The following is a 114,276-nucleotide window of genomic DNA, read 5'->3' on the forward strand; positions in this document are numbered from 1 at the left end:
CGTAGCGCTGGCCGGCCGGCGCCATGGCCCAGAACGTCTACCAGTGGAAGGACGCCAACGGCGTCACCCATTCCTCCGACAAGCCGCCGGCCGGCCCGTACACTGGCGCCATGGACCATGACCGACCGCCGCCGCGCTCGCGCGGGATCTACCTGCTGCCGAACCTGTTCACCACCTGCGGCCTGTTCGCCGGCTTCTACGCGATCATCGCCGCGGCCAACAGCCAGTTCACCGCCGCGGCGATCGCCGTGTTCGTGGCCGGGCTGGCCGACGGCATCGACGGCCGGGTGGCGCGCCTGACCGGCACCAGCAGCGACTTCGGCGTGCAGTACGACTCGCTGGCCGACCTGGTCAGCTTCGGCCTGGCGCCGGCGCTGGTGATGTACCACTGGTCGCTGTCGGCGCTGAAGTTCGACGGCGGCACCCTGGGCCGGGTCGGCTGGGCGGTGGCCTTCCTCTACGCGGCCTGCGCGGCCCTGCGCCTGGCCCGCTTCAACACCCAGGTCGGGGTGGTGGACAAGCGCTGGTTCGTCGGCCTGGCCAGCCCGGCCGCGGCGGGACTGATGATGTCCTTCGTCTGGGCCTTCGCCGACGGCCAGCTGGGCTGGAGCGGCGAGGAACTGCGCTACGTCGCCTTGGGCGTGACCCTGTGCGCGGCCCTGCTGATGGTCAGCCGGATCCGCTACTGGAGCTTCAAGGGCAGCGGCGAGGGCGGCGCGCGCGCCGACCGGGTGCCGTTCGCGGTGCTGCTGGGCGTGCCGGTGGTGATCGCCATGGTGGTGATCGACCCGCCGCGGGTGCTGTTCGCGGTCGGCATCCTGTATGGCCTGTCCGGGCCCGTGCTGGCGCTGTGGCTGCGCGCGCGACGGCCTGCGGAGCCGGCGGCGTGACCCTGCCGGCCGCCGGCGATTCGCCCTGGAGCCCGCGGCAGCGCTACTGGCTGCAGGCGCTGGGGCACGTGGTCTATCGCCACGGCGAGGTGGCCGCGGAGGCGCCGGTCGAGGCCGACGTGGCGCCGGAGGAGGCCCTTGCCGGGGCAGGTGCGGCCGGCGCGCGCGAGCGCCCCGTGCCCTCGGCCCGGCCGCAGCCGGCGGACTGGCGCGACGATGCGCCGCGGCGGGCACCCTCGCTGGATGACGCGGCGGTCCCGGCGCGCGCGCGCGCGGATGCCGCGCCGGTCGGGGCGGACGCCGGCACGCGGCCGGCCGCGGCGGCCCGGCGCATGCCGCGCCTGCCCGACCGCCTGCAGCTGGCCCTGCTGCGCGCCTCCGGCCTGGACCCGTCCGATCCCGCGGCGCAGGCGGCGATGGCGCAATGGCCGGTGGAGCGGCTGCGCCAGGACCCGGCGGCCAAGCGTGCGTTCTGGCCGCAGCTGCGGGCGCTGAGGAAGCGGCCGTGAGCGTGGCCGCCTACCGCGAGCTGTCGCCGCGGTCCTGGCGGCTGCGGGCGATCCGCGAGGGCGACCTGGACGCGGTGATGGCGATCGAGCGCCGCGCCTATCCTTTTCCCTGGACCCGCGGGATCTTCCGCGACTGCCTGCTTGCCGGCTATCCGGCCCTGCTGGCGCTGGAGGACGACCGCCCGGCCGGCTACGGGGTGATGAGCATCGCCGCCGACGAGGCCCACATCCTCAACCTGTGCAGCGCACCGGAGCGGCAGTCGCGCGGGCTGGGGCGGCACCTGCTGCGGGCCTTGCTGCGCATGGCCCGCGACCAGGGCGCGCAAAGGGTGTTCCTGGAGGTACGTCCGTCCAATCCGCCGGCGATCGCGCTGTACCACAGCGAGGGCTTCAACGAGATCGGCCGGCGCCCGCGCTACTACCCGGCGCACGAGGGCCGCGAGGACGCGATCGTGATGGCGATGGAACTGGTCTCCGGCGAAGTGGAGCGGATGCCACCGCTGTAGGGCGGTCCGCTCCCGCGCCTTCGCTCAGAGCCTGGCGCGCTGCCCGCGCAGGCCGTCGAGCTGGGCGCTCCAGTCGGCCAGGCGCTGGCGCTCCTGCTCGACCACCGCCGCCGGCACCTTGTCGGTGAACCTGGCCAGCTTGGCCTCGCTCTTGTCCTTCTCGGCGGCCACGCGGGCGATCTCCTTGTCCAGGCGGGTGCGCTCGGCGTCGAGGTCGACCAGGCCCTCCAGCGGCACCAGCAGCTTCAGCTCGCCGACGATGGCCGCGGCGGCGGCCGGGGCTTCGACGCCCGGCTGCAGCCATTCGACCGACTCCAGCCGCAGCAGGAAGCGCAGCTGCGCCTCGAAGCGCGCGACCCGGGCGCGGTCGGCCTCGCCGCCGGCCTGCAGGAGCAGGCGCACCTGCTTGCCGGGCGAGACGCCCAGTTCGCTGCGGACCCGGCGCAGGGCCGAGACCATGGCCTTGAACCATTCGATGTCGGCCTCGGCGGCGGCGTAGTCCTGGCCGGCGAAGTCGGCCGGCTCCGGGTACGGCCGCAGCGAGATCGAGCCGCCGGCCACGCCCACGCGCGGGGCGACCTGGCGCCACAGTTCCTCGCTCACGAACGGCACCAGCGGGTGAAGCAGGCGCAGCAGCGATTCGAGCACGTACAGCAGGGTGTGGCGGGTGCTGGCGGCGGCCTTGGCGTCCTCGCCGTTGAGCGCCGGCTTGGCCAGCTCCACGAACCAGTCGCAGAACTCGTTCCAGGCGAATTCGTACAAAGCCTGCGCCAGCAGGTCGAAGCGGTAGCCGGCGAAATGTTCCTGGGCCTGGGCGGTGACCGCGGCCAGGCGGGCCAGGATCCACTTCTCGGCGTCGGTCGCGGGAGACGGCGCACCGCTGAAGGAGGCGCCTTCGGTGTTCATCAGCACGAAGCGGCTGGCGTTCCACAGCTTGTTGCAGAAGTTCTTGTAGCCCTCGGCGCGGCCGAGGTCGAACTTGATGTCGCGGCCGTGGCCGGCCAGCGCGGCGATGGTGAAGCGCAGGGCGTCGGCGCCGTGGGCGATGATGCCGTCGGGGAATTCCTTGCGGGTGGCCTTCTCGATCCGTTCGGCCAGCTTGGGCTGCATCAGGCCGCTGGTGCGCTTGGCGACCAGGTCCTCCAGCGAGATGCCGTCGATGATGTCCAGCGGATCGAGGACATTGCCCTTGGACTTGGACATCTTCTGGCCCTGGGCGTCGCGGATCAGGCCGGTGATGTAGACGTCGCGGAACGGCACCTGGCCGGTGAAGCTGTCGGTGGCCATGATCATCCGCGCCACCCAGAAGAAGATGATGTCGAAGCCGGTGACCAGCACCGAAGAGGGCAGGTAGCGGTCGAAGCCGCGCTGCGCCATCGCCGCCTGGTCCGGCCAGCCCATCGTGCTGAACGGCCACAGCTGCGAGGAGAACCAGGTCTCCAGCACGTCGCTGTCCTGGTTCAGCGCCAGCTCGGCGCCGAGGCCGTGCTTCGCCCGCACCTCGTCCTCGCTGCGGCCGACGTAGCAGCGGCCCGCCTCGTCGAACCACGCCGGGATGCGGTGGCCCCACCACAGCTGGCGGCTGATGCACCAGTCCTGGATGTTCTCCATCCAGTGGCGGTAGGTGTTGATCCAGTTGGGCGGGACGAATTTCACCTCACCGGACTCGACGAGTTCGAGGCCGCGCTTGGCCAGCGCGTCCATCTTCACGAACCACTGGTCGGTCAGGTAGGGCTCGATCACCTGGCCGGTACGGTCGCCGCGCGGCACCTGCAGCTTGTGCGGCTTGGTCTCGACCAGCAGGCCGAGGTCCTCCAGGTCGGCGAGCACGGCCTTGCGCGCGTCGTAGCGGTCCAGGCCGCGGTATTTCTCCGGAGCGGCGTCGTTGAGCGCGGCCACTGGGGTGAACAGGTTGATCATCGGCAGGCCATGGCGCACGCCGACCTGGTAGTCGTTGAAGTCGTGCGCCGGGGTGACCTTGACCACGCCGGTGCCGAAGGCGCGGTCGACGTAGTCGTCGGCGATTACCGGGATGCGGCGGCCGGTCAGCGGCAGCACGATCTCCTTGCCCGCCAGCGCCGCATAGCGTGGGTCTTCCGGATGCACCATCGCCGCGGTGTCGCCGAGCATGGTCTCCGGGCGGGTGGTGGCCACGACCAGGTAATCACGCACTTCGCGCAGGACTTCATTGCCCTCCGCATCGACCTCGACGTGCTCGTAGCTCACGCCGTCGGCCAGCGGATAGCGGATCGACCAGAGGAAACCGTCTTCCTCCACATTCTCCACCTCCAGGTCGGAGATCGCGGTCTTCAGCACCGGATCCCAGTTGACCAGGCGCTGGCCGCGGTAGATCAGGCCCTGCTCGTGCCAGCGCACGAAGGCCTCGACCACCGCCGCCGACGGCTGCGGATCCATGGTGAAGGTGCTGCGCGACCAGTCGCCGGAGGCGCCGAGGCGGCGCATCTGCCGCTCGATGGTGTCACCGGACTGGCCCTTCCACTCCCAGACCTTGGCGATGAAACCCTCGCGGCCCAGCGAGTCGCGGGTTTCGCCATTGCCCTCCAGCGCCAGGTTGCGGCTGACCACCATCTCGGTGGCGATGCCGGCGTGGTCGGTGCCCATCTGCCAGAGCACGTCGCGGCCGAGCATGCGCTGGTGGCGGACCAGCGCGTCCATCAGCGTGTGCTGGAAGGCATGGCCCATGTGCAGGGTGCCGGTGACGTTGGGCGGCGGCAACAGGATCGAGTACGGCTCGCCCTGGCCGCTGGGCCTGAAGCAGCCGCTGGCCTCCCACTCGGCGTACAGGCGCGATTCGAAGGACTTGGGTTCGTAGCCGGAGGGGAGGGTGGTATCGGTCATGGTCTTCTTCGTCGTCCCGGCGTACGCCGGGACCCAGTGTCTTTCGGGAGCGGTCCAGTGCTGCAAGTCGCTGGGTCCCGGCGTACGCCGGGACGACGGCAGTTGAAGGACGGCGGTTACATGTCGTGCTTGTTCAGTTCGTAGCCCAGCGCCTGGTACTGCTTCCAGCGCTCGCGCAAGGGGCCGCGTGTGGCCGGGTCGGCGGGCACCACTTCCAGCACCCGCTCGCAGGCCGCGCCCCAGGCCTCGTCGCGCAGGTTGATCACCAGGGGCCGCGCCGGCGCCTCGGTGCCGGGGGCGGCGATCAGCACCGGGGTGACCTCGTCCTCCTCGTCCTGGCCGGCGATCTGGTGCGGGATGTAGGCGTCCGGATCGAACGACCACAAAAGGTCGTCCAGTTCCTCGGCCTGGGCCGCGTCGCGCGCCAGGATCAGGGCGAACTGGTTGGAGTCGCAGGCGCGGCGGGCCAGTTCGCAGACCAGCAGCAGGGGCTGCTCGGCGAAACGGGGCTTGGCGATCAGGTAGAAGTCGGCGCGGGGCACGCTCAGCCGACCCGGTCCAGCAGCCACTGGCTCAGCAGGCCGACCGGGCGGCCGGTGGCCATGCCGCGCTTGCCCTCGTCGCTGGCCGAGCCGGCGATGTCCAGGTGGGCCCAGCGCTGGCCCTCGGCGAAGCGGGCCAGGAAGCAGCCAGCGGTGATCGCGCCGCCCCAGCGGCCGCCGATGTTGTAGACGTCGGCGAAGGTCGATTCCAGCAGGGTCTGGTACTCGTCCCACAAGGGCAGGCGCCAGGCGCGGTCGAACACGTTCTCGCCGGCGGCCAGCAGCTCGCCGGCCAGGTCGTCATGCTTGCTCATCAGGCCCGAAGCGTACTTGCCCAGGGCGACCATGCAGGCGCCGGTCAGGGTGGCCACGTCCACCAGGGCCTGCGGCTCGAAGCGCTGGGCATAGGTCAGGGCGTCGCACAGGATCAGGCGGCCCTCGGCGTCGGTGTTGCCGACCTCGATGGTCTTGCCGGACATGGAGGTGATCACGTCCGACGGCCGGTAGCTGTTGCCGTCGATCGCGTTCTCCACCGCCGGGGCGATCACGACCAGGTTCAGCGGCAGCTTCATCTTCACCGCGGCCACGAAGGTGCCCAGCACGCTGCCGGCGCCGAGCATGTCGTACTTCATCTCCTCGATCCCGCCCTGGGTCTTGAGGTTGACGCCGCCGGTGTCGAAGGTGATGCCCTTGCCGACGAGCACGTAAGGCTTGGCGTCGCCGCCACCGGACCACTTCAGCACCACCAGGTGCGGGCGGTTGACCGAGCCGCGGGCCACGGCCAGCAAAGAGCCCATGCCCAGCGCCTCCATCTGCCGCTCGTCCAGGATCTCGGCCTGCGCGCCCTCGTGGGCGGCGGCGAATTCCTGCGCCTGCGCGGCCAGGTAGGCGGGGTTGCAGATGTTCGGCGGCAGGTTGCCCAGCTCGCGGGTGAAGGCCACGCCGGCGGCGATCGCCTCGCCCTGGGCCAGGGCGGTGGCGTCCTCGCCGCTGATCGCCAGCGTGCGCAGGCCCGGTTCGTCCTTCTTCTTGCCCAGGGTGGCGGTGTAGCGGTAGGCGGCGTGGTCGGCGGCGATCGCGGCCTGGCGGACGTTCCAGGCGGCGTCGCGGCCGGTCACGGCCGCTTCGCTGATCGTGAACAATGCGCTGGACACCGGCCCGGTCTTGAGCGCGCGGACCGCATCGGCCACCGCCTTGAGGTACTGCGGCACCCCGAACTTGGCGCTCTCGCCCAGGCCGATCACCAGCACCCGCGGCGAGGCCACGCCCGGCAGGTCGTGCAGCAGCAGGCTGCGGCCGGTGCGGCCGCTGAGGTCGCCGCGCTCGAGCAGGGCGCGCAGGCGGCCGCCGCTGGCGTCGTCGATCGCCTGGCCCGCGGGCGTGAGCGCCTTGTCGGCGTAGGCGCCGACCACGACGCAGTCGAAGGCGGCCGCGGCGGCGGCCTCGCGGTTCAGGGTGAATTGCAGGGCCATTGAGCAGATTCCCAGATTCTGGTGACAGGTACGTACAATCGTCGACCGCCCGGCGCCTGGGGCAATGCGGCCCCGGCCGGCGGCGTCCACGCGAAACCCGGGATTTTATAGGACTGGCCCCGCCGATGCCGAAGCTCGACCGATACCTGTTGGCCGATTTCGCCCAGAGCGTGCTGGCGACCCTGATCGTGCTGCTGGTGGTGAGCCTGGGCGGAGTGCTGGTCGACGTGCTGGGCGAGATCGCCGATGGCGGCCTGCCGGCGCGGCTGATGCTGTCCCAGCTGGGCCTGCAGCTGCTGGTCTACCTGCCTTTGGTGCTGCCGCTTGCGCTGATGCTGGGGCTGATGCTGGCCGTGGCCCGGCTGTACCGGGACTCGGAGATGGCCGTGCTCAACGCGGTCGGGGTCGGCCCGGGCCGGCTCCTGCGGCCGGTGCTGATGACCGCCCTGCCGGTGGTGGTGGTGGTCGGGATGTGCTCGCTGTGGCTGGGACCCTGGGCGCGAAGCACCGGCGCGCGGATGATCGAGCAGGCCAACCGCAGCCTGATCGTGGCCGGGCTGGAGCCGGGCCGCTTCACTGCCCTGCCCAGTGGCGGCGGGATCGTCTACATCGACGGCATGAGCGAGGACGGGCGCAACCTGCAGGGGGTGTTCCTGCAGCGCGAGGAGGAGGGCCGGGTGGACGTGGTCACTGCCCGCCAAGGCTCGCTCGAGTTCGAGGGCGACCGCGACCGCTACCTGCGCCTGCTCGACGGCCACCGGGTCGAAGGCCCGCTCGATGCCGGCCTGGACTTCCGGCTGATGCGCTACGCCAGCAACGAGGTGGCGCTGCCCGACCGGGCCGAGAGCCGCAAGGACGACGACCCGGAGCTGACCGCCACCACCGACCTGATCGGCGATGGCCGCCCGGCCGCGGTGGCCGAACTGCACGGCCGGCTGACGCCGCCCCTGCTGGCCCTGGGCTTCGCCCTGCTGACCGTGCCGCTGGCGCGCAGCTCGCCGCGGCAGCAGCGCTACGGCCGGCTGATGCTGGGTTTCCTCGCCTACCTGGTCGGGCTCAACCTGATGTTCATCGGCGTCCGCCTGCTGGCCGAAGGCGACCTGCCGGCGCCGGCCGGGCTGTGGTGGCTGACCCTGCCCCTGCTGGCCCTGGCGGTATGGCTGTACCGGCGCGACGGGCGCCTGCCGCGGCCGCGGAAGGTGGCGGCATGATTCTGCGCCCGCGCCTGCACGACCTCTACATCGGCCGGGTGGTGCTGGCCACGGTACTGCTGACCTGGGCGGTGCTGGTCGGCCTGGACGTGATGCTGGCCCTGTCCGGCCAGCTCGGCGACCTGGGCAAGGGCAGCTACGACTTCCCGACCGCGCTGGCCTTCGTCGCCTATTCGGTGCCGCGCCGGGCCTACTCGATCTTCCCGTACGCGGCGGTGATCGGCTCGCTGATGGGCCTGGGCCAGCTGGCGGCGACCTCTGAGCTGACCGCCCTGCGCGCGCTGGGGCTTTCCCGCAGGCGGCTGTCGCTGTCGGTGGCCGCGGCCCTGACCCTGCTGACCGCGCTGATGGTGCTCACCGGCGAGACCCTGGCGCCGTGGGGCCAGCGCCAGGCCGACCAGCTCAAGCTGGCGGCCAAGAGCAACAACATCGCCATGGCCCGCTATTCGGGGCTGTGGGCGCGCGAGGGCGACACCTTCCTGAACGCGATCGACGGCCAGGAGCGGGTGGTCGACGGCCAGCGCGTGCTGGAGCTGCGCGACGTGCGCCTGTATCAGGTCGGCGAGGACGGGCGCCTGCAATCGCTGACCCGCGCCGCCCTGGCGGTCCACGACCAGGAAGGCTGGCGCCTGCAGCAGGCGCGCCGGGTGGAGCTGGGCGCCGATTCCGCGCGCGAGCAGAAGGTGGAGTCGCAGCGCTGGGACTCGCAGCTGGACGCCAACGCCCTGGCCGCCGGCGTCACCCGCCCGCGCAACCTGTCGGCCGCCGACCTGCAGGCCAGCATCGAGTACCGCCGCCGCAACGGCCTGGACGCGCGCGACTACGAGGACACCTACTGGAGCCGCTGGTTCTATCCGCTGAACGTGCTGGCCCTGTGCCTGGCGGCGGTGCCGTTCGCCTTCGGCAGCCTGCGCAGCGGCGGCATGGGCAAACGCCTGTTCCTGGGCATCGTCTTCGCGCTGGGCTTCATGCTGCTGCAGATGCAGTTCGGGCGCCTGGCCGGCGCGTTCCGCTTCGACTACCGGATCGCCTACGCCTTGCCGCCGGTGCTGATGCTGCTGACCTCGTGGCTGCTGTTCAGGCGCAAGTCCGGCTGACCGGAGAGCCGCCCATCAGACCATGGCCGCCCGCACCAGCCGGGTGCCGCTGGCGCGGTCATGCCAGGCCAGGCGGTCGCGGTCGAACCAGGCCCACCAGAAACCCAAGCCGCCGGCGAGCAGGGACAGCGTGCCGACCGCGTACCGCAGCCACAGCTGGCGCATGGTGGGCAGGCCGCCGTCGTCCGCCTGCAGCCGCAGCCGCCAGGGGCGCATGCCCAGGGTCTGGCCGCCGCGGTGCCAGCTCACCGTGGCGTACAGTCCGGTGACGATCCAGCAGGCCAGCCACAGCAGCCAGCCCATCGGGCTGTACGGGGCGATGTTGTGCCGGGTGTCGCCACCGTGGGTGGCCACGTCGAGCAGGACGAAGGGCAGGGCGGTCAGCATCCACAGCGCCAGCGCCGGCCACAGGTCGTAGAACAGCGCCAGCAGGCGCCACAGGACCAGGGCGCGCGGCCGCGGGGATGCGCCGGGCGCGGTATCGGCAGTCGGAGCGGGCTTGGCGGTGTCTTCCATCGGCGCACAGGATAGCGGCGCGGCCGCGGTCGTAGCGGACGCTATCCTGTCCCCGATGCACGACACCGCCCGCAGCACCGCCGACCGTCGCCGCCTCGCCCGGGGCCTGCCGGCGTTGCGCGATGCCGATGAGCGCGCCATCGCCCGCTTCATCGATGCGGTCTGGGCCGAGCACGGCCTGGCCCGGCAGAGCCTGGAGGCCTACCGGCGCGACCTGGAGCAGCTGGCGCGCTGGCTCGACGGCGCCCGCGGCGGGCTGGAAGGCGCCGACCGGCAGACGCTGCATGACTACCTGGCCTGGCGCTTCGGCCAGGGCTACAAGCCGCGCAGCAACGCCCGCCTGCGCGCCAGCCTGCGCGGGTTCTACGCCCACCTGGTGCGCCTGGGCGTGCGTGCCGATGATCCGGCCGCCCTGCTGGAACCGCCGCGGCTGCCGCGGCCCCTGCCTAAGGCGCTGACCGAATCCCAGGTCGAGGCGCTTCTGGCGGCCCCCGCCGTCGACACGCCCGAGGGCCTGCGCGACCGCGCGATGCTGGAGCTGATGTACGCCGCCGGCCTGCGGGTGAGCGAGCTGGTCAACCTGCCGGCCAACGCGGTCAACCTGCGCCAGGGCGTGGTCCGGGTGCTGGGCAAGGGCGGCAAGGAACGCCTGGTGCCGCTGGGCGAGGAGTCCCAGGACTGGCTGGAGCGCTACCTGGCCAAGGCCCGGCCGCAGCTGGCAGGCGGCCGCCCGGTGCCGGCGGACGCGCATGGCCAAGTGCCGCTGTTCCTGACCCCGGCGCGGCAGGCGCCGACCCGGCAGGCGTACTGGCAGGCGCTCAAGCGCCATGCCGCGGTGGCCGGGATCGACCCGCGGACGGTGACCCCGCACGGCCTGCGCCACAGCTTCGCCACCCACCTGCTCAACCGCGGCGCCGACCTGCGCGCCTTGCAGCTGCTGCTGGGCCACGCCAGCCTGTCGACCACCCAGATCTACACCCTGGTCGCGCGCGAGCACCTGCAGCGCCTGCACGCCCGCCACCACCCGAGGGGGTGAGGCGGCACGATGTGCCAGAATCGCAGCCTGTTTCCGTCGCCGCAGGTCCCCCGCATGTCCCGATTCCTCGCCGCCGCTTTGCTGGGTGCGGTCAGCCTCAGCGCCTGTGCCCAGCCGGCCCCGCCGGCGGCTCCCGCCGCCGCTGCGCCGAAGGCGCCCGCCGCCAATGCTCCGGCCGCGGCCGGCAGTCCCGAGGAAGCGGTGCGCGCGGCCCTGGCCCAGATCGCCGCCGGCACCCAGGCCGATTACGTCGGCGCGGCCCCCTTCGCCGGCTTCCGCGAGGTGCTGTTCGACGGCCAGGTGCTGTACGTCTCCGACGACGGCCGCTACCTGATGCAGGCGCAGCCGTTCGACCTGCAGGCCCGGCAGCCGGCCGCCAGCCCGGGGCTGATGGCCTTCCGCCGCGGCGAGATCGCCAAGGTGCCGGAGAACGAGCGGATCGTGTTCTCGCCGCCCAACCCGAAGTACACCGTCAGCGTCTTCACCGACATCGAGTGCGGCTACTGCCGGCGCATGCACCAGGAGATCGCCGAGTACAACCGCCAGGGCATCGCCGTGGAGTACCTGGCGTTCCCGCGGATGGGGCTGGCCAGCGACGATTTCCGCGACATGGTCTCGGTGTGGTGTTCGGCCGACCGCAAGCAGGCGCTGACCCAGGCCAAGTCGGGCACCCGGGTGCAGAAGAAGGAATGCACCAGCCCGGTGGCCATGCACTACACCCTGGGCCAGCGCATCGGCGTGTCCGGGACCCCGGCGGTGTTCGCCCCGGACGGCACCCAGCTGGGCGGCTACATGCCGCCGGCGCAGATGCGCGCGGCGCTGGACCGCCTCTCCGGCGAGACGGCCACGGCAGGCGGGTCGCGCTGAGGGGAACCGGACGGTACCGCCGGATCTGCGGTCCCGGGTAAGGCGGCGGCGTCCGGCCGCCGCCACCGGGCGCGTCGGCCGACCCCGGGCGTCGTCGTGGCCGGGTCCGGGGCCCGGTCCGGTACAATGGCCGGCCTTCCTTCCTTGCGACTTCCCCCGGACATGATCGTCCTCGAGGGCGCGCCCGCCCTTTCGCCGTTCCGCCGGCAGCGGCTCGAAACCCGCCTGCAGTCCCTGGTCCCCGGCCTGCGCATCGAAGGCGCCTGGCACGTCTACTTCGTCCAGCCGGGCGACACGGCGCCGGATCCGGCCGCCCTCCACCGCATCCTCCAGGCCGGAGCCGCCGAGGCGCCGCGCGCCGACGGCGCCCTGTCGCGCTACGTGGTGCCGCGCCTGGGCACCCGCTCGCCCTGGTCGAGCAAGGCCACCGAGCTGCTGCGCGGCGCCGGGCTGGCGGTGGCCCGGGTCGAACGCGGCCTGCGCCTGGACCTGGCCGGCTGGCCGGCCGACGTCGCCACCCAGGCCGCGCTCGGCAAGCTGCTGCACGACCCGATGACCCAGTCCCTGCTGGCCGACCGCGAACAGGCGCAGGCGCTGTTCGCCGCGCCGCCGCGCAAGCCGCTGGAGCGGATCGCCCTGGCCGAGCTGGAAAGCGCCAACCGGCGCCTGGGCCTGGCCCTGGCCCAGGACGAGATCGACTACCTGCGCGAACGCTACGCCGAGCTGGGCCGCGATCCGTCGGACGTGGAGCTGATGATGTTCGCCCAGGCGAACTCGGAGCACTGCCGGCACAAGATCTTCAACGCCAGCTGGACCATCGACGGCCAGGACCAGGACCGCTCGCTGTTCCGGATGATCCGCAACACCCACCAGAAGACCCCGCAGCACACGTTGAGCGCGTACAGCGACAACGCCGCGGTGATCGAAGGGCACGTCGCCGCGCGCTACCGCCCCGATCCGGCGACCGGCGAATACCGGACCGAGGCCGCGGTGCCGTCCGCGTTCCAGATCAAGGTCGAGACCCACAACCATCCGACCGCGATCTCGCCGTTCCCGGGCGCCTCCACCGGTGCCGGCGGCGAGATCCGCGACGAGGGCGCCACCGGCCGCGGCGGCAAGCCCAAGGCCGGCCTGACCGGCTTCTCGGTCTCGCACCTGCGCATCCCCACGCTGCCGCAGCCGTGGGAGGCGCCACGCGCGCTCAACCCGCGCATGGCTCCCGCACTTGAAATCATGCTCGACGGCCCGCTGGGCGGCGCCGCGTTCAACAACGAGTTCGGCCGGCCGAACCTGCTGGGCTATTTCCGCAGCTTCGAGCTGCCGGAAAACGACATCGCGCGCGCCTACGACAAGCCGATCATGCTCGCCGGCGGCCTGGGCGCGATCGACCGGATCCAGGTCGACAAGATCAGGATGCAGCCGGGCGACGCGGTGATCGTGCTCGGCGGCCCGGCGATGCTGATCGGCCTGGGCGGCGGCGCGGCCAGTTCGGTGGCCTCCGGCGAGAGCGCCGAGGACCTGGACTTCGCCAGCGTGCAGCGCGACAACCCGGAGATGGAGCGCCGGGTGCAGGAGGTCATCGACCGCTGCGTGGCGCTGGGCGAGCGCAACCCGATCCACTTCTTCCACGACGTCGGCGCCGGCGGCCTGTCCAACGCCATCCCCGAGCTGCTGCACGACTCGGGCGTGGGCGGGGTGATCGACCTGGGCAAGGTACCCAGCGACGATCCCTCGCTGTCGCCGCTGGAGCTGTGGTGCAACGAATCGCAGGAGCGCTACGTGCTCGGCGTGCCGGCCGACCGCCTGGACGAGTTCGCCGCGATCTGCGCGCGCGAGCGCTGCCCGTTCGCGGCCGTGGGCGTGGCCACCGCCGAGGAGCGGCTGGTGGTCGCCTACGGCGCCACCCCGGGCAACATCCCGGCCGACGCGCCGATCGATCTTCCGATGGACGTGCTGTTCGGCAAGCCGCCGAAGATGCACCGCGACGCCGCCCATCCGCCGGCCGCGCCGTGGCCGGCGCTGGCCACCGGCGCGCTCGATCTGCACCAGGCCGCCCTGCGCGTGCTCGCACATCCGACCGTGGCGGCCAAGAGCTTCCTGGTCACCATCGGCGACCGCAGCGTCGGCGGCCTGACCGCGCGCGAGCAGATGGTCGGCCCCTGGCAGCTGCCGCTGGCCGACTGCGCGATCACCCTGGCCGACTACGACGGCGTCGCCGGCGAGGCGATGTCGATCGGCGAGCGCACCCCGCTGGCCCTGCTGGACTCGGCCGCGGCCGCGCGCATGGCCGTGGGCGAGGCGATCACCAACCTGTGCGCGGCGCCGGTGCAGGCGCTGGAGCAGGTCAAGCTGTCGGCCAACTGGATGGCCGCCTGCGGCCATCCCGGCGAGGACGCCCTGCTGTACGACGCGGTGCGCGCGGTGGGCATGGAGCTGTGCCCGCAGCTGGACGTCAGCATCCCGGTGGGCAAGGACTCGCTGTCGATGCAGGCGCAGTGGCAGGACGGCGGCCAGGCGCACAAGTCGGTGTCGCCGGTGTCGCTGATCGTCTCCGCGTTCGCGCCGGTGGCCGACGCGCGCGCCCAGCTGACCCCGCTGCTGGCGCCGGGCGACGACAGCGAGCTGTGGCTGATCGGCCTGGGCGGCGGCAAGCAGCGCCTGGGCGGCTCGATCCTGGCCCAGGTCCATGCCGGCCACGAAGGCCTGCCGGCGTTCGGCGGCGAGGTCCCGGACCTGGACGCGCCCGAGCGCCTGCGCAATTTCTTCGCGCTGATGTGCGACGCGCGCGAGGCCGGCCTGCTGCAGGCCTACCACGACCGCAGCGACGGCGGCGCCTTCGCCGCCCTGTGCGAGATGGCCTTCGCCTCGCGCCGCGGTCTGGACATCACCCTGGACGCCTGGGGCGAGGATCCGTTCCGGACCCTGTTCAACGAGGAACTGGGCGCGATCGTGCAGGTCGCCGACGAGGACCGCGCCGCGTTCGCCGACCTGGTCGAGCGCCACGCCCTGACCGAGTGCGCCCAGCGCATCGCCCGCCCGTCGGCGATGCCGCGGGTGCGGGTGCGCAAGGACGGCGAGCTGCTGGCCGAGTGGCGCTGGGAGGAGCTGTTCGACGCGTGGTGGTCGGTGACCCACGCGATGCAGAGGCTGCGCGACAACCCGGACAGCGCCGACGAGGAGCGTGCGCTCGCGCGTGACTTCGCCGCGCCGGGGCTGAAGCCGAAGTTGGCATTCGATCCGGCCGAGGACATCGCCGCACCGTTCATTGCCACCGGCGTGCGGCCGAAGGTGGCGATCCTGCGCGAGCAGGGCGTCAATGGCCAGATCGAGATGGCGCGCGCGTTCGATCGCGCCGGCTTCGCGCCGGTGGACGTGCACATGAGCGACCTGGTCGCCGGGCGGGTGTCGCTGGACGGCTTCAAGGGCCTGGCCGCCTGCGGCGGCTTCAGCTACGGCGACGTGCTCGGCGCCGGCCGCGGCTGGGCGACCTCGATCCTGGAGCGGGCCGCTGTGCGCGAGGCCTTCGCCGCGTTCTTCGCCCGCGACGACAGCTTCTCGCTGGGCGTGTGCAACGGCTGCCAGATGCTCAGCCAGCTGCGCGACATCATCCCCGGCGCGCAGCACTGGCCGAAGTTCCTGCGCAACCGCAGCGAGCAGTTCGAGGCGCGCACCAGCCTGCTGGAGGTGGTGGAGTCGCCGTCGATCCTGCTGCGCGGAATGGCCGGTTCGCGGATCCCGGTGGCGGTGGCCCACGGCGAGGGCCGGGCCGAGTTCGACAGTGCGGTCGACCAAGCCGCGGCGCGGGTGGCCCTGCGCTACGTCGACGGCGACGGCAACCCGGCCACGACCTATCCGCTCAACCCGAACGGTTCGCCCGAGGGCATCACCGGCCTGTCCAGCGAGGACGGGCGGGCGACGATCCTGATGCCGCATCCGGAGCGGGTGGTGCGCACGCTCAACCTGAGCTGGCATCCGGCCGAGTGGGGCGAGGATTCGCCGTGGATGCGGATGTTCCGCAACGCGCGGGTGTGGGTGGGCTGAGCGGTCCGCGCACGAACGGTACGGCATCGGCGGCGCCCTGGCGGGCGCCGCTTCCGTTTCCGGCGGACGCAGTCCGGAGCGGCAGCCATGGCCGGCGGATTTCCGCCGGGCAGGTTCCACGAGCGGAAGCGGCGAGGTCGGCAGGCCTCGCGCCTGTGGATGCTGCGGCGCGTCACAAAGTGACGTAAAGTGGCGACCCTCCGGGGAAAATGTGATCGATATCATGTTCTTGCGGCCATGCCTCAGGACATGGCCCGATTCTTGTTTAAAGGGAGGGTGCCGGGCGCCCGCCCAATCAAGTGAAGCCGCTTTGAAACTCCTATCCGTATTCGGCACCCGTCCCGAGGCGATCAAGATGGGGCCGCTGGTCCATGCGCTGGCGCATACCCCCGGCATCGAATCCCAGGTCTGCATCACCGGCCAGCACCGGGCGATGCTCGACCAGGTCATGGACCTGTTCGGGATCCGCCCGGACCACGACCTCGACCTGATGGTCAGCAACCAGACCCTCAACGGCCTGTGCGCGCGGCTGGTGTCGACGCTGGACGAGCTCTACGCGCGGGTGCAGCCGGACCGGGTGCTGGTGCACGGCGACACCACCACGGCCATGGCCGCGGCGCTGGCCGCGTTCCACCGCAGGATCCCGGTCGGCCACGTCGAGGCCGGGCTGCGCACCGGCGACCTGCAAAGGCCCTGGCCGGAGGAGATGAACCGGCGCTTCGTCGACGTCGTTTCCGACCTGCTGTTCGCGCCCACCGCCAGCGCCGCGGCCAACCTGGCCGCCGAGAACCTGGGCGGCCGGGTGCTGGTCACCGGCAACACCGTGATCGATGCGCTGGCCCAGACCGTGCGCCGGCTCGATGCCGACCTCGGCCTGCGCGCGCTGCTGGACGCGCAGTTCCCCTACCTGGCCGAGGGCCGCAAGCTGGTGCTGGTCACCGGCCACCGCCGCGAGAGTTTCGGCCAGGGCTTCGAGAACATCTGCCGGGCGCTGGCCGCACTGGCCCAGCGCGATGACGTGGACATCGTCTACCCGGTGCACCTGAACCCGAACGTGCAGGGCCCGGTGTACGCCCACCTCGGCGGCCTGGCCAACCTCCACCTGGTGCCGCCGCAGGACTACCTCGGCTTCGTCCGCCTGATGCAGCGCGCCCACGTGGTCCTGACCGATTCGGGCGGGGTCCAGGAGGAGGCACCGGCGCTGGGCCGGCGGGTGCTGGTGATGCGCGAGGTCACCGAGCGCCCGGAGGCGGTGGAGGCCGGCGCGGTGCGCCTGGTCGGCACCGGCGTGGACAGCATCCTGGCCGAGGTCGCCGCCGCCTGCGACGCGCCCTTGCGCCCGGCCGCGTTCGATCCGCACGCCAGCCCCTACGGCGACGGCCGCGCCTGCGAGCGCATCGCCGCCGCCCTGCTCGGCCAGCCGGTGGCGGCGTTCGCGCCCGCCGCCCCGTCGCCGTCCCTTTCCCCCGTCGCCACCGCCTGCTGACCGCATGACTCCGATCGCCCGCCTTTCCGCCCGCCGCTGGCGGAGCCTTCCGTTCGTCCTGGCGCTGGCCTGGCCCTGGGCCGCCGGCGCCGCCGACAGCGTGGCCGGGCAGTTCGCCGAATGGAACGGCGCCACCATCGTGACCCGCGAGGTCAGGCTGCGCGAGCTGGGCTTCGCCCAGCCGCTGGTGCTGGCCGGCCGCGACGACCGCCGCGAGCTGTACCTGCCGGTGCCGGCCGGGGTGCCGACCGCCGGCGCCGAACTGGCGCTGGAGGCGCGATACCTGCGCGGCCATCCGGGCCGCAGCGCCCTGCAGCTGGCGGTGGACGGCGACCCGGTGTTCGCGCGCACGGTCATCGATGCCCAGGGCGACGCCGGGCGGACGGTCGGGATCGACGGCCTGCCGCGCGACAGCGGTTTCGTCCGCTTCGGCATCGGCTGGTGGTCGGTGGTCTCCGAGGAGCGCTGCGCCGACCAAGGCGCGCCGGGCAACACCCTGCGGGTGTCGCCGGACAGCCGCTTCCGCTATCGCTTCGATGCCGCCGCGGTCGACACCGTGGCCAAGGCCTGGGGCGCGCTGCCGGGCCGGGTGCGGTTGCTGGTCCAGGGCCGCCGCCTGGCGGCACCGGCCTACGACGCGGCCTGGCGGATCGGCGCAGTAATCGAGAATGCCGGGCGCCGGGTCGAGGTGGTGGCCCTGCCGGCGGTCGGCGACCGCGTCGCCCTGGCGGGTGCGGCGGTGCCCGAGAGCCTGCGCACGATCCCGGCCTTCGCCGCCCTGGCCGGCGGCGGCGAGCATCGCCTCGCCAGCGCGGCCGAGGTCGGCGCCTTGCTGGCATTGGGCCAGACCGGTCCGCTGGCGGTAGACGTGGTGATCGCCGACGACGCCCTGCGCGCGGCCGCAACCGCGGCGCTGGACGCGCTCGCCATCGAGGTCAACGCCACCGGTCCGGATGCGGCCACGGCCTATGCCCGCTGGCGCGGGCAGGCGATGTCCGCGTTCGCCGCCGGCAGCCGCGCCGATCTGGCGGTGGCCCGCGCCGGCGGCCTGCCGGTGCTGGTGGCCGAGGCGGCCGCCGCGGCCCGCGTGGCCGGGCTGCTCGACGCGCAGTGGCGCGCCTATGCCCAGGGCCAGGCGCTGACCGTGGCCGCGGCCGAGCCGGTCCAGTCGGGCCAGGACCGGGTGCGGCTGGACCGCTTCGGCGCGATGTCCGGCAGCCTGGAAGTCGCCACCCGCGCCGACCGCAGCATTTCCTTCGACCTCGGCGCCGTGGCCGCCGACGGGCGCCTGCCCGAGGAGGTGGTGCTCGACCTGGCCGGCGCACCGGACGCCGCGGACGAGGGCGTGGTGGCTTCGGTGTTCTTCAACGACTACCTGCTCGGTGCCCGGGTGCTGGAGCGCAAGGGCCAGGCCCAGCGCATCCGCGTGCCGGTGCCGGCCTATGCCCTGGCGGCGCGCAACCAGGTGCGGGTCAGCTTCCTGCGCCAGCCGGAGCGGCGCTACTGCCACGATCCGGTCACCGCCTATCCGGTCTCGATCCTGCCCGGCAGCCACATCCGCCTCGGACATGGCCGGGCCAGCGGCTTCGCCGCCGCCGCCGCGCAGCTGGCCGGCCCCTACCGGCTGCAGCTGCCGCAGGCATGGCTGGACGACGCGCCGGCCTCGTTGTCCAAGGTGATCCGGGTCGCCAACGCGGTCGGCGCCTCGCCCCTGCGGGCCGAACTGGCGGTGGACGGCGCGGCCGCCGGCTGCGCGTTCCTGTCCTTCGCCGCCGCGGCCGATCCGGGCAAGGACGGGCGCCTGGTGCTGGCCGCCGACGGCCGCACCGTGCTCGACCTGGGCGGGCTGCGGGACGCGGCCGTGGTCGAGGTGGTGGAGCAGGGCGGCCAGGCCGGGGTGAGTTACCGCGAGTTCGGCGCGCCGCGCCTGGAGTCGCCGTTCCGCCTGGTCCGCGGCAGCGTGGCCCTGCTCGACGGCCGCGGCCTGGTCCAGGACTACGACGCACAGGATCCCAGCGGCGCGCGCCTGGCCGAGGAGGGCAACCCGGAGCCGGCCTGGCAGCGGCACATGGTCTGGCTGCTGGTCCTGGTGGGCGCGGTCGCGTTCCTGCTGCTGGCCGCGCGCGTGGCCCAGGTCCGCCGCCGCCGCGCCGCGCCCAAGGGGCACTGAGTTCGGTGGACGCGCTGCAGTGGAACATCCACCTGGCCAACTACTACGCCGCCATCGAGAAGGTGGCGGTGGTGGTGGCGGTGCTGATCCTGATCTCCAGCCTCGACGACTTGTTCATCGACGCCTGGTACTGGATCCGCGAGAGCTGGCGCACGCTGACCCTCAAGCGCCGCCGCGACTACCGCCCGCTCACGGCCGAGGACCTGCAGCGCCGCCCCGAGCAGCCGCTGGCGATCATGGTGCCGGCGTGGCTGGAGTACGACGTCATCGCGCAGATGATCGAGAACATGGTCGACGTGATGGACTACCGCCACTACGTCGTGTTCGTCGGCACCTATCCCAACGACGTGCGCACCATCGCCGAGGTCGAGCGCATGCGCCGGCGCTACCGCCGCCTGCAGAGGGTGGAGGTGCCGCACCACGGCCCGACCAGCAAGGCCGACTGCCTGAACTGGGTGATCCAGGCGATCTTCGCCTACGAGCAGCGCCACGACGTCGAATTCGCCGGCGTGGTCCTGCACGACAGCGAGGACGTGCTGCACCCCCTGGAGCTGAAGTTCTTCAACTACCTGCTGCCGCGCAAGGACATGATCCAGCTGCCGGTGACCTCGCTCGACCGCGAGTGGTTCGAGCTGGTGGCCGGCACCTACATGGACGAGTTCGCCGAGTGGCACGCCAAGGACCTGGTGGTGCGCGAGAGCGTGTCGGGGATGGTGCCCTCGGCCGGCGTCGGCACCTGCTTCTCGCGCAAGGCGCTGCTGGCATTGTGCGAGCAGACCCGGAACCAGCCGTTCAACACCGACAGCCTGACCGAGGACTACGACATCGGCGCGCGCCTGGCGGCGATGGGCATGCAGTCGATCTTCGCCCGCTTCCCGGTCCAGTTTCGGGTGCGGCGTGCGTCCTGGTTCGGCTGGGGCCCGGTGCGCGAGCGCACCCTGCGCATGGCCCTGTGCGTGCGCGAGTACTTCCCCGACAACTTCCGCGCCGCTTACCGGCAGAAGGCGCGCTGGACCCTGGGCATCGGCCTGCAGAGCTGGGAGACCCTGGGCTGGCGCGGACCGCTGTCGACCAAGTACCTGCTGTTCCGCGACCGCAAGGGCATCGTCACCTCGTTCGTGAGCATCATCGCCTACGTCCTGTTCCTGCAGTTCCTGCTGTTCTGGCTGTTGGAGGCGCTGGGGGTGTGGACCCTGCGCTTCCCGACCGTGTTCCAGGCCGGGACCTGGCCGATGGCGGTGGCGCTGTTCACCACCGGCGCGCTGGCGATGCGGGTGGTGCAGCGCTTCTACTTCGTCAACCGGCTGTACGGCTGGGAGCACGCGGTCATGTCGGTGCCGCGGATGGTGGTCGGCAACATGGTCAACTGCATGGCCGCCGCACGCGCCTGGAAGATCTTTCTGCAGTACCTGCTGTTCGGCAAGCGCATGGCCTGGGACAAGACCATGCACGACTTCCCCTCGCAGGACCAGCTGGTCCACACCCGGCGCCGGCTGGGCGAACTGCTGGCCCTGTGGCAGGCGGTGGAGCCGGACAAGATCGAGCGCGCGCTGGAGGAACAGCAGGCCGGTAAGCCGCAGCCGCTGGGCCGGATCCTGCTCTCGCACGGCTGGCTGGACGACGAGACCCTGGCCGAGGCGATCGCCTACCAGTACGACCTGCCGCGCGCCGAGCTCGGCCAGGGCTGGCTGCAGGACCCCGGCCGTCCGGCGCTGGACGAAGATCTGTGCGTGGCCTGGCGCGTCCTGCCGCTGCCTTCGCCCGAAGAAGAACTGCACCTGGCCGTGGGCAGCCCGCTGACCGACGAGGCGCTCGCCGAACTGTCCGCCGCCGCCGGCCGTACACGCGTGCGCCAGCACGTGGCCCGCGAGAGCGAGATCAGCGCCGGTCTGCGCCAGCTGCGCGGCGGCCAGCCCTTGCCCGGCGATACCCCTCTGCTCGGCGACCTGCTGGTGGAGCTGGGCCTGGTGCGGCAGGCCGGCTTCCAGCACGCCATGTCGGCCTACCGCCCGCAACGCGACGGCCGCATCGGCGAATACCTGGTGCGCCAGGGCGTGGCCAGCCACGAGGCGATCGCCCAGGCGGTGGAGGAGCAGCGTCGCCGTGCGCAGGCCGCACCCGCCACGGTGCTGCAGGCATGAACATCCAGCCCACGCTGTTGGCCTATGCCTTGCTGGCGATCCTGGCCGCCCCGGTGCAGGCCCGCGCCCAGGATGCCGATGGAGAGCTGCCGCTGAGCGGCGCGGCTTACCGCATCGCCGAGCAGGCCTATGCCGCCTATGCGCGCGGCGACTACGCGCAGGCGGCCGAACAGGCGCGCGAGGCGGTGCGCCTGCGTCCGGACGTGGCCCGGCTGCACGCCTTGCTGGCCAGCGCCGAGCAGGCCGCGCGCGGTGCCGCACCTGCGTCCGTGCCCGGGCGGGCCGCGGCCACGGAGCGCCCGCCTGCGGCGTCGCCGCGCCCGCAGCCCATCGACTGGAACACGCGCCTGCACCGGCTGCAGGCGGCTGGCGACTGGTCGCAGGCCTGGCGCACGGTCGAGCGCGCGCTGGCCGAGCGCCCGGGCGATGCGGGCCTGCGTGCGCGCCGCATCGACATCGGCCAGCAACTGGCGACCGCGGCCTTGCGCCGGGCCTGGGCGGCCGAGACCCGCGGCGACGCCGCGGCAGCGGAGGTCGCGGTGGACGAGGCGCTGGGCTATGCGCCCGGGTTGCCGGCCGCGCATCTGCTGCGGCTGCGGCAGGTGCTGCTGCGCGAAGGTGCGTCGCAGGACGCGCTCGATGCCGCACAGACCGCGACCGCACAGGCCGGCACCAGCGCCGACGGCTGGCTGGCACTGGCTGGCCTGCTGCACGCGCAGGGTGACGCCGCGGCTGCGCAGAAGACCCTGCGCGACGGCCTGGAATGGGTGCCGGAGGAGGCCCGGCCGCGCCTGCGCCTGGCCCTGGCCGAAGCGCTGCTGGCCGAAGGCCGGACCGGAGATGCCCGCCAGTTGCTGCAGCCTTCGCCGGCGAACGATGCCGCTGCGGACGAGCATCTGCGGCTGGCGGATGCGATCGAGGCCGGCCGCTTCGATCCGGCTTTGCTGCGTGCACTGCCGGCCGAGGTACCGCAGGTCGCCTGCGGCGAAGACGCGTTCGGCATCCATTGCGGCGTGCAGCCTTCTGCGCCGCTCTCCCATCTTTTGGCCGCGCAGGCGCAGCGCCTCGCGTCCGACCGGCCGCAGGCGGCGCTGGCCCTGTTCGACGCCGCCGCGCTGGCGGCGCAGGACGGCGACGGCGGCTACCGCGCGCAGGCCGCCGCCCTGCGCGCCGACCAGGCCTACCGTGCCCTGGCCGCCGACCAGCCGGCGCAGGCGCTGGCGATCATCGATGCGCTCGATGCCCAAGGCGCGCTTCCGGACACCATGCTGGCGGACGCGGCCTATACCGCCCTGCGGCTGGAGGTGCGCGACCGGGCCGCGGCCTGGTTCCGCCGCAGCCTGGACGCAGCCGATGCCGGCCGGGTGGAACTGGCGCCGCAGCCGCGCTTCCAGGTCCGCCGCGCGCTGGCCGAACTGGACAGGGACCGCGGCTTCATCGCTTCCTTCAGCTACCGCGGCGACAGCACCCTGGCCGGCCTCGGCGGCGCGCGCCTGCCGGGCGACAACCTGCAGCTGGGCTGGGAGGGCTATCTGCGGCCGCAGGCGCTGCAAAGCCAGGGTCGCTATGTCGAATTCCACGCCCGCCTAACCGGCAACGCCTGGAGCCAGGACGGCGCGGCGACCGGCGGCGACAGCCTGCAGGCCGCCTTCGGCGCGCGCGCGCGGCCGCTGCGCAGCCAGAACCTGGTGCTGGCGGTGGAGCGGCTGCAGCATGTGGGCGATGCGGCGATCGACGACTGGCTGCTGCGCGCGGCCTGGTCGCACAGCCATGGCACCGACCTGCGGGCGGACGTGCCGGCGTGGTGGAGCAGCCAGCTCTACGCCGAGGCCGGGCGCTACCTCGACCACGGCTGGACCTACGCCATCGGCGAATGGCAGGGCGGGCGAAGCTGGCATCGCGGCGGCGGCACTGTGGTCACTCCGCACCTGGCGGTGGTGGCTGAGCACAACCAGGCCTTCTCCCGGGCCGATGCCTTCGGCGCCGGCCCGGGCTTGAACCTGCGCCAGTGGTTCCGCCAGGATCATTACCTCGCCCCGCGCTCCTGGCTGGAACTGTCGCTGCAATACCGGTTGCGGCTGGGCGGCGAGGCGCGCGCGGAGGGCTGGTTCATCCGCGGTACGGTCAACTATTGATCCCTCCCGGCTCCGTAGCGTCGATGCCTGTTTCCCTCCCTACCGCGGCCCTGCTGCGCGGCTGCCTGCTGGCGGCCTGCGCCCTGGGCGCCGATCCTGCAGTAGCCGCGGGCGGTGCCGCCCGCATCGACGGCGTGTTCTGGCAGCCCGACGCTCAGACCCTGCGCCCGCATGGAGACTGGCATCGGCTGGGCGCGCATACCCTGGTCGTGCAGTGGACCCAGGCCGGCGAGCACGGCTTCGTCGCCGGCTGCGGCACCCCGCCGTCCGAGGCCGCCCTGCCGGACTGGGAGCGGATCGCACGCGAGCCGTGGGCGCGGCAGGTGATCCTCGGCCTGGCCGGCGACTACGACGAAACCCGCGCGCGCGGCGGTCTGGCCGTGCTGGGCGAGCGCGCCCGCTGCCTGGTCGAGCACGCGCCGCCGGTCAAGGTGGCGGCCTGGTATTTCCCGGTCGAAATCGACCCGGGCTGGACCGACGCGCCGGCCATGGCCGCGCAGCTGCAGGCATTGCCGCGTCCTTTGTGGGTGAGCGTGTACGACAACCACAACGTCGGCGGTCGCGCGCTGGCGGCCTGGTTGCGGGAGTGGTTGCCCGCGGACGTGGGCGTGCTGTTCCAGGACGGGGTCGGCCTGCACACCCGCGAACCGCAGGTCGCCGCCGGATACCTCGAAGAACTGCGCGCGGCGCTGGGACACAGGCGCGTGCGCCTGATCGTGGAAGCGTTCCGGCCCGATCCGGCGGGCGGCTTCCGCCCTGCCACGGCGCCGGAACTGGCGGCGCAGCTGCGCGCCTATCCGGGCGAGCGCGTGTTCCTGTTCGAGGGGCCGCACTACCTGGACCCGGCGGCGGTCGAAGCCCTGCGCCGCGAACTGCGCGGCCGGCGCTGACCGGCACCGCCCGCCGCGGGCGCCCACGGCCGCCCTGTTAAAGTCTGCGCATTCCCCGAGGAGTCCGCGCATCCCCGTGAGCGACCTGCCCATCGTGCTGCTGCCGCTCGCCGCCGACGAGGACGCGCTGGATGCCTGCCTGGCGGCGCTGGACGCCGCCACCCCCGCCGGCACCCCGGTGTGGCTGGCCGACGATGCCCAGGCCGGGCCGCGCGGGATCGCCATCGTCGAGCGCTGGCTGCAACGCACCCGGCTGCGCGCCGAGTACACCCGGCGCACTCAGCCGATTGGCCAGGCCGCGCATCTGCAGGAGATGCTGCAGGCCTGCGGCCCGGCCGACGTGGTGGTCCTGGCCGCCGACGCCCAGCCCCTGCCGGGCTGGCTGGCGCAGCTGGCCGCCTGCCTGGCGCGCGACGCCTCGATCGCCACCGCCACGCCCTGGTGCAACGCCGGCGAGGCCGCCGCCTGGCCGCGGCTGGGAGAAATCTCGCCGCCGCCGGCCGACCCGATGCTGACCGCGCAGGCCTGCGCGGCGATGGCGCCGCAGCATCCGGAACTGCCGGCCGCGATCGGCCACGCGGTGGCCCTGCGCGGCAGCGCCCGCCTGCGCGCCGGCGGCCTGGACACGGCCAGCTTCGGCTCCTGGTATGCGGCCCTGATCGACCTGTCCCTGCGCCTGGCCGGGCTGGGCTGGCGCAACGCCCTGTGCGAGACCGCGTTCGTGGCCCGCGGCGGCGAGGGCGGGGCCGCCGACGGCGACCTCGACGTGCTGGCCGCGCGCTGGCCGGCCTGGCATTCGCGCCTGGCCGATTTCCTGATGCGCGACCCTTTGCACGAACAGCGCCGGCAGCTGCAGGACCTGCACGCGCGCCTGCGCGACAACCCGCAGGACGACCTGTTCGCCGCGCCGGCCACGGAGCCGGCGGCATGAGCGCCGGGGGCGGACACGTGGAAGGCGGCGAGGGCATCGCCGCGGTGGTGGTCAGCTACCGCAGCGCCTCGACCCTGGACGAATGCCTGGTCCGGCTGCGCGCCGCCCGCGGCGTGGAGCAGATCCGGGTCGTGGACAACGGCTCGGATGACGGCAGCCTGGAAATCCTGCAGCGGCACGCGCTGGCCGATCCACGCCTGCGCTTCATCGCCAATCCCGACAATCCCGGCTTCGCGGTGGCCTGCAACCAGGGCGCGGCCGACAGCGACGCGCCCTGGCTGGCCTTCGTCAACCCGGACCTGCAGGTGAGGCCGGACTCGCTGCACCGGCTGCGCGGGCATGCGCTGGCACTGGGCGGCCAGGCCCTGGTCGGCGCCGACCTGCATGGCGCCGACGGCTTGCGCGACGGCGCGGCGCGGCGCCGCGATCCGGACTTCGCGGCGATGCTGCGGCACCCGGCCGCCGGCGCGCGCCTGGACGTGGCCATGGATCCGGGCCGGCCTTTGCAACCCTTGGACGCGGTGTCCGGCGCGCTGATGCTGATGCCGCGCGAACTGTTCGTGCGCATCGGCGGCTTCGACCAGGGCTATCGCCTGCACGCCGAGGACCTGGACCTGTGCCGGCGTGCGCGCCAGGCCGGAGCGGTGGTGGCGGTGGCCAACGACGTACCGGTGCTGCACGTCCGCGGCGTGTCCAGCCGTTCGCGGCCGCTGTTCGTGGAATGGCACAAGCACCGCGGACTGTGGCGCTACTTCCGCAAGTTCGAGGCCGCGCGCCGCGGCCCGGCCACGCGCGCGGCGGTGTTCGCGGCGATCTGGGCGCATTTCGCCGCCCGCCTGCCGCGCGTGCTGGCGCCGCACTGAACCCGCCAGTCCCTCCGGAGGCGACCATGCCGATCATTCCCTCGCTGCTCGACACCGACCTGTACAAGTTCACGATGATGCAGGCGGTGCTGCACCAGCATCCCGGCGCCCAGGTCGAGTACCTGTTCCGCTGCCGCTCGGCGGACGTGGACCTGGTGCCGTTCCTGGGCGAGATCTCCGAGCAGATCGACGCCCTGTGCGCCCTGCGGATGCGGCCGGAGGAACTGGACTACCTGCGCGGTCTGCGCTTCCTCAAGCCGGACTTCGTCGACTTCCTCGGCCTGTTCCACTTCGACCGCAAGTACGTGCGGCTGCGCGCCCACCCGGCCGAGGCGGGCGGGATCGAACTACGCCTGCGCGGCCCCTGGCTGCACACCATCCTGTTCGAGGTGCCCTTGCTGGCGATCGTCAGCGAGGTCTGGATGCGCGGCACCTACGGCCCGCCCGACCGCGAGGAGGGCCTGCGCCGGTTGCGGGCCAAGGCCGCGCGGCTGCGCGAGGCGGTGGGCTTCGAGGACTGCGTGCTGACCGACTTCGGCACCCGCCGCCGCTGGTCGCACGCCTGGCACGGCGAGGTCCTGCCGCACCTGCGCGCCGAGCTGGGCGAGCATTTCGTCGGCACCTCGAACGTGCACTTCGCCCGCCTGCTGGGCCTGGTGCCGCAGGGGACCATGGCCCACGAGTGGCTGCAGGCGCACCAGGCGCTGGGCCCGCGCCTGCGCGACTCCCAGGTGGCCGCGTTCGACAACTGGGCGCGCGAGTACCGCGGCGACCTCGGCATCGCCCTGACCGACACCATCGGCCTGGAGGCGTTCCTGCGCGACTTCGACCTGTTCTTCTGCAAACTGTTCGACGGCATGCGCCACGACTCCGGCGACCCGTTCGAGTGGGGCGAGCGGATGGTGGCGCACCTGCAGGCCAACCGGGTCGATCCGCGCTCCAAGACCTTCGTCTTCAGCGATGGCCTGGACATCGACAAGGTGATGGCGCTGTACGCGCGTTTCCGCGGCCGCGCCCGGATGTCGTTCGGGGTCGGGACCAACCTGACCAACGACCTGGGGCCCAAGCCCTTGCAGATCGTGCTGAAGATGGTCCGCTGCAACGGCCAGCCGGTGGCCAAGCTCAGCGACACCCCCGGCAAGACCATGGTCGACGACCCCGGCTACCTGGCCTACCTGCGCCAGGTCTTCGGCGTGCCGGCGCCCTGAGCGCGGGGAAGGCGGCCGGTAAGGCTATGCTGGCGCCGGCCGCTTCCGGCGCACAGGCGAGTTCCCGCATGGCACGCATCCTCGGCATTTCCGGCAGCCTGCGCACCGGCTCGTTCAACACCGCCCTTTTGCGCGCCGCGCAGGCGCTGCAGGTGCAGGGCGTGGAACTGGAACTGGCCACCCTGCACGGCATCCCGCTGTACGACGGCGACCTCGAGCAGGGCGAAGGCGAGCCGCCCGCGGTGGCCGCGCTCAAGGCGCGCGTGCTCGCCTGCGACGGCCTGCTGCTGGCCACGCCCGAGTACAACAACGGCATCCCCGGGGTGTTCAAGAACGCGATCGACTGGCTCTCGCGCCCGCCGGCCGAGGCGCCCGCGGTGTTCGGCGGGCGGCCGGTGGCCCTGGTCGGCGCCTCGCCTGGCGGCTTCGGCACGATACTGGCGCAGGACGCCTGGCTGCCGGTGCTGCGCACGCTGGGCATCCGCTTCTGGTCGCAGGGCCGGCTGATGGTGTCGCGCGCCGGGCAAGCCTTCGATGCCCAGGGCGCGCTGGTCGACGAGCGCACGACGGCGCAGCTGGCGGCGTTCCTGGCCGGCTACCGCGATTTCATCGACGGCTGAGCGGGCCTGCGCGGTCCAGCGCTGTCAGTGGCAGCCCGCCCCGAGAACGCCATGGGAGGGATCGCAGGTCCGGTCCTGCCCCGCCGATCGCCATGAACGATTTTTTCACTGCCGCCGTCGTCAGCCGCGACAACGATTGGTTCCCGTCGACACGGTCTCGATCCAGTACTGCTGCGGATGGTTTTCCGGCAAATGCCGGGCTCCGGGTAATTGCCTGATTGAAAGGGCGTTACCGATCGTCCTGGATCGCATGAATACGCGGCTGGCAAAACGTCCCCTCCCATTCGCCAGCGAATTGCCTCCCGGTGTCATCGGACCTCTTGTTTTCAATGGCGCAACGTTGCAGGGGCAACTGTAAAAAATGTGTTGCGCTGCACGGTGACACCCCGGATTTGTGCGTGCTATTCCTATTTCGAAGCGATCTGATAGCGCTATCAGATAGGACGCCATGGATACCGGCCCGGTTGCCGGACGACGCAGGGGGCGGATCCATGGGCATGGCCTACTGCTGCGGATGATCGGGTCGAGGTTTCGCCGGAAGGAATGAAAGCCGGCGGTCCGGAAGGGCTTTCCGCATTCCGGACGACTTGCAGGTTGCGGCCTGCGAATGCCCCGAGAGGGGCGGATGGATCCATCAATCGAAGTACAAAGGGGAGGGTCACGAACATGAGTTTTTGCAGTTGTCGATGTCCAGCGCTGTCGAAAGACGCGACCGCGGCCGGTGCCGCGGCGTGCGCCGTAGATGACGCGCCCACCCACGTCCAACTCCAGTGCTGAGGACTATCGAATGAATCACAAGCTCAAGCGTTTCCGCTCGAAGGCGATGTTCACCATCGTCGGCGGCATGGTCATCATCAACCCGGCGTTCGCCCAGGACGCGCAAACCTCGACCGAGGCGACCAACCTCGACACCGTGGTGGTCAGCGGTCTGCGGCAGAGCCTCAACCAGGCGATGAACATCAAGCGCGATTCGGCCGGCGTGGTCGACGCGATCAGCGCCGAGGACATCGGCAAGTTCCCGGACACCAACCTGGCCGAATCGCTGCAGCGCATCACCGGCATCTCGATCGAGCGCCGCGACGGCGAAGGCGCGCAGATCACCGCGCGCGGCTTCGGCCCGCAGTTCAACCTGGTCACCCTCAACGGCCGCCAGGTCCCCGGCGCCGACGCGTTCGGCGCGGCGGGCCAGGTGCCGATCGGCGGCGTCGACGCCGGTACCCGCGCGTTCAACTTCGCCCAGCTGGCCTCCGAGGCGATCAGCGGCATCGAGGTCTACAAGACCGGCCAGGCCCACGTGCCCAGCGGCGGCATCGGCGCCACGATCAACATCCTCACCGATCGTCCGCTGAACCACCGCGGTGGCGAAGTGGTTGCCAGCGCCGGCGTCAAGGCCGTTTCCGATGACTCCCAGCTCTTCGGCAGCGACATCACCCCGGAAGTGTCGGGCGTGTTCAGCTACGCGAGCCCGGACAAGGTCTGGGGTATCGGCCTGAGCGCCAGCTACCAGAAGCGCCACGGCGGTTCGGTGCAGGCCACCGAAAACAACTGGAACATCGCCCGCTGGAACGGCGGTGCCGGCGTCCTGCGTCCGGGCGGCACCATCGTCAATGCGCCGGAGATCGGCCAGCTGTATGCCTTGCCCAACGATCTGCGCTACGCCTTCGCAGACTTCCAGCGCGAGCGCACCAACGGCCAGGCGGTGCTGCAGTTCGCGCCGACCGACGCCATCACCCTGACCCTGGACTACACCTACGCCAACAACGAGATCCAGGAAGACCGCGGCGAGCAGACCCAGTGGCTGCAGCAGGGCAGCTTCACCCACATGGAGTTCGACGGCAATGAAGTGGCCACCCCGGTCTACCTGCGCGAGATCGTGGAGACCAAGGACTTCGGCTACGAGCAGCAGCGCAACATGCAGCGCTACACCCTGGACTCGATCGGGTTCAACGCCGACTGGCAGGTGAGCGACCGTTTCCGCCTGGCGTTCGACGCGCACAACACCACCTCGGAGAGCCGTCCCAACGACCCGGCCACCGGTGGCAGCGCCACCTACTTCAGCGTGGCCGGCACCAACAACTGCACCAGCGGCCCGTACTGCGGTGGCGCCTGGTCGCAGGAGATGTACTTCAACAGCGGCCTGCCGATCGCCGCCCGCAGCTGGTATCCGTCGATGGCCGCCGCCGCCGCCGGCACCAACGGCGTGCTCAACCCGGACTTCCCGGTCGAGCAGATCGGCAGCCAGGTGTTGCGCGTCAACGCCGTGCGTCAGGAAACCGAGGTCAAGCAGGCCCGCCTCGACGGCATCCTGGACTTCGATGAAGGCCGCTTCCAGTTCGGCGTGGACTCCTCGAAGGTCTCGATGATCCGCCGTCAGGCCTCGGAGCAGTACAACACCCTCGGCGACTGGAGCGCGGCCAACACCGGCAACGAGCCGGGCCTCTACCCGTTGCTGCAGGCGACCAACTACGCCGGCCTGTTCGATGACTTCAGCGGCGCCGGTGCTCCGACCGGCGGCTGGCGCGGCAGCGCCACCGCGGGCGGCCTGTGGGCGGCCGACGCCTACGGCGCCAACTTCAGCGTCAACCCGATCCTGGCCGCGGACAACCGCATCGAGGAGAAGACCAATTCGGCGTACATGCAGCTGGATCTGGACGGCACTCTGGGCGGCTTGAGCACCCATACCCGGTTCGGCATCCGCTACGAGAAGACCGACCTGGTCTCGACCTCGGCGGTCGCCGTGCCGCAGTCGCTGGTGTGGACCTCCAACAACGACTCGCGGATCGACCGCACCAGCGACACCCTGCCGTTCTCCGAGAAGCACAGCTACAGCTACATCCTGCCGAACCTGGACTTCAGCATCGACCTGACCGCCGACCTGAAGGCCCGTGCCTCGGTGAGCCAGAGCATCGCGCGCGCGCCGTACGGCAACCTGTACGCCGGCCCGGGCCCGAACACCTTCACCGGTTCGGTGCTGGTGAACGAGACCTACCGTGCGACCGGCACCGCCAACACGCCGACCCTGGACCCGATCGAGTCCGACAACCTCGACCTGGCCCTGGAGTGGTACTTCGCCGATGCCAGCTACGTCTCGCTGACCTACTGGAACAAGCGGGTCGACAACTTCATCGGCAACACGGTGGTCCGCGAGAGCCTGTACGGCCTGACCGATCCGACCTCCGGTCCGGATGCGCAGGCGGCACTGGCGTTCCTGCAGAGCTCGGCATGCGCGGCGCAGGTGACCGCGGCGGGCAACGACCCGAGCTCGGCCTGCACGGCCGACAACACCGCCCTGTTCACCGCGCTTGCGATGTACCGCAATGCCGGCGCCACCGGCGGCCTGGCGGCCTACAACGGCAGCGGCGCCCAGGCGCTGGCGATGGAGAACGCCTACGACCTGGTCGGCGAGGCGGACGATCCGCTGTACATGTTCAACGTCGCCCGGCCGATCAATCAGGAGTCGTCCAAGCTGCACGGCTGGGAAGTCGGCGGCCAGTACTTCTTCGGCGACACCGGCTTCGGCGTGTATGCCAACTACACCATCGTCGATGGTGACGTAGGCATCGACAACGCCGGCGATCCGGGCGTCGACCAGTTCGCGCTGCTCGGCCTGAGCGACACCGCCAACCTGATGCTGATGTACGAGAAGTTCGGCTGGTCGGCACGTCTGGCCTGGAACTGGCGCGACGAGTACCTGATCCTGTCCAACCAGGGCGGCAGCCGCAACCCGTACTACGTCGAGGACTACGACCAGATCGACCTGAGCGTGAGCTACGCGTTCAACGACAAGTGGTCGGTCGGCGTCGAGGCGATCAACTTGACCGGCGAGGACGTGCGCTGGCACGCCCGCGACGTCAAGCAGATCGTGCGACTGCTCGACCAGAGCCCGCGCTACACCTTGGGCGTGCGTTACAAGTTCTAAGGTTTCACCGCAACACGGAAGGGGCCGCTGCCATGGCAGCGGCCCCTTTCTTTCCGCTCCGCAAAGGTGCATAACATTCCACGGACTGCAGCTCGAAGACGTTAGACCAATGGCCCGATACGAAACGCTGGACAATGTTGCCCACAAGGATCTGCGGGTCGTCACCCGCTTCGGTGCCGAGTTCGGCGATGCGATGGGCATGGTGCCCGCCTTCCCGACCGAGTACGCCGAGTTGCAGCGCGAATACCCGATCTTCTTCCGCAAGGATCCCACCAGCGGCCAGTTCCAGTCGGTCGCTTTGCTCGGATTCGACAAGGAGGAGAACCTGTTTCTGCAGGGAGACCGCTGGAGCGCCGGCTACCTTCCCGGCGTGATCGCGCGCGGCCCGTTCCTGATCGGCTTCCAGGAGCAGCAGGTGGACGGCCAGCTGCGCCGCGAGCCGGTCATCCACGTCGACATGGAACACGCCCGCGTGGGCCAGGGCGAGGGCGAGCACGTATTCCTGCCGCAGGGAGGAAACAGTCCGTACCTGCAGCACATCATCACCATCCTGCGCGGCATCAACGACGGCGTGGAAGCCGGCCGGGTGATGTTCGCCGCGCTCGACAGGCTGGAGCTGATCCAGCCGATCAGCCTGGACGTGCGCTTCGACGCGACCCACAGTGTCAACCTGACCGGGCTGTACGGGATCGACCGCGACCGCCTGGCCGCGCTTGATGCCGAGGCCCTGCATGGGCTGCATCGCGACGGTTGGCTCGAAGGCGTCTACCTGATCCTGGCGTCGCTGAACAACATGCGCCGGCTGATCGCCGAGAAGCAGCGCCGGCTGCGCGAGCAGCCCGAGACCGCCGGCGCGGGCGAGCGCAGCAACTGAACCGTGGCCCCGCAACCGGCCAGCATCCGTGTCCTTGAGGGCTGCCGGGGCGATGCGCTGCCGCTGGCCGAGTTGCTGGACGCCGCGGTGCCGACCGTACTCAAGGGCCTGGCCGGCGACTGGGGCCTGGTGCGGGCCGGAAGGAACGGCACGCAGGCGGCCATGGATTATCTCAAGTCGCATTCCAGCGGCCGCCCGGTGCAGTATTCCTACGGCAGTCCGGAGGTGGGCGGACGGCCGTTCTACAACGACGACCTGAGTGCGCTGAACTGCGAGGTCCGCCGCGGCGGGCTCGACCAGGTCCTGGACGAGATCGCCGCGCATCTGGACGAGCCACGGCCGCCCACCTACTACGTTGCGTCCCAGCAGGTCGACGCCTGCCTGCCGGCGATGCGCGCGGACAACGACCTGGACTTCGCCGCGCACGGCATCCAGGCGCCGCCGAGCGTCTGGATCGGCAACCGGGTGACCGCCTCGTGCCATTACGATGCGCCCAACAACATCGCCGTGTGCGGCGTCGGACGCCGCCGCTTCACCCTGTTCCCGCCGGACCAGATCGGCAACCTCTATCCCGGCCCGCTGGACCCGACGCCCGGCGGCCAGGCGGTCAGCGTGGTCGATTTCGCCCGCCCGGACTTCGAGCGCTTCCCGCGCTTCGCCGATGCCCTGCCGAATGCGCAGGTCGCGGTGCTGGAGCCGGGCGACGCGATCTTCATCCCGAGCATGTGGTGGCACCACGTCGAGGGCCTGGAAGCGTTCAACGTCCTGGTTAATTACTGGTGGATGAGCATGCCGGCCTGGGTGCCCACGCCGATGCACGCCCTCTACCTGGCGATGTGGTCGTTGCGCGACCGGCCCGAGCGCGAGAAGCAGGCCTGGCGCGAGGTGTTCGAGTACTACGTGTTCGGCCCGGCCGGCCGCGCCGGCGAGCACCTGCCGGAAGCGGCGCGGGGAATGCTGGCGCCGGTGGACGAAACCCAGGCCCGCCAGTTGCGGGCGATGCTGCTGGCCCGGCTCAACCGCTGAGGCCGTCACGCGACAACGGCATGGCGGCCTCCGGATGCGCCGCCATGGCCACCGGTCCGCCGACGCGGGCCACGCATCCGGCAACCGCGGCCGCCGGCCGCACGCTTTCGGTACGCAATCGGGGAGGGGACGTGGTGGAAACGGAGAAGGGCAGGATCCGCAAGGTCGTGATCGCCGGGGGTGGTACCGCGGGCTGGGTGACGGCGTGCGCGCTGACCCACCAGTTTCGCGACCTGCTCGACATCACCCTGGTCGAGTCGGAGCAGGTCGGCACCGTCGGCGTGGGCGAGTCCACGATCCCGACCATCCGCACATTCCACAAGCTGCTGCAGATCGACGAGCGCGAGTTCCTCAGCTCGGTCGCCGGCAGCTTCAAGCTGGCGATCTCGTTCGAGAACTGGATCCGCCCGGGTTCGCGCTACATCCATCCGTTCGGCACCACCGGCGTGAACACCTGGTCGTGCGACTTCCACCAGTTCTGGCTGGAGAGCCGCCGCCGCGGCATGCAGAGCGAACTGGGCGACTACTGCCTGGAGACCGTCGCCGCGCGCCAGGACCGCTTCGCCCTGTTCAATACCGGCCAGAACCCCCAGCAGTGGTCGATGCGCTGGACCCAAGGGGCCACGGCGATGGAGCGCAAGGATGTGAGCTATGCCTACCACTTCGACGCCGGGCTGTACGCCGCGTTCATGCGCGTCAAGTGCGAGGGCCGCGGGCTCAAGCGCATCGAGGGCAAGATCGCCCAGGTACGCCAGGATCCGGACAGCGGCTACGTGCGGTCGCTGGTGCTGGAGGACGGGCAGGTCATCGAGGGCGACCTGTTCATCGACTGCACCGGCGCGCGCGCGCTGCTGAGCGAGCAGGCGCTGCACACCGGCTACGAGGACTGGAACCACTGGCTGCCCAGCAACCGCGCGGTGGCGCTGCAGACCGAAGCCGATGGACCGGCCGTGCCGTACACGCGCGCGATCGCGCACGAGGCCGGCTGGCACTGGAAGATCTCGCTCCAGCACCGTATCGGGTGCGGCATCGTGTTTTCCGATGCGCACATGTCCGACGACGAGGCGACCGCCAAACTGCTGGCCGAGAACCCGTCCAAGCCGTTGCGCGACCCGTGGATCATCCCGTTCCGCACCGGGCGCCGGCGCAAGGCCTGGAACAAGAACGTGATCGCGCTCGGCCTGGCGAGCGGCTTCATCGAGCCGCTGGAGTCCACCAGCATCCACCTGACCCTGAGCGCGGTCACCCGCCTGGTGCAGTTCTTCCCGTCCGAGGGCATCAGCCAGGCGGCGGTGGACCGGTTCAACCAGGTCAGCCGCGAGGAGCTGGAGCACGTGCGCGACTTCGTCGTGATGCATTACCACCTCAACCAGCGCGATGAGCCCCTGTGGAAGCAGTGCCGCGAAATGGAACTGCCGCCGGGCCTGGCCGAGCGCATCCAGGTGTTCCGCGAGACTGGCTACGCGTGGCAAGGAGAAGACGAGCTGTTCCGCATCGACTCCTGGACCCATTGCATGCTAGGCCAGGGCGTGATGCCCCGCAGCCACCATCCGCTGACCCGCGCGCTGTCGGACAGCGATCTCAAGCGCCTGCTCGAGCGCGTGCGCGAACCAATCGATGCCGCCGTGGCGGCCATGCCCAGCCAGGAGCAGTTCATCGACAGCTACTGCAAGGCGCCACCCTCGGCCTGGGAGCAGATGTACGCACGCGCCCGCCAGCATGAGCGGGTGACCGGCAAGGTCGCGGGCGTCGGCGGAGGCCTGACCCAGTGACGCGCGGATGCTGATCCAGGCCCACCCCGGACTGCGCCTCCAGGTCCAGCGGATCGGCGCGGAAGGGGCACCGCTGCTGGTCATCGACCAGCTGGTGGCCGATCCGCAGCGGCTGGTACACAAGGCCACGCGCCTGGACTTCAGTCGCCAGGGCGCGTTCTTCCCGGGCATCCGTGCCCGGGCGCCGGCCTCGTACGAAGTCTTCCTGGAGCGGCTGGTGCAGCCGCTCCTGGTGGACGTTTTCGGCCTGCGGCCGGGACGCCTGCGCTTTCCGACCTGCCACTACTCGCTGATCACCCAGGCGCCGGAGCAGCTGGTGTTCCTGCAAAGGATCCCGCATATCGACTCGGCTTCGCACCAGGGGCTGGCCTCGGTCCACTACCTGTTTCACGGCAACTGGGGCGGTACCGCGTTCTACCGCCACCGTGCCACCGGTTTCGAATACGTGGACGAAGGCCGGCACGAGGCCTATTACCGGCAACTGCAGCAGGAAAGCGAGGGCACGGATGCGCCGGGGCCGGGTTACATCGGCGAGGACACGCCGATGTTCGAGCGCATCGACCAGGTCGAGGGAGTATTCAACCGGCTGGTGATGTACCGGCGCAACTCGCTGCACTCGGCGACGATCGACAACTTCGCCGTGCCGCCGGCCGACCCGCTGACCGGCCGGCTGTCGATCAATACCTTCATCGACGTGATCCCGTGATCCGGTGGCCCGGTCCATGGCCGGCGGGCGCTGCGCCGCGGCCGCGTGCCGGCCACGCCCGGCGGCGCAGGTGCTGGAGAGGCAACGGCCGCGCGAGGCGGCCGTTGCAGGGAGGCCTTACTTCAGCGCCTTGAACCGCAGCCGCTTCGGGCCGGCGTCGTCGCCCAGGCGGCGCTTCTTGTCTTCCTCGTACTCGCGGTAGTTGCCCTGGAAGAACTCCACGTGCGAATCGCCCTCGAAGGCGATGATGTGGGTGGCGATGCGGTCCAGGAACCAGCGGTCGTGCGAGATCACGAAGGTGTTGCCCGGGAACTCGAGCAGGGCATCCTCCAGCGCGCGCAGGGTTTCGATGTCCAAGTCGTTGGACGGTTCGTCCAGCAGCAGCACATTGCCGCCCTGGAGCAGGGTCTTGGCCATGTGCAGGCGGCCGCGCTCGCCGCCGGACAGCGAGCCGACCAGCTTCTGCTGGTCCTGGCCCTTGAAGTTGAAGCGGCCGATGTAGGCGCGCGACTGGATCTCGATGCCGTTGATGTTGAGGATGTCCAGGCCGCCGGCGATCTCCTGGAAGACGTTATGGTTGCCTTCCAGCTTGTCTCGGCTCTGGTCCACGTAGGACAGGTTGACCGTCGGGCCGATCACGATCTCGCCGGAGTCGGGCTTCTCCTGGCCGGTGATCATCTTGAACAGGGTCGACTTGCCGGCGCCGTTGGGACCGATGATGCCCACGATCGCGCCCGGCGGCACGATCATCGACAGGTTGTCGATCAGCAGGCGCTCGCCGAACCTCTTGCTGACGTTCTTGAACTCGATCACCGAGTTGCCCAGGCGCTCGCCGGGCGGGATGAAGATCTCGTTGGTCTCGTTGCGCTTCTGGTAGTCGACCGACTGCAGCTCGTCCAGGCGGGCCAGGCGCGCCTTGCCCTTGGAGCGGCCGCCCTTGGCGTTCTGCCGCGCCCATTCCAGTTCCTTCTGGATGGCCTTCTGGCGGGCCTTCTCCTGGTTCTCTTCCTGCTTGAGGCGCTCGTCCTTCTGGGTCAGCCACTCGGTGTAGTTGCCCTTCCACGGGATGCCGCGGCCGCGGTCCAGCTCGAGGATCCACTCGGCGGCGTTGTCGAGGAAGTAACGGTCGTGGGTGACGGCCACCACGGTGCCGGTGTAGCGGGCCAGGAACTGCTCCAGCCATTCCACCGACTCGGCGTCGAGGTGGTTGGTCGGTTCGTCGAGCAGAAGCATGTCCGGCTTCTGCAGCAGAAGCCGGCACAGGGCCACGCGGCGCTTCTCGCCGCCGGACAGGTTGGCGATCTTCGCGTCCCACGGCGGCAGGCGCAGCGCATCGGCGGCCACGTCGAGCTGGTTCTCCAGGGTGTGGGCGTCGCCGGCGGCCAGGATCGCCTCCAGGCGCTCCTGTTCCTTGGCCAGGGCGTCGAAGTCGGCGCCTTCCTCGGCGTAGGCGTCGTAGATCTTGTCCAGCGCGGCCTGGGCCTGCAGCACCTCGCCGACGCCTTCCTCGACCGCCTCGCGCACGGTCTGCTCGGGGTTCAGGCGCGGCTCCTGCTCCAGGTAGCCGACCTTGATCCCGGGCTGCGGGCGGGCCTCGCCCTCGAAGTCCTTGTCCACCCCGGCCATGATCTTCAGCACGGTGGACTTGCCGGCGCCGTTCAGGCCCAGCAGGCCGATCTTGGCGCCCGGGAAGAAGCTCAGGGAGATGTCCTTGATGATCTGCCGCTTGGGCGGGACCACCTTGGACACCCGGTTCATGGTGTAGATGTACTGCGAGGACATGCGGGCTCCTGGCGCGCGTCCGGCCCGGTCCGCGGGGGCGGACAGGCGGGGACGGAAGGGGAAGCGGCGATTATAGGGGATCGCCCCGGCCAAGGCCGGCGCGCGCGCGTCCGGCGTCCCCGTGGCGGCGGCCGCTGCCAGCGCGGACAGGTCAAGAAACGGAGTGTCCGCGCCCGGCCCGCCGCCCAGACTGGCCGCACCCCCGAACGCGGAGATCACGGATGGACAAGCAGCTGTCGGGCAAGGTCGCCCTCATCACCGGCGCCACCTCGGGCATCGGCCGCGCCGCCGCACGCCTGTTCGCGGCGCACGGCGCCTGCGTAGTCCTGAACGGACGCCGCCAGGCCGAGCTGGACGCGGTGGTCGCCGAGGCCGCCGCGCTCGGTCCCGGCGCGGCGGGGCTGGCGGGCGACGTCGGCGACGAGGACCTCGCCGCGGCGCTGGTGGAACTGGCCGAGGTGCGCTTCGGCGGCCTGGACATCGCCTTCAACAACGCCGGCACCACCGGCGCCACCGCGCCGCTGGCGCAGATCGAGCCGGCCACCTGGGAGCAGGTGCTGCGCACCAACCTCACCGGCGCCTTCCTCGGCGCGCGCCGGCAGATTCCGGCGATGCTGCGCCGGGGCGGCGGCTCGATCGTGTTCACCTCCACCTTCGTCGGGCACACGGTCGGGTTCCCGGGCATGGCGGCCTATGCCGCCAGCAAGGCCGGCCTGCTGGCGCTGGCCCAGGTCGTCACCGCCGAATACGGGCCGCGCGGGATCCGCGCCAATGCCCTGCTGCCGGGCGGCACCGACACCCCGATGGGCCGGGAAACGGCCGCCACACCCGAGGCGCTGGCCTTCGTCGAGGGCCTGCACGCCCTGCGCCGGCTGGCGCGGCCGGAGGAGATCGCGCAGGCCGCGCTGTTCTTGGCCTCGGACGCGGCCAGCTTCGTCACCGGCACCGCCCTGCGGGTCGATGGCGGGGTCTCGGTGGTGCGCACCTGAGCTGGCGCCGAGGCTGGCGTCGCGGAGAGAATCGATGGACATGAGGGCAACTGCTTCCATCCCCCGGACCGGGGCGACCGCCGACGAACGGGTGGCCCGCGCCTGCCGGCTGATCGAGTCGGCCGAGGCCGCGCCCTCGCTGGACGCGCTGGCGCGGGCGCTGGGCTGCAGCCCCGGCTATCTGCACCGCTGCTTCAAGGCGGTCACCGGGCTGACGCCCAAGCAGTATGCCGACGCCCACCGCGCAGGACGGGTCCGCGGCCGCCTGGGCGAGGGTGGGCGGGTGACCGACGCGATCTACGCGGCCGGCTTCGGCTCCAGCAGCCGCTTCTACGAGCAGGCCACCCGGCTGCTGGGCATGGCCCCGGGCCACTACCGGGCCGGCGGCCGCGGCGAGCGGCTGCTGTTCGCGGTCGCGCAGACCTCGCTGGGGGCGCTGCTGGTCGCCTCCAGCGCGCGCGGGGTGGTGGCCATCACCCTGGGCGACGATGCCGCCGCCCTGGTCCGCGATCTCCAGGACCGCTTCCCGCAGGCCGAGCTGGTCGGCGGCGATACCGGCTACGAGGCGCTGGTGGCACGGGTGGTCGGCTTCGTCGAGGCCCCGCGCCTGGGTCTGGAACTGCCCCTGGACATCCGCGGCACCGCCTTCCAGCAGCGGGTCTGGCAGGCGCTGCGGCAGGTCCCGGCCGGGGTCACCGTGTCCTACGCCGAGCTGGCGCGCCGGCTCGGCCGGCCCGGCGCCAGTCGCGCAGTGGCCGGGGCGTGCGCCGCCAACGCGCTGGCGGTGGCCGTGCCCTGCCACCGCGTGGTGCGCAGTGACGGCGCCCTGTCCGGCTATGCCTGGGGCGTGGAGCGCAAGCGCGCCCTGCTGGACCGCGAGGCCGCGTCCGCGTAGGCGGTGCCCGCGGATCGCGCGGGAGGGCGCCGGGCGGCGGTTGCAGCCGCATCCGGATTCGTCGGCCCCGGCGGCGGCCGCTTACAATACCCGGCTTCCTCCTTCCCCTCGCCCCGCCAGGAGCTGCCGATGTACTCCCGCGACGTCCGCCTCGAAACCTACGATCCCGAACTGGCCAAGGCCATCGCCGACGAGTGCCGCCGCCAGGAGGACCACGTCGAGCTGATCGCCAGCGAGAACTACGCCAGCCCGGCGGTGATGGAGGCCCAGGGCAGCCAGCTGACCAACAAGTACGCCGAAGGCTATCCGCACAAGCGCTACTACGGCGGCTGCGAATACGTGGACGTGGCCGAGCAGCTGGCGATCGACCGCCTGAAGCAGCTGTTTGGCGCCAGCTACGCCAACGTCCAGCCGCATTCCGGCTCGCAGGCCAACCAGGCGGTGTACTTCGCCCTCTTGCAGCCCGGCGACACCATCCTGGGCATGTCGCTGGCCCATGGCGGCCACCTGACCCACGGCGCCAAGGTCAATGCCTCGGGCAAGATCTTCAACGCCGTCCAGTACGGGGTGAACGACCAGGGCCTGCTCGACTACGACGAGATCGAGCGCCTGGCCGTCGAGCACAAGCCGAAGATGATCGTGGCCGGCTTCTCGGCCTACTCGCAGGTGATGGACTGGGCGCGCTTCCGCGCCATCGCCGACAAGGTCGGTGCCTGGCTGTTCGTGGACATGGCCCACGTCGCCGGCCTGGTCGCCGCCGGCGTGTACCCGAACCCGCTGCCGCACGCGCACGTGGTCACCTCCACCACCCACAAGACCCTGCGCGGCCCGCGCGGCGGCATCATCCTGGCCCTGGACGCGGGCGAGGAGATCGAGAAGAAGCTGCAGTCGATCGTGTTCCCGGGCATCCAGGGCGGCCCGCTGATGCACGTGATCGCCGCCAAGGCGGTGGCGTTCAAGGAAGCGCTGGAGCCGGGCTTCAAGGCCTACCAGCAGCAGGTGGTGAAGAACGCCCAGGCGATGGCCAACACCCTGATCGCGCGCGGCTACAAGATCGTTTCCGGCGGCACCCAGAACCACCTGATGCTGGTGGACATGATCGGCAAGGACGTGTCCGGCAAGGACGCGGAAGCCGCGCTGGGCAAGGCCCACATCACCGTCAACAAGAACTCGGTGCCCAACGACCCGCGCTCGCCGTTCGTGACCTCGGGCCTGCGCCTGGGCACCCCCGCGGTGACCACCCGCGGCTACACCGAGCAGGACTGCGTGGACCTGGCCAACTGGATCGCCGACGTGCTCGACGCCCCGAACGACGCCGGCGTGCTCGCCGCGGTGCGCGAGAAGGTGACCGCGCAGTGCAAGAAGTATCCGGTCTACGGATGAGCCCGGGCGCCGCGCCGCGGACCGCCGACGCGCGCCTGAACGGGCGCGCCGGCCGGGCTGCGCGCGCGGGCGGGCCGTGGCAGGCTTGGCCGGCGGCCAACGCCGCCCGTTGAGCCTGCGAGCGCCGCCATGCACTGTCCCTACTGCCAGCACACCGACACCCGCGTGATCGACTCGCGCGTGTCCGAGGACGGCGCCACCATCCGCCGCCGGCGCGAGTGCGAGGCCTGCGGCGAGCGCTTCAGCACCCTGGAGACGGTGGAGCTGAAGCTGCCGGCGATCGTCAAGGGGGATGGCCGCCGCGAGGCCTTCGACGCGCGCAAGCTGCGCACCGGCTTCGATCGCGCCCTGCAGAAGCGCCCGGTCTCCGAGGAGCAGATCGAGGCGGCGGTGCGCGCGGTGGTCCACAGCGTGCGCATGAGTGGCGAGCGCGAGCTGCCTTCGCGCCGGATCGGCGAGTTCGTGATGGACGAACTGCGCAAGCTCGACCACGTCGGCTACGTGCGCTTCGCCTCGGTCTACCGCAGCTTCCAGGACGTGGCCGATTTCCGCGAGGAAATCGAGAAGCTGGAACGCGACCTGCCGGCCGACAACGGCCAGCTGCCCCTGCTGCAGGGCGGCGAGGTGGTGCCGATCGACCGCCACGGCGGCAAGGGCGAGCGGCACAAGAAGCGCTGACCGCCGGCATGTGCATCGCCTGGCTGCGCGACCATCCCGGCCACATCGAGGCGCTGGCCGCGGCCCACGTCGAGGCCTTCGGCGCACTGGAACCGGGCTGGACCGTAGCCGATGCCGCCGCCGAGCTGCGCACGCATCTGCGCGCGGAAGCCGCCATCCCGTGCACCCTGCTGGCCCTGGACGCGGCCGGCGACTGGCTCGGTTCGGTCAGCCTCCTGGACGAGGACCATCCGCACATCCGCCAGTACCGGCCCTGGCTGGCCAGCCTGTACGTGCGGCCTTCGGCGCGCGGTCGCGGCGTGGGCGAGGCCCTGGTGGCGCGCGCCCGGGCCGAGGCCGCCGCGCTCGGCGTCGGCTGTCTGTACCTGTACTGCTCCGGCACGGTCGCGGACTGGTACCGGCACCTGGGGTGGCGCGAGCATGAGCGGATCGCGCTCGGGCCCTTGCACCTGCAGGTGATGGCGATCGACTGCGCCACGGTGGCCTGAGGCCGGTGCGCTGGCCCGCCGTGGCCGCGTTTGTCAGACTGGCGCGATGACCGGTTTCGACGCCAACGACCACGCCCTGATGGCCCGCGCCCTGCGCCTGGCCGCGCTGGGCCTGTACACCGCCCGGCCCAATCCCATGGTCGGCTGCGTGCTCGTCCGCGATGGCGAGGTGATCGGCGAGGGCTGGCATCCTCGCACCGGCGAGCCGCACGCGGAAGTCTTCGCCCTGCGCCAGGCCGGAGAACGCGCGCGCGGGGCCACCGCCTACGTGACCCTGGAGCCCTGCGCCCACCATGGCCGCACGCCGCCCTGCGCGGAGGCGCTGGTGGCCGCCGGCGTGGCCCGGGTGGTGGCGGCCATGCGCGACCCGTTCCCGCGGGTGGACGGCGCCGGCTTCGCCCTGTTGCAGGCGGCCGGGATCGAGGTGGCCTCGGGTCTGCTCGAGGCGCAGGCGCGCGAGCTCAACCGCGGCTTCCTCGCGCGGGTCGAGCGCGGGCGGCCGTGGCTACGGATCAAGCTGGCCGCGAGCCTGGACGGGCGCACGGCGATGGCCAGCGGCGAATCGAAGTGGATCACCGGGCAGGCCGCGCGCGCCGACGTGCAGCGCTGGCGCGCGCGCAGCGGCGCGATCCTGACCGGCGCCGACACCGTGCTGGCCGACGACCCGGCGCTGACCGTACGCCTGGGTGGCGACACCGCATTTTTGCCGCCATTGCGGGTCGTGATCGACGGCCGCCTGCGCAGCCTGGCGCGGGAAAATGTCCGCGACGCCGCGGCGCCGACCCTGTACCTGCATGGGCCGGATGTGGTGCCGCCGGCGGGCATCGGCGTCGCGTCGGCACCGGAGTTCGCCACGGTGCCGCTGCGCGACGGCCGCATCGACCTGGCGGCGGCGCTGCAACTGCTCGGCGCGCGCGGGATCAACGAAGTCCAGGTCGAGGCCGGCCCGGCCCTGTGCGGCGCCTTGCTGCGCGCCGGCCTGGTCGACGAGCTGTTGCTGTACCAGGCGCCGTTGCTGCTGGGCGACGGCGCCCGGCCGCTGTTCGCGGGGCTAGGCATCGAGGCCATGGCTGGGGCCGTCCGCCTGCGCCTGGTCGAGGAGCGCGCCGTCGGCGACGATCGCCGCCTCCTGCTGCGCCCGGAATGACGAAGGGCCCCGCAGGGCCCTCCGTGCCAGGCACGCACGCGGTGCGATGCTTCAGAAGCTGGCGCGCACGCCCAGGCTGTAGCGGGTGGTGTCCTCGATGACTTCCACTTCGCCGACCAGGCCCCAGGTGCGGTTGAAGCTGACCTGGCCGCCGAGGTAGCCGGCGAACGAACCCTCGAAGTCGCTGCCGTCGATGTAACCGCCCTTGACCCACAGCTCGGTGCGGGCGGACGGCTTGCCGCGCAGGCCGACCGTGGCGCGGCCGCCGTTGACGTGGTCCTTGTAGGTGCCGTCCAGGTCCGCGTCGCCGGTCCCGGAAATCTTGGCCTCGGCGTTCAGGCGCAGCCAGGCCAGGTCGGCGGTGAAGTCCAGGCGATCGGTGAACGCCTGGTGGTAGCCGATGCCGAACTCCGGCTGGGCCACTTCGTACTTCACCCGCGCATCGTCGTAGCGGTAGGTCTTGGAGGCGACCGAGTAGCCGCCGAACAGGTGCACGTTGTCGGCGATGGCGAACGAGCCGCGCAGGTAGCCACCGTCGCCGTCCGGATCGCCCAGCCAGTCGTCGTTGATCTCGACCTTGTTCCAGCCGGCCTCGACGTAGGTGTAGCTGAGGCCGTCGGCGGCGGCCGCGGTGAAAGGCATGGCGGCCAGCAGGGCGGCTGCAATGAGGGTACGCATGTGTTGAATCTCCCGAAAGAAGTCCATGTCGCCCTCCCGTTGCGGGTGGGCAAGAGCGGTCGACCGTGACCGCCGGCGTATTTTAACAATTAATTTACGGGCCCGGGCACAAGGGAGCGCGGTGCTAGAATGCCGCGCCGGTCAACCGGCACCCCAAAACCAGAAACGAACGTCTTCAGGGCGGGGTGGAATTCCCCACCGGCGGTAGGCGCCAGCATCCCTCACCGGATCCGGCGCGAGCCCGCGAGCGCTGCCGCAGGAGCTCCCCGCACATGCCCGGGTGGGCTGTCTGCGGCGGGTCAGCAGATCCGGTCCGATGCCGGAGCCGACGGTTGCGATGCGGCCTGCGCCGCATCCCACAGTCCGGATGAAAGAAGACGCGGCCGCATCCGTTCCAGCGGAGGCGTGCCTGCATGCCCTTGGGCGTTTTTCGCATTCACTCCGCGGAAAACGAGATGCAGCCCGACACCATCGCAATCCCCGCCGCCAGCCGTTTGCCGGCCGCTTCCCCGCACCCACCGGCCTGCCGCGCGCGTCGCCGGGAGGTGCGCTGATGTTCACCGGCATCATCGAGGGCGTCGGCCGCCTGGCCGCGCGCGAGCCGCGCGGTGGCGACGTGCGCTTCAGCTTCGCCACCGGCTCGCTGCCGTTCGAGCATGTCCAGCTCGGTGAGAGCATCGCGGTCAACGGCGTGTGCCTGACCGTGGTCGCGTTCGACGCCGGCTCGTTCCAGGCCGACGCCTCCACCGAGACCCTCGGCCTGACCACGCTCGGCGCCCTGGCCGAAGGCGCGGCGCTGAACCTGGAACGGGCGATGCGCCCGAGCGACCGCCTCGGCGGACACCTGGTCAGCGGCCACGTCGACGGCGTCGGCCGGGTGCTGTCGGTGCACGAGGACGCGCGCGCCCAGCGCTGGCGCTTCGCCGCGCCGGCGCCCCTGCTGAAGTACATCGCGAAGAAGGGCTCGATCTGCGTGGACGGCGTCAGCCTCACGGTCAACGCCGTGGACGGGGAGGGTTTCGAGGTCGCGCTGATTCCGCACACCGTCGCCCACACCCGGTTCTCGGAGACCCGGGTGGGCGATGCGGTCAACCTGGAGATCGACCTGGTCGCCCGCTACGTCGAGCGCCTGCTCGGCGCGCGCGGCGGGCAGGCTGCCGATGAAGGAGCCGGCGCATGAGCTTCGCACCCGTCCCAGAACTGCTGGAGGAGATCCGTGCCGGCCGCATGGTGGTGATCGTCGACGACGAGGATCGCGAGAACGAAGGCGACCTGATCATGGCCGCCGAACTGGTGCGCCCGGCCGACATCAACTTCATGGTCACCCATGCCCGCGGCCTGGTCTGCCTGTCGCTGACCCGCGAGCGCTGCGCCCAGCTCGGGCTGGCGCCGATGGTGCAGACCAACACCGCCCAGTTCCACACCAACTTCACCGTCAGCATCGAGGCGGCCGAGGGCGTGACCACCGGCATCTCCGCCTACGACCGCGCCCATACCGTGCGCACCGCCGTGCGCCCGGACGCGCGCCCGGCGGACCTGAGCCAGCCCGGCCACATCTTCCCGCTGACCGCCCAGCCCGGTGGGGTGCTCACCCGCGCCGGCCACACCGAGGCCGCCAGCGACCTGCCGATGCTCGCCGGACTGGAGCCGGCCGGGGTGCTGGTGGAGGTGATGAACGCCGACGGCAGCATGGCCCGCCGCCCGGAACTGGAGGTGTTCGCCCGCGAGCACGGCCTGAAGATGGGCTCGATCGCGGACCTGATCGCCTGGCGGCTGGCCACCGAGCACACCGTCGAGCGGATCGACGAGCGCGAGATCGACACCGAGTTCGGCCCGTTCCGGCTGCTCACCTACCGCGACCGGATCGCCCACGAGCTGCACTTCGCCCTGGTCCGCGGCACGCCCGGCCACGACACCCCGACCCTGGTCCGGGTCCAGGTCGAGAACCCGCTCAGCGACCTGCTGCACTGGCGCCGCGACGACTTCGGCGTGGCCGCCACCGACGCCCTGCGCGCGATTGCCGCCGAAGGCCAGGGGGTGATGGTGGTGCTGTCGGAGCCACGCAACGCCGAGGCCCTGCTCGCCCGCCTGCGCAAGCAACCGGAGGTGAAGGCCAACAGCAAGGACGTCGGCCACTGGCGTCGGAATGGCGCGGGTGCCCAGATCCTGGCCGACCTCGGCCTGGGCCGGCTGCGCGTGCTCGGCACTCCGCGCCGCCAGGTCGGCCTGTCCGGCTACGGCCTGGAGGTCGTGGAGTACGCATCCCCGTAGGGGCGGGAGGGGGAGGGCATCCCATTCCCCGTACCCGCGTCCGGTAAACTGTCCGACCCTCGAGGACCCCCGATCCCATGACCCTGTACGAAGGCGACCTCCGGCTCCCGGCCGGCGCCCGCTTCGCGATCCTGGCGAGCCGCTGGAACGCCCGCATCACCGACGCCCTGGTGGCCGGCGCCCGCCGCTGCCTGGCCGACAACGGCGTGCCCGAGGACGCGGTCGACGTGGTCCGCCTGCCCGGCGCCTGGGAGCTGCCGATGGCCGCGCAGAAGCTGGCCGCGGCCGGCAACCACCAGGCCCTGGTCGTGCTCGGCTGCGTGGTCCGCGGCGACACCCGCCACTACGAGCACGTCGCCGACCTGTGCGCCGAAGGCCTGATGCGCGTGGCCCTGGACACCGGGGTGCCGGTGCTCAACGGCGTGCTGGCGGTGGAGCGGTTCGAGGACGCAGAGGCCCGCGCCGGCGGCAGCCACGGCAACAAGGGCGAAGAGGCCGCGCTGGCGGCGCTGGAAATGGTCAACCTGCTGGAGCGCCTGCCATGAACCGTCCGTCCCGCCCCCGCACCGGCGTCGATCCGGTCCTGCGCGCCCGCGCCCGCCGCCGCGCCCTGCAGGCCGTCTACGCCTGGCAGATCTCCGGCGGCAACCTGCAGCAGCTGCTGGCCCAGTTCGCCCACGAGCAGGCGCACGAAGTGGCCGACCTGGTCTACTTCGAGGACCTGGTCCGCGGCGTGCTCGCCGAGCGCGCCGGCCTGGATGCCGCCCTGGCCCCCTACCTGGACCGCACCGTCGAGGAAGTGGACGCGATCGAGCGCGCGGTCCTGCGCCTGGCCGCCTACGAACTGCTGCACCGTCCCGACGTGCCCTACCGGGTGGTGCTCAACGAGGCGATCGAGATCGCCAAGCGCTTCGGCTCCGAGCACGGCCACACCTACGTCAACGGCGTGCTCGACCAGGCCAGCGCCGAATGGCGCGTGGCCGAGGTCCAGGTGGGTCGCGGCGGCGGCCGCGGCTGAGCCTCGCGACTGCCGCACGCCGGCCGACCCGGCATGATGCGCGCATGGCCGAATTCGACCTGATCGAGAGCATCCGCGCCCGCGCCGCCGGGCGCGACGACATCGTCCTGGGGATCGGCGACGACGCCGCCCTGCTGCGCGTGCCGGCCGGCCACGAGCTGGCGGTCACCGCCGACACCCTAAACGCCGGCGTGCATTTCCCCGCCGCCACTGCCGCGGCCGACATCGGCTGGAAGGCTTTGGCCGCCAATCTTTCCGACCTGGCGTCGATGGGCGCCCGCCCGGCCTGGTGCACGCTGTCGCTGTCCCTGCCGCAGGCCGACGCCGGCTGGGTGGATGGCTTCCTCGACGGCTTCCTCGGCCTGGCCACCGCGCAGGGCATCGCCCTGGCCGGCGGCGACACCACCCGCGGCCCGCTGTCGATCGCGGTGACCGCGATGGGCCACGTGGAAGCCGGCGCCGCCCTGCGCCGCGACCGCGCCCGGATCGGCGATGACGTCTGGGTCACCGGCACCCTCGGCGATGCCGCCGCCGCGCTGGTCCTGGGCGGCCATCTGCCTTCGCCTTCGGGCGTCGTGCCGACGGTGGACGCCGCCGACGCGGCCTTCCTCGCCGCGCGGCTGGACCGGCCGGCGCCACGGGTCGCGGCCGGGCGCGCCTTGCTGGGCCTGGCCCATGCCTGCGTCGACGTGTCCGATGGATTGCTCGCCGACCTCGGCCACGTCTGCGCACGCAGCGGCGTGGGCGCGGAAATCGCGGTCGCGGCATTGCCGGCGTCCGGGGCCCTGCGCCGGGTGTTCGGCGACGACGCACCCGCGCTGCAGGCTGCCGGCGGCGACGACTACGAGCTGTGCTTCACCGCGCCGCCCGGGCTGCGCGAGCCGGTGCGTCTGGCGCTGGAGCAGGCCGGCGTCGACGGCACCCGCATCGGCCGGATCGTCGCCGGCCAGGGCGTGCGCGCGCTGGCCGGCGACGGCAGCGACTGGCGCCCGCCGCGCACTGGTTACGTCCACTTCCTGTAGGAGCCGGCAAGGCCGGCTCCTACAGGTGCTGCGCCACCGCCTCGGCCATGCGCTCGACCGCCTCGGCCAGCAGGGGCCGGGGCATGGCGAAGTTCAGCCGCACATGGCCGTCGCCGCCGTCGCCGCACTCGCCACCGTCGGTCAGGGCCACCTGCGCGTGGCGGCGGAAGAACAGGTGCGGGGCTTGCTCCAGTCCGAGCGCGCGGCAGTCCAGCCAGGCCAGGTAGGTGCCCTGAGGCGGCAGGTAGCCGACCTGCGGCAGGCGTTCGCGCAGCAGGCGGCCGAGCAGCTCGCGGTTGCCGTGCAGGTAGTCCATGACTTCCCGTCGCCAGCCGTCGCCTTCGCTCCAGGCCGCGATGTGGGCGATCACCCCCGGGGTGGAGGTCGCGCCGCCGGCGAAGTGGCCGATCGCGCGCCAGTGCTGCAGGTCGCTCGCGCGGGTGAATATCAATTGCGCGCACTTCAGCCCGGCCAGGTTCCAGGCCTTGGAGGCCGACACGGCGGTGATCGCCTGCTGCGCCGTCTCGGACGAGAGCGCGGCGTAGGGCAGGTGGCGCTGGCCGTCGAACACCAGCGGCGCGTGGATCTCGTCGGCGAACACCCGCGCATCGTGGCGCTGGACGATCGCGGCGATCCGCAGGAGTTCCTCGCGTCCGTAGACCTTGCCGATCGGATTGTGCGGATTGCACAGCAGCAGCATCCGCGCGCCGCCGGCGAAGGCCGCGTCCAGCGCGTCCTCGTCCAGCCGCCAGCCGTTGTCGTCGCGTCGCATCGGCACCTGCACCACCGGGTTGCCGAGCAGCTGCAGCAGGGGAATGAACGGCATGTAGCACGGCACCGGCAAGGCCACCGGCGCGCCGGCCGGCAGGTAGTGGCGCGAAACGATCTCCAGCGCGGTGAGCACGTCGGGCACGGCGCGGATCGCCGATGCCGGGATCTCCCAGCCGTGGTGCCCGCGTTGCCAGCGGGCGCAGGCCTCGGCGAGCGCGTGCGCGCGCTCGGCCGACAGGTAGCCGAGCGGGCCGTGCTCGACCGCGTGGTGCAGGGCCTGGCGGATGGCCGGGGCGATGCCGAAATCCATCTCGGCCACGAAGGCGCCGATGCAGTCCGGGAACGCGCGCCACTTCAGCCCGCCGCCGGCGCGCAGCCGTTCCAGGGTGATGTTGTCGAAATCCGCACTGTCCAAGCGATATTCCCTCCTACGCGGGCGGCAGCACCTTGCCGGGATTGAGGATGCCGTCCGGGTCCAGCGCCGCCTTGACCGCGCGCATCGCCGCCAGGGTCGCCGGGTCGAAGGCCTGGACCATGTACTCGCGCTTGGCCACCCCGATCCCGTGCTCGCCGGACAGGGTGCCGCCGAGCGCGATCACCAGCGCGAACAGCCGTGGCAAAGCCGCCTGCGCGCGCGCGGCCTCGGCCGGGTCGTCGGGGTGGTACATGATGTTGACGTGCAGGTTGCCGTTGCCGGCATGGCCGAAGACCACGATCGGCAACGCGGCCTCTGCGGCCAATGCCTCGACCCCGGCGACCAGGTCGGGGATGCGCGAGACCGGCACCACCACGTCCTCGTTGATCTTGCCCGGGGCGATCGTGCGCAACGCCGGCGACAATGCCTTGCGCGCGGCCCACAGGCGGTCGCGCGCGGCGCCGTCGGCGGCCACGTCCAGTTCGAGCAGGCCGTCGCCTTCGGCGGCCTCGGCCAGCGCCTGCAGGGCGTAGGGCAGGGTGTCGTGGTCGCCATCGGCCTCGACCAGCAGCATCGCCCCGGCTTCGGGCACCTCGGTGCCTTGGTGCCGGAGCAGGGCGATGGCCGCGCGGTCCATGAATTCCAGCATCGCCGGCACCTGCGGCTGGCGCATCAGCCGCGAGACCGCGGCCGCGGCACTGGCCGCGTCGCGGTAGAACGCGCGCAGCCCGGCCTGCGCGGCCGGGCGCGGCGCCAGGCGCAGGGTGGCCTCGACCACCAGGGCCAGGGTGCCCTCGCTGCCGACGACCAGATGGGTGAGGTCGTAGCCGGTGGCGTCCTTGGTCCAGGGACCGCCGCAGCGGATCGTCTCGCCGGTGCCGGTCACCGCGACCAGGCCGAGGACGTTGTCGCGGGTGGCGCCGTACTTCACCGCGCGCGGTCCGCCGGCATTGCAGGCCAGGTTGCCGCCGATGGTGCAGCGTTCGGCGCTGGAGGGGTCGGGCGGCCAGAACAGGCCGTGCGGCTGCAGCGCCTGCTGCAGGTCGCCGTTGAGCACGCCCGGTTCGACCACGGCGCAGCGGTCGCCGGGACGGATCTCGAGGATCCGGTCCATGCGGGCGAAGGAGACGACCACGCCGCCGGCGAAAGGCACGGCGGCCGCGGCGGTGCCGGTGCCGGCGCCGCGGGCGACGATCGGGACGCGGTGGCTGCGGCAGGCGCGGACGATGGCGGCGACCTGGTCGCGGTCGCGGGGGGTGGCGACCGCGGCGGGCATGGCCCACTGGCGCGAGTCGTCCTCGCCATGGGCACGGCGGGCGGCCTCGTCGGTGCGCCATCCCTCCGCGCCGAGCAGGGCGGACAGTTCGGCGTCGAGGGCGTCAGGCAGGGCGTTGGTCATGCCGCGATTGTAGGTGGCGCGGCTCAGACGTCGTCCAGCCGGAACGCATCCTTCAACCAGCGGATCTGGGGCGCGTCCGGGTCGCCGCTGGCCTCGGCCACGTCGAAGCGGCAGGGCAGCCCGGCCAGCCGCGGATGCGAGAGGAGATAGAGCTGCGCGGCGCGGACCAGCTTGCGGCGCTTGCCGTGGTCGACCGAGGCGAAGCCGCCGCCAAAGGCGGCCGAGGCGCGGTAGCGCACCTCGACGAACACCAAAGCGTCGCCGTCGCGCATCACCAGGTCCAGCTCGCCGCCGCGGTAGCCGACGTTGGCGGCCAGGGTGCGCAGGCCGGCGCATTCCAGATGCGCGCGCGCCGCCGCTTCGACCTTGGCCCCGCGGGCGCGGCGGTCGAGGTCGGCGCCGCCCGTCCGTGGGCCGCGCGCGGGCATGGCTCAGCGCGCCAGCGGCACCGGCACGCCGCCGCTGAAGGTGGCCCAGGCCGGCTGGCGGACCACGTTGCCGAAGCCGTCCAGGCGTAGGTCGCCGGTGGCGCCGCGCAGCTCGCCGTCGGCGCGGGTGGCCAGGCGTTCGAGGTAGGCGCTGATCCGCCAGGCGTCGTAGCCGAACGCGAACAGGCGGGCGGCCGGGCCGCGCGCGGTCGGCAGGGCTGCGGCGGCCAGGCTGGCCTGGGGCAGGCCGGCGGCGCCGCGCGAGCTCCAGGCCTCGGTCGGGAACACGATGCCGTCGAGGACCACGTCCTCCTCAGCCTTGCCGGTGCCGGAGGTCAGCTGCGAGGTGCCCACCCGGGTGCGCGCGGCGAAGCCGGCCAGGGCCATCTGCGGCGCCAGGGCGCGGGCCTGCGGGCCGCGCACGGCCAGGAACACCGAGTCGGCCCCGGCCGCGGCCGCCTGCGCGAGCTGGGCGGCGAGGTTGGCCGGCTGCTCGGACACGGTGACCGTGGCGGCGACCTTGCCGCCGCGCTCGGCCAGCCGGCTGGCGAAGGCTTCGGCCGCGCGCCTGCCGTTCTCGTCCTGGCCGGCCAGCACCAGCACCTGGCGGTGCTCGCGCGCGAGCAGGTAGTCGGCGGCGGCCAGGCCGTCGTCCTCGGGAGCCAGCGAGAACATCGCGTGGCCCGGCGGCGGCGCGACGCTGGCGCGGTTCAGGGCCAGGCCGGGCACGTTCAGCGCCGACTCGCGGTAGACCGCGGTCACCTCGTCGCGGCCGAGCGGGCCGACGACGAAGTCGCTGCCCTCCGACACCGCGCGGGCGTAGGCGGCAACGGCGCCGGCCGGGGTGCCGGCGGTGTCGTAGAAGACGACCTCGGGACGCTGGCGGTTCTCGCCGTAGTAGCCGGCGAGCAGGCCGTCGCGCACCGGCGCGGCGGCGGTGGCCAGCTGCCCGGACAGCGGCAGCAGCACCGCCAGCCGGCGCGGCGGGCGGTAGCCGTCGGAGGCGCCGGGCGGGCGCTGGTCGAAGTTCCAGGCCTGGCCCTGGTCGAACGGGCGCGGCAAGGGCAGGCCGCGGCGGACCAGGGCGCGGGCGGCGAAGTTGTACAAGGGGTCCCCGGCCGGCAGGGCGGCGGCACGGGCGGCGAGGGTGGCGTTGTCGAGCGAGGACAGCAGCCGCTCGATCGCGCGCCGGTTCTGGTCGCGGGCATCGCCCTGCAGGCCGGCTTCGGCGCGGGCGCGGGCCGAGGCCGCACCGAGGGCGTCGCCGGCGGCTTCGTACGCGGCTGCCGCGGCCACGTGCCAGCGGGCCTGCAAGGGCACGGCCAGGTAGGCCGGGTCGCCGACCAGCGCGGCCTGCACCTGGCCGGGCTGCTGCGCGGCCGGGGCCAGCTCGGCATTGAGCAGGGACAGGCGGGCGCGGCTGGCGCCGGTGAGCCGGCGCGGATCGAGCTGGGCCAGCAGGCTGCGCGCGCGGGTATCGTCGCCGGCCTCGTGCCAGGCGAAAGCGGCGTCGGCCAGCAGGGCATTGCGCGGCGTGCCCTTGGCGGCGAGGGCCAGGGTCTCCAGGCGCTGGGCGGCTTCCTGCGCCTGGCCCTGTTCGAGCTGGGCCAGGGCGGCGGCGTGGTCCGGCGCGGCGACCGGCGCGGTGGCCACGGTGGCGCAGCCGGCGGCCAGCAGGAGGGCCAGGCCGGGCACCAGCCAGCGCAGGCGGTTCGGGATCGGGGCCAGTCGCGCGTTCGTGTGCATGTCCATCCGTCGGAGCCGGGCCTGCCGGGGGAAAGGGCTTAGGATTCTACCTTTACCCGGATCACGGACCCGCATGCCCGCCGCCGCCCTGCACGTCGTCGCCACGCCCATCGGCAACCTCGGCGACCTGTCCCCGCGCGCCCAGCAGGTGCTGCGCGACGTGGCCGCGATCTGCGCCGAGGACACCCGCCGCAGCGGCCAGCTGCTGGCCCACTTCGGGATCGGCACGCCGTTGCTGGCCCTGCACGAGCACAACGAGCAGCAGCTGGCGCAGCGCCTGGTGGCGCGGCTGCTGGCCGGCGAGTCGCTGGCCCTGGTCAGCGACGCCGGCACGCCGCTGGTCAGCGACCCGGGCTACCGGCTGGTGAAGGCGGCGCGCGAGGCGGGGGTGAGGGTCAGCCCGGTGCCGGGACCGTCGGCGCTGATCGCGGCGCTGAGCGTGGCCGGGCTGCCGAGCGACCGCTTCGCCTTCGAGGGTTTCCTGCCGGCCAAGGCCTCGGCCCGGCGCGAACGCCTGGCGACGCTGGCCGGCGAGCCGCGCACCCTGGTGTTCTACGAGTCCTCGCACCGGATCGAGGAGTCGCTGGCCGACCTGGCCGCGGCCTTCGGCGGCGAGCGCCCGGCGGCGCTGGCGCGGGAACTGACCAAGCTGTTCGAGACGGTCCTGGACGGCGGCCTGGCCGAGCTGCACGCACGGGTCGTGGCCGAGCCCGACCAGCGCAAGGGCGAGTTCGTGCTGGTGGTGCAGGGCGTGGGCGAGGACGCCGACGCCCGGCTGGCCGAGGGCCGCCGCGTGCACGCGATCCTGGCCCGGCAGCTGCCGCCGTCGGCCGCGGCCAAGCTGGCGGCCGAGATCACCGGCGCCCCGCGCAAGGCGCTGTACGGCGGCGGCGACCCCGTGTAGGCGGAGGGATCGCTGGCAGCCGGTTTCCCGCAAACGCATCCGCCATGGCGGTCGCCGGCAAGACCGGCTCCTAGAAGGAAAAGCGTGCCGATCCGTCTACACAGCCCCCCTTGGTAAGGGGGGCGCCGCGACAGCGGCGGGGGATCGGAGGCGAGCAACACGGGGCCCGGAGTCCGCGGAGCGGACTCTGGGGTATTCGAAGGCGAAGCCGTAGAATACGTCCCCGGCGGAGTCGGCCAGACAGTCGCGTCACCCCTCGCTTGTCGGGAGGTGCCGAGGAAAGTCCGGGCTCCACAGGGCACGGTGCCAGGTAACGCCTGGGCGGCGCGAGCCGACGGAAAGTGCAACAGAAAGATACCGCCGATGGCCCTCGCCACCCCGCTGCGGCCCCAAGCCGGGCGACATGACGATGCGAAGCATCGGCCAAGTCTTCCCAGGGAAGGCCGCAGTGGGGTGGCGAGGGATCAGGCAAGGGTGAAATGGTGCGGTAAGAGCGCACCGCGAGTCCGGCAACGGACCGGCACGGCAAACCCCACCGGGAGCAAGACCAAATAGGGACCTCATGACGCGGCCCGCGTCGGGTCCGGGTAGGTTGCTCGAGCGTAACGGCGACGTTGCGCCTAGAGGAATGACTGTCCACGACAGAACCCGGCTTATCGGCCGGCTCCGCCCCTTTCCTGCCCGTTCCGGCGTCGCTCCCTTGTAGGAGCCGGTCTTGCCGGCGACCGCCATGGCCGAGGCATTTGCGTGAAACCAGGCGCCATTGATGCCTCCGACTCCACGGTCGCCGGCAAGACCGGCTCCTACAAGCGCAGGCGGATGCATTCCCGCGCCGCAGGCCGGCCCCCGGTTTCGCGCACCCTCACGCCTCCTTCACAAACCCCGCCACCCCTGAAATCTCAAAATTTGAGACGAAACAGCGACTTGTGGAAAACCCTTGAACTTGTCTGTGAAGATCTCCGCAAACCATTGACGCGACAGGTGATTTTTACCCCTGGAGCCTGTTGACAACCCTGTTGGCGACCCCTAAGGTGGGCTTTCGAGGGAAAACCGGGATTTTTGTGGTTTTCCGTGGTTGAATTGGCCTCCAGCAGCCGGGTCGGACAGCGCGAACGTGTTCCAGGGCGAGACCGCCATCACAGTGGACGACAAGGGGCGGGTGGCCATTCCCACGGCCTACCGCGACCTCGTCGCGCGCGAGTGCGGCAACCGCCTGGTGATCGCCTACAACCCGTTCGAGGCCGGCTCGCTGTACCTGTACCCGCAGCAGGAGTGGGAGCGGGTACGCGATGCGGTCAACCGGCTGCCCAGCACCCGCGCCGCCCACCGCCAGCTGCAGCTGAAGCTGGTCGGCGCCGCCGCGCCGGTGGAGCTGGACGGCAACGGCCGGATCTCGATCCCGGCCAGCCACCGCAGCGCGGTCGGCATCGAGAAGAAGGCCGTGCTGCTGGGCATGGGCGACAAGTTCGAACTGTGGAGCGAGCAGGCGCATCACGCCCAGATCCGGCAGACGCTGTCGGACGAGGACCTGAGCGAGCACATGCTCGACCTGAAGTTGTGATGGCGGGGGACCGGATGCGCGCGACGCAGGCCGGCCACCCCGCGGATCCGTCGGCGCCGCCGGCGCACCTGCCGGTGCTGTTCGCGCAGGTGATCGACGGATTGCGAGTGGTGCCGGACGGACGCTACCTGGACGGCACCTTCGGGCGCGGCGGGCATGCGCGCGGTGTGCTGGAACGACTCGGCCCGGGAGGCCGGCTTCTGCTGATGGACAAGGACCCGGAAGCGATCGCGGAGGCCGAACGCAGCTTCGGCGGCGACGCGCGGGTGTCGATCCGGCGCGGCAGCTTCGCCGCGCTCGCAAGCTGGGAACAGGCCCGCGACCTGGACGGGCTGCTGTTCGACCTGGGCGTGTCCTCGCCGCAGCTGGACGTGGCCGAGCGCGGCTTCTCGTTCGGCAAGGACGGCCCGCTGGACATGCGCATGGACCCGGATTCGGGCGAGAGCGCGGCGCAGTGGCTGGCGCGCGCGGACGAGGCCGAGATCGCCGGGGTGCTGTGGACCTACGGCGAGGAGAAGCAGAGCCGGCGCATCGCCCGCGCGATCGTCGCCCAGCGCGCGAAGCAGCCGATCGAGCGCACCGCGCAGCTGGCCGATCTGATCGGCTCGGTGGTGCCGCGCGGCAAGGACAAGAGCAATCCGGCTACCCGCAGCTTCCAGGCCATCCGCATCCACATCAACCGCGAGCTGGCCGACCTCGAGGCCGGGCTGGACGCGGCGCTGGCGGCGCTCAAGCCCGGCGGCCGGCTGGCGGTGATCAGCTTCCACTCGCTGGAGGACCGCATCGTCAAGCAGTTCATCGCTCGCCACGCCAAGGCGCCGCCGGCCAACCGCCGGCTGCCGGCGGTGCAGGCGTTCGTGCCGACCCTGGCCGCGATCGGCGGCGCGATCCGCGCCGAGGACGACGAGCTGGCCGCCAACCCGCGCGCCCGCAGCGCGGTGCTGCGGGTGGCCGAGAAGCTGGACGCGCAGGGGAGGGCGGCCGCATGAGCCGGTTCCTGCTCGCCTTCCTGCTGCTGTGCACGGTGGCCACCGCCATCGCCGTGGTCTACGAGCGCTACCGCCATCGCCAGCTGTTCGTCGAGCTGACCCGGCTGGAGCGCGAGCGCGACGAACTGAACATCGAGTTCGGCCGGCTGCAGCTGGAGCAGGCGACCTGGGCCCAGGCCAACCGCATCGACCAGCTGGCCCAGGAGCGGCTGGGGATGAAGTTCCCCGAGGCCACGGACATCGTGGTGGTGCGGCCATGAGCGAGCACCGCGCGCCCCGCAACCGCAACCGCAGCGCGTTCAGCCTGCGCGGCCGCATGCTGCTGGTCGCCGTGGCCCTGGGCCTGTGCTCGGTCGCCCTGGTCGGCCGCGCGGCCTACGTGCAGCTGGTCAACGCCGATTTCTACCAGCGCCAGGGCGAGGCCCGCTTCGTCCGCGAGATCCCGATCCCGACTTCGCGCGGCATGATCACCGACCGCAACGGCGAGCCGGTGGCGGTGTCCACTCCGGTCGAGTCGGTGTGGGGCAATCCGCAGGAACTGCTGCGCCATCCCGACCGCCTGCCGGAGCTGGCGCGCGCGCTGGGCGTGCCGCAGGACGAACTGGGCAGCCGGCTGTCGCAGCGTGCGGACAAGGAGTTCGTCTACCTCAAGCGCCGGATCAACCCCGACCAGGCCAGGGCCATCCTCGCCCTCGAGGTGCCTGGGGTGTTCTCGCAGCGTGAGTTCCGCCGCTTCTACCCGCAGGGCGAGGCGATGGCCCACGTGCTGGGCTTCACCAACATCGACGACCGCGGCCAGGAAGGGCTGGAGCTGGCGTTCGACGAATGGCTGCGCGGCAAGCCCGGCAGCAAGCGGGTGATCCGCGACCGCCACGGCCGGATCGTCGAGAACATCGACCTGGTCCGCGCCGCCGAGCCGGGCAAGGACCTGACCCTGAGCATCGACCGCCGGATCCAGTTCCTGGCCTACCGCGAGCTGCGCAACGCGCTGGACGCGCACAAGGCCAGCAGCGGCTCGGTGGTGGTGCTGGACGTGGCCACCGGCGAAGTGCTGGCGATGGTCAACCTGCCCGGCTACAACCCCAACGCGGTCGGCGGCGCGGCCCAGGACGTGCACCGCAACCGCGCGGTCACCGACCTGATCGAGCCCGGCTCGACCATGAAGCCCATTACCGTGGCCGCCGCGCTCAACGCCGGCCGGATCACCGCGGCCAACCGCTTCGACACCAACCCCGGCTACATGGCGCTGGGCAAGTACACCATCCGCGATCACCACAACTACGGCGTGCTGGACGTCACCGGGATCATCACCAAGAGCTCGAACCTGGGCGCGGTGAAACTGGCCGAGCCGCTGGCGCCGCAGTACTTCTACGAGTTCGTGCGCGGCTTCGGCTACGGCCAGGCGCCCAACAGCGGCTTCCCCGGCGAGGCCGCCGGGATCCTGCGCGAGCCGGCGCGCTGGGACGGCCTGACCAAGGCCACCATGTCCTACGGCTACGGCCTGTCGGTGACGCCCTTGCAGATCGCCCAGGCCTACGCCGCGCTGGGCAACCACGGCCGCCTGATCACCCCGACCTTCGTCAAGGGCCAGATCAACGAGGCCCGCCAAGTGGTCAAGCCAGAGATCGCCGACCAGGTCCTGCGGATGATGCAGACCGTGACCGAGCCCGGCGGCACCGCCACCCAGGCCGCGATCCTCGGCTACCACGTCGCCGGCAAGACCGGCACCGCGCGCCAGGCCTCGGCCGGCGGCTACGCGCGACGCTACACCACCACCTTCGCCGGGCTGGTGCCGGCGTCCAATCCGCGTTTCGCCACCGTGGTCGTGGTCAACGATCCGCAGGCCGGCTCCTATTTCGCCGGCCTGGTCTCCGGGCCGGTGTTCCGCAGCGTGATGGAGGACGCCCTGCGGGTGATGGACGTGCCGCCGGACGACATCGAGACCTGGCTGGCGGCGCAGGCCAAGGGCGAGGCCAAGCGCCAGGCGGCGATCCCGCCGTTGCCGGCGGCGCTGGACGAACTCTACGAGGACGACCTGACCATCCCGCCGGCGATGTCCGAGGTGGCGACCGGCGCGGCCGGCGGCGCGGCGATGAGGCAGGCCCCATGAAGCGCAGCCTGCCCCTGTCGCGCCTGCTGCCCGACGTCGCGCTGCCGCGCGACATCGACGTGTCCGGGCTGGTGATGGACAGCCGCGAAGTGCAGCCGGGCGACGCCTTCGTCGCCATCGCCGGCTTCGGCGCCCATGGCCTGGCCTTCGTGGACAACGCGCGCGGCGCCGGCGCGGCCGCGATCCTGTTCGAGCCGCCGGCGCCGCCCGAGCACCCGGCGCCCGCCGACGCGATCGCCGTGCCCGGCCTGCGCGCGCGCCTGGGCGCGATGGGCGACCTGTTCCACGGCCATCCCTCGCATGCGATGACGATGGTCGGGGTCACCGGCACCAACGGCAAGACCTCCACCGTGCAGCTGCTGGCCCAGGCCTGGCACCTGCGCGGGCTGCGCAGCGGCAGCATCGGCACCCTCGGCGCCGGCCGCTACGGCCAGGTCCAGCCGACCGGCTTCACCACCCCGCTGGTGCTGCGCATGCACGCCCTGCTGGGCGGGCTGCGCGACGAGGGCGTGCAGGCGCTGGCGATGGAGGTCAGCTCGCACGCGCTCGACCAGGGCCGGGTCGACGGCGTGCACTACGACGTGGCGGTGTTCACCAACCTCACCCGCGACCACCTCGACTACCACGGCGACATGGAGCGCTACGGCGCGGCCAAGGCGCGGCTGTTCGCGCGGCCGGGGCTGAAGGCGGCGGTGCTCAACCTGGACGACGCCTACGGCCGCCGCCTGCATGCCGGGCTCGCGCCGGAGCTGCAGGCGGTGGGCGTGAGCTCGCGCGGCGCGGCCGATGCCGTCCTGCGCGCCGAGGACCTGCGCCTGGACGGCCGCGGGATCGGCTTCGAGCTGGTCGCTGGGGAAGAATCGCACCCGGTGCGTTCGCCCCTGCTCGGCCGCTTCAACGTCGACAACCTGCTGGCCGTGGCCGGCGCCCTGTACGCGCTGGGCGACGCCCCGGCGACGATTGCCGCGACCCTGTCGCAGCTGCAGCCGGTGGCCGGGCGGATGAACCGCCTCGGCGGCGACGGCGTGCTGCCGCTGGTGGTGGTCGACTACGCCCATACCCCCGACGCGCTGGAACAGGCCCTGTCCAGCCTGCGCGCCCACGCCGGCAACCGGTTGGTGTGCGTGTTCGGCTGCGGCGGCGAGCGCGACCGCGGCAAGCGGCCGATGATGGCGGCGATCGCCGAGGCCGGCGCCGACGCGGTGATCGTCACCGACGACAACCCGCGCGGCGAGGACGGCGACGCGATCGTCGCCGACGTGGTCGCCGGCTTCGCCGCGCCGCAGGCGGTGACGGTGGAGCGCGACCGCGCCGCCGCGATCGCCCGCGCCATCGGCCAGGCCGGCCCGGACGACATCGTGCTGGTCGCCGGCAAGGGCCACGAGCCGTACCAGGACGTGGCCGGCGTACGCCACCCGTTCGACGACGCCGAGGTGGCGCGCGCGGCGCTGGCCGCGCGCCAGACCCCGACCGCGGAGGTGCGCGGCACGCCGTGCATGGATGCACAAGTGGTGCGGCCGCAGGATGCGGGGGAGCATCCATGAACCGCCTGCCGCTCTCCCTGATCGCGCACTGGGGCGGAGGCGAACTCCACGGCGAGGACGTGCCGGTGGACGCGATCACCCAGGACACCCGCCAGCTCGCCGCCGGCAGCCTGTACGTGGCCCTGCGCGGCGAGCGCTTCGACGGCCACGACTTCGCCGCCGACGCGCTGGCGCGCGGCGCGAGCGCCCTGCTGGTCGAGCGCCGGCTGGAGCTGGACGCGCCACAGGTGCTGGTCGCCGACAGCGAGCGCGCGCTGGCCAGGATCGCCGCCGGCATCCAGCGCGACCGCGCCGCCAAGGTCGTGGCCATCACCGGCAGCAACGGCAAGACCAGCGTCAAGACCCTGGCCCTGGCGGTGCTGCGAAGGGCCGGCCGCGCCTACGCCAACCCGGGCAACCGCAACAACGAGATCGGCCTGCCGCTGGCGGTGATCGACGCCCCCGAGGACGCGCAGTTCGCGATCTACGAGATGGGCGCCGGCAAGCCGGGCGACATCGCCTACCTCACCGCCATCGCCGCGCCCGACGTGGCCCTGGTCAACAACGTCGCCGCCGCCCACCTGGAACGGATGGGCAGCCTGCTGGGCGTGGCCGAGACCAAGGGCGCGATCTACGCCGCGCTGGGCGAGGGCGGCACCGCGGTGGTCAACGCCGACGACGCCTTCGGTGCGTGGTTCGAGCAGCAGGTGATCCGCGCCGGCGACAGCGGCCGCAAGGTGCTGCGCTTCGGCCTGGACGCCAGCGCCGAGGTCACTGCGCGCGAGATCGTGGCCACCGCCCAGGGCAGCAGCTTCGTCCTGGTCTCGCCGCAGGGCGAGGCCCGGGTGGAACTGGCGCTGCCCGGCCGCCACAACGTGCGCAACGCCCTGGCCGCGGCCTGCATTGGCCTGGCCTGCGGGCTTTCGCCGCAGGACATCGCCGCCGGACTGGGCGACGCCCGCCCGGTGGCCGGCCGCCAGGTCGCGCACGCGCTGCCCGGCGGCGCGGTGCTGATCGACGACAGCTACAACGCCAATCCCGGTTCGGTCGCCGCCGCGATCGAGGCCCTGGCCGCCAGTGGCGACGAGGCCTGGCTGGTGCTGGGCGACATGCGCGAGCTGGGGCCGGAGGCCGAGGCCCTGCACGCCGACGCCGGCCGCCGCGCGCGCGAGTCGCGGATCGGACGGCTGTACGCGCTCGGTCCGCTCAGCGCCGCCGCCGCGCGCGCCTTCGGCGACGGCGGCCGCCATTTCCACAGCCACGAGGCGCTGGCCGCCGCGCTGGCCGCGGACCTGCGGGGACGGGCGCCGGTGGACGTGGCCGGCGGCGCCGGGCACCCCCTGCGGGTGCTGGTGAAGGGTTCGCGCGGCAGCGCGATGGACAGGATCGTGACCGCGCTGCTGGCGCAGGGGGACACCTCGGATGTTGCTTGAACTGGCGCGCTGGCTGCAGGGACTGGAGAACTTCTTCGGCCTGTTCGGCTACCTGACCTTTCGCGGCATCCTCGCCGCGCTGACCTCGCTGTTCCTGTCGCTGTGGCTGGGCCCGGCGGTGATCCGCAAGCTCGGCCAGCTCAAGGGCGGCCAGCCGATCCGCAAGGACGGCCCGCAGTCGCACTTCTCCAAGGCCGGCACCCCGACCATGGGCGGGGCGCTGATCCTGCTCACGGTGCTGCTGTCGGTGCTGCTGTGGGGCGACCTGCGCAACAAGTACGTGTGGACCGTGCTGCTGGTGATGCTGGCCTACGGCGCGATCGGCTGGTACGACGACTGGATCAAGATCGTCAAGCGCGATCCCAACGGCCTGAAGTCGCGCTGGAAGTACCTTTTGCAGTCGATCTTCGGCCTGGCCGCCGGCCTGTACCTGTACCTGTACGCGGACGTGCCGGCGGCGACCACCTTCTACGTGCCGTTCTTCAAGTCGATCGCCCTGCCGCTGGCCGGCATCTCGTTCGTGGCCATCGCCTACTTCTGGATCGTCGGCTTCTCCAACGCGGTCAACCTGACCGATGGCCTGGACGGCCTGGCGATCATGCCGACCGTGCTGGTGGCCTGCGCCCTGGCGGTGTTCGCCTACGCCTCCGGCCACGCCGAGTTCTCGCGCTACCTGCAGATCCCGCAGGTACCGGGCGCCGGCGAGCTGGCGATCATCTGCGCGGCGATCGCCGGCGCCGGCCTGGGCTTCCTCTGGTTCAACACCTATCCGGCGATGGTGTTCATGGGCGACATCGGCGCCCTGGCCCTGGGCGCGGTGCTGGGTACGATCGCGGTGATCGTGCGCCAGGAACTGGTGCTGGTGGTCATGGGCGGCATCTTCGTCATCGAGACGCTCTCGGTGATGATCCAGGTGGCCTCGTTCAAGCTCACCGGCAAGCGCGTGTTCCGGATGGCGCCGATCCACCACCACTTCGAGCTGAAGGGTTGGCCGGAGCCGCGGGTGATCGTCCGCTTCTGGATCATCTCGGTGATCCTCGTGCTGGTCGGCCTGGCGACCTTGAAGGTGCGCTGATGAACGACCTTTCCCGCCAGGCGACCCGGCTGGAGGCCATCGGCGGCCGCTACGACCCGTGGCTGCTCGGCGCCGCGCTGGCGCTGGCCTGCCTGGGCGTGGTGATGGTCGCCTCGTCCTCGATCGCCATCGGCGAGAACCTGGGGGTGGGGCCGTTCCACTACCTGGTCCGGCACGTGCTGTTCGTCGGCGTCGGCCTGGGCCTGGCGATGGTGACCATGCGCACCGAGCTCAAGGCGGTGGAGAAGCACAACCAGTGGCTGCTGCTGGGCTGCTTCGTGCTGCTCCTGCTGCCGTGGCTGCCGGGGATCGGGGTCACCGTCAACGGCGCCCGGCGCTGGATCAACCTGGGCGTGTCCCGCTTCCAGGTGGTCGAGGCGGTGAAGGTGCTCTACATCGTCTGGCTGGCCAGCTACCTGGTGCGCTTCCGCGACGAGGTCAACGCCACCTGGCCGGCGATGCTCAAGCCGCTGGGCGTGGCCGGCCTGCTGATCGTGATGCTGCTGGCCCAGCCGGACTTCGGCTCGGCCACCCTGCTGCTGGGCATCACCGCCGGCATGCTGGTGCTGGGCGGTGTGAACCTGCCGCGGATGTCGGCACCGGTGGTGATCGCCCTGCCGGCGATGGTCGCGCTGGTGGTGTTCGAGCCCTACCGCATGCGCCGGGTGACCTCGTTCATGGACCCGTGGCAGGACCAGCTCGGCGCCGGCTACCAGCTGTCCAACGCGCTGATGGCGATCGGCCGCGGCGAGTGGTTCGGCGTGGGCCTGGGCGCGTCGGTGCAGAAGCTCAACTACCTGCCCGAGGCGCACACCGACTTCATCTTCTCGGTGATCGCCGAGGAGCTGGGCTTCGCCGGGGTGTGCGTGGTGATCGGCCTGTATGCGCTGCTGGTCGGCCGCGCCCTGTACCTGGGCATGAAGTGCGTGGAGATGCGCCGCCACTTCGCCGGCTACATCGCCTTCGGCACCGGGCTATGGGTGGGGATGCAGAGCTTCGTGTCGATCGGCGTGAACCTCGGCGTGCTGCCGACCAAGGGCCTGACCCTGCCGCTGGTGTCCTCCGGCGGCTCCAGCGTGATGATGACCTGCGTGGCCGTGGGCCTGCTGCTGCGCGTCTCCTACGAGCTCGACCGGGCCGAGCGCCAGGTCGCGCGGCTGCGCCAGGACGCCCCGGCCGCCGCCGAGGAAGCGCCGGTCGCGAGCCCGCGGGTGGCTCCGGTGTCGGCCGGCGCCTACCGTGCGGCGCCGGTGCAGCCGGCGGCACCGGCGCGCCCGGCCGCCGCACACGCCGCGTCGCCGAACCCCAGCCGCGGCACCTCGCGGGTCGAACCGACCTTCGGGAGCTTTGCCTGATGGCCGCGCAGACCTCCACCGCGCAGGCGCCAAGCCCGGTCATGATCATGGCCGGCGGCACCGGCGGCCACATCTTCCCGGGTCTGGCCGTGGCCGACGAACTGCGCGCGCGTGGCGTGCCGGTGGTCTGGCTGGGTGCGGCCGGGGCGATGGAGACCCGGCTGGTGCCGCAGCACGGCATCGAGATCGACACCCTGCCCATCGCCGGCGTGCGCGGCAAGGGCAAGCTCGCCCTGCTGGCCGCGCCCTGGCGCCTGGCCCAGGCGGTCAATGCGGCGCGCGCGGTGCTGCGCCGGCGCCGGCCGCGCGCGGTGATCGGCTTCGGCGGCTTCGCTTCCGGGCCCGGCGGCCTGGCCGCGCGCCTGGCCGGGCTGCCTTTGCTGGTGCACGAGCAGAACCGCGCCCCGGGCCTGACCAACCGCGTGCTCTCGCGCCTGGCGCGGCGCACGCTCAGCGGTTTCCCCGGCAGCTTCGCCCGCGAGGAGGTCACCGGCAATCCGGTGCGCACCCAGATCGCCGCGCTGCCCGCACCGGACGAGCGCCTGGCCGGCCGCGAAGGCGCCCTGCGGGTGCTGGTGCTGGGCGGCAGCCAGGGCGCGCGCGCGCTCAACGAGGCGATGCCGCGCGCGCTGGCCGCGCTCGCCGTCGGGGCAACCATCGAGGTGCGCCACCAGTGCGGCGAGAAGCTGCGCGCCGAAGCCGAGCAGGCCTACGCCAGCGCCGGCGTCGCCGCCGGCGTCGAGGCCTTCATCGCCGACATGGCCGCCGCCTACGCCTGGGCCGACCTGGTGGTCTGCCGCTCCGGCGCCTCGACCCTGGCCGAGCTGTGCGCGGTCGGCGTGGGCAGCGTGCTGGTGCCGTTCGCCGCCGCGGTCGACGATCACCAGACCCGCAACGCCGAATACCTGGTCGAGCACGGCGCCGCGCTCCTGCTGAAGCAGGACGCGCAGCTGGCTGCGAACCTCGAAGCCGCCCTGCGCACGCTGGCCGCCGATCCCGCCCGTCGCCTGGCGATGGCCCGGGCCGCGCGCGGCCTGGCGCGCACCGACGCGGCCGCGCGCATCGCCGACGCCGTCCTCGAAGCATCCATTTCCCGAACCGGAGCCCCCGCATGATCCGCCGCCTGAACGACACCGACGACCTGGTACGCGCCTTCCCGCGCGTGCACTTCGTCGGCATTGGCGGCACCGGAATGAGCGGCATCGCCGAGGTGATGCTGACGCTGGGCTACGAGGTCTCCGGCTCGGACAACGCCGACAACGCCGCCACCCGCCGCCTGGCGCGGCTGGGCGCACGGGTGATCCGCGGCCACTCGGCCGCCAACGTGCTTGGCACCGACTGCGTGGTGGTCTCCAGCGCGATCCGCGACGACAACCCGGAGCTGATGGAGGCGCGCAGCCAGCGCATCCCGATCGTGCCGCGCGCGGCGATGCTGGCCGAGCTGATGCGCTTCCGCCGCGGCATTGCCGTCGCCGGCACCCACGGCAAGACCACCACCACCAGCCTGACCGCGGCGGTGCTCAGCGAGGGCGGGCTGGACCCGACCTTCGTGATCGGCGGCCAGCTGCTGGCGGCCGGCGCCAACGCCAAGCTCGGCGGCGGCCAGTGGCTGGTGGCCGAGGCCGACGAGAGCGACGGCAGCTTCCTGCGCCTGAACCCGCTGGTGGCGGTGATCACGAACATCGACGCCGACCACCTGGAGAACTACGGCGGCGACTTCGCCCGCCTGCAGTCGGCCTTCGCCGAGTTCCTGCAAAGGCTGCCGTTCTACGGCCTGGCGGTGCTGTGCATCGACGACCCGGAAGTGGCGAAGCTGGCCGCGCACACCCCGCGCCACGTGATGACCTACGGCACCGCCGAGAACGCCGACGTGCGCGCCGACGATATCGTCCAGGACGGCCCGCGCATGCGCTTCACCCTGCGCCTGCCGGAGGGCGCGACGGTGCCGGTGACCCTGGCCCTGCCGGGCCGGCACAACGTGCTCAATGCCCTGGCCGCCGCCGCGGTGGCCTGGCAGCTCGGCGTGTCGCCGGCGAACATCGCCGCGGCGCTGGAGAAGTTCGCCGGCATCGGCCGGCGCTTCAACGACCTGGGCGAAGTCGCCACCGCTTCGGGTGCGAAGGTGCGCGTGGTCGACGACTACGGCCACCATCCCAAGGAGCTGGCCGCGGTGTTCGCCGCCGCCCGCGGCGGCTGGCCGGACAAGCGCCTGGTGGTGGCGTTCCAGCCGCACCGCTACAGCCGCACCCGCGACCAGTTCGACGCCTTCGCCGCGGTGCTGTCGGAGGCCGACGCTTTGGTACTCAGCGAGGTCTACCCGGCCGGCGAGGCGCCGATCCCCGGCGCCGATGCCCGCGCCCTGGCCCGCGCGATCCGCGCCCGCGGTCGCAGTGAGCCGGTGGTGGTGGGGAAGGTGGCCGACCTGGTCCACGTGCTGCCCGACGTGCTGCAGGCCGGCGACCTTTTGCTGATGATGGGCGCCGGCGACATCGGCTACGTCGCCCAGCAGGTGGCCGCGGACGGCTTCGCACCGGCGGGAGACGCCGCATGAGTGCGACCGTGGCCGCGCCGCGCTTCACCGATCCGGCCGTGTTCGGCCGGGTCGCCGTGCTCTTGGGCGGCACTAGTTCCGAACGCGAAGTCTCGCTCGACTCGGGCCGCAACGTGCTCGAGGCGTTGCGCGCGCGCGGGGTCGACGCCCATCCGGTGGACGGCATCCCGGCGCTGGCGCAGGCGCTGGTGGAGAAGAAGTTCGACCGCGTCTTCAACGTCCTCCACGGCCAGCGCGGCGGTGGCGAGGACGGCGTGGTCCAGGGCCTGATGGAGGCCCTGGGCGTGCCCTACACCGGCTCGGGCGTGCTCGGCTCGGCGCTGGCGATGGACAAGATCCGGACCAAGCAGGTCTGGCTGTCGCTGAACCTGCCGACCCCGCGCTACGTGCGCCTGCCGCGCGGCGTGGACGCGGCGGCGGTGCGCGAGGCCGCGCGCGCGCTCGGCCTGCCGGTGATCGTCAAGCCGTCCTCGGAAGGGTCCAGCGTCGGCGTGTCGCGGGTGCTGGACGAGGCCGGCCTGGACGATGCGGTCGCGCTGGCCACGCGCTATCCGGGCGAGCTGCTGATGGAGCAGATGGTGGTCGGCGACGAGCTGACCGTCGGCATCCTCGGCGACCTGGCGCTGCCGTCGATCCGGATCGTGCCCAAGGGCGAGTGGTACGACTACGAAGCGAAGTACATCGCCGAGGACACCCAGTACCTGTGCCCCGGCCTGGACGGCGAGGACGAGTTGCGGGTGCGCGAACTGGCCCTGGCCGCGTTCCGCGCTGCCGGCTGCGAGGGCTGGGGCCGGGTGGACGTGATGCGTTCGCGCGCCACCGGCGCGCCCTACCTGCTGGAAGTGAACACCGCCCCGGGCATGACCAGCCACTCGCTGGTGCCCAAGGCCGCGCGCCAGATCGGGATCGACTTCGAGGAACTATGCTGGCGGATCCTGGAAGGCACCGTCGCCGGAGGTGCCGTCGGGTGAACGCTTTGCTGCGCATCCTGGCCTGGCTGCTCGCGGTGGCGCTGGTCGCTTCGCCGGTGGTGGCCGTGCTCAACGGCTGGGTCGGCGCCGAGCGCTGGTCCCTATCGCGGCTGCGCGTGACCGGCCAGTTCGAGCGGGTCCAGGCCGAGCCCCTGCGCGCGGCGTTGGCGCCGTACGCGCGCGCCGGCTACTTCGCGGTGAGGCTGGACGACGCCCAGCGCGCGGTCGAGCGCCTGCCGTGGGTGGAGACCGCGGTGGTGCGCAAGCAGTGGCCGGACGTGCTGGAAGTGCAGGTGGTCGAGCACCGCCCGTTCGCGCGCTGGGGCGCCGACCGGCTGCTGTCCGAGCGCGGCCGGCTGTTCCCGCTGCCGGCCGACCTGGCCGAGGCGCGCCTGCCGCAGCTCGGCGGCCCGGACGCGCGCACCGCCGAGGTGGTCGAGCTGTACAACGAGACCCGGGCCCTGTTCGCTCCGCTCGGCTACGGGGTGGCCACCCTGGGCATGGACGCGCGCGGCAGCTGGTCGCTGGTGCTGGACAACGGCACCGAGGTGGTGATCGGCCGCGACGACGCCCGCGCCCGCCTGGCCCGCTTCGTGCGCGTGCTGCCGCAGCTGCTGGCGCAGCAGGCGCGGCCTTTGCAGCGTGCCGACCTGCGCTACACCAACGGCTTCACCCTGGCCTGGGGCCAGCCCCGCCAGTCCTCCTCTTCCCCCAGTCCGCAGGTGCCGGCCGGCGCCGCGCGGCCGCATGCAGCACAGGCGAGCAGTACATGAACCGCAAAGGCGACAAGTCCCTCATCGTCGGCCTCGACATCGGCACCTCCAAGGTGGTGGCGCTGGTGGGCGAGTACTCGCCGGGCAACCCGATCGAGGTCATCGGCATCGGTTCGCACGAGTCGCGCGGGCTCAAGCGCGGGGTGGTGGTGGACATCGAGTCCACCGTGCAGTCGATCCAGCGCGCGGTCGAGGAGGCCGAGCTGATGGCCGGCTGCGAGATCCGCTCGGTCTACGCCTCCATCTCCGGCAACCACGTGCAGTGCAAGAACTCGCCGGGCATCGTCCCGATCCGCGACGGCGAGGTCACCTGGCAGGACCTGGACCGGGTGCTGGACGCGGCCAAGGCGGTCGCGATCCCGGCCGACCAGCGCATCCTCCACGCGATCCCGCGCGAGTACGTGCTGGACGATTCGCAGGAAGGCATCCGCAACCCGGTCGGCATGACCGGCGTGCGCCTGGAGGTGCACGCGCACCTGGTCACCTGCGCCCAGTCGGCCGCCCAGAACATCACCAAGTGCGTGCAGCGCTGCGGCCTGCAGGTGGACGACCTGATCCTGTCCTCGCTGGCCTCTTCAGTGGCGGTGCTGACCGCCGACGAGCGCGAGCTGGGCGTGGTCCTGGTCGACATGGGCGCCGGCACCACCGACATCGCGGTGTTCATCCAGGGCGCGATCTGCCACACCGCCTCCTTGCCGATCGCCGGCGACCACGTCACCAACGACATCGCCCACATGCTGCGCACGCCGACCCCGGAAGCGGAGCAGATCAAGGTGCGCTACGCCTGCGCCCTGGCCCAGCTGGCCACCGCCGAGGAAAGCATCCAGGTGCCTTCGGTCGGCGACCGCCCGCCGCGGCGGATGCCGCGCGCCTCGCTGGCGCAGGCGGTGCAGGGCCGCTACGAGGAGATCTTCGAGATGGTCCAGGCCGAGCTGCGCCGTTCCGGCTTCGAGGAACTGGTGCGCGCGGGCATGGTCCTGACCGGCGGCGCATCGAAGATGGAAGGGGTGATCGAGCTGGCCGAGGAGATGCTGCAGATGCCGGTACGGATCGGCATCCCGCAGCACGTCACCGGTCTGGGCGAGGTGGTCGGCAACCCGGTCCATGCCAGTGGCGTGGGCTTGCTGCTGATGGGCAGCCAGATCGAGCACCCGCGGCGGCCGTCGCTGCCCAGCGGCCGCGCCGGGAGCTTCCTCAAGAAGATGATCGAGTACTACCGCGGCAGGTTCTGAACCTGCGCGCGGCGGCGGAACGAGGACGGAAGGTTGGCGGTGAACGGGCAGGGGCCCGCGGAACGGAAGGCGACAAGGCAGTACCCACAAACGCCGGAGCACAGAAAGCCGGCACTTATAATCAGAGGACAACGGACATGGCACATTTCGAACTGATCGAGAAGATGGCTCCGAACGCGGTGATCAAGGTCATCGGCGTGGGCGGCGGCGGCGGCAATGCCGTGGCGCACATGGTCAACAGCAGCGTGGACGGGGTGGAGTTCATCACCGCCAACACCGACTCGCAGGCGATCAAGAACTGCGGCGCGAAGATGCAGCTGCAGCTGGGCGGCAACGTCACCAAGGGCCTGGGCGCGGGCGCCAACCCGGAAGTCGGCCGCCAGGCCGCGCTGGAGGACCGCGAGCAGATCATCGCCGCGCTGGACGGCGCCGACATGGTGTTCATCACCGCCGGCATGGGCGGCGGCACCGGCACCGGCGCCGCGCCGGTGGTGGCGCAGCTGGCCAAGGAGATGGGCATCCTGACCGTGGCCGTGGTCACCAAGCCGTTCCCGTTCGAGGGCCGCCGGCGCATGCAGGTCGCGCTCAAGGGCATCGAGGAACTGTCGGCGCACTGCGACTCGCTGATCACCATCCCCAACGAGAAGCTGATCACCGTCCTCGGCCGCAACGCGACCATGATCCAGGCCTTCCGCGCCGCCAACGACGTGCTCCAGGGCGCGGTCCAGGGCATCGCCGACCTGATCGTGCGCCCGGGCCTGATCAACGTCGACTTCGCCGACGTGCGCACCGTCATGTCCGAGATGGGCCTGGCGATGATGGGCACCGGCACCGCCCGCGGCGACGACCGCGCCCAGGCCGCGGCCGAGTCAGCGATCCAGAATCCGCTGCTGGACGACGTCAACCTGGCCGGCGCCAACGGCATCCTGGTCAACATCACCGCCGGCCCCGACTTCACCATGGCCGAGTTCGACGAGATCGGCCGCACCGTCGAGGGCTTCGCCTCGGAGGACGCGACCGTGGTGGTCGGCACCGTGCTCGACCCGGACATGCAGGACGAGGTGCGGGTGACCGTGGTTGCCACCGGCCTGAACCGCGCCGTCGCCCGCCAGCCGGTGCGCGACCGCGAGTTCGGCGGCCGCGCCGACTTCTCCGGTCGCCAGGAGAGCGTGCGCGCGCCGGTGCGCCTGGTCCGCGACGGCACCACCGGCCTGCCGATCGACGACGCCTTCGCCGCCGATCCGGTGGCCGGCGCGGTCGGCAGCCTGGGTCTGCGCCGCAGCGGTGCCAGCGCCGCCGCCGGCAGCGCCACGGTTTCGGCCGGCGCGCCGCAGGCCGCCGAGCTGCCGAACGACTACCTGGACATTCCGGCCTTCCTGCGCCGCCAGGCGGACTGAGGCGACGGCAACACGGTCCGCGACGGAGCAGTCCTTCGCGGCCGGCACCACCCGGGGACGCGCCCGCCATGGCGCGTCGCGGTCCCGGTGTCCTTCGTCCACTTGCTGCCGGGCCGCGAGGCCCGGCAGGTTTTAGGGCGTCGCGACAGCCCGAAAGCCGTGTGCCCCAAGCGTTTCGGTGGTTCCACTCGGCCATGATTCAGCCAGTTGCGTGTTATTCTCATCGCCTTCACGCGACAGCCCCCGCATTCCGTCGCAGGTGATCCCATGACCCGGCAGCGCACCCTCAAGAACACCATCCGCGCCACCGGCGTGGGCCTGCACAGCGGTAACAAGGTCTACATGACCCTGCGCCCGGCCCCGGCCGATCACGGCATCGTGTTCCGCCGCACCGACCTGGAGCCGGTGGTCGAGGTCCCCGCGTCCGCCGGCCTGGTCACCGAGACCACCCTGTGCACCGGCCTGACCTGCGGCGAGGCCAAGATCCAGACCGTCGAGCACCTGATGTCGGCCGCCGCCGGCCTGGGCATCGACAACATGATCGTGGAGCTGTCCTCGGCCGAGTTGCCGATCATGGACGGTTCCTCCGGTCCGTTCGTTTTCCTCCTGCAGTCGGCCGGGATCGCCGAGCAGGCCACGCCCAAGCGTTTCATCCGCATCCTCAAGGACGTGGAAGTGCGCGATGGCGACAAGGTCGCCCGCTTCTCGCCGCACGACGGGTACCGGCTGGACTTCACCATCCAGTTCGATCATCCGATGATCCCGGCGCGGCAATCGCGGCACACCCTGGAGTTCTCCACCGCCGCGTACATCAAGGAGATCTCCCGCGCCCGCACCTTCGGCTTCATGCGCGACCTGGAATACATGCGCGAGCTGAACCTGGGCCTGGGCGGCTCGATGGACAACGCCATCGTCCTGGACGAGTTCCGCGTGCTCAACGACGACGGCCTGCGCTACGCCGACGAGTTCGTGCGTCACAAGATCCTCGACGCGATCGGCGACCTGTACCTGGTCGGCGGCCCGATCCTGGGCGCCTACGAGGGCTACAAGTCCGGCCACGCGCTCAACAACAAGCTTGCCCGCGCTCTGCTGGCCGACGCCAGCGCCTGGGAGAGCGTCAGTTTCGAAGGCCCGGCCGCGGTCGCCCCGCTGGCCTACGGCACGCCCGCGCTGGCCTGAGCCGATCCCCGATCGTCATCCCCGCGAAGGCGGGGATCCAGCGACTTCAAGCCATTGAAAGCAAAGGCACTGGATCCCCGCCTTCGCGGGGATGACGCGTGAATGCTGGGCATGAAGGTCGACTGCCGGGAATGACGAGCTGAACAAGCCTGTCCCGGGACAGTTTCCCGAACCGTGAACCGCAGCGGCGCAAGGCTGCGCTTATAACGAATATTTAACTATTCGCTAACGACGTGACGGCGATGTGAGGCTAGGATGCCCCGCAGGTTGGCCGGGGATGACGCAACGCTACGTTGCATCCGGCCCGGTTCCAGACCCCGGGGGTGGACCCCCGGAGCCTGCCAGGGAATCCCCGGGAAGGGGTTCCCGCAAGGATGCCAATGCGTCGCCCACGGCTTTGCGGGCGGTCGCTGAAACCGGGGGAACCGCTGTCTTCGCCTCGCGCGGCTGCAGCGGCACGGTGGTCGTTTTGATGATGACTGCAGTGGGGTTCAGCCCGACGGAGCGGGCCGCATCGAGGAGACCGGCTTCTGCCAGGCGCAGCCGCGCATGCCAGATCGGTGAATCGGTGACAAAAACGAGCTGACCGCCGGTCACGTTGGCCAACCGGCAATGGGGCGCCAGCCCCGGCGGCAGCAGGGGACGCAATTGCTGGTCCAGCGCATCGAGCCAGAGGGCTCGGCGCAACGGGGCACCAGTATCGCCCGCCATCGCGGCCTCGGCCGCGGGAAGCGGACCGGTCGCCCGGCGTGCGTTGGGCTTCGAATCAGGCATACCTAAAGCATGAGCTACAAATTCATCGTAAGGAACCCGCGTGACGCCCGCGCGAAAGGCTGGCAGGGCAGGCTGCAGAACTTCGGGGCGCAGCGCCCCGGCCTGATGCTCGGGGCCGTGCTGGCCACCGGTGTCGCCCTCGGTTTCGGCGCCAGCGCCGGGGTCGGCCTGGCCGGCGCCTCGCAGGTGGAATCGAGGATGGCGCGGCAGCAGCAGGAGCTGGAGCAGGTCCGCCGCCAGTCGCAGCAGGAGATCAACGCCCTGGCCGCGCGCCTGGGCGAACTGCAGGCCCAGGCCAACCGCCTCAACGCGCTCGGCGAGCGCCTGACCGAGGCCGGCCAGCTGGAGGACGGCGAGTTCGACTTCCAGAACTCGCCCGGCCAGGGCGGTGCCGAGGCGCCGCGCGACATGCCCCTGCCGGAGCTGACCTCGGGCCTGGACGACATCGAGCGCCAGCTCGCCGCCTCCGGCCGGCAGCTGTCGGTGATGGAGTCCCTGCTGTTCGACCAGCAGTTGGAGAACAACGCGGTGCCCTCGCGCTCGCCGGTGCGGCGCAGCTACATCACCTCCGGCTTCGGCCGGCGCGCCGATCCGTTCGGCCGCGGCGGCCAGTTCCACAAGGGCATCGACTTCGACGCCAACGTCGGCGACCCGGTCATGTCGGTGGCCGACGGCGTGGTCAGCTTCGCCGGCACCCGCAGCGGCTACGGCAGCACGGTCGAGGTCGACCACGGCAACGGCTACGTCACCCGCTACGCGCACAACTCGCGGCTGACGGTGAAGGCCGGCGACCTGGTCCGCGCCGGCCAGCAGGTGGCCAAGGCCGGTTCGACCGGCCGCTCCACCGGCGCCCACGTCCATTTCGAGGTGTGGGAGAACGGCAACGTGGTCAACCCGCGCAAGTTCCTCGGCGACGGCCGCGCCCCGGTGGCCCGTACCGGCCGCGGCTGAGCCGCGCCACCGCCGCATCGCCCGAAGGCCCGTCCCCGCGAGGGGGCGGGCCTTTTCGTTGCCCCTTTAGGAGCCGGTCTTGCCGGCGACCGTGGAGGCGGACGCACCAATGGCGCCCGGTTTCACGCACACGCTTCCACCATGGCGGTCGCCGGCAAGACCGGCTCCTACAAGGGGAACCCCGGCGGGATCCAGCGGTCGCATGCGTTCGCCGGCCGCCTTGAGATCGCCGTCCGGCGTCCCCAAGCTACAATGGCAAGTTGCCGCGGACGGGGGCGCAGTGCGCCTGTGCCGTCCGCGGGTCGCCCATGGCCGACCATGAGCGGCCCCAGGCGTTCATTCCCAACCGGCATTCTCGATGATCAACAAACTGCTCACCCGTGTCTTCGGCAGCCGCAACGACCGGCTCCTGCGCCAGCTGGACCGCATCGTCGCCAAGGTCAACGCCCTCGAACCGGAGATGCAGCAGCTCTCCGACGAGGCCCTGAAGGCCAAGACCCCGGAGTTCCAGCAGCGGATCGCCGGCGGGGAAGCGCTCGACAAGGTCCTGCCCGAGGCCTTTGCCGTCTGCCGCGAGGCCAGCCGCCGGGTGCTGGGCATGCGCCACTACGACGTGCAGCTGATCGGCGGCATGGTCCTGCACCTGGGCAAGATCGCCGAGATGCGCACCGGCGAGGGCAAGACCCTGGTCGGTACCCTGCCGGTGTACCTCAACGCCCTGGAAGGCAAGGGCGTGCACGTGGTCACCGTCAACGACTACCTGGCCCGCCGCGACGCGGCCTGGATGGGCAAGCTCTACAACTGGCTGGGCCTGAGCGTGGGCGTGGTCTACCCGGGCATGCCGCACTCGGACAAGAAGGAAGCCTACGCCGCAGACATCACCTACGGCACCAACAACGAGTTCGGCTTCGACTACCTGCGCGACAACATGGCGCTGAGCAAGGCCGACCGCTTCCAGCGTGGCCTGCACTACGCCATCGTCGACGAGGTCGACTCGATCCTGATCGACGAGGCCCGCACCCCGCTGATCATCTCCGGCCCGGCCGACGAGTCGCCGGAGCTGTACATCCGGGTCAACCGGATCGTGCCGCAGCTCAAGCGCCAGGAAGTGGAGGACGGCATCGGCGACTTCTGGGTCGACGAGAAGGGCAAGCAGGTGCACCTGTCCGAGGCCGGCATGGAGCACGCCGAGTCGCTGCTGCGCCGTGCCGGGATCCTGGCCGAGGAAGACAGCCTGTACGGCGCCAACAACCTCTCGGTCGTGCACCACCTCAACGCCGCCCTGCGCGCGCACGCGCTGTTCCAGCGCGACGTGGACTACATCGTCCGCGACGGCGAGGTGGTGATCGTCGACGAGTTCACCGGCCGCACCCTGGCCGGCCGCCGCTGGTCCGACGGCCTGCACCAGGCGGTGGAGGCCAAGGAGGGCGTGCAGGTCCAGCGCGAGAACCAGACGCTGGCCAGCATCACCTTCCAGAACCTGTTCCGCATGTACAAGAAGCTGTCCGGCATGACCGGCACGGCGGATACCGAGGCCTACGAGTTCCAGAGCATCTACGGCCTGGAAGTGGTGGTGATCCCGACCCACAAGCCGGTCCAGCGCAAGGACCATCCCGACCAGGTGTTCCTCAACCGCGAGGGCAAGTTCCGCGCGGTGCTGGCCGACATCCAGGACTGCCACGAGCGCGGCCAGCCGGTGCTGGTGGGCACCACCTCGATCGAGACCTCGGAGATGCTCTCCGACTTCCTGCGCAAGGCCGGCGTGGCCCACGAGGTGCTCAATGCCAAGCAGCACGAGCGCGAGGCCCAGATCGTGGCCAACGCCGGCCGCCCGGGCGCGGTGACCATCGCCACCAACATGGCCGGCCGCGGCACCGACATCGTGCTCGGCGGCTCGCAGGAAGCCGAGCTGCAGGAGCTGGGCGAGGACGCCAGCGAGGCCGACAAGGCCAAGGTCAAGGCCGAGTGGCAATGGCGCCACGACAAGGTCAAGGCCGCCGGCGGCCTGCACATCATCGGCACCGAGCGGCACGAGAGCCGCCGCATCGACAACCAGCTGCGCGGCCGCTCCGGCCGCCAGGGCGACCCGGGCTCGTCCCGCTTCTACCTGTCGCTGGAAGACAACCTGATGCGGATCTTCGCCTCCGACTGGGTCCAGAAGGCCATGCGCCTGATGGGCATGAAGGAGGACGACGTGATCGAGGACAAGCTGGTCAGCCGCCAGATCGAGAAGGCCCAGCGCAAGGTCGAGGCCCACAACTTCGACATCCGCAAGAACCTGCTGGACTTCGACGACGTCAACAACGACCAGCGCAAGGTGATCTACGCCCAGCGCGACGAGCTGCTGGAGGCCGATTCGGTCAAGGACAACGTCGACGGCATCCGCGGCGACGTGATCAACGAGCTGGTCGTCCGCTTCGTGCCGCCGGAGTCGGTGGACGAGCAGTGGGACCTGCCGGGCCTGGAGGCCGCGCTGGAAGGCGAGCTGGGCCTGTCGCTGGACCTGCAGGGCCTGGCCAAGGGCACCGAGGAGCTGGACGCCGAGGGCATCGAGCGCCACGTGCAGGAGGCGGTCGACGCCCTGTTCGCGCACAAGGAAGCCCAGCTCGGCGCCGAGACCGCGCGCGCGCTGGAGAAGCACATCATGCTCAACGTGCTCGACCAGAGCTGGAAGGAGCACCTGGCGCGCATGGACTACCTGCGCCAGGGCATCTACCTGCGCGGCTACGCCCAGAAGCAGCCCAAGCAGGAATACAAGAAGGAAGCCTTCGAGCTGTTCTCGGAGATGCTGGACAACGTCAAGCGCCAGGTGGTGACCCTGCTGGCGCGGGTGCGCATCCGGACCGAGGAGGAGATCGCCGCGCTGGAGGCCCAGGAGCGCGCCCAGGCCGAGGCGCGCCTGCGCCAGGCCCAGTTCCAGCACGCCGAGAGCGGCGGCTACGGCGCCGACGAGGAAGCGGCCCAGGTCCAGGCCCGCGCCGCGGCCGGCACGGTCCTGCGCGAGGCGCCCAAGGTCGGCCGCAACGACCCGTGCCCCTGCGGCAGCGGCAAGAAGTACAAGCACTGCCACGGCCAGCTGGAGTAACTCCAGGAAGGGCACCTTCTCCCGCAGGGAGAAGGGAAAACCGGCGCGCTGCCGGGTAAGCTCCTCCCATGGATACCCCCGTGCGCTCCATCCACGTCGTCGCCGGCGTCCTCATCGACGCCCGCGGCCGGGTGCTGCTCGCGCGCCGCGGCCAGGACAGCGACCTGGCCGGCCTGTGGGAATTCCCCGGCGGCAAGCGCGAGCCCGGCGAGAGCTCGGAACAGGCCCTCGTCCGGGAACTGCAGGAAGAGCTCGGCATCGACGCCGAGATCGGCGACGCCCTGATCGAGGTGCCGCAGGAATATCCGGGCAAGCGCCTGCGCCTGGAAGTGCGGGCCGTCCCGCGCTGGAAGGGCACGCCCCGCGGCCGCGAAGGCCAGGCCCTGACCTGGGTCGCGCCGGAACGCCTGGCGCGCTACTCGATGCCCTCGGCCGACGTGCCGGTGGTCGGGGCGCTGCGCCAGCCCGACCGCTACCTGGTCACGCCCGAGCCCGGCATCGACCATGGCGCCTGGCTGGAGGGCCTCGAGGCGGCCCTGGCGTCCGGCATCCGCCGGGTGCAGCTGCGCGCGCGCGGGCTGGCGATCGCCGCCATGGCGGAGCCGCCAGGGGTCGCCGCAGGGTCCGGGTCCCCGGGCGATGAGGGTCATCGAACCGGAGACGCCATCGGCGTGGCGGAGGCGGTCGCCGTGCGGGCGCCGCGTCGTACCGCGACGGCCTGGCGCAGCCTGGCCGAAGCCGCGCACGACCGCTGCCGCGCCGCCGGCGCCGAGCTGCTGCTCAACCGCGACATCGCCCTGGCCGCCGAGTTGGGCTGCGGCGTGCATCTGGGCAGCGAACAGCTGGCCATGTTGCAGGCGCGGCCGCTGCCGGCGGACGTCCCGGTCGGCGCCTCCTGCCATACCCTGGCCGAACTTGAAGCCGCGCAAAGCCTGGGCTGCGACTTCGCCGTGCTTGGTCCCTTGCGCGACACCGCGACCCATCCGGGCGCGCCTTCGCTGGGCTGGGACGGTTTCGTGCGCCTGCGCGAGCAGGTCGGCCTGCCGATCTACGCCATCGGCGGCCTGGCCCCGGACGACATCGCCGAAGCCCGGCGCCAGGGCGCCCAGGGCATCGCCGCCATCCGCAGCCTCTGGCCCGCCCCCTTGTAGGAGCCGGTCTTGCCGGCGACCGTGGAGGCGGACGCATCGTTGGCACCCGGTTTCACGCAGATATCCCCGCCATGGCGGTCGCCGGCAAGACCGGCTCCTACAAGGGGAATCCCGCCAGCTCGCGGTAACGCGCATCCAGGGTCGCCACCATCGCATCCAGGTGCTCCGGATGGCCGTCGTTGACGATCACGTCGTCGGCGATCGCCGCTCGCGCCTCGCGCGTGGCCTGGGCGGCGATCATGCGCGAGGCCAGCGCCTCGTCCACCCCGTCGCGCCGCATCAGCCGCGCATGCTGCACGTGCACCGGCGCATCCACCACCAGGATCCGGTCCACCCAGGGATAGGCCGCCCGCCCGCCGGCCTCGACCAGCAACGGCACCGCCGCGATCGCATAGGGTCCGGCCGCCGTCCGGCACTGCGCTTCCAGCCGCGCCCGGATCGCCGGGTGGGTGATGGCTTCCAGCGCCCGCCGTTCGCCGGCGTCGGCGAAGATCCGCTCGCGCAACCGGCGCCGGTCCAGGGTGCCGTCGGCCAGCAGGATGTCCGCGCCGAAGCGCTCCGCGATCGCGGCCAGCGCCGGCTGCCCCGGCTCGACCACTTCGCGCGCCGCCACGTCGGCATCGGCCACGTGCACCCCCAGCGCCTCGAAGCGCCGGGTGACCTCGCTCTTGCCGGAGGCCACGCCGCCGGTCAGGCCGATGATGAAATCGCTCATGCGTTCGGGCGGATGTCCGGTCTCCCGGCTCCCACGGAGGGAGCTACGCCGCGGCCAGATCGAGGCGGCCGACCCGGTCCAGGTCGACGTGCTGTCGCGCGACCCATAGGTCGTGGGCATCCTGCATCGCCAGCCAGCTTTCGGGCGAACGGCCGATCGACTTGGACAGGCGAAGCGCCATTTCCGGACTGAGGCGGCTGGTGCCCTTGAGAATCCGACTGAGGGTGGAAGCAGCCACGTCCAGCTTTCCCGCCAGTTCGCGGCCGCTGATGCCGTTGGGCTCCAGATAGACCGCGGAGATGAACTCGCCCGGATGGGGAGGGTTGTGCATGGCCATCAGTGATAATCCTCGTAGTCTAGGACGTACGTACCATGTTGCGCATCACGCAACAACTGGCTGCGCTTTTGTAGGAGCCGGTCTTGCCGGCGACCGCCATGGCGGATACGTCTGCGTGAAACCGGTTGCCATTGAAGCCTCCGCCTCCACGGTCGCCGGCAAGACCGGCTCCTACAGTCCGGCCAGGCGCAGGTACGCCCCCAGCATCTGCTCGCCCCAGAAGAAGACGATCCAGCCGGCGATGGCCAGGTACGGGCCGAACGGGATCGGCGTGGCGCGGTCGCGGCCCTGCGAGGCCAGCCAGATCGAGCCGACGATCGCCCCCACCAGCGAGGACAGCAGGATGATCGGCAGGATGCCCTTCAGCCCGACCCAGGCGCCCAGCGCCGCCAGCAGCTTGAAGTCGCCGTGGCCCATGCCCTCCTTGCCGGTCAGCTGCTTGAACAGCCACCACACGCTCCACAGCGACACGTAGCCGGCGATGGCGCCCAGCAGGGCCGGCTTGGCCGGCATGTACAGGTTGTCCAGGCTGGCGACCAGGCCCAGCCACATCAGCGGCAGGGTCAGCTGGTCCGGCAGCAGCCGGGTGCGCAGGTCGATGCCCGACAGCGCCACCAGGAACCAGGTCAGGACCATCGCCCCGAAGCCCTGCCAGCCGAAGCCGAAGCGCCACACGCAGGCCACCGTCAGCAGGCCGGTCAGCAGTTCCACCAGCGGGTACTGCACCGAGATCTTCTGCCCGCTGTAGCGCGAGCGCCCGCGCAGCATCAGCCAGCTCAGGACCGGGATGTTCTCCCACCACTTGAGCCGGTCGCCGGTGACCGGGTCGTGCGAAGGCTCGACCACGATCCCGGGCGGCGGCGGGTCGTACAGCTCCGGCTGCTCCAGGATCTCGCGTGCGTCCCGCTTCCACTCCCATTCCAGGCGCCGCGGCAGGCGCAGGATGACCACGTTGAGGAAGCTGCCCACCGCCAGGCCGACGCCGGCGGCGAGCGGGTAGCCCAGGAGGGGTTGGGTGTCGAGGAAGGCCATGCGTATGTGTTCCTATTCCAGGACGTTGATGGCCAACCCGTGGCTTGCCTTCGCCAATCGCCCGTCGTTCGTCCACAGGGCCTGGCAGCCGTGATGCTGTGCGCAGGAAAGGTGCAGCGCGTCCGGCGTCTTCAGGCCGAAACGCGCGCGCAATTCGGCCGCCTGCAGGTACACGTCTTCGGGCATGTCCAGAAGCAGCAGCCTGGCCAGTGCGGCTTCGTAGCTGCGCTGCAGGACGAGGTTGCCGCTGCGCATCGGCCCGACCAGGCATTCGAGCTTCACCAGCGGCGAAACCGCGAAGCGGTGGCCGGCCTGGGCGTCCATCCTTTCCAGGATGCGCTGCGCACGGTCCGGGCTGCCCTCATGGGCATGGATCAGTACGCATGCATCGAGGAAGATCAATCCCAAGCGTCGCGCTCCACCGCGATGTCGGCATCGATCTGGGCCATGCTGCGCCTCGCGTGCGCGGGGACGGGATTGGCGCGCAGCCAGGCAACGACCTCTCCCGCCTCGCCCGGCTGGCGCACCTTGCCCGTACCGCGCTGGCGCACCGGCACCAGCCGGGCCACCGGTTCGCCGCGATTGGCGATCACCACCTCCTCGCCGGCCTGGACGGCCTTGACGAGTTCGGACAGTCGGGTCTTCGCTTCGAGCATGTTGACCTGGGTCATGGCTGCATCCTAGTCAACTTGGTCAACTTGGTCAACTGGCTGCCTGGCAATGCCGCTTGGCCGCACCCGCGCCGCGGCCAAGGACGGATCGCGCGCTGCCTTTGGATCAGATCGTCGCGGCCAGCTTGAAGATGGGCAGGTACATGCCGATCACCATCGAGCCGACCACGCCGCCGATGAAGATCATGATCATCGGCTCGAGCAGGCTGCTCAGCGCGTCGACCGCGTTGTTCACTTCCTGCTCGTAGTACTCGGCGACCTTGAACAGCATGGTGTCCAGCGCGCCGGCCTCCTCGCCGATGGCCGCCATCTGGATGACCATGTGCGGGAACAGGTTGGTCTGCTTCATCGCCAGGTTGACCGGATAGCCGACCGAGACGTCGTCGCGGATGCGGTACACCGCCTTCTCGTAGACGCTGTTGCCGGTTGCGCCGGCCACCGATTCCAGCGCCTCCACCAGCGGCACGCCGGCCTTGAAGGTCACCGCCGTGGTGCGGGCGAAGCGGGCGATGGCGCTGTTGTGCATGATCTGGCCGATCACCGGGATCTTCAGGATCAGCCTGTCCAGGCCGTGCTGCATGGCCGGCGAGCGCTTGTAGAAGAACAGCAATGCGCTGATGCCGCCGACGATCACGATCAGGAAGGCCCACCAGTACGCGACCATGAAGCGTGACGCGCCGACGATCAGCTGTGTGAAGGCCGGCAGGTCCGCACCGAAGCTGGCGAAGGTGGCCTCGAACTGCGGCACGACGAAGATCAGCAGGATCGCGCTGACGATGATCGCCACGGCGATGACCGTGGCCGGGTAGAACAGCGCCTTCTTGATCTTGCCCTTCAGGGCCTCGATGTTCTCCTTGTAGTTGGCGATGGTGTCGAGCACCGTCTCCAGCACGCCCGCGCTTTCGCCGGCGCGCACAAGGTTGCGGTACAGCTCGTCGAACTGGACCGGATGCTTGCTGATCGACTCGTACAGCGAGGAGCCGCCCTCGATGTCGGTGCGGATCTGGTCGACCATCGCCTTCATCCGCGGGTTCTTCTGGCCGCCGCCGATGATCTCCAGCGAGGCCACGATCGGCACGCCGGACTTCATCATGGTGGCCATCTGCCGGCTGAAGAAGGCGATGTCCTTGGGAGTGATGACCTTGCCGGCGCTGCCGAACAGCGGCTTGGGCTTGGGCTTGACCACACCCGGGGTGATGCCCTGGCGGCGCAGCTCGGCCTTGAGCATGTTGGCGTTCTTGGCCAACTGCTCGCCCTTCATCTTCATGCCGCGCTTGTCGGTGCCCTCCCAGACGAAGGGGGCCAACTGGCTGGTCGCCCGATCCACGGGGGCGGGCGCGGTCTTCCTCACGGCACTGCGGGTCGCGGACATGCTCTTGGTCTCCCCACCGGCATTCCCCGCGCCGGCACGTCCGCCGCATGGTAGCCGTTAATTTGACGCCTGACACGCCACCCCCATCACGCTTCTATATATGTGTGCCACCCCCGGCCCTCCGCCTCCCTTTGTAGGAGCCGGTCTTGCCGGCGACCGCCATCCCCGCCTCCCAGTGTCCCATCCGACAGATGTAGGACTTCAAGCCGCGGCACTTATTCCTGAATACGAGCCAAGAGCTATCAGCCGAGAACGTAAGGCCTAGAAAGTGACTAAAAACGTCAACAACTGACCTAAAACGTCACATCCACCCCTGTGCCCTCGATCACACCCCAACTGTGTCCGCCCGCCGGTCCCCATCCGCCGATGACTGGTAGGATGCGCAGGCCGCCAGGTGCCAGAGAGTTGGCACATAATCTGCGTACCTACCGGCACGTGGCCCCGGCTGCGCATAACCCGCGTTCCGGCAAGGGACACGGGATCCAGATAGGCAAAGTGTCCCTTCCACCCAACCGCTCTAGGGGAAATGTATGAAGAAGAACATGCAGGGCTTCACCCTGATCGAACTGATGATCGTGATCGCGATCATCGCCATCCTGGTGGCCATCGCGCTGCCGGCCTACCAGGACTACACCATCCGTACCAAGGCCGGTGAGGGTCTGAGCGTGGCTGCTGGCGCCAAGCTGGCTGTGGCCGAGACCGCGCAGTCCCTGGGTAGCCTGTCCTCGGTGACCCAGACCAATGCCGGTTACAGCTTCAGCGCTTCGAAGTACGTGGCTTCCGTCTCCATCGCCAACGGCGGCACCATCAACGTGGCCACCCAGAGCACCGGCGCCACCAGCGACATCACCTTCACCATCACCCCGTCGGCGGCTGACGGCCGCATCGACTGGACCTGCGTCGGTGGCGGCACCACCAAGCCGTCGCAGCTGCCGGCCAGCTGCCGCGGTTCCTGAGTCAAGCTTTTCCGTTTGAAAGAAGCCCCGGCAATGCCGGGGTTTTTTTTGTCGGCATCTCCTATGATGGGCCGGGGAAACAAGGGCAGCCATATGAAGAAATACCTGACCAGCGCGCCAGGTGCCTACCTGGTGATCGTGGTGTTGGTGCTGCTGGCGTACGGGCTGGTGATTGAGAACGGATATGTCTGGGACGACCGCTATTTCCTGGTCGACTACACTTGGATAGACACCATCCCGGATGCGATCAAGGCTTCGCTGCAGCCGCTGTTCGGGCAGCGCGCCTATGTGCGCCCCTTGGCGTTGTTCACCCTTTACCTGGAGGCGATCGCGAGCGGTCGCAACCCGGCGGTCTCGCACGCGGTCAATCTGCTGCTGCACCTGCTCAGCAGCCTGCTGGTCTATGTGATCGCCCGTCGCGCCTGGGCTGATTCCATGCAGGGCAGGGGCGGCTGGGTGTCGCTGCTGGCCGGGGCGCTGTTCGCCGTCCATCCGGCCCTGACCGAGAACGTGGCCTGGATTTCCTCTCGCTTCGACCTGCTTGCGACCCTGTTCGCGCTTGCGGCGATCTGGCTGGCGGGCTCGCGTGTGGCCGACTGGCCGCGTGCATTCGGCGTGGCCGGGCTGTTCTTCCTAGCGGCGCTCTGTAAGGAAAGCGTGGCGGTTCTGCCAGCCGTACTCGGCGGGCTTGCCATGTTCCAGGCCGCCAGTCTCGCAGGGCGGCCGCGCCTGCACCTGGCCGACGCCTTCACCGCGCGCCAGCTGAAACTGTACCTGCTGCTGTTTGCGGCAGGCGTCGCATATCTGCTGGTCCGCCACCAGGTCCTGTCCGGCGCCCAACTCCTCCAGTACGCGCCCGCGAGCCTGGAGCAGCACCTAGTGTGGATGGGCGTGTCCCTGTACGAATATGCAAAGCTTACCCTGATCCCCTTCGTGGGCAATTCGCCGCACCACAGCTTCCTTTGGCACGAGGGGATGGGCTTCGGTGATTACTGGCAAAAGGCCAGCCTCGGCTTTGCCCTGCTGGTGCTGGCCCTGGGCCTGGCGGCGGGCCGCAGGCGCGCCGGCTGGTGGCTGCTGCTGTGGCTGACCTGCTTCCTGCCGGTGCTGCATCTGATTCAGCTGACCATCGGCGGCAATATCGTCCACCAGCGTTTCATGTACTTGCCCACGGCTGTCCTGATCGGCTTCTCGCCCTATGCGCTCGTCTCGCTGCGCCTGAGTGAGGTGGGTGCGCGTGCCGCCGTGGCCATCTCCTGGTTGCTGGTGGCGCTGTCGGTTTTGGTGTGCAACACGATCGTGCCAGCGTGGAAGAATGACATGACCTTGTGGAAGTGGACGGTAGCCATGGATCCCGGCTCGGTGGAAGCCCGGGAGAACCTGATCTGGTCTTATCTGGAGGCCGGCATGTTCGACGAGGCCAATGAACAGATGACGTTCATCCGCGAGCACGGTATGCGCACGACCGCCACGGTCGCGGTCAACATGGGCGTGGCCCATTACCGCCGGGGCGAGTTCGAGCAGGCGGACTTCTACTATGAGATCGCGCGGGACGCGAGCGACACGATGCCCAAGGACCAGCAGGCGCGCCTGCTGTCGAACATGTCGATCAATTATGCGGTGCAGGGAAAGGCGGGGCTCGCGGGCAAGACCATTATCGACTCGCTGGTGCTGGACCCGCGCAATACCATGGCCCTGTCCCACCTGATCGGCTACTGCCCCGGCGTCGAGTTGCGCCTGGATGAGTACAAGCCCGAAGAGGTTGCCCGGGCCAGGGAAGGTTCGAACGTGACACGACAGGTGGTATCGGAGCGCCAGCCCGGCTTGCTCAAATCTCTCTCCCTCTGCCCGCCCGCGGGCGGCAGCAACCGTTGGAGATGAGTCCCGCCTCGGCTGCAGGTGCAACGGTTGACGTGGATGGTCGGGAGCAAGCTGGCGCACTTTTGTGCGACCACATGTGGGGTGATGAGTGACAAATGCCGGCAAAGATGAGCTTTCGCAGGAGGAGCGTCTTGCCGCGCGCCTTGCGATCGTGGTGATCGCCGTCTCCATCGTGGCCCTCCTGGTGACCCGGCTCGGTCGCCAGGAGGGCCTCTCCCTGTACCAGTACGCGTACTTCTACCAGCAGTTCTTCTACGAGGATTACGTCCACGCACTCGCCGTGCTTGTTGCCACCGCCGCCGCGCTTGCCCTGGCCCCGCTGCGCGCCGGACTGGACCGGCTGGCAGGGTATGTTGACGCCCATCCCTGGCGCACCTCGGCCATGGCGTTCGTCGTCCTGCTTGCCGCTGCGAAGTATGTCTACCAGGGCCATCCCTACTCGATGGACGAATTCGCGCCGGTCCTGCAGGCGCACGCATTCGCGAGCGGAGATCTGGCGGCCAGGTACCCCCCGGGCATATTCAACCTGATCATTCCCCCGATGTTCCACGGCTGGTTCTTCCAGGTGGATTCCTCGGCGGGAGCAGCCGTCTCGGCCTACTGGCCCGGGCTTGCCCTGTTGCTGGCACCGCTCACCTGGCTGCACCTGGAATCCTGCCTCAACCCCGCGCTCTCGGCGCTGGCACTTTGGCTCATCGGTGACCTGGCGGTGCGGCTGTCCGGCAATCCGCGCAGCAGGGGCTGGGCCATGCTGGTGGCCCTGGCCTCGCCACAGTTCACGGTCAACGCGATCTCGTTCTACGCGATGCCGGCCTTGCTGGCCTTTAACCTTCTTTTCGTCTGGCTGCTGGTGCGCCCGCGCCCTGGCTGGCGTTGGGCACTGGCTGCAGGGGTGGTCGGCAGTTTCGCCCTAGTCCTGCACAACCCTGTGCCACATGCGCTCATCGCTATGCCCGCGATGCTGTGGCTGGTCGCATCGAGGTCACGGCGGACCGACCTTCTCGCCCTGCTGGCTGGATACCTGCCGCTCGGCCTGCTCCTCGGCCTTGGTTGGCCGATGCTGGTGGCGTCAGCCGGCCTGGGGAGCGGGGTGAACGATGGCGCCGTTGACCCGGGGTTCATCCAGCAATGGACCCATAAGCTCAGTCAGGTGCTCAGCCTGCCGGATGCGAACGTCCTGCTGGTGCGCTGGTATTCGCTGTGGAAGACATGGATATGGGCGTGCCCCGGCGCCATCGTCCTGGCCCTGCTCGGGAGCAGAAGTTTGCAGGGGGCCGTACTGCTGTGGGGGGCATTCCTGCTGACGATGGGGTTCTACTTCCTGGTTCCCTACGATCAGGGATTCGGATGGGGATACCGGTACATCCACTCTGCATGGATGGTTGTACCGCTTGCTGCCGGCGTCTGGTTGGCCACGCAAGAAGGGGCAAGGCGTGCCTTGGGAATCTCGCTTGTTGTTGCTGGCCTGCTGGCGACCCCGGTCTTCATGTGGAGTACGCAACAGAGGATTTCCTCAGCGATCGCCCAGAAGATCGATCCCCCGGCATCGGGCAGTTGGGTCGTATTCGTAGCCATGAAGCCGGGCCATCCGACCGCCGAGCTGGTTCAGAACTACCCGGACAGGCCTGGAGTGACATATCTCTTCAGCCGCGGAGAGCAGGTCGATGCAAGCCTGATGCAGGCTATCGCCCCTGGTTCCGCGCGTGTGGCCGCCGACGGACGTGGATCGCTTTGGCAACTGCCGCCTGGTGGCGCGCAGCAGTAAGGGAAGTTCGGGATGCACGGGAAGAAGAAAGCTGTGACCGACCCTGGAGAATCGATGGAACTCACCATACTCATGCCCTGCCTAAATGAAGCGGAGACGGTGGCTACATGCGTACGCAAGGCGGTGGGTTTCCTCCGGGCGCACGGGGTCAGCGGTGAGGTGATCGTGGCCGACAACGGCTCCACGGACGGCTCGCAGCAGTTCGCCATCGAGGCCGGTGCCCGGGTGGTTCCCGTGGCCGCGCGCGGCTATGGCGCGGCCTTGCAGGGGGGGATTGCGGCGGCACGGAGTAGGTTCGTGGTCATGGGCGACGCGGATGACAGTTACGACTTCTCCGCGTTGGAGGACATGCTGGACAAGCTCAGGGCCGGGAATGACCTGGTCATGGGCAACCGCTTCGCCGGGGGAATCGAGAAGGGCGCAATGCCCTTCCTGCACCGCTGGCTTGGCAATCCGGTGCTGAGTTTCATTGGCCGCCTGTTCTACCGGAACAGGATCAGCGATTTCCATTGCGGACTGCGTGGCTTCCGCCTGGAGGCGATGCGGGACCTGCGCCTGAACTCCGATGGCATGGAGTTCGCCAGTGAGATGGTGGTCAAGTCCGCGCTCAACGGGCTGTCCATCGCCGAGGTGCCGGTGCGGCTTTACCCCGATGGGCGTAGCCGGCCGCCGCACCTGCGGACCTGGCGTGACGGCTGGCGACATCTGCGCTTCCTGCTGCTGCATAGCCCGCGCTGGTTGTTTGTAGTGCCCGGCCTCGCCCTGCTGGGCGTCGGCGGCTTGCTGATGGCCACCGTTGGCCTGCAGCCTGTCTTTATTCTGGGCAAGGGCCTGGACATCCATACCCTAGCCTACGCGGGATCGATGGTGGTCCTTGGCGTGCAGATGCTGATGTTCGGCACCCTGGTCACCGCGCTCGGGGTGAGGGCGGGGTGGCTTCCCCCCGAACAGGCAGGCCTGGGTTGGCTGCGCGGGATCCGGCTCGAACATGGCCTGGTAGTGGCGACTGGGCTCTTCTTGGTCGGACTGGCTGCGGCCGGCTATGCCGTGCATCTCTGGGCCGAGGTTGGTTATTCCGCGCTTGATCCACGGGTGACGATGCGCTGGGTTGTTCCATCGGTGACATGCATGGCGATCGGCGGCGAGCTGGCGCTCGGTGCCTTCTTCCTCGAGGTTTTGCGGGTGCCGTGGGTCGGTGATAGGGGGGCGATCCATGGCTAGGCCCCTGCGCATCGGTGTCATCGGCCTGGGTTGGGTGGCAACCCATCGGCACGTCCCGGCCATCCGCCGCTGTGGGCGCTTCGAGTTGGCCGGTGTGGCGGACCGGAACCCCGACTCGGCCCGGCGCTGGGGCGAACGGCTTGGCGTGCGCCACTGTACGGCTTCGGCGGCCGAACAGATCGACTGGCTGGATGAAGTCGACGCACTCGACGTGGCCACATCGCCGATGTCGCATCACGGGCTCATCCTGGGCGCTCTCCAGCGTGGCAAGCATGTGATCACGGAGAAGCCCTTCGCGATGTCGCGACAGGAGGGGCGCGAGCTCGAGGCAGCTGCCAGTGAATCAGGACTCACGCTCAATATCGTCCACAACTTCCAGTTCGCACCGGCAACCCGGAAGCTACTGCGTGACCTCGATTCCGGTCGCATCGGCCCGGTGCGGTCGATCGTGGCCACCCAGTGGGGCAATCCCTCGCGACGCCTTCCGGTCTGGTACCAGCAGTTGCCCGGCGGACTGTTCTATGACGAAAGTCCGCACCTGCTCTATCTGATGCGCAGGCTAGCGGGGGGCGAACTGCGGCTGCAGGCGGTGGATGCCTGCCCCAGCACTACTGGCAACGCCACGCCTTCGAGCGTCGACGTGGCCTATCGGGTGGCGCTGCCGCATGGCGAGATTCCGGTCACGATGAGCTGCCGGTTCGAGTCGCCCCTCAGCGAGTGGCATGTGGCCGTGCTCGGCGACAAGGGCGCCGGCCTACTGGATGTCTTCCGCAACATCTACATCTACCTGCCAAACGACGGGGCCCACGGAGTCGTGCAGGTGGTGAGGACGTCGGCGTCCGCCACTTTGTCGCACTGGCTGCAGCACCTGACCAATGGGCCGGCCCATTTCGCTGGCCGGCTGCTTTACGGAAACGAGCAGGTCTTCAGCGATTTCGGTGACGCAATCTGTTCCATTGTGCCCTCCCCGCATACGTCCGCCACAGATGCACGTGGGGTTCTGGAGATGCAGTGGGACATCCTGGAAGCCAGGAGAGAGAAGTGATAGCTCCTTCCGAGCTGTACCGTCGGCTGGCCGCCACGGCGCCTTGCCAGCCTACAACCAATTACTGGCGTGCCATCGAGCTGGATGCCGTTCAACGCCATGGCCAGCCAGCGAGCAGGGTACTTGACCTAGGGTGCGGGGACGGCAAGCTGACCCTCATCTTGATGGACGCGCTCGGCAACGCGCACAACCGCGATTGGGTGGGCCTGGACCCGGATCCGGAGGAGACCCGGTTCGCCACCGAAACGGGGATCTATTCCAAGATCCACACCTGCGGTGGTGATGTGGTGCCCGAGCCGGACGCTTCGTTCGACCTGGGGTTCTCCAATTCAGTGCTGGAGCATATCCCGGACATCGAATCGATATTCAGGGAAATGTCGCGCCTTCTGGTCATTGGAGGGCGGTTCGTGTTCACGGTCCCTTCGAGCATCTTCTATGCTTGCCTGAAGGGGGCAGTACTGGGGCGCAAGAGCAGCGCCTACCTGTCCTCCATCAATGCCCCCTGCGCCTACCTGCGCTACTCCGCGGTAGACGAATGGGAGCGCATGCTGGCCAAGGTGCGAATCTCGCTGGTGGGCAGCTCCGAGTACCTCAGCCAGAAGCAGGTCAGGTGGTGGGGGTTCGTTTCCAATGCCAGCGCAGGTCTTCTCTACCGGCTGCGCGGCAGTACGGTGCGACCTATTGAAATACAGCGGAGCCTGCGCATGCGCAGCGAGAAAGTTAGGCCGGTCGACAGGATCGCGGCGCTCCTGGCCCGGCTGACCCCGCTTGGCGCCGGTTTCGCGTCGGTGGACACAGGTTCTGCAGGTTGCTCGCTCATCGAGGCCAGGAAGGACTGAAAGGTGTTGTTACCTGCCTTCCTGAGGTTCTGCCTGGTTGGACTGTTGTCCGTCGGGCTGAACTTGGCGCTGCTCGCCTTTCTCGTGGGCCGGATCGGGCTGCCGTACCTGATGGCGTGCCTCATCGCTTTTTTCTCGCTCAACGCCCTTGGCTACCTGCTGAACAAGGCGTTCTCGTTCCGTCTTGGTGCGGTTCCGAAGCTTAGCGAGGCGGGACGGTATTTCTTGGTCATGGCCCTTAGCCTGGTGGCCAACCTAGTGCTCATGTACTTGCTCGTGGACCGCGTGGGGTTGCATTACCTTCTCGCCAGTGCCGCCATCAGCGCGATGCTGGCGATCCTGAACTTCATGGCCCACGCGCTCTTCTCCTTCCGATTGCCTGGGAAGCGGAAGAACGGGCTGCTGCAGGTCAGCGCATTTTTCCCCGTGCACGGCGGCGGGATCGAGGTGGTGGCCGACCACCTCGCACGGCAGCAGGCCAACGCGGGGGTGACCGTAACCTGGCACGCTGGCGCGCGCGAGGGGGAAACGGTGCCACGTTCGACCGCGAGGCTCACCGTGGTGCCGGCGCGGTACTGGGATCCGCTGGAGCGCCGCACCGGGCTGCCGCTGCCGCTGTGGAGCCCGTTCTCGGTGGTGCGGTTGCTGGCCGATATCCGCTGCGCGGACGTGGTGCATATCCATGACTACCTGTACATGCCCAGCATCGCAGCAATGGTCGCCGCCAAGGTTCTTGGCCGGCCCGTCGTGCTGACCCAGCATATCGGCGAGATGCCGGTGCGATCAGGGCTGGTCCAGGGCCTGGTCTGGCTGCTCAACTCCACCGTGGGGAAACTGATGCTGCGGGCCGCGGACCAGGTGGTGTTCATCGCCGGTCCGGTGATGGAGTTCTTCGCGTCGAAGATGCATGGTGCGAAGAACGACGCGGTCCTCATCCCCAATGGTGTGGACCATGAGGTCTACCGCCCAGGTGCTCCTGCTTTGCATGGCGATGGCGATCCGGTACGCCTGTTGTTCGTCGGCAGATTCGTCGAGAAGAAGGGCATCCAGTACCTGCGCGAGTGCATGGACCTGCCTGGTGTGGAGTGGACCTTCGTGGGGAATGGACCACTTTCTCCGGCGGATTGGTCCGGCCTGGAGGCGGCCCCACGTGTTATTTCCGGTGCGAAGGGGGCGCAGGTCGTGCCCTATTACCAGCAGGCTGACCTGCTGGTCCTGCCCAGCGTGGGTGAGGGCTTCCCGCTGGTCGTGCAGGAAGCTCTGGCCTGTGGCGTGCCTGTGCTGGTCGGAAGCACCGTCGCCGCCACGTGCATGAACCGCGATCCGGCGTGTGTTTTCGAGGTGGATCTTTCCCACGCGCCGGCTGATAAGGTCAGGCTCGCGGTGCAGGCACTGGCTGGTGACAAGGAGAGATTGCGCCGTGCCCGCGAGCCTGCGCAACGGCTGGCCAGGCAATGGTCCTGGGAGCAGACCGCCCGGAGCTATCGCGAGCTCTATGAGCGACTGGCCGATGCGCGCCTCGGACGGCAGGTGGCCGGGAACAACGAGCCTCAGTAGGCAGGATCCTGGTGCCAGCGCCATGCGCCGAGCACGATCTCGTCCAGGTCGTGCAGGGGGGCATGCCAGCCCAGTTCGGTCTGCGCAAGCAGGCTGGAGGCCACCAGTTGTGCCGGATCGCCGGCCCGGGGTTCGCGCAGGATGACGCTTGCACGTTTGCCGGTGACGCGCTCGGCCGTGCGAATCACATCCATCACGCTGAATCCCGCGCCGCTGCCCAGGTTGAATGCGTGGGCGCCGGTGTGGTTGCCGAGGTAATCCAGCGCCAGTGCGTGGGCGCTCGCGAGGTCACGGACATGGACGTAGTCGCGTACGCAGGTCCCGTCAGGGGTGGCGTACTGGTTGCCGAAGACCTGGAGTGGAGAACCCGCCAGCAGGCTGCGGAGTACATTCGGAATAAGGTGCGTTTCAGGCTGGTGGCTCTCGCCGATCCCGTCCAGGTATGCCGCCCCCGCTGCGTTGAAATAGCGGAGGCTGACCGAGGAAAGGCCGTAGGCGGTGGCCGCGTCGGCCAGTATCCGCTCCACCATCAGCTTGCTTGCCCCGTAGGGACTGAGTGGGTTCTTGGGATGGTCTTCGCTGATTACGTCTGACAATGGTTGCCCGTAGATCGCTGCGGTGGATGAAAACACCAGCTTGCCCACGCCGTGGTCGCGCATGCTGCGCAGCAGGTTCAGTGTGCCCTGGACATTGTTGAGGTAGTAGCCGTAGGGGTCGGCGGTTGAGCCGGACACTATCGAGAGCGCGCAGAGGTGGACAACCGCCTCGAATGCACCGCCGCGGAGCACCGAATCGAGGCTTGGCGGGACCATGACATCGGCCTGGACGAACCGGCCCCAGCGCACGGCCTGGCGATGGCCGGTGCTCAGGTTGTCCAGTACCGTGACCTCGTGGTTTCTGAGGTGAAGTTCCCGGGCGACGTGTGCTCCCACATAGCCTGCGCCGCCACATACGAGGATCTTCATCCTGGATTCCTGAGGTTGTCCGTAATTGCGTCAGTCTGCCAGCGAAAGGTCGGCTGCAGGACGGGCCCGAAAGGTCGTGCCAGCGGCATAAAGGGGGGACGCCGGTGGATCATCGCCTCGTCGGCGGCCTTGTTCAGGGCTTGAGGACCCTGAGTGGCCCGCCATCGTTCGGATCGACCAGCATCCACCCCTCGTCATCGCGCGAATAGATCGGCAGCCCCTTCGCCGAATCCCCAGCCTGCGGCCTTCCCTGCTGGCCGTCCAGGGCCACTATCTTGTGCCGGATGAGCCCGGCCACTTCCGTGTAGGGACGGTACTGGTCGGGTAGCTGCTCCTGGTCGCGTCCGGTTTCCATAAACCGGTCCAGCAGTGCGGAACGGTCGGCGGGATCCACAGGCGGGGCCACGCCGACCAGGTAAGGACCGGTCCAAGGCAGCTTGCGCCATTCAGGGCGTGCTGCCTTGGCCAAGTCTTCAGGGCTGATGTCGCTGGCCGATACCAGGGTGAAGCGCACGTCGGCCCCGACCAGGAACACCGGCCGCGACAGCCACAGGGTGTGCAGGCCGTAGGCAAGGAAGCCGGCCTGGACCACGGCGATGACCTTCAGGTCGAAGCCCAGGCCCCATTTGCCGGGCTTGTAGATCACCAGGGTCAGCAGGGGGCCGGCGGTCATGTCGATGACCAGCATCACCGCCATCAGCCGGTCCAGGCCGGAGATCTTCCACAGGCCGTGGGGGTACCAGGTCAGCAGGGCGGCGAGGGCGATGCCGGAGATCAGGGTCAGGCTCAGCAGCAGGTGCAGTCCGAAGGCTTTCCAGCGGGTCATGGCGTTCGGTGGATGGCTGTTGGGTGAGGGGCCAGGCACGGCGGGGCGTCCGTGCGAATACTCCACAATGCGGGCGGAGGCAGGCAAGCAGGTGGAGGGGCTGCTGGCGAGACCGGCTTGCAACGAGCCAGGCTGGGAAGCCTCTGATGTCCAAGCATGCACGTGATCCGAGAATCGTTAAGTAACGATCTTGGGTGAGGGCGGACTGGCCTCCAGCGCAGCAGGGCTTGCCCTGGTTTCGGCCGCGATATATTGTAATTAAATCGTAAATTAATGGAGCCATGCATGGCTCGGCCGCGCTCTGTGACGGTATCCGACCTGCTGGCGCTGCTGCCATCGGGAGAGCCCGTGCCCGCTTCCCGGCTGGTGCAGCAACTGGGGGTTACCCGGCCGGTGCTGGCGCGGCTGGTCGCCGAAGCCGGTGATCGGGTCCTGCGCCTGGGCAAGGCGCGGGCGACGACCTATGTCGCCCGCGCCGATACCGGGGCGGGAAGCGCATGGCCGCTGTTGCGGCTGAGGCCCGACGCCACGCTGGAAGAACTCGGGACGCTGCATGCCCTGCGCGGTGAACGTTTCCAGTTCGTTCCCGAGGGCCCGCGACCCAACCTGTCGCGTCCGGTGGAGGGCGTGGCGGGGCATTTCCCGGGGCTGCCATGGTTCCTAGACGATCTGCGCCCGCAAGGTTTCCTGGGACGTACGCTTGCCCACAGGCAGGGCGCCCGTCTGGGCGTTCCGGAGGATCTCAACCGATGGGGCCTGCGCGACACCCTGCTCGCCATCACCCGTACCGGCGGCACCGGTATCGGCGATCTGCTGTTGGGTCGCGCTGCGGTGGATGCGGCACTGGCGGAGCTGGCCTCGCCTGCAGATGCGGTGGAGCGCGGGCAGTGGCCCGTGCGTTACGCACAATGGGCGCAGGCCGCGCTGGCGGGTGAGGACGTCGGTTCGTCGCCCGGTGGCGAGCAGCCCAAGTTCACGGCGACGGTCGTCGGGCCGGAGGGGCGGCGCGCGGTGCTGGTCAAGTTCGCCGTGCCCGATCCCGGCCAGGCGGCGCAGCGCTGGGCCGATCTGCTGGTGTGCGAGCATCTGGCACTGGCGAGCCTGCGCCAGGCGGGGCTGCCGGCCTCCCGGTCGGAACTGGTCGATGCCGGCGGCCATACCTGCTTGGAAGTGGCCAGGTTCGATCGCACCGCCGATGTGCTGGGCAGGCGCGGCTTCGTTTCGCTGCTGGCGCTGGATGCTGCGTTCCATGGCGCGGGCGGGCACGACTGGAGCCTGGCCGCGGAATGGCTGGTGGCCGATGGCTGGATCGCCGCCGATACGGCCGTGCAGATGGCCAGGCTGCACTGGTTCGGCCGCTTCATCGGCAACAGCGACATGCATGCCGGCAATCTTGGCTTCCATCTGGTCGATGCCGGGCGACTTGCCCTGGCGCCGGCTTACGACATGCTGCCGATGTACCTGGCGCCTTCGCGCACCGGTGCGGTGCGCGCCGCCACCCCGGTGCAGCCGGCCGCCCCCGAGCGGACGGGGCAGTTCGACCACATCGGCCGGGCGGCCGAGGCTGCCATCGCGTTCTGGGAATCGGTCGCTGCCGATACCCGGATCGCATCCAGGGAACTGCGCCGGCTCGCCCTCCGTAACCGCGACGTGGTGGCCGGCTTCGCCCGCGCATTCGCGGGGTAGCAGATCTTTCGGGGGGATAGCGCATTCCCTTGTAGGAGCCGGTCTTGCCGGCGACCGCCATGGCGGAGGCGTCTGCGTGAAACCGGCTGCCATGGGTGCGTCCGCCTCCACGGTCGCCGGCAAGACCGGCTCCTGCAAAGCGGGGCTCAAGATAGCGCCGTGGCGGTTCGATATGGTTCCTGATGGCCGCGCAGTGGTGTGGGCGGTTGCCGGGTCGCCTGGGCCCCGCACTTGAGGTAGGCTGGTCCGGCACGTGTCGAACCCGGCGGATGCCGATAGGGGGTGGACATGAGCGGTAGCACCCGGTCGGGTGATGACAGGATGTTCGAGTTCCGGGAGGAACCCGGTGAGGGCACGGGCGCCGTGGCGGCCGCGCCGCTGACCGTGCTGAGCGTGGACGACGACCAGGCCTTCCAGCAGTCGCTGCGCCTGGCCCTGTCGGACTTCCGTTTCAACGACAGCCCCTTGCGCCTGCTCACGGCCTCTTCGGCCGCCGAGGCCGAGGCGCTGCTGGCCGACCATCCCGACGTCTCGGCGATCCTGCTGGACGTGGTCATGGAGACCGACGACGCCGGCCTGCGCCTGGTGCGCGCGGTGCGCGAGCAGCTGGGCAATTCCGAGGTGCGGATCGTGCTGGTGACCGGGCAGCCGGGCATGGCGCCGATGCAGCAGACCCTCGAGCAGCTGGACATCAGCGACTACTGGCTCAAGACCGACCTGTACCGCGAGCGCCTGCGCGGGATCGTCACCGGCACCCTGCGCACCTGGCGCGAGATCCGGGCCCTGGGCCGGGCCAAGCGCGGGCTGCAGCAGATCGTCCAGGCCGGGCGCCAGCTGGCGGGCCTGCGCGACCTGGGCGAGTTCTCCCGGCACGTGCTGCTGGAGCTGGCCGAGCTGCTGGAGGTGCCGCCCGACGGGCTGCTGTGCGTGCGCGTGGACCAGCGCGACGCGCCGCCGGCCAGCGCCCGCCTGGTGGGCGCGGCCGGGCGCTTCGCGCCGCTGGCGATGCGCCCGTTGCAGGACATCGACGACCCGATGATCCGCGACCTGCTGCTGGAGGCGCTGACCCGCAGGACCGCGATCGGCACCCCGTCCAGCCAGGTGCTGTTCTTCGATGGCGGCGGGCTGGCGCCGCAGGCGGCGGTGTACCTGGCCACCGAGCGCTCCCTGGACGAGGAGGAGCACGAGCTGCTGCGGGTGTTCGCCACCCATGCCAACGCCGGCCTGGTGAGCGTGGACCTGGCCGCGCGCCTGGACCAGGTGGCCTACCAGGACGGACTGCTCGGCATCCCCAACGGCAACGCGCTGCAACGCGAGCTGGAACTGGTGCTGGCGGAGCCCCACCCGCGCGAGCGGAGCCTGCTGGTGGTGGACCTGGACCAGTACACCCACGTCAGCCTGGCGTTGGGGCCGGAGCAGGGCGACCTGCTGCTGAAGGACATGGCCCGGCGCCTGCACCAGGTGTACCCGCCGCCGTGCCTGGTCGCGCGCCTGCACGAGGGGACCTTCGGCGTGCTCGGGCCCAGCGCGGCGCTGGCGGTCGATCCGGTGGCCGCGCTCGAGCAGGGCGACGGCGAGCACGTCCTGCCGTTCCTGGGTGTGGATGCGGTGCGGGTGGACCTGGACGAGTACCGCGGCGCGGCGCGCGGCGCGGTCGCCGCCGGCCTCACCCTGCTGCGCAAGCTGCGTGCCGGTGGCGCCCACGGCCTGGTCGAGTACCGGGCCGAGGCGGAAGCCGAGAACCGCGCCCGCTTCCTGGAGTCGCGCGCCCTGTACCAGGCCGTGCGCGAGGACCGGATCACGATCGAGCTGCAGCCCCAGGTTTCCCTCGAGGACGGGGCGATCGTCGGCGCCGAGGTGCTGGCGCGCTGGAACGAGGACGGGGTGCCGGTGCCGCCGGCGCGCTTCATTCCGATCGCCGAGGCCAGCGGCCTGATCGTGCCGCTGGGGCAGAGGGTCATCGAGCAGGCCTGCGGCGCGTTGCGGGCGATGGCGCAGGCCGGCTTCCCGGATGTGCCGGTGTCGGTGAACGTCTCGCCGCTGCAGCTGCGCCGGCGCGAGTTCGCCGAGGAGCTGGTGGAACTGCTCGGCCGTCACGGCATCGCCCCGCACCGGCTGGAGATCGAGATCACCGAAGGGGCGGTGATGAGCGATTACCAGGCCGGGCGCGAGATGCTGGCGCGGTTGCGGCGGCTCGGCTTCCCGATTGCGGTGGATGACTTCGGTACCGGCTATTCCTCGCTGCGCTACGTGCACTCGCTGCCGGTGACCCGGCTGAAGCTGGACCGGCACTTCACCGCCGAGATCGGCGCCGGTGGAGCGGAAAGCAGCGTGGCCGACATGATCATCGCCCTGGGCCGCCGCCTGGACCTGGGCGTGGTCGCCGAGGGCGTGGAAACCCGGTCCCAGGCCGAGTGGCTGCGCACGCATGGTTGCAGTTGCGGCCAAGGCTACCTGTTCGCCCGGCCCGAGCCGCTGGAGGCCTTCATCGCGCGCCTGCGCGCAGCCCCGCTGGCCGGGTGATCATGCGCCGCTGGGGCCGACGGATCCGGCGCCGCTGGATCGAATCGCGGATCGCGGTGCGTGCGCATCCCCTGCGGGTGGCGCAGATGGCGCTGCCTTGGCTGCTGGGCCTGTTCGTCCTGCTGCCGCTGCTCTGGTACGAAATGGACCGGGCGGTGCAGGGCCCGGTGCGCCAGGCCGGGCGCGACACGATCGGCTATGCGGGCCAATCGATGCTGCGCTGGATGGAGCGGCTGCGCGATGACACCCGTTTCCTGGCCGACCTGACCCCGCGGCTGCTGCAGTCCGGTTCACGGCAGGGCTCGCCGCTGGTGGACACCTACACCAGTTTCCTGCTGGCCGGCGGCGACTACCACAAGGTGCGATGGATCGACCGCGATGGTCGCGAGCGGCTGCGCATCGACCAGGCTGCGGGCACGATCGCGCAGGTGCCCGAGGAAGAACTGCAGGACAAGGCCGGGCGCCCGTTCTTCGAGAACGGCGTGGGCCTTACTCCGGGGCAGGTGCACCTGTCGCCGCTGGACCTCAACGTCGAGAACGGGCGGATCGAGCAGCCGCTGCGTCCGACCTTGCGCGCATCCTCGCCCTTCGTCCGCGAGGACGGCGGCATCGGCGTGGTGGTGGTCAACTTCCACGGCCAGGTCCTGCTGCGGAAGCTGCAGGCCCAGGCCCGGCACTCCGGGTTCGAGCTGTACCTGGTACATCCGGACGGCTACTGGCTGATCGGCCCGGAGCCGGACGATGCCTGGGGCTGGCAGCTGGGCCGCCCCGAACGCACCGTCGGGCGGATGGATCCGGGGCTGTGGCAGGCGATGCTGCGGCAGCCGTCCGGCCACCGCGGGGCATGGGTGTTCTCGACCCTGCGGGCGGAATGGGCCGGCAGCGAGGGCGACCTGCTGGCCAACGCCGATCCCTCGCTGGGCCAGCTGCGGCTGTTGGTGCGCCGGGATGCGCTGGTCGGCGCGCGTTGGAAGTGGGTGCTGGCCGGCCTGTCAGTGGCCGCCGCAGTCCTGATCGTGCTGATGCTGCTGGGCCAGGCGCGCGGCCTGGAACGCGAGGCGGCCTACGTGCGCCGCCTGCGCCGGGCCAACCAGGCCCTGCTGCAGGCCAACGAGCGCCTGCAGGTGGCCCAGGACGAGCTGACCCGGGCGCAGAGGCTGTCCTCGCTGGGGCTGATGGTCGCCGGCGTGGCCCACGAACTGAACACGCCGCTGGCCAGCGCCCGGCTGGCGCTGAGCACCGTGCGCACCGGGGTGTCCTCGCTCGAGCGCCAGGTGCAGGCGGGGCTGCGCAAGTCCGAGCTGGATGCGTTCCTGGCATCGGCCCACGACGCCTGCGCCCTGGCCGACGCCGAGCTGCGCCGCACCTCGGCCCTGGTCCAGCGCTTCAAGCAGGTGGCGGTGGACCGCGCCTCGCTGGAGCGCCGCCGCTTCGAGCTGGGCGAGATCGTGCTCGACGCCGATCCGCGCCTGCGCCGCGGCGAGCCCATCGACGGCATCGTCCTGGAGCTGGACCTGGAGCCGGACGTGGCGATGGACACCTACCCCGGCCCGCTGGAACAGGTGGTGGCCAACCTGCTGACCAATGCGGTGGTGCACGGCTATCCCGACGGCGGCCCCGGTCGGGTCCGGATCACGGCCCGCGCCGACGGCCCGGGCCATGCCCGGGTCGAGGTCGCCGATGCCGGCGGGGGCATCGCCGCGGAGGACCTGGCACGGGTGTTCGAGCCGTTCTTCACCACCCGCCGCAACCGCGGCGGTACCGGCCTTGGCCTGCACATCGTCCACCAGATCGTGACCGAGGTCCTGGGCGGCACGATCGAGGTGCGCAGCCGCCAGGCCGGCGACGAAGGCCGCGACCCGCCGGGCACGGTATTCACCGTTCGCATCCCCCGCACCGGCCCCGACGGTCCCGCCTCCCTTCCGTAAGACCCGCTGACCTCGCCGCGTTCGCTTTGCGTTATCTTTTCTGCAGTAGCCCCGGGGGAACACCCATCATGAACGCTGTCGCATCCGCCAACCTGGTCGGGATCACCGGCATCGCCCGGCGCCTGGTGATGGACGGTGCCCTGGACGAGGCGGCCGCGCGCACCGCGATGACCCAGGCCACCGAGGCCAAGGTACCGCTGGCGCAGTGGATCGCCGAGAAGAAGCTGGTCGCGCCCTCGCAGCTGGCGGCGGCCAACGCGGTCGAGTTCGGCATGCCGCTGCTGGACGTGTCGGTGTTCGACGCCAGCCACAACGCGATGAAGCTGGTCAGCGAGGAACTGCTGCAGAAGCACCAGGTGCTGCCGCTGTTCAAGCGCGGCGGCAAGCTGTTCGTCGGCACCAGCCACCCGACCCAGACCGCGGCCCTGGCCGAGCTGCAGTTCCACACCAACCTGGTGGTCGAGGCGATCCTGGTCGACGAGGACCAGGTGCGGCGGACCCTGGAGCAGTGGCACAACGTCGGCGACCAGTTGGGTACCGCGCTGGGCGAGGGCGACGACGAGGGCCTGGACTCGCTCGAGGTCGGCGCCGACGAGGAAGGCGGCAGCGAATCGGGCGTGGACGCCAAGGGCGACGACACTCCGGTGGTGAAGTTCGTCAACAAGGTGCTGGTGGACGCGATCCGCCGCGGCGCCTCGGACATCCACTTCGAGCCCTACGAGACCGACTACCGGGTGCGCCTGCGCATCGACGGCCTGCTCAAGACCGTGGCCCGCGCGCCGCAGAAGCTCAACCAGCGCATCGCCGCCCGCCTGAAGGTGATGGCGCAGCTGGACATCGCCGAGAAGCGGGTGCCGCAGGACGGCCGCATCAAGCTCAACCTGTCCAAGACCAAGCAGATCGACTTCCGCGTCAGCACCCTGCCGACCCTGTTCGGCGAAAAGGTGGTGCTGCGCATCCTGGACGGCAGCGCGGCCAAGCTGGGCATCGACAAGCTGGGCTACGAGGCCGACCAGCAGAAGCTGTTCATGGAGGCCATCCACAAGCCCTACGGCATGGTCCTGGTCACCGGCCCGACCGGCTCGGGCAAGACGGTGTCGCTGTACACCGCGCTGGGCATCCTCAATGACGACACCCGCAACATCTCCACCGCCGAGGACCCGGTCGAAATCCGCCTGCCCGGCGTCAACCAGGTGCAGCAGAACAACAAGCGCGGCATGACCTTCGCCGCGGCCCTGCGCTCGTTCCTGCGCCAGGACCCGGACATCATCATGGTCGGCGAAATCCGCGACCTGGAGACCGCCGAGATCGCGATCAAGGCGGCCCAGACCGGCCACATGGTGCTGTCGACCCTGCACACCAACGACGCGCCGCAGACCATCGCGCGCCTGATGAACATGGGCATCGCCCCGTACAACATCACATCCTCGGTGACCCTGGTGATCGCCCAGCGCCTGGCGCGGCGCCTGTGCAGCCGCTGCAAGCGCCCGGTGGAGCTACCCGAGAACGCGCTGCTGGCCGAGGGCTTCACCGAGGCCGAGCTCAAGGCCGGCTTCACCCTGTACGAGGCGGTGGGCTGCGACGAGTGCACCGAGGGCTACAAGGGCCGCACCGGCATCTACCAGGTGATGCCGATGAGCGAGGATATCCAGGCCATCGTGCTGGAGGGCGGCAACGCCCTGCAGATCGCCGAGGCCGCGCAGAAGTCGGGCATCCGCGACCTGCGCCAGTCGGCGCTGATGAAGGTCCGCCAGGGCGTCACCAGCCTGGCCGAGATCAACCGCGTCACCAAGGACTGAGCGGGGCGGGCGCGGACCGGTGGCGATGCTTCCCCTTGTAGGAGCCGGTCTTGCCGGCGACCGTGGAGGCGGACGAATCGCTGGCAACCGGTTTCACGCAGACGCCTCCCCCATGGCGGTCGCCGGCAAGACCGGCTCCTACAGGAAGACGCAGTTCCAGAAGGGGTAGTCCCCAATCCGGGTCACCAGGCCCGACCTGAGGGGATTGGCGACGATGTACCGGGCCACGGCCGGCAGGTCGTCCTCCTTGCGAAGGGCGCGGTCGTGGAAGGCCGGTTCCCACAGCGGCCCGGCCCGGGCCAGCATGCGGTTGGCGGCCACTCCGCTGGCCGACTTCATCCTGGAGACCAGGCGCTCGAGCGGGACGGTCTCCCCGGTCTGCAGCAGCCAGTGGCAATGATCCGGCATCAGTACCCAGGCCAGCAGGGTGGCGTCGGCCCGGACGGCCGGTTGATGGAACGCGCGCACGACTTCGCAAGCCACATGGAAGTTGGAGAACCAGGGGCGGCGCTGCAGGGTCGCGGCGGTGACGTGGTAGACCTGCCCCGGCAGGGAGAACCGTCCGCGCCGCAGGGCGGCATGGCCGCGGTCGGGTATCGAGGCGCGCATGTCCATGCGCAAAGGGTGCGGTTGCGCGGAGGGCGGCGGTAGCGGCCCTCTGCCTCCCATCCCGTAGGAATCCGCCATGCCCCTTTGTAGGAGCCGGTCTTGCCGGCGACCGCCATGGCGGAAGGGTTTGCGTGAGCCCGGATGCCAATGGTCAGTCCGCCTCCACGGTCGCCGGCAAGACCGGCTCCTACAAGGGAAGCGCCCCCACCACTGGCCCATCACGCCCGCAGCGGTCATGCTTTGCGGGTTTATCCGACGACGGCCAGCCGATGTTCAGCATTCCGATACGGGTCTACTGGGAAGATACCGACGCTGGCGGGGTGGTCTACCACGCCCGCTACGTGGCTTTCCTGGAACGGGCGCGCAGCGATGCCTTGCGCGACCTGGGCCGGGGCCAGCAGGCGCTGCAGCAGGCCGGGCTGGTGTTCGCGGTGCATTCGATGCGGCTGGAGTTCCTGCGCCCAGCGCGGCTGGACGACCTGCTCGAGGTGACCGCGGAGGTGGCCAGGGTCGGCCGGGCCAGCGTGGTCTTCGCCCAGCGCATCCTGCGCGGGGAGGAACTGCTGCTGACCTCCGAGGTCAAGGTCGCGGCGTTGCGCGCGGCCGACTTCAGGCCGTGCCCGGTCGAGGAATCGCTGTACCAGGAACTGAAATCGCTGCAGGCCGGTCCCATGGCATGACCCGCCACGACCCGCCCGCGGCCCCCCACCGCACCATCGAATCGCGCGACAGAGGAAGCAAAGGATGATCGGATCGACCCTGGCCCTGGTGGCCACCGTGGTGGAGGCGCTGCCGCAGGAGGCGGCGACCGCCGCAGCCGGCGCCGCGGCCGCCGCGTCCCATGGCGGCATCAACTACCTGGACCTGATGCTGCGGGCCAGCCTGCCGGTCAAGCTGATCGTGCTGCTGCTGCTGCTCGGCTCGCTGATCAGCTGGGTGATCATCTTCCGCAAGCTGCGCACCTTCAAGGCGGCCGACCAGGAGGCCGACGAGTTCGAGAACCGGTTCTGGTCCGGGGCCGAGCTGGGCAAGCTGTACGCGGCGGCCACCGACCGCAACCGGGTGGTCGGCGGGCTGGAGGCGATCTTCGAGGCCGGCTTCCGCGAGTTCACCCGCCTGCGCGACAAGCGCCGCCACGACGGCCGCGCCCAGCTCGAGGGCGCCCAGCGCGCCATGCGCGTGGCCTACACCCGCGAGGTCGGCGGCCTGGAGCGCAACCTGGAGCTGCTGGCCAACATCGGCTCGACCGCGCCGTACGTGGGCCTGGTCGGCACCGTGTTCGGGATCATGGTGACCATGCACGACATGGTCAGCCAGGGCCAGCAGGTCGGCATCGCCTCGGTGGCGCCGGGCATCTCCGAGGCGCTGTTCGCCACCGCCATCGGCCTGTTCGTGGCGATCCCGGCGGTGTGGGCCTATAACCGCTACACCAGCCGGGTGGACCGGCTGTCGCAGCGCTACGAGAGCTTCGCCGACGAGTTCAGCTCGATCCTGCAGCGCCAGGCTGGCGCCGAAGAATGAGCCGCGCACGCCCGACCGGGAGCCCGCCATGAGCACACTCGCCCGCCACAAGCGCCGCAAGCTCAAGTCCGAGATCAACGTCGTGCCCTACATCGACGTGATGCTGGTGCTGCTGATCATCTTCATGGTGACCGCGCCGCTGCTGAGCCTGAGCGTGGACGTGGACCTGCCCAAGGCCAACGCCCGCTCGGTGGACAGCAAGCAGGACCCGGTGATCGTGACCGTGGACGCCGAGGGCCGCTACTTCCTCACCCTGGAAGGTGGCAAGGCCGAGCCGATCGACGCCACCGAGCTGCAGCCGCGGCTGGCGGCGTTCGTCGCCCAGAACAAGGACCTGCCGGTGTTCGTCGCCGCCCCCGGCGGGGTGGAGTACCAGAAGGTCATGGACACCATGGTCCTGGTCCAGGCCGCCGGCGTGCCGCGGGTGAGTCTGATGAGCCAGCCGGGCGGCCAGGTCGGGAAGGCGCCGCGTTGAGGACGGCCATGGATCTTCCCGGCGGGAATCCGCATGCACGCTGAAGCCCTCCACCATCGTCCGGAGGACCGCGAGGGCGGGCTGGGCGGCCCGTTCGCGCTGGCCGTGGGCCTGCACGTGCTGGTCGCCTTGCTGTTCTGGCTGGCCTGGTGGTGGTCGCCGCAGAGGCACGTCGAGCCGGCAGCCGGCTCGCCTGCGATCGAGGCCTCGCTGGTGATGTCGCAGGCCGATGTGGCCGCCGCGCAGAAGCGGGCCGAGGACGCACCCAAGCCCGAGCCCCTGCCCGAGCCGGTGGTGGACACCGCGCCGGAGGAAACCGTGCCGCCGCCGCAGCCCCTGCCCGAGCCGCGCCCGCAGGACGCGGCCACCACCCCGCAGCAGAAGGCCCAGGACTTCATCCCCGAGCCGGACACGGTCGATCAGGACGAGGCCCGCCGCGACGCCATCGCCCGGGAGAAGGCCGAGAAGGAACAGGAAGAGCGCCGCCGCCAGGAGCAGATCGACCTGACCGAGCAGCAGAGGCAGAAGGAGGCGGAGAACCAGCGCCGGCTCGCGGCCCAGGCCGAACAGGCCGAGCGCGAGAAGAAGCTGGCCGAGATCCGCCGCCAGCGCGAGCAGGCCGCGCGCCAGGCCGAACTGGCCGAGCAGCGCCTGCGCCAGCTGCAGCAGGCCCAGCAGCGCCCGGCCGCCACCCCCGCGCCGCCCAGCCAGGGCTCGCCGGGGCAGGGCGGGACCAGCGAGGACCTGACCGCCAAGTACGCCGCCGCGATCCAGCAGGCGGTGCTCAACCAGTGGATCCGGCCGGATACCGTGCCCCTGGGCCAGCGCTGCCGGGTGGTGATCCGCCAGCTGCCGGGCGGCGAGGTGATCGACGCCAGGGTGCAGCCGGGCTGCCCGTTCGACGACGCCGGCCAGCGCTCGCTGGAGGCGGCGGTCCTGCGCGCCCAGCCCTTGCCCTACCGTGGCTTCGAAAGCGCGTTCAACCGGACCCTGATCCTCAATTTCGAGGCCCGGGACCGCTGAGCCCCGGCCGGGCGCCGTTCACGCAATCTTCGTTCATGATTGCGAAAATGTTCACGCCGCTGCTGGTATCCCTGTACCACCCCAAGGATCCATGACCTTGCCCATGAAAGCACCGTTGCGCTGGTTCTTCCTGTTCGTCTGCCTGCTGGTCCCGGCCCTGGCTTCGGCCCAGCAGCAGGGTCTGGAGATCGACATCATCGGCGGCAACGCCTCGGCCCTGCCGATCACCGTGGTGCCGATGCCCTACCAGGGCGGCGCCGCGGCCCCGCAGACCGACGTGGCCAAGGTGGTCCGCGACGACCTGGCCCGCTCGGGCCAGTTCCGGACCCTGCCGGAGGCCCAGATCGTCGAGCGCCCGACCCGCGGCGGCGAGATCAACTACCCGACCTGGCGCCAGCTCAAGCAGGACTACATCGTGGTTGGCCGGGTGCTGGACGCCGGTGACGGCGGCTACCGGGTGGAATACGAGCTGTTCGACGTGGCCCGCGGCGAGCGCCTGCTCGGCCTGGCCATGACCGCCCGCGCCAGCGCCATGCGCGACGTGGCCCACCAGATCGCCGACGCCATCTACGAGAAGATCACCGGCGTGCGCGGCGCGTTCTGGACCCGGATCGCCTACGTCACCGCCAGCGGCACCGGCAACAACATGCGCTACGCGCTGGTGGTGGCCGACTCCGACGGCTGGAACCCGCAGACCGTGGTCCGTTCGGCCGAGCCGTTGCTGTCGCCGGCCTGGAGCCCGGACGGCCGCAAGGTCGCCTACGTCAGCTTCGAGCGCGGCAATTCCTCGATCTACATCCAGGACATCGCCACCGGCGCGCGCGAGCTGGTCTCCAGCTTCCGCGGCATCAACGGCGCCCCGTCCTTCTCCCCGGACGGCCGCCGCCTGGCCCTGGCCCTGTCGCGCAGCGGCAACCCCGAAATCTACGTCATGGACCTGGGCAGCAAGCAGCTGACCCAGCTGACCAACCACTTCGGCATCGACACCGAGCCGACTTGGAGCGCGGACGGCTCGACGATCTACTTCACCTCCGACCGCGGCGGCCGCCCGCAGATCTACCAGGTGCCGTCCAGCGGCGGCAGCGCCAGCCGGGTGACCTTCCAGGGCAACTACAACGCCACCGCCTCGGTCTCGTTCGACGGCAAGAAGATCGCCGTGGCCCAGGGCTCGGGCAACACCTACCGGATCGCGGTGATGGACTCCAGCCTGGGCTCGCCCCGCTGGAACACCGTGTCCACCGGCTCGCTGGACGAGTCGCCCAGCTTCGCCCCCAATGCCGGCATGCTCCTGTACGCCTCGCGCGAGGGTGGCAGGGGGGTGCTGTACGCGGTCTCGGCCGATGCCCGGGTCCGCCAGCGGCTGGTCCTGGCCGACGGCGACGTCCGCGAGCCGGCCTGGTCGCCGTACCGCAGCGCCCGTTAAGAAAGGGTTGTAAGATTCGCGCCGTAAAGCTCCAGATCCCGTTTCAAACCCCGCTCCAAGCCACCATCGTCACCACCGTGCATCACAAGGATTGATCATGAACACCACCCGCGTCCTGCTCGTTTCGCTGCTTTCCGTGGCCGTGCTGGCCGGCTGCTCCAAGAAGGTCAAGGAGCAGCCCGCCACCGACACCACCCCGACCACCACCCCGACCACCCCGGTCGCCGATGACGGCCGTTACGGTCCGGAAGACCTGGACACCGACGCCTGCCTGCGTCAGCGCGTGGTGTACTTCGACTTCGACCAGGACTCGCTGAAGCCGGAGTTCCAGGCCATCGTCGCCTGCCACGCCAAGTACCTGCGCGACCGTCCGTCCTCGCGCATCACCCTGCAGGGCAATGCCGACGAGCGCGGCAGCCGCGAGTACAACCTGGGCCTGGGCGAGCGTCGCGGCAACGCCGTGAACTCGGCCGTGCAGGCGGCCGGCGGTTCGGCCAGCCAGCTGGAAGTGGTCAGCTACGGCGAAGAGCGCCCGGTCTGCACCGAGTCCGGCGAGAGCTGCTGGGCGCAGAACCGTCGCGTCGAAATCGTCTACACCGCGCGTTGATCGATGCCGGTTAGCCGATCCCTCGGCATGATGCTGGTCGTGGCGGCCCTCGTGGCCGCCACGCCCGCGCATGCGCAGAAGATGAGCCTGGCCGACCGGGTCGCCCGGCTCGAAGCCCAGGCCAACAACACCCAGGCCAACCAGGACCTGCTGAACCAGCTCAACCAGCTGCGCAGCGAGGTGGTCCAGCTGCGTTCTGCCGTCGAGCAGCTGCAGCACGAGAACCAGCAGTTGCAGCAGCGCAACCGCGACCAGTACCTGGACCTGGACAGCCGCCTCAACCGCCTCGAGGGCGGGGCCCTGCCGGCGCCGCCGGCCGCCGCCACCCCGGCGCCCGCCGCCGCGACCGCGCCCAGGGCGAGCGCCCCGACCCCGGCCGCATCCGACGCGCCCCGCGTGTACGGCGATGCCGGCTCGCTGGCCCAGTCCGGCGACGAGCGTGCCGCCTACGGCGCCGCGCTGGATGCGCTCAAGGCCAGCCGCTACGACGAGTCCGCGCAGATGTTCCAGGCCTTGCTGGACACCTGGCCGGCCGGCATCTACGCCCCCAACGCGCTGTACTGGCTGGGCGAGAGCTATTACGTGACCGGCAACTACCCGCTCGCCGGCCAGCAGTTCGAATCCCTGATCGCGCGCTACCCGACCCACGACAAGGTCCCCGGTGCGCTGCTCAAGCTGGGCCTGGCCCAGTTCGGCGACGGCCAGGTGCGCCAGGCGCAGTCGACCCTGGAACAGGTCGTCGAGCGCTACCCCGGCACTGACGCCGCCCGCATCGCCTCCGATCGCCTGCAGTCGATCCAGCTCAGCCAGCTGCGCTGAGCCGCCGCTCCACCGGATCCGCCATGGACACCCCCGCGCCGCAGAACCGCCTGCGGCTGACCGAGATCTTCCTGTCGCTGCAGGGCGAGGCCAACACCGCCGGCTGGCCGACCGTGTTCGTGCGCCTGACCGGCTGCCCCCTGCGCTGCCAGTACTGCGACACCGCCTACGCCTTCCACGGGGGCGAGTGGTGGGAGATCGGCGCGATCCTGGCCGAGGTCGCCCGCCACGGCGTGCGCCACGTCTGCGTGACCGGTGGCGAGCCGCTGGCGCAGAAGCGCTGCCTGGAATTGCTGCGGCAGCTGTGCGACGCCGGCTACGACGTGTCCCTGGAGACCTCCGGCGCGCTGGACATCGCCGGGGTCGACCCGCGGGTGTCGCGGGTGGTGGACCTGAAGACCCCCGGCTCGGCCGAGATGGCGCGCAACCGGCTGGAGAACCTGCCATTGCTGACCGCGCGCGACCAGGTCAAGTTCGTGCTCTGCGGCCGCGGCGACTACGAATGGGCGCGCGCGATGGTCGCCGGGCACCGCCTGGCCGAACGGTGCGACGTGCTGTTCTCGCCCAGCAAGAGCGAGCTGGCCCCGCGCGACCTCGCCGACTGGATCGTCGCCGACCGCCTGCCGGTGCGCTTCCAGCTGCAGCTGCACAAGATCCTCTGGAACGACGAGCCCGGCCGCTGAGCTGCCGCCGGCATACGACCTACAATGACCTGCCTACCTTCCACGCACGCCCCATGAAGAACGCCGTCGCCCTCGTCTCCGGAGGCATGGACTCGGCCGTGGTCCTGGCCATCGCCCGCGAGCAGGGCTATGCCGTGCATGCGCTGAGCGTGCGCTACGGCCAGCGCCACACCTCCGAACTGGACGCCGCCGACCGCGTCGCCCGCGCCCTTGGCGCGGCGGCGCACAAGACCGTGGACGTGGACCTGCGCAGCATCGGCGGCTCGGCCCTGACCGACGACATCGAGGTGCCCGACGCCGGCGGCGAGGGCATCCCGGTGACCTACGTGCCGGCCCGCAACACCATCATGCTGTCGGTGGCGCTGGGCTGGGCCGAGGTGCTGGGCGCGGCCGACATCTTCTGCGGGGTCAACGCGGTGGACTATTCCGGCTACCCGGACTGCCGCCCCGAGTTCATCGAGGCCTTCGAGCGCCTGGCCAACCTGGCGACCAAGGCGGGCGTGGAGGGCGCCGGCATCCGCGTGCACGCGCCCCTGCTGCGCATGGGCAAGGACGAGATCGTGCGCGAGGGCCTGCGCCTGGGCGTGGATTTCGGCCAGACGGTGTCCTGCTACCGCGCCGATGCCGATGGCCGCGCCTGCGGGCATTGCGATGCGTGCCGGCTGCGGGCGGCGGGCTTCGCAGCGGCGGGTGTGGCCGACCCGACCCGGTACGCGTAGGCGCCGGCCGCAACCGCGGCCCGATCAGGGTCAGGGAATTCCGGCGATCGCCGGAGCTGGTGGGCCGTGATGGATTCGAACCATCGACCAGCGGATTAAAAGTCCGATGCTCTACCGACTGAGCTAACGGCCCACGGGGTGCCGGCGCGCGGCCGGGCGGGCATTTTAACCGACTATCCCCTGTCCGGCGCGACGGCCGTCAGTCCTCGCGTGCGGGGCAGCGTTCGATCCCGTCGCCGGACGCCGGGCTTGCGGAGCGACCGCCCGAGCCGTTGCGCGCCTTTTCGGCCAGCGCCTCGTAGCGTTGGCGCAGTTCTTCCAGCTTCTGGTCGTCCATCTCCTCCATGTCCAGGAGGATGTTGTCGGCGTCGCTGACAACGCGGATCAGCTCGTCCAGCTTCAGGTGCAGGGCGGCGGTGTCCGCGTTCTGGGTGTGCTGGATCAGGAACACCATGAGGAAGGTGATGATGGTGGTGCTGGTGTTGATCACCAACTGCCAGGTGTCGTTGAAGCCGAACAGCGGCCCGCTCAGCGCCCAGGCCAGGATCAGGCCCAGGGCCAGGCAGAACACCCAGGGCGTGCCTGCGGCCTTTGAAGCTTTCTTGGCGATGGTGTTGAACAGGTCGCGGATGCCCATGTGGTGTCCCCTCGGTGCGTGCCTTCAATCTAGGTGCCATCGCGGTGCAGGGTCGGTGAACGCGCCAGCAGGCAGGTGGCACGGCGTCACCGCCTGCCGGGCGACCGCGCCAGTGCTTCACGCGTCGGTGGCGTGCGCCGGTGCCCAATGCAAGCCCGGTATTTCCGACGCCTCGCGAGACGGAGCGAACCATGCCTGCCGAATATTCCTTCTGGAAGCGCAACGGCCTGTCCCTGGTGCTGGCGGCGCTGTTCCTGGCGTTCTGGATCGGCCAGATCCTGACCGGGCAGGCGGCGTTCAACGAGGAGCGGGCCATGGACGGGCTGCCGCCGCTGGCCCTGCTCGCCTACGTCACCTCGGGCCACGCCATCTCGGCGACGTTCGAGAACTGGGAGAGCGAGTTCCTGCAGATGGGCATGTACGTGTTGCTGACGGTCTGGCTGCGGCAGCAGGGATCGGCCGAGTCGCGGCCGCTGGATCCGGCCAGGGACGAGGAGGAGATCGAGCCCGGTCCCACGCCGTGGCCGGCCCGGGCGGGCGGACTGGCGCGCCGGCTGTACGCCAATTCGCTGTCGCTGGCGTTCCTGGCGCTGTTCGCCATCGCCTTCGTGCTGCACGGCCTGGGCAGCTGGAAGCTGGAGAACGAGGAGCGTGCGATGCAGGGCCAGCCGCCGGTGACCCTGCTCGAACACGTGGGCGGCGCCCAGTTCTGGTTCGAGTCGATGCAGAACTGGCAGAGCGAGTTCCTGGCGGTGCTGTCGATCGTGGTCCTGTCGATCTGGCTGCGCCAGGATCGCTCCCCGGAATCCAAGCCGGTGGCCGCCCCGCACATGCAGACCGGGGCATGAGAATCGTCTGAGAACCCGTGCCGCGCGTCTCAATCGGAACATTATTCCTGCAGCCGCCCTTCCATATTCGGCGCGGCCTTAACGAATGCTCGGCCAATGTCGAGGATCGGTGAAGCAGAGAGAGCGGGCGCGATGGAAGCACGGGAAGCAATGCTCGAGGGCAGCCGGATCCTGCTCGTGGAGGACGAATACCTCCTGGCCTCGCTGCTGAAGGAGATCCTGGAAGACCTCGGGGCCGAAGTGATCGGTCCGTTCGCGCGGGTTGGCCCGGCGCTGGATTCGCTGCATGACGACGCGATGCCGCAGATCGCCTGCTCGACGTGAACCTGGGCGGCGAGGATTCCTTCCCGATCGCCGACGAACTGGCCCGCCACGATATTCCCTCGGTGCTGCTGACCGGGTACGACGCCGGCACGCTGCCGGAGCGGTACCGGCATCTGCCCTGCCTGTACAAGCCGATCGACCTGGCCGCCATCCACCGCGGGTTCGTGCCGCTGGCGGCGGACGCGGCCGGCGGCGGGCGCACGTCGCCCGGCGACGTGCGCTTCCACTTCAGCCACTGACGCGGCGCGGATGCGCCGCGCCATCCAACGGGGCGCCGGCAAGCGGATCAGGCCGCCTTGCGCTCGCGCGCTGCGCGCTGGTTGCCGCCCTGTTCGGCCAGCCGGGTCAGCTTCTCGTCGGTGGCCTTTTCCTCTTCCAGCGTTTCCAGCAGCAGCGGCAGCGCGTCCTTGTAGCCGAGCTGCTTGGCCAGCGCGGCCAGGGTGCCGTAGGCGGCGATCTCGTAGTGCTCGACCTTCTGCGCGCCGCCGATCAGCGCCGCGTCGCGCAGGGGGCCCTGCTCGATGGAGTCGATGATCTCCTTGCCTTCCTCGACCAGGCCTTCCATCGCGGCGCACTTGATCCGCTTCAGGCGGATGTCGAGGATCTCGACGATCCGGTCGATGCGCTCGATCTGGCCCTGGGTCTCCTCCAGATGCATGCGGAAGCCATCGGCCAGGGCCGGCTCGTCGGCGGCGCGGGCCAGGCGCGGCAACGCCTTGGTCAGCTGCTTCTCGGCGCTGTAGATGTCCGACAGCTCGTGGACGAACAGTTCTTCAATGGTCTTGACGCTCATGGCGATGCTCCTCGTGGTGGGTCGGGTAAGGCGGGGGGGGGTTACTGCGTTGAAGCGGAAGAGCCGGAGTCGGGGCGCGCCGGTACCGCATCCTCCTTGTGCTGGGCCGGCTGTCCCTCGCGGGCACCGGGCTGCGATTCGGGATCGTTGCGCCGCTCGCTCTCGCGCTTTCCGGGCTGCTCGCCGCGCCGGTGCTGCGGCTCGACGGGGCTCACGGCCGCATCTCCGTCTGCGGCAGGCCGGTGCTGGCGACGCCATGGACGACCGGATCGCCTGCGATGTCCGTGCCCGGCGGCGCGGTTGCAGGCGCCTGTGGCGGATCCGCCACGTATTGCTGCAGCAGTTCGGGAAGGAAACGGGCGAGGCGGTTCGGATCGAGTTCGTGTTCCATGCGGCGATCTCGTGGGAAGGTTGTGGGGCTCGGCAGTCGCCGGCCAGGTCGGCAACCGCGCGAACCGGGAGGATGCGGGACAGGTCGTTAGCTCCGTTGCGCATTGCGGGTGAAGGCCTGTTTTACGACTGCGACCGGTGCGCCTTCATCGATGCGCACCTGGTGTCATCGGGCGGTGAGGCGCGCGGTTCGTGAAGAGGCCCGTTCCGGGCTGCGTTCCCTGCGTGGACCGGTTCCGCGTGCCGGAATGGCGTTGCACGCCTGCCTGAACGCGTTCGGGCAGGCGCCGGCCCGCGCGGTTGAAGCGCCTGTGGGGTGGGCGCATATTCAATCCGTCCCTCTTGCCCCTCTTCCGTCGCGTTGCCACGTCTCACCCGCTGCGACCGCGGCGGGGCAGGCTCCGGCTTTCGGCGACAGTCCGCGCCCATGAGCACCGCTGCCTTCCATCCCGCCGTCGCGCGCTGGTTCGACCGCGCCTTCCCGGGCCCGACCGAGGCCCAGGCCGCGGCGTGGCCGGCGATCATGGCCGGGCGCAACACCCTGGTGGCCGCGCCGACCGGTTCGGGCAAGACCCTGACCGCGTTCCTGGCCGCGCTCGACGCCCTGGTGCGCGAGGGCCTGGCGAACGGCGGCGAACTGCCCGACCGCACCCAGGTGATCTACGTCTCGCCGCTGAAGGCGCTGTCCAACGACATCGCCCTGAACCTGGAAGCGCCGCTGGCCGGGATCCGCGACGCCCTGCTGGAGCTGGGCCTGCCGGACGTGCGGATCCGCACCGCGGTACGTACCGGCGACACCCCGCAGGGCGAGCGCGCGCAGATGCGCAAGCAGCCGCCGCACGTGCTGGTCACCACCCCCGAGTCGCTGTACGTGCTGCTCGGCTCGGCCTCGGGCCGGGCGATGCTGGGCTCGGTGCGCAGCGTGATCGTGGACGAGATCCACGCCCTGGCCGACGACAAGCGCGGCAGCCACCTGGCGTTGTCGCTGGAGCGACTGGAGGCCCTGTGCGGGCGGCCGCTGGTGCGGATCGGGCTGTCGGCCACGCAAAAGCCCGTTGAGGAGGTGGCACGGTTCCTGGTCGGTGCGGCCAACGTGTATCCCTCGCGCGAGGCGCTGCCCGGCTGGGACGGCCCCGATCCGCTGGCCGGCACCGCCGCGGTGCTCGGCGGCCAGGCCGCCACCGACGTGCCCGACTGCGCGGTGGTCGACATCGGCTACGCCAAGCAGCGCGACCTGGCCCTGGAACTGCCGCCCACGCCCCTGTCGGCGGTGATGTCCAACGAGCAGTGGGAGCAGGTCTACGCGCGCCTGGTCGAGCTGGTGCGCCAGCACCGCACCACCCTGGTGTTCGTTAATACCCGGCGCATGGCCGAGCGTGCGGCCTTCCACCTGGGCGAGCTGCTCGGGCGCGAGGTCGTGGGCACCCACCACGGCAGCCTGTCCAAGGAACTGCGGCTGGAGGCCGAGCAGAAGCTCAAGCGCGGCCAGCTGCAGGTGCTGGTGGCCACCGCCTCGCTGGAACTGGGCCTGGACATCGGCGACGTCGACCTGGTCTGCCAGCTCGGCTCGCCGCGTTCGATCGCCGCCTTCCTGCAGCGCGCCGGGCGCTCGGGTCACCACGTCGGCGGGGTGCCGAAGGCGCGGCTGTTCCCGCAGACCCGCGACGAGCTGGTCGAGTGCGCCGCCCTGCTGGACTGCGTGCGCCGCGGCGAGCTCGACGCCCTGCGGATCCTGCCGGCGCCGCTGGACGTGCTGTGCCAGCAGATCGTGGCCGAGGTCGCTTCCAGCGAGTGGGACGAGGACGCGTTGTACGACTGGCTGCGCCGCGCCTGGCCGTACGCGCGCCTGGAGCGGGCGAAGTTCGACGAAGTGGTG

Annotated in this window: 99 protein-coding genes, 1 tRNA gene, 1 other RNA gene, 2 pseudogenes and 1 riboswitch (1 of these 104 only partly in view); of the genes and pseudogenes, 78 read left to right on the top strand and 25 right to left on the bottom strand. The window is 70.7% G+C overall.

Going from position 1 to position 114,276, the window contains the following annotated elements; genetic code table 11:
• The first annotated feature begins 23 nt into the window (after positions 1-23).
• The 3 genes from pssA to rimI are packed head-to-tail and all read left to right on the top strand — an operon-like array spanning position 24 to position 1,905.
• Entirely contained in the window at positions 24-890 is an 867-nt protein-coding gene (gene pssA, locus CSC62_RS07835) for a CDP-diacylglycerol--serine O-phosphatidyltransferase (RefSeq protein WP_162405626.1), read from the top strand.
• Positions 887-1,399, top strand: coding sequence for a hypothetical protein (locus CSC62_RS07840; RefSeq protein ID WP_246194285.1), 513 nt, complete (start codon positions 887-889; stop codon positions 1,397-1,399). Before pssA ends, CSC62_RS07840 begins: the two co-directional genes overlap by 4 nt.
• A gap of 2 nt (positions 1,400-1,401) precedes the next feature.
• Positions 1,402-1,905 (top strand): ribosomal protein S18-alanine N-acetyltransferase, encoded by a 504-nt coding sequence (gene rimI / locus CSC62_RS07845; protein ID WP_281353293.1) that lies wholly within the window; start codon positions 1,402-1,404, stop codon positions 1,903-1,905.
• 24 nt (positions 1,906-1,929) lie between these two features.
• Here rimI and CSC62_RS07850 read toward each other — a convergent pair whose 3' ends face one another.
• The 3 genes from CSC62_RS07850 to CSC62_RS07860 form a co-directional block, all read right to left on the bottom strand.
• Positions 1,930-4,764 carry a valine--tRNA ligase gene (locus CSC62_RS07850; RefSeq protein ID WP_162405628.1) on the bottom strand — a complete coding sequence of 945 codons (2,835 nt, stop codon included), beginning with the start codon at positions 4,762-4,764 and terminating at the stop codon, positions 1,930-1,932.
• A gap of 116 nt (positions 4,765-4,880) precedes the next feature.
• On the bottom strand, positions 4,881-5,306 hold the full coding sequence (locus tag CSC62_RS07855; protein ID WP_162405629.1) for a DNA polymerase III subunit chi: 426 nt from the start codon (positions 5,304-5,306) through the stop codon (positions 4,881-4,883).
• 2 nt (positions 5,307-5,308) lie between these two features.
• Entirely contained in the window at positions 5,309-6,778 is a 1,470-nt protein-coding gene (locus CSC62_RS07860; RefSeq protein WP_162405630.1) for a leucyl aminopeptidase, read from the bottom strand.
• Between the two features lie 125 nt (positions 6,779-6,903).
• Here CSC62_RS07860 and lptF point away from each other — a divergent pair, with 125 nt between their 5' ends.
• On the top strand, positions 6,904-7,989 hold the full coding sequence (lptF, locus tag CSC62_RS07865) for an LPS export ABC transporter permease LptF (RefSeq protein WP_162405631.1): 1,086 nt from the start codon (positions 6,904-6,906) through the stop codon (positions 7,987-7,989).
• Complete coding sequence (lptG, locus tag CSC62_RS07870) at positions 7,986-9,086, top strand: LPS export ABC transporter permease LptG (protein WP_162405632.1); 1,101 nt, start codon at positions 7,986-7,988, stop codon at positions 9,084-9,086. The genes lptF and lptG overlap by 4 nt, the downstream gene beginning before the upstream one ends.
• Positions 9,087-9,101: 15 nt before the next feature.
• Here lptG and CSC62_RS07875 read toward each other — a convergent pair whose 3' ends face one another.
• On the bottom strand, positions 9,102-9,602 hold the full coding sequence (locus tag CSC62_RS07875; RefSeq protein WP_162405633.1) for an RDD family protein: 501 nt from the start codon (positions 9,600-9,602) through the stop codon (positions 9,102-9,104).
• A 55-nt stretch (positions 9,603-9,657) separates the two neighbouring features.
• Between CSC62_RS07875 and xerD the strand changes: the two genes are divergently transcribed.
• From xerD to CSC62_RS07960, 17 genes are all read left to right on the top strand, one after another.
• Positions 9,658-10,638, top strand: a complete 981-nt coding sequence (gene xerD / locus CSC62_RS07880) for a site-specific tyrosine recombinase XerD (RefSeq protein WP_162405634.1) — start codon at positions 9,658-9,660, stop codon at positions 10,636-10,638.
• Positions 10,639-10,692: 54 nt separating this feature from the next.
• The gene (locus CSC62_RS07885; protein WP_162405635.1) at positions 10,693-11,505 is read left to right on the top strand and encodes a DsbC family protein; all 813 of its coding nucleotides are present in this window, start codon (positions 10,693-10,695) and stop codon (positions 11,503-11,505) included.
• A gap of 162 nt (positions 11,506-11,667) precedes the next feature.
• On the top strand, positions 11,668-15,546 hold the full coding sequence (gene purL, locus CSC62_RS07890) for a phosphoribosylformylglycinamidine synthase (RefSeq protein WP_162405724.1): 3,879 nt from the start codon (positions 11,668-11,670) through the stop codon (positions 15,544-15,546).
• Between the two features lie 310 nt (positions 15,547-15,856).
• Positions 15,857-17,032, top strand: coding sequence for a non-hydrolyzing UDP-N-acetylglucosamine 2-epimerase (gene wecB, locus CSC62_RS07895; RefSeq protein WP_162405636.1), 1,176 nt, complete (start codon positions 15,857-15,859; stop codon positions 17,030-17,032).
• A gap of 4 nt (positions 17,033-17,036) precedes the next feature.
• Entirely contained in the window at positions 17,037-19,202 is a 2,166-nt protein-coding gene (locus tag CSC62_RS07900) for a cellulose biosynthesis cyclic di-GMP-binding regulatory protein BcsB (protein WP_162405637.1), read from the top strand.
• Positions 19,203-19,207: 5 nt separating this feature from the next.
• On the top strand, positions 19,208-21,343 hold the full coding sequence (locus tag CSC62_RS07905; RefSeq protein WP_162405638.1) for a glycosyl transferase family protein: 2,136 nt from the start codon (positions 19,208-19,210) through the stop codon (positions 21,341-21,343).
• Entirely contained in the window at positions 21,340-23,478 is a 2,139-nt protein-coding gene (locus CSC62_RS07910; RefSeq protein WP_162405639.1) for an NfrA family protein, read from the top strand. The genes CSC62_RS07905 and CSC62_RS07910 overlap by 4 nt, the downstream gene beginning before the upstream one ends.
• A gap of 23 nt (positions 23,479-23,501) precedes the next feature.
• Positions 23,502-24,368, top strand: coding sequence for an alpha-amylase family protein (locus CSC62_RS07915; protein WP_211368951.1), 867 nt, complete (start codon positions 23,502-23,504; stop codon positions 24,366-24,368).
• Positions 24,369-24,444: 76 nt separating this feature from the next.
• The gene (locus tag CSC62_RS07920) at positions 24,445-25,299 is read left to right on the top strand and encodes a glycosyltransferase (RefSeq protein ID WP_211368952.1); all 855 of its coding nucleotides are present in this window, start codon (positions 24,445-24,447) and stop codon (positions 25,297-25,299) included.
• Complete coding sequence (locus CSC62_RS07925; RefSeq protein ID WP_162405640.1) at positions 25,296-26,162, top strand: glycosyltransferase family 2 protein; 867 nt, start codon at positions 25,296-25,298, stop codon at positions 26,160-26,162. The genes CSC62_RS07920 and CSC62_RS07925 overlap by 4 nt, the downstream gene beginning before the upstream one ends.
• A gap of 26 nt (positions 26,163-26,188) precedes the next feature.
• Positions 26,189-27,370, top strand: a complete 1,182-nt coding sequence (gene pncB / locus CSC62_RS07930) for a nicotinate phosphoribosyltransferase (RefSeq protein WP_162405641.1) — start codon at positions 26,189-26,191, stop codon at positions 27,368-27,370.
• Positions 27,371-27,438: 68 nt separating this feature from the next.
• Positions 27,439-27,990: an NADPH-dependent FMN reductase gene (locus tag CSC62_RS07935; protein ID WP_162405642.1), complete on the top strand. Its 552-nt coding sequence runs from the start codon at positions 27,439-27,441 to the stop codon at positions 27,988-27,990.
• A gap of 787 nt (positions 27,991-28,777) precedes the next feature.
• Positions 28,778-31,909 carry a TonB-dependent receptor gene (locus CSC62_RS07940; RefSeq protein WP_162405643.1) on the top strand — a complete coding sequence of 1,044 codons (3,132 nt, stop codon included), beginning with the start codon at positions 28,778-28,780 and terminating at the stop codon, positions 31,907-31,909.
• A gap of 109 nt (positions 31,910-32,018) precedes the next feature.
• Complete coding sequence (locus CSC62_RS07945) at positions 32,019-32,783, top strand: SapC family protein (RefSeq protein WP_162405644.1); 765 nt, start codon at positions 32,019-32,021, stop codon at positions 32,781-32,783.
• A 3-nt stretch (positions 32,784-32,786) separates the two neighbouring features.
• A complete protein-coding gene (locus tag CSC62_RS07950) occupies positions 32,787-33,809 on the top strand; it encodes a cupin-like domain-containing protein (RefSeq protein ID WP_162405645.1) in 1,023 nt (340 codons plus the stop codon).
• A 134-nt stretch (positions 33,810-33,943) separates the two neighbouring features.
• The gene (locus tag CSC62_RS07955) at positions 33,944-35,581 is read left to right on the top strand and encodes a tryptophan halogenase family protein (RefSeq protein WP_246194288.1); all 1,638 of its coding nucleotides are present in this window, start codon (positions 33,944-33,946) and stop codon (positions 35,579-35,581) included.
• 7 nt (positions 35,582-35,588) lie between these two features.
• Positions 35,589-36,287 (top strand): DUF6445 family protein, encoded by a 699-nt coding sequence (locus CSC62_RS07960; RefSeq protein ID WP_162405647.1) that lies wholly within the window; start codon positions 35,589-35,591, stop codon positions 36,285-36,287.
• 117 nt (positions 36,288-36,404) lie between these two features.
• Here CSC62_RS07960 and ettA read toward each other — a convergent pair whose 3' ends face one another.
• Positions 36,405-38,069: an energy-dependent translational throttle protein EttA gene (gene ettA / locus CSC62_RS07965; RefSeq protein ID WP_162405648.1), complete on the bottom strand. Its 1,665-nt coding sequence runs from the start codon at positions 38,067-38,069 to the stop codon at positions 36,405-36,407.
• Between the two features lie 221 nt (positions 38,070-38,290).
• Between ettA and CSC62_RS07970 the strand changes: the two genes are divergently transcribed.
• From CSC62_RS07970 to ribD, 6 genes are all read left to right on the top strand, one after another.
• A complete protein-coding gene (locus CSC62_RS07970) occupies positions 38,291-39,058 on the top strand; it encodes an SDR family oxidoreductase (protein ID WP_162405649.1) in 768 nt (255 codons plus the stop codon).
• Between the two features lie 34 nt (positions 39,059-39,092).
• Positions 39,093-39,953, top strand: coding sequence for a bifunctional transcriptional activator/DNA repair enzyme AdaA (locus CSC62_RS07975; protein ID WP_425502000.1), 861 nt, complete (start codon positions 39,093-39,095; stop codon positions 39,951-39,953).
• A gap of 129 nt (positions 39,954-40,082) precedes the next feature.
• Positions 40,083-41,336, top strand: a complete 1,254-nt coding sequence (glyA, locus tag CSC62_RS07980; protein WP_162405651.1) for a serine hydroxymethyltransferase — start codon at positions 40,083-40,085, stop codon at positions 41,334-41,336.
• Between the two features lie 129 nt (positions 41,337-41,465).
• On the top strand, positions 41,466-42,014 hold the full coding sequence (gene nrdR / locus CSC62_RS07985; protein WP_162405652.1) for a transcriptional regulator NrdR: 549 nt from the start codon (positions 41,466-41,468) through the stop codon (positions 42,012-42,014).
• Between the two features lie 8 nt (positions 42,015-42,022).
• The gene (locus tag CSC62_RS07990) at positions 42,023-42,502 is read left to right on the top strand and encodes a GNAT family N-acetyltransferase (RefSeq protein ID WP_162405653.1); all 480 of its coding nucleotides are present in this window, start codon (positions 42,023-42,025) and stop codon (positions 42,500-42,502) included.
• Positions 42,503-42,548: 46 nt separating this feature from the next.
• On the top strand, positions 42,549-43,649 hold the full coding sequence (gene ribD, locus CSC62_RS07995) for a bifunctional diaminohydroxyphosphoribosylaminopyrimidine deaminase/5-amino-6-(5-phosphoribosylamino)uracil reductase RibD (protein ID WP_162405654.1): 1,101 nt from the start codon (positions 42,549-42,551) through the stop codon (positions 43,647-43,649).
• A 51-nt stretch (positions 43,650-43,700) separates the two neighbouring features.
• Here ribD and CSC62_RS08000 read toward each other — a convergent pair whose 3' ends face one another.
• Positions 43,701-44,327 carry a hypothetical protein gene (locus tag CSC62_RS08000; protein ID WP_162405655.1) on the bottom strand — a complete coding sequence of 209 codons (627 nt, stop codon included), beginning with the start codon at positions 44,325-44,327 and terminating at the stop codon, positions 43,701-43,703.
• A gap of 167 nt (positions 44,328-44,494) precedes the next feature.
• Positions 44,495-44,710: riboswitch (FMN riboswitch) on the top strand.
• A 170-nt stretch (positions 44,711-44,880) separates the two neighbouring features.
• Here CSC62_RS08000 and CSC62_RS08005 point away from each other — a divergent pair.
• The 5 genes from CSC62_RS08005 to thiL all read left to right on the top strand — a co-directional run bounded on the left by CSC62_RS08005 (position 44,881) and on the right by thiL (position 48,638).
• Complete coding sequence (locus CSC62_RS08005; RefSeq protein WP_162405656.1) at positions 44,881-45,507, top strand: riboflavin synthase; 627 nt, start codon at positions 44,881-44,883, stop codon at positions 45,505-45,507.
• Positions 45,504-46,598, top strand: a complete 1,095-nt coding sequence (ribB, locus tag CSC62_RS08010; protein WP_162405657.1) for a 3,4-dihydroxy-2-butanone-4-phosphate synthase — start codon at positions 45,504-45,506, stop codon at positions 46,596-46,598. Before CSC62_RS08005 ends, ribB begins: the two co-directional genes overlap by 4 nt.
• A 77-nt stretch (positions 46,599-46,675) precedes the next feature.
• Positions 46,676-47,143, top strand: coding sequence for a 6,7-dimethyl-8-ribityllumazine synthase (gene ribH / locus CSC62_RS08015; RefSeq protein ID WP_162405658.1), 468 nt, complete (start codon positions 46,676-46,678; stop codon positions 47,141-47,143).
• A complete protein-coding gene (gene nusB / locus CSC62_RS08020) occupies positions 47,140-47,616 on the top strand; it encodes a transcription antitermination factor NusB (RefSeq protein ID WP_162405659.1) in 477 nt (158 codons plus the stop codon). The genes ribH and nusB overlap by 4 nt, the downstream gene beginning before the upstream one ends.
• A 44-nt stretch (positions 47,617-47,660) precedes the next feature.
• Entirely contained in the window at positions 47,661-48,638 is a 978-nt protein-coding gene (gene thiL / locus CSC62_RS08025; RefSeq protein WP_162405660.1) for a thiamine-phosphate kinase, read from the top strand.
• Positions 48,639-48,657: 19 nt separating this feature from the next.
• Here the strand turns inward: thiL and CSC62_RS08030 are convergent, their stop codons facing one another.
• From CSC62_RS08030 to CSC62_RS08045, 4 genes are read right to left on the bottom strand one after another with little or no spacing between them, the layout of a single operon-like run.
• Positions 48,658-49,824, bottom strand: coding sequence for a MalY/PatB family protein (locus tag CSC62_RS08030; RefSeq protein WP_162405661.1), 1,167 nt, complete (start codon positions 49,822-49,824; stop codon positions 48,658-48,660).
• A 13-nt stretch (positions 49,825-49,837) separates the two neighbouring features.
• Complete coding sequence (locus tag CSC62_RS08035; RefSeq protein ID WP_162405662.1) at positions 49,838-51,223, bottom strand: FAD-binding oxidoreductase; 1,386 nt, start codon at positions 51,221-51,223, stop codon at positions 49,838-49,840.
• Positions 51,224-51,246: 23 nt separating this feature from the next.
• Positions 51,247-51,651, bottom strand: coding sequence for a YraN family protein (locus tag CSC62_RS08040; protein ID WP_162405663.1), 405 nt, complete (start codon positions 51,649-51,651; stop codon positions 51,247-51,249).
• A 3-nt stretch (positions 51,652-51,654) separates the two neighbouring features.
• Complete coding sequence (locus CSC62_RS08045) at positions 51,655-53,397, bottom strand: penicillin-binding protein activator (protein WP_162405664.1); 1,743 nt, start codon at positions 53,395-53,397, stop codon at positions 51,655-51,657.
• 73 nt (positions 53,398-53,470) lie between these two features.
• Between CSC62_RS08045 and rsmI the strand changes: the two genes are divergently transcribed.
• The 17 genes from rsmI (at position 53,471) to lpxC (ending at position 72,450) form a co-directional block, all read left to right on the top strand.
• A complete protein-coding gene (gene rsmI, locus CSC62_RS08050; protein ID WP_162405665.1) occupies positions 53,471-54,301 on the top strand; it encodes a 16S rRNA (cytidine(1402)-2'-O)-methyltransferase in 831 nt (276 codons plus the stop codon).
• A gap of 228 nt (positions 54,302-54,529) precedes the next feature.
• Positions 54,530-54,973: RNase P RNA component class A (rnpB, locus tag CSC62_RS08055), an RNA gene on the top strand.
• A 442-nt stretch (positions 54,974-55,415) separates the two neighbouring features.
• Positions 55,416-55,862 (top strand): division/cell wall cluster transcriptional repressor MraZ, encoded by a 447-nt coding sequence (mraZ, locus tag CSC62_RS08060; protein ID WP_162405666.1) that lies wholly within the window; start codon positions 55,416-55,418, stop codon positions 55,860-55,862.
• Positions 55,863-55,876: 14 nt separating this feature from the next.
• Positions 55,877-56,851, top strand: a complete 975-nt coding sequence (gene rsmH / locus CSC62_RS08065; RefSeq protein WP_162405667.1) for a 16S rRNA (cytosine(1402)-N(4))-methyltransferase RsmH — start codon at positions 55,877-55,879, stop codon at positions 56,849-56,851.
• Entirely contained in the window at positions 56,848-57,111 is a 264-nt protein-coding gene (gene ftsL / locus CSC62_RS08070) for a cell division protein FtsL (RefSeq protein WP_162405668.1), read from the top strand. The genes rsmH and ftsL overlap by 4 nt, the downstream gene beginning before the upstream one ends.
• A complete protein-coding gene (locus CSC62_RS08075; protein ID WP_162405669.1) occupies positions 57,108-58,961 on the top strand; it encodes a peptidoglycan D,D-transpeptidase FtsI family protein in 1,854 nt (617 codons plus the stop codon). The genes ftsL and CSC62_RS08075 overlap by 4 nt, the downstream gene beginning before the upstream one ends.
• Positions 58,958-60,505: a UDP-N-acetylmuramoyl-L-alanyl-D-glutamate--2,6-diaminopimelate ligase gene (locus CSC62_RS08080; RefSeq protein ID WP_162405670.1), complete on the top strand. Its 1,548-nt coding sequence runs from the start codon at positions 58,958-58,960 to the stop codon at positions 60,503-60,505. The genes CSC62_RS08075 and CSC62_RS08080 overlap by 4 nt, the downstream gene beginning before the upstream one ends.
• Positions 60,502-61,917, top strand: a complete 1,416-nt coding sequence (locus CSC62_RS08085) for a UDP-N-acetylmuramoyl-tripeptide--D-alanyl-D-alanine ligase (protein WP_162405671.1) — start codon at positions 60,502-60,504, stop codon at positions 61,915-61,917. Before CSC62_RS08080 ends, CSC62_RS08085 begins: the two co-directional genes overlap by 4 nt.
• Entirely contained in the window at positions 61,907-62,992 is a 1,086-nt protein-coding gene (gene mraY / locus CSC62_RS08090; protein WP_162405672.1) for a phospho-N-acetylmuramoyl-pentapeptide-transferase, read from the top strand. The genes CSC62_RS08085 and mraY overlap by 11 nt, the downstream gene beginning before the upstream one ends.
• A complete protein-coding gene (gene ftsW / locus CSC62_RS08095) occupies positions 62,992-64,347 on the top strand; it encodes a putative lipid II flippase FtsW (RefSeq protein WP_162405673.1) in 1,356 nt (451 codons plus the stop codon). Before mraY ends, ftsW begins: the two co-directional genes overlap by 1 nt.
• Positions 64,347-65,462: an undecaprenyldiphospho-muramoylpentapeptide beta-N-acetylglucosaminyltransferase gene (gene murG, locus CSC62_RS08100; RefSeq protein ID WP_162405674.1), complete on the top strand. Its 1,116-nt coding sequence runs from the start codon at positions 64,347-64,349 to the stop codon at positions 65,460-65,462. Before ftsW ends, murG begins: the two co-directional genes overlap by 1 nt.
• Positions 65,459-66,898 carry a UDP-N-acetylmuramate--L-alanine ligase gene (murC, locus tag CSC62_RS08105; RefSeq protein WP_162405675.1) on the top strand — a complete coding sequence of 480 codons (1,440 nt, stop codon included), beginning with the start codon at positions 65,459-65,461 and terminating at the stop codon, positions 66,896-66,898. Before murG ends, murC begins: the two co-directional genes overlap by 4 nt.
• The gene (locus tag CSC62_RS08110) at positions 66,895-67,869 is read left to right on the top strand and encodes a D-alanine--D-alanine ligase (RefSeq protein WP_162405676.1); all 975 of its coding nucleotides are present in this window, start codon (positions 66,895-66,897) and stop codon (positions 67,867-67,869) included. The genes murC and CSC62_RS08110 overlap by 4 nt, the downstream gene beginning before the upstream one ends.
• Complete coding sequence (locus tag CSC62_RS08115; RefSeq protein WP_162405677.1) at positions 67,866-68,642, top strand: cell division protein FtsQ/DivIB; 777 nt, start codon at positions 67,866-67,868, stop codon at positions 68,640-68,642. Before CSC62_RS08110 ends, CSC62_RS08115 begins: the two co-directional genes overlap by 4 nt.
• Positions 68,639-69,874 carry a cell division protein FtsA gene (ftsA, locus tag CSC62_RS08120; RefSeq protein WP_162405678.1) on the top strand — a complete coding sequence of 412 codons (1,236 nt, stop codon included), beginning with the start codon at positions 68,639-68,641 and terminating at the stop codon, positions 69,872-69,874. Before CSC62_RS08115 ends, ftsA begins: the two co-directional genes overlap by 4 nt.
• 137 nt (positions 69,875-70,011) lie before the next feature.
• Positions 70,012-71,271: a cell division protein FtsZ gene (gene ftsZ, locus CSC62_RS08125; protein ID WP_162405679.1), complete on the top strand. Its 1,260-nt coding sequence runs from the start codon at positions 70,012-70,014 to the stop codon at positions 71,269-71,271.
• Between the two features lie 267 nt (positions 71,272-71,538).
• Positions 71,539-72,450: a UDP-3-O-acyl-N-acetylglucosamine deacetylase gene (gene lpxC / locus CSC62_RS08130; protein ID WP_162405680.1), complete on the top strand. Its 912-nt coding sequence runs from the start codon at positions 71,539-71,541 to the stop codon at positions 72,448-72,450.
• A gap of 288 nt (positions 72,451-72,738) precedes the next feature.
• Here the strand turns inward: lpxC and CSC62_RS08135 are convergent, their stop codons facing one another.
• Positions 72,739-73,224: a DciA family protein gene (locus CSC62_RS08135; protein ID WP_162405681.1), complete on the bottom strand. Its 486-nt coding sequence runs from the start codon at positions 73,222-73,224 to the stop codon at positions 72,739-72,741.
• A 9-nt stretch (positions 73,225-73,233) separates the two neighbouring features.
• Between CSC62_RS08135 and CSC62_RS08140 the strand changes: the two genes are divergently transcribed.
• From CSC62_RS08140 to CSC62_RS18245, 4 genes and pseudogenes are all read left to right on the top strand, one after another.
• Positions 73,234-74,175 carry a M23 family metallopeptidase gene (locus CSC62_RS08140; protein WP_162405682.1) on the top strand — a complete coding sequence of 314 codons (942 nt, stop codon included), beginning with the start codon at positions 73,234-73,236 and terminating at the stop codon, positions 74,173-74,175.
• 358 nt (positions 74,176-74,533) lie between these two features.
• Complete coding sequence (gene secA, locus CSC62_RS08145) at positions 74,534-77,260, top strand: preprotein translocase subunit SecA (protein WP_162405683.1); 2,727 nt, start codon at positions 74,534-74,536, stop codon at positions 77,258-77,260.
• Positions 77,261-77,328: 68 nt separating this feature from the next.
• Positions 77,329-77,850, top strand: a pseudogene (gene mutT, locus CSC62_RS18240) (8-oxo-dGTP diphosphatase MutT); the annotation flags it as partial.
• Between the two features lie 96 nt (positions 77,851-77,946).
• Positions 77,947-78,411 (top strand): annotated as a pseudogene (locus tag CSC62_RS18245) (thiamine phosphate synthase); the annotation flags it as partial.
• 97 nt (positions 78,412-78,508) lie between these two features.
• Here the strand turns inward: CSC62_RS18245 and coaE are convergent.
• The 6 genes from coaE to CSC62_RS08180 all read right to left on the bottom strand — a co-directional run bounded on the left by coaE (position 78,509) and on the right by CSC62_RS08180 (position 82,538).
• Entirely contained in the window at positions 78,509-79,126 is a 618-nt protein-coding gene (coaE, locus tag CSC62_RS08155) for a dephospho-CoA kinase (protein ID WP_162405685.1), read from the bottom strand.
• A 43-nt stretch (positions 79,127-79,169) separates the two neighbouring features.
• Positions 79,170-79,463 (bottom strand): HigA family addiction module antitoxin, encoded by a 294-nt coding sequence (locus CSC62_RS08160; protein ID WP_162405686.1) that lies wholly within the window; start codon positions 79,461-79,463, stop codon positions 79,170-79,172.
• A 171-nt stretch (positions 79,464-79,634) separates the two neighbouring features.
• The gene (locus CSC62_RS08165; protein ID WP_162405687.1) at positions 79,635-80,495 is read right to left on the bottom strand and encodes a prepilin peptidase; all 861 of its coding nucleotides are present in this window, start codon (positions 80,493-80,495) and stop codon (positions 79,635-79,637) included.
• A gap of 12 nt (positions 80,496-80,507) precedes the next feature.
• The gene (locus CSC62_RS08170; protein ID WP_162405688.1) at positions 80,508-80,903 is read right to left on the bottom strand and encodes a type II toxin-antitoxin system VapC family toxin; all 396 of its coding nucleotides are present in this window, start codon (positions 80,901-80,903) and stop codon (positions 80,508-80,510) included.
• Positions 80,894-81,166: a type II toxin-antitoxin system Phd/YefM family antitoxin gene (locus CSC62_RS08175; protein ID WP_162405689.1), complete on the bottom strand. Its 273-nt coding sequence runs from the start codon at positions 81,164-81,166 to the stop codon at positions 80,894-80,896. Before CSC62_RS08175 ends, CSC62_RS08170 begins: the two co-directional genes overlap by 10 nt.
• A 106-nt stretch (positions 81,167-81,272) precedes the next feature.
• On the bottom strand, positions 81,273-82,538 hold the full coding sequence (locus CSC62_RS08180; protein ID WP_162405690.1) for a type II secretion system F family protein: 1,266 nt from the start codon (positions 82,536-82,538) through the stop codon (positions 81,273-81,275).
• A 530-nt stretch (positions 82,539-83,068) separates the two neighbouring features.
• Here CSC62_RS08180 and CSC62_RS18165 point away from each other — a divergent pair.
• From CSC62_RS18165 to CSC62_RS08215, 7 genes are all read left to right on the top strand, one after another.
• A complete protein-coding gene (locus CSC62_RS18165; protein ID WP_162405691.1) occupies positions 83,069-83,494 on the top strand; it encodes a pilin in 426 nt (141 codons plus the stop codon).
• Positions 83,495-83,587: 93 nt separating this feature from the next.
• On the top strand, positions 83,588-85,375 hold the full coding sequence (locus CSC62_RS08190) for a hypothetical protein (protein WP_162405692.1): 1,788 nt from the start codon (positions 83,588-83,590) through the stop codon (positions 85,373-85,375).
• Positions 85,376-85,463: 88 nt separating this feature from the next.
• Positions 85,464-87,140, top strand: coding sequence for a hypothetical protein (locus CSC62_RS08195; protein WP_162405693.1), 1,677 nt, complete (start codon positions 85,464-85,466; stop codon positions 87,138-87,140).
• Positions 87,141-87,152: 12 nt separating this feature from the next.
• Complete coding sequence (locus tag CSC62_RS08200) at positions 87,153-88,361, top strand: glycosyltransferase family 2 protein (protein WP_211368954.1); 1,209 nt, start codon at positions 87,153-87,155, stop codon at positions 88,359-88,361.
• Positions 88,354-89,406, top strand: a complete 1,053-nt coding sequence (locus CSC62_RS08205) for a Gfo/Idh/MocA family protein (RefSeq protein WP_162405694.1) — start codon at positions 88,354-88,356, stop codon at positions 89,404-89,406. Before CSC62_RS08200 ends, CSC62_RS08205 begins: the two co-directional genes overlap by 8 nt.
• The gene (locus CSC62_RS08210) at positions 89,403-90,245 is read left to right on the top strand and encodes a class I SAM-dependent methyltransferase (RefSeq protein ID WP_162405695.1); all 843 of its coding nucleotides are present in this window, start codon (positions 89,403-89,405) and stop codon (positions 90,243-90,245) included. The genes CSC62_RS08205 and CSC62_RS08210 overlap by 4 nt, the downstream gene beginning before the upstream one ends.
• 3 nt (positions 90,246-90,248) lie before the next feature.
• Positions 90,249-91,802 (top strand): glycosyltransferase, encoded by a 1,554-nt coding sequence (locus CSC62_RS08215; protein ID WP_162405696.1) that lies wholly within the window; start codon positions 90,249-90,251, stop codon positions 91,800-91,802.
• On the opposite strand, the gene galE is transcribed toward CSC62_RS08215, so the two are convergent.
• Positions 91,796-92,767 (bottom strand): UDP-glucose 4-epimerase GalE, encoded by a 972-nt coding sequence (gene galE / locus CSC62_RS08220; RefSeq protein WP_162405697.1) that lies wholly within the window; start codon positions 92,765-92,767, stop codon positions 91,796-91,798. The genes CSC62_RS08215 and galE overlap by 7 nt on opposite strands.
• A gap of 133 nt (positions 92,768-92,900) precedes the next feature.
• Positions 92,901-93,593, bottom strand: coding sequence for a type IV pilin accessory protein (locus tag CSC62_RS08225; protein ID WP_162405698.1), 693 nt, complete (start codon positions 93,591-93,593; stop codon positions 92,901-92,903).
• A gap of 285 nt (positions 93,594-93,878) precedes the next feature.
• On the opposite strand from CSC62_RS08225, the gene yjjJ reads away from it, so the two are divergent.
• The 4 genes from yjjJ to pilB all read left to right on the top strand — a co-directional run bounded on the left by yjjJ (position 93,879) and on the right by pilB (position 101,529).
• Complete coding sequence (gene yjjJ / locus CSC62_RS08230; RefSeq protein WP_162405699.1) at positions 93,879-95,279, top strand: type II toxin-antitoxin system HipA family toxin YjjJ; 1,401 nt, start codon at positions 93,879-93,881, stop codon at positions 95,277-95,279.
• 321 nt (positions 95,280-95,600) lie between these two features.
• Positions 95,601-97,802, top strand: coding sequence for a putative bifunctional diguanylate cyclase/phosphodiesterase (locus CSC62_RS08235; RefSeq protein WP_162405700.1), 2,202 nt, complete (start codon positions 95,601-95,603; stop codon positions 97,800-97,802).
• 2 nt (positions 97,803-97,804) lie between these two features.
• Positions 97,805-99,730 (top strand): sensor histidine kinase, encoded by a 1,926-nt coding sequence (locus tag CSC62_RS08240; protein WP_162405701.1) that lies wholly within the window; start codon positions 97,805-97,807, stop codon positions 99,728-99,730.
• Positions 99,731-99,798: 68 nt separating this feature from the next.
• Entirely contained in the window at positions 99,799-101,529 is a 1,731-nt protein-coding gene (gene pilB / locus CSC62_RS08245) for a type IV-A pilus assembly ATPase PilB (protein ID WP_162405702.1), read from the top strand.
• A 138-nt stretch (positions 101,530-101,667) separates the two neighbouring features.
• On the opposite strand, the gene CSC62_RS08250 is transcribed toward pilB, so the two are convergent.
• On the bottom strand, positions 101,668-102,144 hold the full coding sequence (locus tag CSC62_RS08250; RefSeq protein WP_162405703.1) for an REP-associated tyrosine transposase: 477 nt from the start codon (positions 102,142-102,144) through the stop codon (positions 101,668-101,670).
• Between the two features lie 263 nt (positions 102,145-102,407).
• On the opposite strand from CSC62_RS08250, the gene ybgC reads away from it, so the two are divergent.
• The 9 genes from ybgC to queC all read left to right on the top strand — a co-directional run bounded on the left by ybgC (position 102,408) and on the right by queC (position 109,408).
• Positions 102,408-102,818 carry a tol-pal system-associated acyl-CoA thioesterase gene (ybgC, locus tag CSC62_RS08255; RefSeq protein WP_162405704.1) on the top strand — a complete coding sequence of 137 codons (411 nt, stop codon included), beginning with the start codon at positions 102,408-102,410 and terminating at the stop codon, positions 102,816-102,818.
• 64 nt (positions 102,819-102,882) lie between these two features.
• The gene (tolQ, locus tag CSC62_RS08260; RefSeq protein WP_162405705.1) at positions 102,883-103,659 is read left to right on the top strand and encodes a protein TolQ; all 777 of its coding nucleotides are present in this window, start codon (positions 102,883-102,885) and stop codon (positions 103,657-103,659) included.
• 28 nt (positions 103,660-103,687) lie between these two features.
• Entirely contained in the window at positions 103,688-104,134 is a 447-nt protein-coding gene (tolR, locus tag CSC62_RS08265; protein WP_162405706.1) for a protein TolR, read from the top strand.
• 33 nt (positions 104,135-104,167) lie between these two features.
• Entirely contained in the window at positions 104,168-105,157 is a 990-nt protein-coding gene (gene tolA / locus CSC62_RS08270) for a cell envelope integrity protein TolA (RefSeq protein WP_162405707.1), read from the top strand.
• Positions 105,158-105,260: 103 nt separating this feature from the next.
• Positions 105,261-106,580 carry a Tol-Pal system beta propeller repeat protein TolB gene (gene tolB, locus CSC62_RS08275; protein ID WP_162405708.1) on the top strand — a complete coding sequence of 440 codons (1,320 nt, stop codon included), beginning with the start codon at positions 105,261-105,263 and terminating at the stop codon, positions 106,578-106,580.
• Between the two features lie 97 nt (positions 106,581-106,677).
• Positions 106,678-107,187 (top strand): peptidoglycan-associated lipoprotein Pal, encoded by a 510-nt coding sequence (gene pal, locus CSC62_RS08280; RefSeq protein ID WP_162405709.1) that lies wholly within the window; start codon positions 106,678-106,680, stop codon positions 107,185-107,187.
• Between the two features lie 27 nt (positions 107,188-107,214).
• Positions 107,215-108,006, top strand: a complete 792-nt coding sequence (gene ybgF, locus CSC62_RS08285) for a tol-pal system protein YbgF (RefSeq protein ID WP_425502001.1) — start codon at positions 107,215-107,217, stop codon at positions 108,004-108,006.
• A 23-nt stretch (positions 108,007-108,029) separates the two neighbouring features.
• Positions 108,030-108,689 carry a 7-carboxy-7-deazaguanine synthase QueE gene (queE, locus tag CSC62_RS08290; RefSeq protein ID WP_162405710.1) on the top strand — a complete coding sequence of 220 codons (660 nt, stop codon included), beginning with the start codon at positions 108,030-108,032 and terminating at the stop codon, positions 108,687-108,689.
• 53 nt (positions 108,690-108,742) lie between these two features.
• Positions 108,743-109,408, top strand: coding sequence for a 7-cyano-7-deazaguanine synthase QueC (queC, locus tag CSC62_RS08295; RefSeq protein ID WP_162405711.1), 666 nt, complete (start codon positions 108,743-108,745; stop codon positions 109,406-109,408).
• Positions 109,409-109,465: 57 nt separating this feature from the next.
• On the opposite strand, the gene CSC62_RS08300 is transcribed toward queC, so the two are convergent.
• Positions 109,466-109,541: transfer RNA gene (locus CSC62_RS08300), tRNA-Lys, on the bottom strand.
• Positions 109,542-109,607: 66 nt separating this feature from the next.
• Positions 109,608-110,045, bottom strand: a complete 438-nt coding sequence (locus CSC62_RS08305; protein WP_162405712.1) for a low affinity iron permease family protein — start codon at positions 110,043-110,045, stop codon at positions 109,608-109,610.
• Positions 110,046-110,236: 191 nt separating this feature from the next.
• Here CSC62_RS08305 and CSC62_RS08310 point away from each other — a divergent pair, with 191 nt between their 5' ends.
• The 3 genes from CSC62_RS08310 to CSC62_RS08320 all read left to right on the top strand — a co-directional run bounded on the left by CSC62_RS08310 (position 110,237) and on the right by CSC62_RS08320 (position 111,456).
• Positions 110,237-110,893 carry a DUF6766 family protein gene (locus CSC62_RS08310; protein WP_162405713.1) on the top strand — a complete coding sequence of 219 codons (657 nt, stop codon included), beginning with the start codon at positions 110,237-110,239 and terminating at the stop codon, positions 110,891-110,893.
• Positions 110,894-111,043: 150 nt separating this feature from the next.
• Positions 111,044-111,217 (top strand): response regulator, encoded by a 174-nt coding sequence (locus CSC62_RS08315; protein ID WP_162405714.1) that lies wholly within the window; start codon positions 111,044-111,046, stop codon positions 111,215-111,217.
• Complete coding sequence (locus CSC62_RS08320; protein WP_162405715.1) at positions 111,214-111,456, top strand: response regulator; 243 nt, start codon at positions 111,214-111,216, stop codon at positions 111,454-111,456. The genes CSC62_RS08315 and CSC62_RS08320 overlap by 4 nt, the downstream gene beginning before the upstream one ends.
• A 47-nt stretch (positions 111,457-111,503) precedes the next feature.
• On the opposite strand, the gene CSC62_RS08325 is transcribed toward CSC62_RS08320, so the two are convergent.
• The 3 genes from CSC62_RS08325 to CSC62_RS08335 are packed head-to-tail and all read right to left on the bottom strand — an operon-like array spanning position 111,504 to position 112,401.
• Positions 111,504-112,010, bottom strand: coding sequence for a YciE/YciF ferroxidase family protein (locus CSC62_RS08325; RefSeq protein WP_162405716.1), 507 nt, complete (start codon positions 112,008-112,010; stop codon positions 111,504-111,506).
• Between the two features lie 41 nt (positions 112,011-112,051).
• Positions 112,052-112,225, bottom strand: a complete 174-nt coding sequence (locus tag CSC62_RS08330; protein WP_162405625.1) for a hypothetical protein — start codon at positions 112,223-112,225, stop codon at positions 112,052-112,054.
• A complete protein-coding gene (locus tag CSC62_RS08335) occupies positions 112,222-112,401 on the bottom strand; it encodes a hypothetical protein (RefSeq protein WP_162405717.1) in 180 nt (59 codons plus the stop codon). The genes CSC62_RS08330 and CSC62_RS08335 overlap by 4 nt, the downstream gene beginning before the upstream one ends.
• Positions 112,402-112,827: 426 nt before the next feature.
• Between CSC62_RS08335 and CSC62_RS08340 the strand changes: the two genes are divergently transcribed.
• A protein-coding gene (locus CSC62_RS08340) for a DEAD/DEAH box helicase (RefSeq protein WP_162405718.1) crosses the window boundary here: on the top strand, positions 112,828-114,276 show its start. 3,114 nt of this gene lie beyond the right edge of the window; only the first 1,449 of its 4,563 coding nucleotides appear in the window; it begins with the start codon at positions 112,828-112,830; the stop codon falls past the right edge of the window.

Origin of the sequence: Pseudoxanthomonas jiangsuensis, from assembly GCF_010093185.1 — a bacterium.
Classification (GTDB): Bacteria; Pseudomonadota; Gammaproteobacteria; order Xanthomonadales; family Xanthomonadaceae; genus Pseudoxanthomonas; species Pseudoxanthomonas jiangsuensis.

Bases quoted from the DNA above. Each gene is read 5' to 3' on its own strand.
- CSC62_RS07945 (WP_162405644.1), top strand. From the start codon at position 32,019: ATGGCCCGATACGAAACGCTGGACAATGTTGCCCACAAGGATCTGCGG.
- CSC62_RS07975 (WP_425502000.1), top strand. From the start codon at position 39,093: ATGGACATGAGGGCAACTGCTTCCATCCCCCGGACCGGGGCGACCGCC.
- lptG (WP_162405632.1), top strand. From the start codon at position 7,986: ATGATTCTGCGCCCGCGCCTGCACGACCTCTACATCGGCCGGGTGGTG.
- CSC62_RS18165 (WP_162405691.1), top strand. From the start codon at position 83,069: ATGAAGAAGAACATGCAGGGCTTCACCCTGATCGAACTGATGATCGTG.
- queE (WP_162405710.1), top strand. From the start codon at position 108,030: ATGGACACCCCCGCGCCGCAGAACCGCCTGCGGCTGACCGAGATCTTC.
- tolB (WP_162405708.1), top strand. From the start codon at position 105,261: ATGAAAGCACCGTTGCGCTGGTTCTTCCTGTTCGTCTGCCTGCTGGTC.
- thiL (WP_162405660.1), top strand. From the start codon at position 47,661: ATGGCCGAATTCGACCTGATCGAGAGCATCCGCGCCCGCGCCGCCGGG.
- CSC62_RS08005 (WP_162405656.1), top strand. From the start codon at position 44,881: ATGTTCACCGGCATCATCGAGGGCGTCGGCCGCCTGGCCGCGCGCGAG.
- ribD (WP_162405654.1), top strand. From the start codon at position 42,549: ATGACCGGTTTCGACGCCAACGACCACGCCCTGATGGCCCGCGCCCTG.
- tolR (WP_162405706.1), top strand. From the start codon at position 103,688: ATGAGCACACTCGCCCGCCACAAGCGCCGCAAGCTCAAGTCCGAGATC.
- CSC62_RS08310 (WP_162405713.1), top strand. From the start codon at position 110,237: ATGCCTGCCGAATATTCCTTCTGGAAGCGCAACGGCCTGTCCCTGGTG.
- lptF (WP_162405631.1), top strand. From the start codon at position 6,904: ATGCCGAAGCTCGACCGATACCTGTTGGCCGATTTCGCCCAGAGCGTG.
- CSC62_RS07915 (WP_211368951.1), top strand. From the start codon at position 23,502: ATGCCTGTTTCCCTCCCTACCGCGGCCCTGCTGCGCGGCTGCCTGCTG.
- murG (WP_162405674.1), top strand. From the start codon at position 64,347: ATGGCCGCGCAGACCTCCACCGCGCAGGCGCCAAGCCCGGTCATGATC.
- CSC62_RS07875 (WP_162405633.1), bottom strand. From the start codon at position 9,602: ATGGAAGACACCGCCAAGCCCGCTCCGACTGCCGATACCGCGCCCGGC.
- CSC62_RS08175 (WP_162405689.1), bottom strand. From the start codon at position 81,166: ATGACCCAGGTCAACATGCTCGAAGCGAAGACCCGACTGTCCGAACTC.
- queC (WP_162405711.1), top strand. From the start codon at position 108,743: ATGAAGAACGCCGTCGCCCTCGTCTCCGGAGGCATGGACTCGGCCGTG.
- CSC62_RS08140 (WP_162405682.1), top strand. From the start codon at position 73,234: ATGAGCTACAAATTCATCGTAAGGAACCCGCGTGACGCCCGCGCGAAA.
- CSC62_RS07850 (WP_162405628.1), bottom strand. From the start codon at position 4,764: ATGACCGATACCACCCTCCCCTCCGGCTACGAACCCAAGTCCTTCGAA.
- mraY (WP_162405672.1), top strand. From the start codon at position 61,907: ATGTTGCTTGAACTGGCGCGCTGGCTGCAGGGACTGGAGAACTTCTTC.
- tolQ (WP_162405705.1), top strand. From the start codon at position 102,883: ATGATCGGATCGACCCTGGCCCTGGTGGCCACCGTGGTGGAGGCGCTG.
- CSC62_RS08305 (WP_162405712.1), bottom strand. From the start codon at position 110,045: ATGGGCATCCGCGACCTGTTCAACACCATCGCCAAGAAAGCTTCAAAG.
- CSC62_RS07885 (WP_162405635.1), top strand. From the start codon at position 10,693: ATGTCCCGATTCCTCGCCGCCGCTTTGCTGGGTGCGGTCAGCCTCAGC.
- tolA (WP_162405707.1), top strand. From the start codon at position 104,168: ATGCACGCTGAAGCCCTCCACCATCGTCCGGAGGACCGCGAGGGCGGG.
- CSC62_RS08250 (WP_162405703.1), bottom strand. From the start codon at position 102,144: ATGGACATGCGCGCCTCGATACCCGACCGCGGCCATGCCGCCCTGCGG.
- ftsW (WP_162405673.1), top strand. From the start codon at position 62,992: ATGAACGACCTTTCCCGCCAGGCGACCCGGCTGGAGGCCATCGGCGGC.
- pal (WP_162405709.1), top strand. From the start codon at position 106,678: ATGAACACCACCCGCGTCCTGCTCGTTTCGCTGCTTTCCGTGGCCGTG.
- CSC62_RS08180 (WP_162405690.1), bottom strand. From the start codon at position 82,538: ATGTCCGCGACCCGCAGTGCCGTGAGGAAGACCGCGCCCGCCCCCGTG.
- murC (WP_162405675.1), top strand. From the start codon at position 65,459: ATGATCCGCCGCCTGAACGACACCGACGACCTGGTACGCGCCTTCCCG.
- CSC62_RS07900 (WP_162405637.1), top strand. From the start codon at position 17,037: ATGACTCCGATCGCCCGCCTTTCCGCCCGCCGCTGGCGGAGCCTTCCG.
- CSC62_RS08315 (WP_162405714.1), top strand. From the start codon at position 111,044: ATGCTCGAGGGCAGCCGGATCCTGCTCGTGGAGGACGAATACCTCCTG.
- purL (WP_162405724.1), top strand. From the start codon at position 11,668: ATGATCGTCCTCGAGGGCGCGCCCGCCCTTTCGCCGTTCCGCCGGCAG.
- ribH (WP_162405658.1), top strand. From the start codon at position 46,676: ATGACCCTGTACGAAGGCGACCTCCGGCTCCCGGCCGGCGCCCGCTTC.
- pssA (WP_162405626.1), top strand. From the start codon at position 24: ATGGCCCAGAACGTCTACCAGTGGAAGGACGCCAACGGCGTCACCCAT.
- CSC62_RS07935 (WP_162405642.1), top strand. From the start codon at position 27,439: ATGGCACGCATCCTCGGCATTTCCGGCAGCCTGCGCACCGGCTCGTTC.
- galE (WP_162405697.1), bottom strand. From the start codon at position 92,767: ATGAAGATCCTCGTATGTGGCGGCGCAGGCTATGTGGGAGCACACGTC.
- rsmH (WP_162405667.1), top strand. From the start codon at position 55,877: ATGCGCGCGACGCAGGCCGGCCACCCCGCGGATCCGTCGGCGCCGCCG.
- CSC62_RS08160 (WP_162405686.1), bottom strand. From the start codon at position 79,463: ATGGCCATGCACAACCCTCCCCATCCGGGCGAGTTCATCTCCGCGGTC.
- CSC62_RS08135 (WP_162405681.1), bottom strand. From the start codon at position 73,224: ATGCCTGATTCGAAGCCCAACGCACGCCGGGCGACCGGTCCGCTTCCC.
- CSC62_RS08110 (WP_162405676.1), top strand. From the start codon at position 66,895: ATGAGTGCGACCGTGGCCGCGCCGCGCTTCACCGATCCGGCCGTGTTC.
- CSC62_RS07990 (WP_162405653.1), top strand. From the start codon at position 42,023: ATGTGCATCGCCTGGCTGCGCGACCATCCCGGCCACATCGAGGCGCTG.
- rsmI (WP_162405665.1), top strand. From the start codon at position 53,471: ATGCCCGCCGCCGCCCTGCACGTCGTCGCCACGCCCATCGGCAACCTC.
- CSC62_RS08235 (WP_162405700.1), top strand. From the start codon at position 95,601: ATGTTCGAGTTCCGGGAGGAACCCGGTGAGGGCACGGGCGCCGTGGCG.
- CSC62_RS07925 (WP_162405640.1), top strand. From the start codon at position 25,296: ATGAGCGCCGGGGGCGGACACGTGGAAGGCGGCGAGGGCATCGCCGCG.
- lpxC (WP_162405680.1), top strand. From the start codon at position 71,539: ATGACCCGGCAGCGCACCCTCAAGAACACCATCCGCGCCACCGGCGTG.
- pilB (WP_162405702.1), top strand. From the start codon at position 99,799: ATGAACGCTGTCGCATCCGCCAACCTGGTCGGGATCACCGGCATCGCC.
- nusB (WP_162405659.1), top strand. From the start codon at position 47,140: ATGAACCGTCCGTCCCGCCCCCGCACCGGCGTCGATCCGGTCCTGCGC.
- glyA (WP_162405651.1), top strand. From the start codon at position 40,083: ATGTACTCCCGCGACGTCCGCCTCGAAACCTACGATCCCGAACTGGCC.
- CSC62_RS07940 (WP_162405643.1), top strand. From the start codon at position 28,778: ATGAATCACAAGCTCAAGCGTTTCCGCTCGAAGGCGATGTTCACCATC.
- secA (WP_162405683.1), top strand. From the start codon at position 74,534: ATGATCAACAAACTGCTCACCCGTGTCTTCGGCAGCCGCAACGACCGG.
- CSC62_RS08035 (WP_162405662.1), bottom strand. From the start codon at position 51,223: ATGACCAACGCCCTGCCTGACGCCCTCGACGCCGAACTGTCCGCCCTG.
- ettA (WP_162405648.1), bottom strand. From the start codon at position 38,069: ATGTCCTCGCAGTACATCTACACCATGAACCGGGTGTCCAAGGTGGTC.
- CSC62_RS08075 (WP_162405669.1), top strand. From the start codon at position 57,108: ATGAGCGAGCACCGCGCGCCCCGCAACCGCAACCGCAGCGCGTTCAGC.
- CSC62_RS08165 (WP_162405687.1), bottom strand. From the start codon at position 80,495: ATGGCCTTCCTCGACACCCAACCCCTCCTGGGCTACCCGCTCGCCGCC.
- CSC62_RS08335 (WP_162405717.1), bottom strand. From the start codon at position 112,401: ATGGAACACGAACTCGATCCGAACCGCCTCGCCCGTTTCCTTCCCGAA.
- CSC62_RS08085 (WP_162405671.1), top strand. From the start codon at position 60,502: ATGAACCGCCTGCCGCTCTCCCTGATCGCGCACTGGGGCGGAGGCGAA.
- CSC62_RS08000 (WP_162405655.1), bottom strand. From the start codon at position 44,327: ATGCGTACCCTCATTGCAGCCGCCCTGCTGGCCGCCATGCCTTTCACC.
- CSC62_RS07910 (WP_162405639.1), top strand. From the start codon at position 21,340: ATGAACATCCAGCCCACGCTGTTGGCCTATGCCTTGCTGGCGATCCTG.
- xerD (WP_162405634.1), top strand. From the start codon at position 9,658: ATGCACGACACCGCCCGCAGCACCGCCGACCGTCGCCGCCTCGCCCGG.
- CSC62_RS07970 (WP_162405649.1), top strand. From the start codon at position 38,291: ATGGACAAGCAGCTGTCGGGCAAGGTCGCCCTCATCACCGGCGCCACC.
- ybgC (WP_162405704.1), top strand. From the start codon at position 102,408: ATGTTCAGCATTCCGATACGGGTCTACTGGGAAGATACCGACGCTGGC.
- nrdR (WP_162405652.1), top strand. From the start codon at position 41,466: ATGCACTGTCCCTACTGCCAGCACACCGACACCCGCGTGATCGACTCG.
- ftsA (WP_162405678.1), top strand. From the start codon at position 68,639: ATGAACCGCAAAGGCGACAAGTCCCTCATCGTCGGCCTCGACATCGGC.
- CSC62_RS08045 (WP_162405664.1), bottom strand. From the start codon at position 53,397: ATGCACACGAACGCGCGACTGGCCCCGATCCCGAACCGCCTGCGCTGG.
- coaE (WP_162405685.1), bottom strand. From the start codon at position 79,126: ATGAGCGATTTCATCATCGGCCTGACCGGCGGCGTGGCCTCCGGCAAG.
- CSC62_RS08205 (WP_162405694.1), top strand. From the start codon at position 88,354: ATGGCTAGGCCCCTGCGCATCGGTGTCATCGGCCTGGGTTGGGTGGCA.
- CSC62_RS08200 (WP_211368954.1), top strand. From the start codon at position 87,153: ATGCACGGGAAGAAGAAAGCTGTGACCGACCCTGGAGAATCGATGGAA.
- ftsL (WP_162405668.1), top strand. From the start codon at position 56,848: ATGAGCCGGTTCCTGCTCGCCTTCCTGCTGCTGTGCACGGTGGCCACC.
- ybgF (WP_425502001.1), top strand. From the start codon at position 107,215: ATGATGCTGGTCGTGGCGGCCCTCGTGGCCGCCACGCCCGCGCATGCG.
- CSC62_RS07860 (WP_162405630.1), bottom strand. From the start codon at position 6,778: ATGGCCCTGCAATTCACCCTGAACCGCGAGGCCGCCGCCGCGGCCGCC.
- yjjJ (WP_162405699.1), top strand. From the start codon at position 93,879: ATGGCTCGGCCGCGCTCTGTGACGGTATCCGACCTGCTGGCGCTGCTG.
- pncB (WP_162405641.1), top strand. From the start codon at position 26,189: ATGCCGATCATTCCCTCGCTGCTCGACACCGACCTGTACAAGTTCACG.
- CSC62_RS08040 (WP_162405663.1), bottom strand. From the start codon at position 51,651: ATGCCCGCGCGCGGCCCACGGACGGGCGGCGCCGACCTCGACCGCCGC.
- CSC62_RS08190 (WP_162405692.1), top strand. From the start codon at position 83,588: ATGAAGAAATACCTGACCAGCGCGCCAGGTGCCTACCTGGTGATCGTG.
- CSC62_RS08225 (WP_162405698.1), bottom strand. From the start codon at position 93,593: ATGACCCGCTGGAAAGCCTTCGGACTGCACCTGCTGCTGAGCCTGACC.
- CSC62_RS08080 (WP_162405670.1), top strand. From the start codon at position 58,958: ATGAAGCGCAGCCTGCCCCTGTCGCGCCTGCTGCCCGACGTCGCGCTG.
- ftsZ (WP_162405679.1), top strand. From the start codon at position 70,012: ATGGCACATTTCGAACTGATCGAGAAGATGGCTCCGAACGCGGTGATC.
- CSC62_RS08325 (WP_162405716.1), bottom strand. From the start codon at position 112,010: ATGAGCGTCAAGACCATTGAAGAACTGTTCGTCCACGAGCTGTCGGAC.
- CSC62_RS08240 (WP_162405701.1), top strand. From the start codon at position 97,805: ATGCGCCGCTGGGGCCGACGGATCCGGCGCCGCTGGATCGAATCGCGG.
- CSC62_RS07960 (WP_162405647.1), top strand. From the start codon at position 35,589: ATGCTGATCCAGGCCCACCCCGGACTGCGCCTCCAGGTCCAGCGGATC.
- ribB (WP_162405657.1), top strand. From the start codon at position 45,504: ATGAGCTTCGCACCCGTCCCAGAACTGCTGGAGGAGATCCGTGCCGGC.